Origin of the sequence: Micromonospora sp. WMMD1155 (genome assembly GCF_029581275.1) — a bacterium.
In the GTDB taxonomy this organism is placed as follows: Bacteria; Actinomycetota; Actinomycetes; order Mycobacteriales; family Micromonosporaceae; genus Micromonospora.
In genome coordinates this window covers 6,844,735-6,960,077 of record NZ_CP120742.1, presented here as the reverse complement: position 1 = coordinate 6,960,077, position 115,343 = coordinate 6,844,735, and the positions used below count along the sequence as shown (strand labels likewise).

At 70.9% G+C, this 115,343-nt stretch carries 93 protein-coding genes and 1 pseudogene (2 of these 94 only partly in view); 47 read left to right on the top strand and 47 right to left on the bottom strand.

Annotated features, from left to right (window positions below; genetic code table 11):
* The 3 genes from O7617_RS31840 to O7617_RS31830 form a co-directional block, all read right to left on the bottom strand.
* Positions 1-193 carry the beginning of a PLP-dependent aminotransferase family protein gene (locus O7617_RS31840; protein ID WP_282260234.1) on the bottom strand. Its footprint begins 1,319 nt before the window's first position, so 193 of the gene's 1,512 nt are visible here — the first part of the coding sequence; its start codon is at positions 191-193; its stop codon lies beyond the left edge, outside the window.
* A 72-nt stretch (positions 194-265) separates the two neighbouring features.
* On the bottom strand, positions 266-1,174 hold the full coding sequence (locus O7617_RS31835; RefSeq protein ID WP_282260233.1) for a CDP-diacylglycerol diphosphatase: 909 nt from the start codon (positions 1,172-1,174) through the stop codon (positions 266-268).
* 142 nt (positions 1,175-1,316) lie between these two features.
* Positions 1,317-1,772, bottom strand: coding sequence for a hypothetical protein (locus O7617_RS31830; RefSeq protein WP_282260232.1), 456 nt, complete (start codon positions 1,770-1,772; stop codon positions 1,317-1,319).
* Between the two features lie 427 nt (positions 1,773-2,199).
* Between O7617_RS31830 and O7617_RS31825 the strand changes: the two genes are divergently transcribed.
* A complete protein-coding gene (locus O7617_RS31825; protein ID WP_282260231.1) occupies positions 2,200-5,196 on the top strand; it encodes a glycoside hydrolase family 95 protein in 2,997 nt (998 codons plus the stop codon).
* A gap of 188 nt (positions 5,197-5,384) precedes the next feature.
* On the opposite strand, the gene O7617_RS31820 is transcribed toward O7617_RS31825, so the two are convergent.
* Positions 5,385-8,888, bottom strand: a complete 3,504-nt coding sequence (locus O7617_RS31820) for an alpha-glucuronidase family glycosyl hydrolase (RefSeq protein ID WP_282260229.1) — start codon at positions 8,886-8,888, stop codon at positions 5,385-5,387.
* Positions 8,889-9,107: 219 nt separating this feature from the next.
* Here O7617_RS31820 and O7617_RS31815 point away from each other — a divergent pair, with 219 nt between their 5' ends.
* Positions 9,108-9,920, top strand: coding sequence for a GNAT family N-acetyltransferase (locus tag O7617_RS31815; RefSeq protein ID WP_282260227.1), 813 nt, complete (start codon positions 9,108-9,110; stop codon positions 9,918-9,920).
* 102 nt (positions 9,921-10,022) lie between these two features.
* Here the strand turns inward: O7617_RS31815 and O7617_RS31810 are convergent, their stop codons facing one another.
* A complete protein-coding gene (locus tag O7617_RS31810; protein ID WP_282260225.1) occupies positions 10,023-11,099 on the bottom strand; it encodes a LacI family DNA-binding transcriptional regulator in 1,077 nt (358 codons plus the stop codon).
* A 249-nt stretch (positions 11,100-11,348) separates the two neighbouring features.
* Here O7617_RS31810 and O7617_RS31805 point away from each other — a divergent pair, with 249 nt between their 5' ends.
* The 4 genes from O7617_RS31805 to O7617_RS31790 are packed head-to-tail and all read left to right on the top strand — an operon-like array spanning position 11,349 to position 15,458.
* Positions 11,349-12,569 carry an extracellular solute-binding protein gene (locus tag O7617_RS31805; protein WP_282260223.1) on the top strand — a complete coding sequence of 407 codons (1,221 nt, stop codon included), beginning with the start codon at positions 11,349-11,351 and terminating at the stop codon, positions 12,567-12,569.
* Complete coding sequence (locus tag O7617_RS31800) at positions 12,566-13,678, top strand: ABC transporter ATP-binding protein (RefSeq protein ID WP_282260222.1); 1,113 nt, start codon at positions 12,566-12,568, stop codon at positions 13,676-13,678. The genes O7617_RS31805 and O7617_RS31800 overlap by 4 nt, the downstream gene beginning before the upstream one ends.
* Positions 13,675-14,574 (top strand): ABC transporter permease, encoded by a 900-nt coding sequence (locus O7617_RS31795; protein ID WP_282260220.1) that lies wholly within the window; start codon positions 13,675-13,677, stop codon positions 14,572-14,574. Before O7617_RS31800 ends, O7617_RS31795 begins: the two co-directional genes overlap by 4 nt.
* Positions 14,574-15,458 carry an ABC transporter permease gene (locus O7617_RS31790; RefSeq protein ID WP_282260218.1) on the top strand — a complete coding sequence of 295 codons (885 nt, stop codon included), beginning with the start codon at positions 14,574-14,576 and terminating at the stop codon, positions 15,456-15,458. The genes O7617_RS31795 and O7617_RS31790 overlap by 1 nt, the downstream gene beginning before the upstream one ends.
* 29 nt (positions 15,459-15,487) lie before the next feature.
* Here O7617_RS31790 and O7617_RS31785 read toward each other — a convergent pair whose 3' ends face one another.
* Positions 15,488-17,035, bottom strand: a complete 1,548-nt coding sequence (locus tag O7617_RS31785; protein WP_282260216.1) for an FGGY family carbohydrate kinase — start codon at positions 17,033-17,035, stop codon at positions 15,488-15,490.
* Between the two features lie 100 nt (positions 17,036-17,135).
* Positions 17,136-17,849 carry a hypothetical protein gene (locus O7617_RS31780; protein ID WP_282260215.1) on the bottom strand — a complete coding sequence of 238 codons (714 nt, stop codon included), beginning with the start codon at positions 17,847-17,849 and terminating at the stop codon, positions 17,136-17,138.
* Between the two features lie 159 nt (positions 17,850-18,008).
* Here O7617_RS31780 and O7617_RS31775 point away from each other — a divergent pair, with 159 nt between their 5' ends.
* The 5 genes from O7617_RS31775 to O7617_RS31755 all read left to right on the top strand — a co-directional run bounded on the left by O7617_RS31775 (position 18,009) and on the right by O7617_RS31755 (position 22,706).
* Complete coding sequence (locus tag O7617_RS31775) at positions 18,009-18,461, top strand: OsmC family protein (RefSeq protein ID WP_282260214.1); 453 nt, start codon at positions 18,009-18,011, stop codon at positions 18,459-18,461.
* Between the two features lie 163 nt (positions 18,462-18,624).
* Positions 18,625-20,025, top strand: coding sequence for a non-reducing end alpha-L-arabinofuranosidase family hydrolase (locus tag O7617_RS31770; protein WP_282260212.1), 1,401 nt, complete (start codon positions 18,625-18,627; stop codon positions 20,023-20,025).
* Positions 20,026-20,352: 327 nt separating this feature from the next.
* Positions 20,353-20,967: a dihydrofolate reductase family protein gene (locus O7617_RS31765; RefSeq protein ID WP_282260211.1), complete on the top strand. Its 615-nt coding sequence runs from the start codon at positions 20,353-20,355 to the stop codon at positions 20,965-20,967.
* 44 nt (positions 20,968-21,011) lie between these two features.
* On the top strand, positions 21,012-21,686 hold the full coding sequence (locus tag O7617_RS31760; RefSeq protein ID WP_282260210.1) for a hypothetical protein: 675 nt from the start codon (positions 21,012-21,014) through the stop codon (positions 21,684-21,686).
* A gap of 126 nt (positions 21,687-21,812) precedes the next feature.
* Complete coding sequence (locus O7617_RS31755) at positions 21,813-22,706, top strand: SGNH/GDSL hydrolase family protein (RefSeq protein ID WP_282260209.1); 894 nt, start codon at positions 21,813-21,815, stop codon at positions 22,704-22,706.
* Positions 22,707-22,842: 136 nt separating this feature from the next.
* Here the strand turns inward: O7617_RS31755 and O7617_RS31750 are convergent, their stop codons facing one another.
* Positions 22,843-23,559, bottom strand: a complete 717-nt coding sequence (locus O7617_RS31750; RefSeq protein WP_282260207.1) for a TetR/AcrR family transcriptional regulator C-terminal domain-containing protein — start codon at positions 23,557-23,559, stop codon at positions 22,843-22,845.
* 117 nt (positions 23,560-23,676) lie between these two features.
* On the opposite strand from O7617_RS31750, the gene O7617_RS31745 reads away from it, so the two are divergent.
* Complete coding sequence (locus tag O7617_RS31745) at positions 23,677-24,657, top strand: NAD(P)-dependent alcohol dehydrogenase (protein ID WP_282260206.1); 981 nt, start codon at positions 23,677-23,679, stop codon at positions 24,655-24,657.
* A 91-nt stretch (positions 24,658-24,748) separates the two neighbouring features.
* The gene (locus O7617_RS31740; RefSeq protein ID WP_282260205.1) at positions 24,749-26,173 is read left to right on the top strand and encodes a serine/threonine-protein kinase; all 1,425 of its coding nucleotides are present in this window, start codon (positions 24,749-24,751) and stop codon (positions 26,171-26,173) included.
* Positions 26,174-26,630: 457 nt separating this feature from the next.
* Here O7617_RS31740 and O7617_RS31735 read toward each other — a convergent pair whose 3' ends face one another.
* From O7617_RS31735 to O7617_RS31725, 3 genes are all read right to left on the bottom strand, one after another.
* Positions 26,631-27,659 carry a glycoside hydrolase family 11 protein gene (locus O7617_RS31735; protein ID WP_282260204.1) on the bottom strand — a complete coding sequence of 343 codons (1,029 nt, stop codon included), beginning with the start codon at positions 27,657-27,659 and terminating at the stop codon, positions 26,631-26,633.
* A gap of 423 nt (positions 27,660-28,082) precedes the next feature.
* Positions 28,083-29,228, bottom strand: coding sequence for a DUF6596 domain-containing protein (locus O7617_RS31730; RefSeq protein WP_282260202.1), 1,146 nt, complete (start codon positions 29,226-29,228; stop codon positions 28,083-28,085).
* The gene (locus tag O7617_RS31725) at positions 29,225-29,632 is read right to left on the bottom strand and encodes a YciI family protein (RefSeq protein WP_282260200.1); all 408 of its coding nucleotides are present in this window, start codon (positions 29,630-29,632) and stop codon (positions 29,225-29,227) included. Before O7617_RS31725 ends, O7617_RS31730 begins: the two co-directional genes overlap by 4 nt.
* A gap of 198 nt (positions 29,633-29,830) precedes the next feature.
* Here O7617_RS31725 and O7617_RS31720 point away from each other — a divergent pair, with 198 nt between their 5' ends.
* The 7 genes from O7617_RS31720 to O7617_RS31690 all read left to right on the top strand — a co-directional run bounded on the left by O7617_RS31720 (position 29,831) and on the right by O7617_RS31690 (position 39,280).
* Positions 29,831-30,286: a Fur family transcriptional regulator gene (locus O7617_RS31720; RefSeq protein ID WP_282260198.1), complete on the top strand. Its 456-nt coding sequence runs from the start codon at positions 29,831-29,833 to the stop codon at positions 30,284-30,286.
* Positions 30,283-32,559, top strand: coding sequence for a catalase/peroxidase HPI (gene katG, locus O7617_RS31715; RefSeq protein ID WP_282260196.1), 2,277 nt, complete (start codon positions 30,283-30,285; stop codon positions 32,557-32,559). Before O7617_RS31720 ends, katG begins: the two co-directional genes overlap by 4 nt.
* A gap of 206 nt (positions 32,560-32,765) precedes the next feature.
* A complete protein-coding gene (locus O7617_RS31710) occupies positions 32,766-34,061 on the top strand; it encodes a glycosyltransferase family 4 protein (protein ID WP_282260194.1) in 1,296 nt (431 codons plus the stop codon).
* A 254-nt stretch (positions 34,062-34,315) separates the two neighbouring features.
* Positions 34,316-35,728, top strand: a complete 1,413-nt coding sequence (locus tag O7617_RS31705) for an O-antigen ligase family protein (protein ID WP_282260191.1) — start codon at positions 34,316-34,318, stop codon at positions 35,726-35,728.
* A gap of 18 nt (positions 35,729-35,746) precedes the next feature.
* Positions 35,747-36,838 (top strand): Wzz/FepE/Etk N-terminal domain-containing protein, encoded by a 1,092-nt coding sequence (locus O7617_RS31700; RefSeq protein ID WP_282260190.1) that lies wholly within the window; start codon positions 35,747-35,749, stop codon positions 36,836-36,838.
* A 22-nt stretch (positions 36,839-36,860) separates the two neighbouring features.
* Positions 36,861-38,432: a flippase gene (locus tag O7617_RS31695; RefSeq protein WP_282260188.1), complete on the top strand. Its 1,572-nt coding sequence runs from the start codon at positions 36,861-36,863 to the stop codon at positions 38,430-38,432.
* Complete coding sequence (locus O7617_RS31690) at positions 38,429-39,280, top strand: sulfotransferase (RefSeq protein WP_282260187.1); 852 nt, start codon at positions 38,429-38,431, stop codon at positions 39,278-39,280. Before O7617_RS31695 ends, O7617_RS31690 begins: the two co-directional genes overlap by 4 nt.
* Before the next feature lie 173 nt (positions 39,281-39,453).
* On the opposite strand, the gene O7617_RS31685 is transcribed toward O7617_RS31690, so the two are convergent.
* Genes O7617_RS31685 through O7617_RS31675 form a run of 3 tightly spaced genes read right to left on the bottom strand, consistent with a single transcriptional unit; the run spans position 39,454 to position 42,666 of the window.
* Positions 39,454-40,932 (bottom strand): hypothetical protein, encoded by a 1,479-nt coding sequence (locus O7617_RS31685; RefSeq protein ID WP_282260186.1) that lies wholly within the window; start codon positions 40,930-40,932, stop codon positions 39,454-39,456.
* Positions 40,929-41,708 carry a sulfotransferase gene (locus tag O7617_RS31680; RefSeq protein ID WP_282260185.1) on the bottom strand — a complete coding sequence of 260 codons (780 nt, stop codon included), beginning with the start codon at positions 41,706-41,708 and terminating at the stop codon, positions 40,929-40,931. The genes O7617_RS31685 and O7617_RS31680 overlap by 4 nt, the downstream gene beginning before the upstream one ends.
* The gene (locus tag O7617_RS31675) at positions 41,701-42,666 is read right to left on the bottom strand and encodes a hypothetical protein (protein ID WP_282260184.1); all 966 of its coding nucleotides are present in this window, start codon (positions 42,664-42,666) and stop codon (positions 41,701-41,703) included. Before O7617_RS31675 ends, O7617_RS31680 begins: the two co-directional genes overlap by 8 nt.
* A 260-nt stretch (positions 42,667-42,926) precedes the next feature.
* On the opposite strand from O7617_RS31675, the gene O7617_RS31670 reads away from it, so the two are divergent.
* The 11 genes from O7617_RS31670 (at position 42,927) to O7617_RS31620 (ending at position 57,656) form a co-directional block, all read left to right on the top strand.
* Positions 42,927-44,207: a glycosyltransferase gene (locus O7617_RS31670; protein WP_282260183.1), complete on the top strand. Its 1,281-nt coding sequence runs from the start codon at positions 42,927-42,929 to the stop codon at positions 44,205-44,207.
* Positions 44,204-45,247, top strand: coding sequence for a sulfotransferase (locus O7617_RS31665; protein ID WP_282260182.1), 1,044 nt, complete (start codon positions 44,204-44,206; stop codon positions 45,245-45,247). The genes O7617_RS31670 and O7617_RS31665 overlap by 4 nt, the downstream gene beginning before the upstream one ends.
* A gap of 3 nt (positions 45,248-45,250) precedes the next feature.
* Positions 45,251-46,162: a sulfotransferase gene (locus O7617_RS31660; RefSeq protein WP_282260181.1), complete on the top strand. Its 912-nt coding sequence runs from the start codon at positions 45,251-45,253 to the stop codon at positions 46,160-46,162.
* A gap of 92 nt (positions 46,163-46,254) precedes the next feature.
* Entirely contained in the window at positions 46,255-46,932 is a 678-nt protein-coding gene (locus tag O7617_RS31655) for a hypothetical protein (RefSeq protein ID WP_282260180.1), read from the top strand.
* A gap of 177 nt (positions 46,933-47,109) precedes the next feature.
* A complete protein-coding gene (locus O7617_RS31650) occupies positions 47,110-47,928 on the top strand; it encodes a basic amino acid ABC transporter substrate-binding protein (RefSeq protein WP_282260179.1) in 819 nt (272 codons plus the stop codon).
* A gap of 76 nt (positions 47,929-48,004) precedes the next feature.
* Positions 48,005-48,799, top strand: coding sequence for an amino acid ABC transporter permease (locus O7617_RS31645; RefSeq protein ID WP_282260178.1), 795 nt, complete (start codon positions 48,005-48,007; stop codon positions 48,797-48,799).
* Positions 48,800-48,803: 4 nt separating this feature from the next.
* Positions 48,804-49,643: an amino acid ABC transporter ATP-binding protein gene (locus tag O7617_RS31640; RefSeq protein WP_282260177.1), complete on the top strand. Its 840-nt coding sequence runs from the start codon at positions 48,804-48,806 to the stop codon at positions 49,641-49,643.
* A gap of 510 nt (positions 49,644-50,153) precedes the next feature.
* Complete coding sequence (locus tag O7617_RS31635; RefSeq protein WP_282260176.1) at positions 50,154-51,158, top strand: multicopper oxidase domain-containing protein; 1,005 nt, start codon at positions 50,154-50,156, stop codon at positions 51,156-51,158.
* A 17-nt stretch (positions 51,159-51,175) separates the two neighbouring features.
* Positions 51,176-55,111: a ThuA domain-containing protein gene (locus O7617_RS31630; protein ID WP_282260174.1), complete on the top strand. Its 3,936-nt coding sequence runs from the start codon at positions 51,176-51,178 to the stop codon at positions 55,109-55,111.
* 8 nt (positions 55,112-55,119) lie between these two features.
* On the top strand, positions 55,120-56,646 hold the full coding sequence (locus tag O7617_RS31625) for a plastocyanin/azurin family copper-binding protein (RefSeq protein ID WP_282260172.1): 1,527 nt from the start codon (positions 55,120-55,122) through the stop codon (positions 56,644-56,646).
* A 32-nt stretch (positions 56,647-56,678) separates the two neighbouring features.
* Complete coding sequence (locus tag O7617_RS31620) at positions 56,679-57,656, top strand: hypothetical protein (protein ID WP_282260170.1); 978 nt, start codon at positions 56,679-56,681, stop codon at positions 57,654-57,656.
* Positions 57,657-57,827: 171 nt separating this feature from the next.
* On the opposite strand, the gene O7617_RS31615 is transcribed toward O7617_RS31620, so the two are convergent.
* The 3 genes from O7617_RS31615 to O7617_RS31605 all read right to left on the bottom strand — a co-directional run bounded on the left by O7617_RS31615 (position 57,828) and on the right by O7617_RS31605 (position 60,328).
* On the bottom strand, positions 57,828-58,304 hold the full coding sequence (locus O7617_RS31615) for a hypothetical protein (protein ID WP_282260169.1): 477 nt from the start codon (positions 58,302-58,304) through the stop codon (positions 57,828-57,830).
* A gap of 321 nt (positions 58,305-58,625) precedes the next feature.
* Positions 58,626-59,204, bottom strand: a complete 579-nt coding sequence (locus O7617_RS31610; RefSeq protein WP_282260167.1) for an HD domain-containing protein — start codon at positions 59,202-59,204, stop codon at positions 58,626-58,628.
* The gene (locus O7617_RS31605) at positions 59,201-60,328 is read right to left on the bottom strand and encodes a helix-turn-helix transcriptional regulator (RefSeq protein WP_282260165.1); all 1,128 of its coding nucleotides are present in this window, start codon (positions 60,326-60,328) and stop codon (positions 59,201-59,203) included. The genes O7617_RS31610 and O7617_RS31605 overlap by 4 nt, the downstream gene beginning before the upstream one ends.
* Before the next feature lie 406 nt (positions 60,329-60,734).
* On the opposite strand from O7617_RS31605, the gene O7617_RS31600 reads away from it, so the two are divergent.
* Genes O7617_RS31600 through O7617_RS31590 form a run of 3 tightly spaced genes read left to right on the top strand, consistent with a single transcriptional unit; the run spans position 60,735 to position 61,299 of the window.
* Positions 60,735-60,914 carry a hypothetical protein gene (locus O7617_RS31600; RefSeq protein WP_282260163.1) on the top strand — a complete coding sequence of 60 codons (180 nt, stop codon included), beginning with the start codon at positions 60,735-60,737 and terminating at the stop codon, positions 60,912-60,914.
* Entirely contained in the window at positions 60,911-61,129 is a 219-nt protein-coding gene (locus O7617_RS31595) for a hypothetical protein (RefSeq protein ID WP_282260162.1), read from the top strand. The genes O7617_RS31600 and O7617_RS31595 overlap by 4 nt, the downstream gene beginning before the upstream one ends.
* Positions 61,126-61,299 carry a hypothetical protein gene (locus tag O7617_RS31590; RefSeq protein WP_282260161.1) on the top strand — a complete coding sequence of 58 codons (174 nt, stop codon included), beginning with the start codon at positions 61,126-61,128 and terminating at the stop codon, positions 61,297-61,299. Before O7617_RS31595 ends, O7617_RS31590 begins: the two co-directional genes overlap by 4 nt.
* Positions 61,300-61,433: 134 nt before the next feature.
* On the opposite strand, the gene O7617_RS31585 is transcribed toward O7617_RS31590, so the two are convergent.
* On the bottom strand, positions 61,434-62,579 hold the full coding sequence (locus O7617_RS31585; RefSeq protein ID WP_282260159.1) for a DUF1996 domain-containing protein: 1,146 nt from the start codon (positions 62,577-62,579) through the stop codon (positions 61,434-61,436).
* Positions 62,580-62,826: 247 nt separating this feature from the next.
* Here O7617_RS31585 and O7617_RS31580 point away from each other — a divergent pair, with 247 nt between their 5' ends.
* The 3 genes from O7617_RS31580 to O7617_RS31570 all read left to right on the top strand — a co-directional run bounded on the left by O7617_RS31580 (position 62,827) and on the right by O7617_RS31570 (position 65,145).
* A complete protein-coding gene (locus tag O7617_RS31580) occupies positions 62,827-63,273 on the top strand; it encodes a hypothetical protein (RefSeq protein WP_282260158.1) in 447 nt (148 codons plus the stop codon).
* Positions 63,274-63,383: 110 nt separating this feature from the next.
* On the top strand, positions 63,384-64,646 hold the full coding sequence (locus tag O7617_RS31575; protein WP_282260157.1) for an Ig-like domain-containing protein: 1,263 nt from the start codon (positions 63,384-63,386) through the stop codon (positions 64,644-64,646).
* A 46-nt stretch (positions 64,647-64,692) separates the two neighbouring features.
* Positions 64,693-65,145, top strand: a complete 453-nt coding sequence (locus O7617_RS31570) for a DUF4878 domain-containing protein (protein WP_282260155.1) — start codon at positions 64,693-64,695, stop codon at positions 65,143-65,145.
* A gap of 39 nt (positions 65,146-65,184) precedes the next feature.
* Here the strand turns inward: O7617_RS31570 and O7617_RS31565 are convergent, their stop codons facing one another.
* Complete coding sequence (locus tag O7617_RS31565) at positions 65,185-65,889, bottom strand: SDR family oxidoreductase (protein WP_282260153.1); 705 nt, start codon at positions 65,887-65,889, stop codon at positions 65,185-65,187.
* A gap of 184 nt (positions 65,890-66,073) precedes the next feature.
* Positions 66,074-67,168, bottom strand: coding sequence for an ROK family protein (locus O7617_RS31560; RefSeq protein WP_282260152.1), 1,095 nt, complete (start codon positions 67,166-67,168; stop codon positions 66,074-66,076).
* A gap of 41 nt (positions 67,169-67,209) precedes the next feature.
* Between O7617_RS31560 and O7617_RS31555 the strand changes: the two genes are divergently transcribed.
* Positions 67,210-68,436 carry an MFS transporter gene (locus tag O7617_RS31555; protein ID WP_282260151.1) on the top strand — a complete coding sequence of 409 codons (1,227 nt, stop codon included), beginning with the start codon at positions 67,210-67,212 and terminating at the stop codon, positions 68,434-68,436.
* A 130-nt stretch (positions 68,437-68,566) separates the two neighbouring features.
* On the opposite strand, the gene O7617_RS31550 is transcribed toward O7617_RS31555, so the two are convergent.
* Complete coding sequence (locus O7617_RS31550) at positions 68,567-69,895, bottom strand: alpha/beta hydrolase (protein WP_282260150.1); 1,329 nt, start codon at positions 69,893-69,895, stop codon at positions 68,567-68,569.
* Positions 69,896-69,989: 94 nt separating this feature from the next.
* Complete coding sequence (locus tag O7617_RS31545; protein ID WP_282260149.1) at positions 69,990-71,366, bottom strand: serine hydrolase domain-containing protein; 1,377 nt, start codon at positions 71,364-71,366, stop codon at positions 69,990-69,992.
* A gap of 233 nt (positions 71,367-71,599) precedes the next feature.
* On the opposite strand from O7617_RS31545, the gene O7617_RS31540 reads away from it, so the two are divergent.
* Entirely contained in the window at positions 71,600-72,976 is a 1,377-nt protein-coding gene (locus O7617_RS31540; protein WP_282260148.1) for an FAD-dependent oxidoreductase, read from the top strand.
* 47 nt (positions 72,977-73,023) lie between these two features.
* Here O7617_RS31540 and O7617_RS31535 read toward each other — a convergent pair whose 3' ends face one another.
* From O7617_RS31535 to O7617_RS31510, 6 genes are all read right to left on the bottom strand, one after another.
* On the bottom strand, positions 73,024-73,557 hold the full coding sequence (locus tag O7617_RS31535; RefSeq protein WP_282260147.1) for a heme-degrading domain-containing protein: 534 nt from the start codon (positions 73,555-73,557) through the stop codon (positions 73,024-73,026).
* On the bottom strand, positions 73,554-74,999 hold the full coding sequence (locus tag O7617_RS31530; RefSeq protein ID WP_282260145.1) for an SDR family oxidoreductase: 1,446 nt from the start codon (positions 74,997-74,999) through the stop codon (positions 73,554-73,556). Before O7617_RS31530 ends, O7617_RS31535 begins: the two co-directional genes overlap by 4 nt.
* A 152-nt stretch (positions 75,000-75,151) precedes the next feature.
* The gene (locus O7617_RS31525) at positions 75,152-76,057 is read right to left on the bottom strand and encodes a siderophore-interacting protein (protein ID WP_282260144.1); all 906 of its coding nucleotides are present in this window, start codon (positions 76,055-76,057) and stop codon (positions 75,152-75,154) included.
* A 22-nt stretch (positions 76,058-76,079) separates the two neighbouring features.
* Entirely contained in the window at positions 76,080-78,179 is a 2,100-nt protein-coding gene (locus tag O7617_RS31520) for an iron ABC transporter permease (protein ID WP_348774205.1), read from the bottom strand.
* A gap of 5 nt (positions 78,180-78,184) precedes the next feature.
* Positions 78,185-79,168 (bottom strand): iron-siderophore ABC transporter substrate-binding protein, encoded by a 984-nt coding sequence (locus O7617_RS31515; RefSeq protein ID WP_282260142.1) that lies wholly within the window; start codon positions 79,166-79,168, stop codon positions 78,185-78,187.
* Between the two features lie 33 nt (positions 79,169-79,201).
* The gene (locus O7617_RS31510; RefSeq protein WP_282260141.1) at positions 79,202-80,035 is read right to left on the bottom strand and encodes an ABC transporter ATP-binding protein; all 834 of its coding nucleotides are present in this window, start codon (positions 80,033-80,035) and stop codon (positions 79,202-79,204) included.
* Between the two features lie 113 nt (positions 80,036-80,148).
* Between O7617_RS31510 and O7617_RS31505 the strand changes: the two genes are divergently transcribed.
* Positions 80,149-83,331 (top strand): BTAD domain-containing putative transcriptional regulator, encoded by a 3,183-nt coding sequence (locus O7617_RS31505; protein WP_282260140.1) that lies wholly within the window; start codon positions 80,149-80,151, stop codon positions 83,329-83,331.
* On the opposite strand, the gene O7617_RS31500 is transcribed toward O7617_RS31505, so the two are convergent.
* Positions 83,328-84,155 carry an ABC transporter permease gene (locus O7617_RS31500; RefSeq protein WP_282260138.1) on the bottom strand — a complete coding sequence of 276 codons (828 nt, stop codon included), beginning with the start codon at positions 84,153-84,155 and terminating at the stop codon, positions 83,328-83,330. The two genes, O7617_RS31505 and O7617_RS31500, sit on opposite strands and share 4 nt — an antisense overlap.
* The gene (locus tag O7617_RS31495) at positions 84,152-85,132 is read right to left on the bottom strand and encodes an ATP-binding cassette domain-containing protein (protein ID WP_282260136.1); all 981 of its coding nucleotides are present in this window, start codon (positions 85,130-85,132) and stop codon (positions 84,152-84,154) included. The genes O7617_RS31500 and O7617_RS31495 overlap by 4 nt, the downstream gene beginning before the upstream one ends.
* Positions 85,133-85,346: 214 nt before the next feature.
* Between O7617_RS31495 and O7617_RS31490 the strand changes: the two genes are divergently transcribed.
* Positions 85,347-85,958, top strand: coding sequence for a dihydrofolate reductase family protein (locus tag O7617_RS31490; RefSeq protein ID WP_282260134.1), 612 nt, complete (start codon positions 85,347-85,349; stop codon positions 85,956-85,958).
* 61 nt (positions 85,959-86,019) lie between these two features.
* Here O7617_RS31490 and O7617_RS31485 read toward each other — a convergent pair whose 3' ends face one another.
* Positions 86,020-86,484 (bottom strand): GNAT family N-acetyltransferase, encoded by a 465-nt coding sequence (locus O7617_RS31485; RefSeq protein ID WP_282260132.1) that lies wholly within the window; start codon positions 86,482-86,484, stop codon positions 86,020-86,022.
* A gap of 61 nt (positions 86,485-86,545) precedes the next feature.
* A complete protein-coding gene (locus O7617_RS31480; protein ID WP_282260129.1) occupies positions 86,546-87,322 on the bottom strand; it encodes a GntR family transcriptional regulator in 777 nt (258 codons plus the stop codon).
* A 391-nt stretch (positions 87,323-87,713) separates the two neighbouring features.
* Here O7617_RS31480 and O7617_RS33510 point away from each other — a divergent pair.
* Positions 87,714-87,893 (top strand): annotated as a pseudogene (locus O7617_RS33510) (hypothetical protein); the annotation flags it as partial.
* A 196-nt stretch (positions 87,894-88,089) separates the two neighbouring features.
* Here O7617_RS33510 and O7617_RS31475 read toward each other — a convergent pair.
* From O7617_RS31475 to O7617_RS31425, 11 genes are all read right to left on the bottom strand, one after another.
* Entirely contained in the window at positions 88,090-88,893 is an 804-nt protein-coding gene (locus tag O7617_RS31475; RefSeq protein ID WP_282260127.1) for a class I SAM-dependent methyltransferase, read from the bottom strand.
* Between the two features lie 6 nt (positions 88,894-88,899).
* Positions 88,900-89,697, bottom strand: a complete 798-nt coding sequence (locus O7617_RS31470; protein ID WP_282260125.1) for an ABC transporter ATP-binding protein — start codon at positions 89,695-89,697, stop codon at positions 88,900-88,902.
* Positions 89,697-90,440: an ABC transporter ATP-binding protein gene (locus O7617_RS31465; protein WP_282260123.1), complete on the bottom strand. Its 744-nt coding sequence runs from the start codon at positions 90,438-90,440 to the stop codon at positions 89,697-89,699. The genes O7617_RS31470 and O7617_RS31465 overlap by 1 nt, the downstream gene beginning before the upstream one ends.
* Positions 90,437-91,444 (bottom strand): branched-chain amino acid ABC transporter permease, encoded by a 1,008-nt coding sequence (locus O7617_RS31460; RefSeq protein WP_282260122.1) that lies wholly within the window; start codon positions 91,442-91,444, stop codon positions 90,437-90,439. The genes O7617_RS31465 and O7617_RS31460 overlap by 4 nt, the downstream gene beginning before the upstream one ends.
* Complete coding sequence (locus tag O7617_RS31455) at positions 91,441-92,334, bottom strand: branched-chain amino acid ABC transporter permease (protein ID WP_282264928.1); 894 nt, start codon at positions 92,332-92,334, stop codon at positions 91,441-91,443. The genes O7617_RS31460 and O7617_RS31455 overlap by 4 nt, the downstream gene beginning before the upstream one ends.
* Positions 92,334-93,527, bottom strand: coding sequence for an ABC transporter substrate-binding protein (locus tag O7617_RS31450; protein WP_282260121.1), 1,194 nt, complete (start codon positions 93,525-93,527; stop codon positions 92,334-92,336). The genes O7617_RS31455 and O7617_RS31450 overlap by 1 nt, the downstream gene beginning before the upstream one ends.
* Positions 93,528-93,577: 50 nt before the next feature.
* A complete protein-coding gene (locus O7617_RS31445; RefSeq protein WP_088989969.1) occupies positions 93,578-93,982 on the bottom strand; it encodes a roadblock/LC7 domain-containing protein in 405 nt (134 codons plus the stop codon).
* 16 nt (positions 93,983-93,998) lie between these two features.
* Positions 93,999-96,389 carry a nitrate- and nitrite sensing domain-containing protein gene (locus O7617_RS31440; RefSeq protein ID WP_282260120.1) on the bottom strand — a complete coding sequence of 797 codons (2,391 nt, stop codon included), beginning with the start codon at positions 96,387-96,389 and terminating at the stop codon, positions 93,999-94,001.
* 253 nt (positions 96,390-96,642) lie between these two features.
* Entirely contained in the window at positions 96,643-97,149 is a 507-nt protein-coding gene (locus O7617_RS31435) for a helix-turn-helix transcriptional regulator (RefSeq protein WP_282260118.1), read from the bottom strand.
* Between the two features lie 220 nt (positions 97,150-97,369).
* A complete protein-coding gene (locus O7617_RS31430) occupies positions 97,370-98,662 on the bottom strand; it encodes a cytochrome P450 (RefSeq protein WP_282260117.1) in 1,293 nt (430 codons plus the stop codon).
* Between the two features lie 479 nt (positions 98,663-99,141).
* Positions 99,142-101,496 (bottom strand): AbfB domain-containing protein, encoded by a 2,355-nt coding sequence (locus O7617_RS31425; RefSeq protein WP_282260116.1) that lies wholly within the window; start codon positions 101,494-101,496, stop codon positions 99,142-99,144.
* A gap of 241 nt (positions 101,497-101,737) precedes the next feature.
* Between O7617_RS31425 and O7617_RS31420 the strand changes: the two genes are divergently transcribed.
* The 3 genes from O7617_RS31420 (at position 101,738) to pdxY (ending at position 104,720) form a co-directional block, all read left to right on the top strand.
* On the top strand, positions 101,738-102,754 hold the full coding sequence (locus O7617_RS31420) for a LacI family DNA-binding transcriptional regulator (RefSeq protein WP_282260115.1): 1,017 nt from the start codon (positions 101,738-101,740) through the stop codon (positions 102,752-102,754).
* A 176-nt stretch (positions 102,755-102,930) separates the two neighbouring features.
* Positions 102,931-103,725, top strand: a complete 795-nt coding sequence (locus O7617_RS31415; protein WP_282260114.1) for a serine protease — start codon at positions 102,931-102,933, stop codon at positions 103,723-103,725.
* Between the two features lie 143 nt (positions 103,726-103,868).
* Positions 103,869-104,720, top strand: coding sequence for a pyridoxal kinase PdxY (gene pdxY, locus O7617_RS31410; protein ID WP_282260113.1), 852 nt, complete (start codon positions 103,869-103,871; stop codon positions 104,718-104,720).
* 76 nt (positions 104,721-104,796) lie between these two features.
* On the opposite strand, the gene O7617_RS31405 is transcribed toward pdxY, so the two are convergent.
* The 4 genes from O7617_RS31405 to O7617_RS31390 all read right to left on the bottom strand — a co-directional run bounded on the left by O7617_RS31405 (position 104,797) and on the right by O7617_RS31390 (position 108,844).
* Positions 104,797-105,129, bottom strand: coding sequence for a putative quinol monooxygenase (locus O7617_RS31405; RefSeq protein ID WP_282260112.1), 333 nt, complete (start codon positions 105,127-105,129; stop codon positions 104,797-104,799).
* Positions 105,130-105,249: 120 nt separating this feature from the next.
* Positions 105,250-106,668, bottom strand: coding sequence for a PQQ-binding-like beta-propeller repeat protein (locus O7617_RS31400; protein ID WP_282260110.1), 1,419 nt, complete (start codon positions 106,666-106,668; stop codon positions 105,250-105,252).
* A gap of 115 nt (positions 106,669-106,783) precedes the next feature.
* Positions 106,784-107,722, bottom strand: a complete 939-nt coding sequence (locus O7617_RS31395; protein WP_282260109.1) for an acetamidase/formamidase family protein — start codon at positions 107,720-107,722, stop codon at positions 106,784-106,786.
* Positions 107,723-107,818: 96 nt separating this feature from the next.
* The gene (locus tag O7617_RS31390) at positions 107,819-108,844 is read right to left on the bottom strand and encodes a polysaccharide deacetylase family protein (RefSeq protein ID WP_282260108.1); all 1,026 of its coding nucleotides are present in this window, start codon (positions 108,842-108,844) and stop codon (positions 107,819-107,821) included.
* 457 nt (positions 108,845-109,301) lie between these two features.
* Between O7617_RS31390 and O7617_RS31385 the strand changes: the two genes are divergently transcribed.
* Both O7617_RS31385 and O7617_RS31380 read left to right on the top strand, forming a co-directional pair.
* The gene (locus O7617_RS31385) at positions 109,302-110,381 is read left to right on the top strand and encodes a glycoside hydrolase family 19 protein (RefSeq protein ID WP_282260107.1); all 1,080 of its coding nucleotides are present in this window, start codon (positions 109,302-109,304) and stop codon (positions 110,379-110,381) included.
* A 277-nt stretch (positions 110,382-110,658) separates the two neighbouring features.
* A protein-coding gene (locus tag O7617_RS31380; protein ID WP_282260106.1) for a GH92 family glycosyl hydrolase crosses the window boundary here: on the top strand, positions 110,659-115,343 show its 5' portion. The gene runs 928 nt beyond the window's last position; 4,685 of the gene's 5,613 nt are visible here — the first part of the coding sequence; it begins with the start codon at positions 110,659-110,661; its stop codon lies beyond the right edge, outside the window.

Below are 115,343 nucleotides of genomic sequence, written 5' to 3'. Positions count from 1 at the left end.
GCAGTTCGTACGCCCGGGTCACCACGGTCCGGGAGACCCGGAGCTGGTGGGCCAGTTCACGGCTCGGCGGCACCGGGTCGCCGGGGCGCAGTCGACCGGTGCGCACGGACCCGCTGATCTGGTCGCAGAGCTGTTGTTGCAGCGGAACCGCACTGTCCCGGTCCAGTGCGACGAGAAGCTGGGACGAACTCACCTGCGCACGCACCCCCCGGATCGACGCTGGTCCCGAGTCTAGTCGCGGCGCGGTGACCGTCTGTCGATCCCGTTAGGCGTACGCGAGCAGGAAGTCGACGGTGCCGGTGCCGCCGGGCTGCCCGGGGGCGACGGGCAGACCGGGTTCACTGTTCAGGACGTAGAACCCGCCGCTGCCGACCAGGCGGGGCGTGACGGCGAGGATCTGCGCGGCCATGCTCGCCCCGGTGGGGCGTACCACGCTGTCGAGCAGGAGCCGGAAGAGGTTCTCGTTCAGGTTCGCGACGTGCAGGACCCGGTACGAGCGGGGGGCGGGCTGGCCCGTGCCGGTCAGGCCCCAGACGGGTACGACCTGGTTGCGCCAGCGCGACGGGTTGTTGGTGATCGTGCTGTCGTGGTTGTTCAGCTGCGTCTGGATGCCCGAGTGGATCCCGGCCAGGTGGATGTGCAACTGGTCCTGCTGGCGGATCGTCGGGTCGGCCGAGTTGATGCCCAGCCCGATGTGCGGGTAGACGACGTGTGCGGGTTGCCCGGGCTGCGCGTTGTTCCACGCCTCCAGCCAGTAGTTCGGGGCGCTGGTGGTCGTGATGAACGGGCACTCGATGCCGCTGATCCGGCAACTGGGGACGAGCAGGAAGTCGTGGTTCGACCCCGACCCGCCGTTGAGGATGACGTAGGTGGCTGTCGTCCGCAGGCACTGCGGGAACGGCGGGCCGGTCTTCGTGCCCTCGCAGACCTGCACCCGGTCCCACAGGTCGTACCTGCCTCCGGTATCGGCGGGGTAGCCGCACAGTTGGGAGGGCGTGGGGCAGGCGGTGGCGCCGGGGCCGCCGGGCTCCGGTGGGGACGGTGCGGGGGGCTGGCCGCCGTCGGCGTGCCCGCTGTCGGCCAGGGCCCGGTCGGCGCCCATCAGGCCCAGGAGGCCGGTCGCGCCGGCGGTCCCGGAGAGCCGGACGAACTGTCGTCTGGGTATCGCGCCCACCGTGACCTCCGTGATCGCCCTCCAGGGACGAGTCGAGATTAGGGCGAACCGACCGGACGGTGCGGCGGCCGGAGACCGCGTCCCCTGAACGTGTCCGCTGCCGGACCGATGCGCGGTCGAGGGCCCGGCCGGGCCCTCGCGCTCACCGGTCGCGGCAACCCACCTGGTCGCCGATCTCGGTCGGGATGCCGAACGGGCTGCATTCGATCGCGCTGCCTTCGCCCAGCTTCTTCCACCTGCCGTCGTCGTACTCGAAGACCAGGACGCCGTCGCCCTGCATGCTCGGGTCGACGGCGAGCACTCCGGCCGTCGCCCACCGGCGGGCACAGTTGATCTGGTCCGGGTCGATCCGGTGGCTGTCGCCGAGCCCCGACACCCGTTGGAGGGTAGCCGCGCTGACCGGACAGGCGGCCCGGGTGGCGTCGGGTGCCGCGGGTGTCGTGCGGGTCGGCGAGGTGTGCGGGGAGGCGGACGTGGAGCCGGGTGCGGGCGACGTGGTGCCTGCTCCGGCCTCGGGCTCGGACGAGGGGGTCGTGCAGGCTGCGAGGCCCGCCAGTACGGCGACGGGCACGAGGGCGCGTAGCGGTGTCGAGGTCATCGGGTCCTCCGGTCCGACCTGGAAGGTGTCTCCCGCTAGACGCCCGGGGCCCCGTCGGGGTTGCGGTCGGCCGCGAGGCCGGGAATCGGCGACGGACGGTACATCCGATGTATGGGGAGCTGCCTGATCGCTCCACCGTGCCCGGTCAGTGGTTCGTCGGTTCCGGGCGGCGTCGGGTCGAGGGCGCGCTCCCGCCGATGATGCGCCACGGAATGGGCGCGAAGGTGAATTCCTATCATCTATCGACCATTGCCGATTCCGTTGCGTCGGAGTAACCTTCGCGAAACACATCAGATGTCTGGCTGTCTCCGGGGCTGATCTCGGCCGGTCAACGCGGTCGCGGTCGACGCCGGCGAGCGGATCCCGACGACGGCTCTCATGGTTGTCCCGCTTCGGGTGGCCGGACCGGTCACCGTTTGGAGGATCGATGTCCGACCTGACTCGACGGCAAGCCATCAAGATCGGCGCAGCCGGTGCGGGCGGTGCTCTCCTGCCGCTGCCCTGGACCGCCGCGGCCCGCGCGGACGCGGTGGCCCCGCCGCAGGTGCTGGCCGCCGGGGACCTCGCCCTCTGGTACGACGAGGGGGCCGGCACCGACTGGCTCCGGGCGCTGCCGATCGGCAACGGCCGACTCGGCGCCATGGTCTTCGGCAACGTCGACACGGAACGGCTCCAGCTCAACGAGGACACCGTCTGGGCCGGCGGGCCACACGACCCCAGCAACCCCCGGGGCGCGGGAGCGCTGGCGGAGATCCGACGCCTGGTCAACGCCAACCAGTGGACCCAGGCCCAGGATCTGATCAACCAGACCATGATGGGTAACCCCGGCGGGCAGTTGGCCTACCAGACCGTCGGCAACCTCCGGCTCGCCTTCGGGTCCGCCAGCGGCGCGTCACAGTACGACCGGACGCTGGACCTCACCACCGCCACCGTCACGACGTCGTACGTGCTCAACGGCGTCCGTCACCAGCGGGAGGTGTTCGCCAGTGCGCCGGACCAGGTCATCGCGATGCGTCTGACCGCCGACCGGAGCAACTCGATCAGCTTCACCGCCACCTTCGACAGCCCGCAGCGGACGTCGGTGTCCAGCCCGGACGGTGCCACGATCGGCCTGGACGGCGTCTCCGGAAACCAAGAGGGCGTCACCGGCCAGGTCCGCTTCCTCGCCCTGGCCAACGCCACCGTCACCGGCGGCAGCGTGTCCAGCTCCGGCGGCACCCTGCGGGTCACCAACGCCACGAGTGTGGTCCTGCTGATCTCCATCGGCTCCAGCTACGTCAACTACCGCAACGTCGGCGGCGACTACGGGGGCATCGCACGGCAGCGCCTGAGCGCTGCCCGGGCCACCAGCTTCGACTCGCTGCGCAGCAGGCACGTGGCCGACTACCAGGCGCTTTTCAACCGGGTCACCCTGGACCTGGGCCGCACCTCGGCCGCGAACCAGACGACCGACGTGCGGATCGCCCAGCACAACAGCGTCAACGACCCGCAGTTCTCCGCGCTGTTGTTCCAGTTCGGCCGGTACCTGCTGATCTCGTCCTCACGGCCCGGCACCCAGCCGGCCAACCTGCAGGGCATCTGGAACGACTCGCTGACCCCCTCGTGGGACTCGAAGTACACGATCAACGCGAACCTGCCGATGAACTACTGGCCGGCCAACACGACGAACCTGGCCGAGTGCCACAACCCGGTGTTCGACATGGTCCGGGAGCTCTCCGTCGCCGGTGCGCGTACCGCTCAGGTGCAGTACGGCGCGGGCGGCTGGGTCACTCACCACAACACCGACGCGTGGCGGGCCACCGCCGTGGTGGACGGCGCGTTCTGGGGGATGTGGCAGACCGGTGGCGCGTGGCTCTCGGTGTTGATTTGGGACCACTACCTGTTCAACGGCGACATCGAGTTCCTGCGGACGAACTACCCGGCCATGAAGGGCGCCGCGCAGTTCTTCCTGGACACGCTGGTGACCGAGCCGACCCTCGGCTACCTGGTCACCAACCCGTCCAACTCACCGGAACTCAGCCACCACTCGAACGCCAGCGTGTGCGCCGGCCCCACCATGGACAACCAGATCCTGCGCGACCTCTTCGACGGCGTCGCCCGCGCCAGCGAGATCCTGAACGTGGACAGCACCTTCCGAGCCCAGGTCCGGGCCACCCGGGACCGGCTCCCCCCGATGAAGATCGGTTCGCGCGGCAACATCATGGAGTGGCTCTACGACTGGGTGGAGACCGAGCCCAACCACCGGCACATCTCCCACCTCTACGGGCTGGCCCCCAGCAACCAGATCACCAAGCGCGGCACCCCGCAGCTGTTCGAGGCGGCGCGCCGGACCCTGGCGTTGCGCGGCGACGACGGGACGGGCTGGTCGCTGGCCTGGAAAATCAACTTCTGGGCCCGGATGGAGGAGGGCAAGCGGGCCCACGACCTGATCCGCTACCTCGCCACCACCGCCCGACTCGCGCCCAACATGTTCGACCTGCACCCGCCGTTCCAGATCGACGGCAACTTCGGCGCGACGGCGGGCATCGCCGAGATGCTGCTGCAGAGCCACGCCGGTGAGCTGCACATCCTGCCCGCGCTGCCACCGGCGTGGCCGGCCGGGAAGGTGACCGGCCTGCGGGGTCGCGGCGGGCACACGGTCAGCATCACCTGGAGCAACGGTCAGGCCACCGAGGTACTCGTCCGGCCGGACCGCGCCGGCACGGTCCGCCTGCGCGCCCGCATCCTCACCGGCACCGTCACGGTCGTCGACACCGCCGACGGTTCGGCGCCCCGGGTCACCCGGATAGAGTCCGACCTGGTCGAGGTCACCGTCCAGGCGGGGCGCACCTACCGGGTCACCAGCACGGGCGTCGCCACGCCGACGCTGGAGCAGAGCTTCACCAACGTGGGCATCACCAACGACAGCAACACCAACGTGGGGAATTTCGACGGCGGCGGGGCGTCGCTCTCGGCGCAGGCCCTGGCGCAGGCCGGGGCCAGCCCGGGTGCCACGATCAGCCGCAACGGGGTGAACTTCCGCTGGCCCAACGTCAGCCCCGGCACCGCCGACAACGCCGTCGCCTCCGGCCAGACCATCGGCATCAGCGGCACCGGCAGCACGCTCGGCTTCCTGCTGACCGGCACCTACGGCGCGGTGTCCGGGACAGGCACCGTCGTGTACGCCGACGGCACCCGCCAGACGTTCACGCTGAGCTCGCCCGACTGGTACGGCGGCCCGCACTCCGGTGGCACCGCCGCCATCGTGTCCGCGTACCAGAACCGGCCCAACAACGTCCGCCAGAACACCGCGGCCTGCATCTACTACGTGGGCGTGTCGCTGCAGAGCAAGGCCGTGGCCCAGGTGGTCCTGCCCAACATCAGCGCGCGGCCGGCGGCCAACGTGCCGACCATGCACGTCTTCGCCATCGCGATCGGCGGCTGACGGCGACGATTCCTGCTTGGGGGAGCACGACCGGGCCCGTCCCACCGGGGGACGGGCCCGGTCGTGTTTGCGCTCGGCGGTGACCGCCGGTCATCTTCCTCGGGTCGGATTCGGTGATGAGCGGTATACCTCAGAGTCATACTCATGACTCTGAGGTATACCGCTCATCAGCACATCGACGTGCCGGGTCAGCCGGAGCGCACCCCGGAGTCGGGCATACTCGGCCTGTTCGTCCAGGGCCTGCGCTCCCCGCGGCTCTCGATCCGGAAGTGGTCGACGGCGACGTCGAGGTCGGTGGAGGCGCCGCCCCGGTTGAAGGCCAGCACCCCGGCCTTCGTCGGCTCAACGTTCAGCGTCTGGGAGCCGATGTAGCGGTAGACGCTTCCGTCGGTGGAGTAGTAGGCCCGGTACCGGTCCCCGGTCTTGGTCAGCCGCAGCCAGATGGCCCCGTCGGCCCCGACGATGCGCTGGGCGTCCGCCCCGGTGATCTCCACCGTCGATGTGACGCCGCTCTGTTCGCGCAGGAAGACGAGCCGGGCCTTGTGGACCGGTGCGTTGGCGTTGGCCATCTCCCAGGCGAGCTTCACGTAGTTGTCGTCGTTCGCGTACGCGAGGACACCGCCCTGCTCGTTGTTGGCGGCGAGTGGCCGGGAGAAGACGATCCGGGAGTCGGCCGTCCAGTCTCCGTCGACGTCCTGGAGCGCCAGGTTCCGCGCGGTGTTGGCGGTGCCCTGCAGGTCGCCCTGCTGGGCGGTGATGACGAGTGACCCGTCGGCCAGACGCCACCTGCTGTCGTCCGGCCGGACCCACTGCCACTGCGGGCCGAGCGAGGTCGAGTCGAACTCGTCGCTGCCGGTGAGGGTGGTGTTCAGGTCGACCACGTAGACCGACGACGCGCCGCCGTTGGTGACGGTGACCCGAGCCTGCCCGGTGGCGCTGTCAGCCTGCTCGACCACCACCGAGGCGGCGGGGTCGGCGGCACGCGCCGCGACGGTCGGCACGGTCGTGGTGCCGGCCGGCGTGAGGACGTTGTAGTGCCGCACCGCCGGGGAGAAGGACGCCAGGGGCTCGTCGTCGACGCGCAGGCTCGCGAGCGTCGTGTCGGGCACCAGGTTGAAGACGTAGTTCTTCACCAGCGGCCCGAAGAAGCCCTTGGTGGTGACCTTGACGACTGCCTGACCGGGTACGTCGGCCGCCTGCGAGACGATCTCGTAGCGGGCCTTCCGGTCGGCGGTCCGCACCTTCGTGATGGTCGGCGACGCCCCGGCCGGCACCGGGATGGTGTACGCGTTGTCCGACAGGTTGAAGCCGCCGAACTCCTTCCCACCCACCACGATCGTCGCGGACAGCGGTGCGCCGTCCACCGGGATGTCCCGCCCGCTGAACTCCTTCCAGTAGTTCACCGACGTGTCCCGCCAGTCGGCGGCGTCCGCCTCGTGGACGGCCAGCTTGGCGCGTACCTCCGTGAACCGGCGTGCGTCGATGTCGGGCTGGAGATTCTCCCAGGTCTCCCGCATCCAGGTCACGTACTGCACGCCCATCTGGTAGCGGTAGACCAGCTCGTCCCAGAAGGTCCGACCGTTGTCCATCCGATGACCCCAGGGCACGTGGTGGAACCACATCAGCAGGTTCTCCGGCACCGACTCGATGTCGCCGTAGCGTTGCTGCAACCGGGGGAAGTACTGGGCGGCCAGGTTGCTGCCGGTGGGGGAGCGGTCGAAGCCCAGCCCGACGCTGTCGGCCTTGTTGTAGTAGATCGGGCTCCAGTCGTCGCGGCCCGCCCAGTCGGCGGGGTCGGGGCGGTAGTGGGCGCCCTCGGCGAACTGGTGGCCGATGCCCAGCGGCGTCTGGTAGCTGACCAGCGACTCCCAGGAACCCATCATCATCGCCCGGATGGTGTCGACGACCCGGCGGTCGTTGCTCCAGGTCATCCGGACCCAGTCCGTGGCGATGTCCGCCGAGTCGAGGGTCCAGTCCCACGCCTGGCGGCCGAAGGCGAAGAGGTTCGCCTGGGAGAAGTGGTGTCCGGTCAGGTTGTCGGCGTTGCCGAGGTTGGCGACCCCGACGATGGCGGTGTCCGAGTGGTGCTGGGCGGTCCCGTCGACGACGTCGCCGACCAGGCGCTCGCGCAGCAGTTTCCCGTTGGCGTCGGTGGCGTACGTGTCGGTCTTGAGGATCTCCTCGTACATCGGACCGAGGTAGGCCAGCATCCAGTTCTGGCCCGTGTACTCCTGCGTGATCTGGAGTTCCAGGGCCTGGTTGGTGTTCTCCATCCGGCCGAACATCGGGTGGATGGGTTCCCGGGCCTGGAAGTCCAGTGGCCCGTTCTTGGTCTGGAGGAACACGTTGTCGGCGAAGCGCCCCCGGCTGCCGTCCGGCTGGACCTCGTCGTCGATCGGCCCGAACTCCAGGTAGGCCCGCTTGAGCCGGTCGTTGTCGACCTCGGCGTTGTAGACGAACGTCCGCCAGTGCACGGTCATCCCGAGCGGCGCCACCGCGGCGGCGATGGCGTTCGCGCCGTCACCGTGGTCGTACCCGAAATCCTGTGGCCCCGGCTGGCCCTCCGAGTTGGCCTTCACGGTGAGGCCCATGAAGTCCGGGATGGCGGTCTGGATCTGCCGGGCCCGGCGGTTCCACCAGCCTCGGAAGTCGGTGCCGTACGGGTCGAGCTGGCTGTTGGTCAGCGTGTCCGGCGCGAACCGGCTGTCGGTGGGCGCGGTGTAGCGGATCGACAGGCCCAGCTTGACGCCGTACGGGCGCAGCGCGTCGGCGAGGGCCGCCTCCTGCGCGATCCGGGCACTGGTCAGGTACGCGTTGTCGGCGTTGACGTTGTTGATGGTGATGCCGTTGATGCCCAGGGACGCCAGCGCGCGTGCCACCACGATGTAGCGGTCCAGGATGACCGGCAGGTTCCGGCCGGCGCTCGCCCCGGTCGCCGCGAAGTTGAAGATCGCCCCGCTCTCGCCGTTCAGTCCGCCCAGCCCGGAGGCGTTGTTGCCGGCGTAGAGGCGCTCGGTCTCCCAGTTGTTCAGCAGCCGGTTTTTGATCTTCGGTGACTCGGCGACGCGGAGGCGGTCGATGGGCTTCTGCGTCTGCAGCAGCCGCAGGAACGCGTACGTGCCGTACAGCGCGCCGAGGTCGGTGTTGCCGGCGATGACGGTGAACCGCGCCTTCCCGCTCGTCACCGAGCGGACGAGGTAACCCTCGTCACCGACCCTGGCCAGGTCCCGCGCTGGGACGGCACGGCTCACCACCGGCGAACTCGTGGGCGTGCCGACGACCACGGCACCGTCCGGAACGCGGTGACCGTCGGCGGTCGTCACGGGAGTCGGTCGGCCGAGCAGCCCGCCCAGCCCGCGTACCAGCTCGTCCCGGGCCGCGCCCAGCGTGGTCTCGGCCAACTTCTCGGCGGACCCGGGGGCCATGGCGAGATCCGGCGTGTGCCGGTGGACCTTCGTGGCGTCGGCGTTCTCGACCACGATGCCGGTGACCGTCCGGCGGTAGTCGCGCAGCAGCTTCGGGTCGCTCACCGGCACGTACCGCAGCCACAGGTCGGAGCCGCTGTAGTCGTCAGGCGACGGGGCCGCGGCGACCGGTGTGGTGGCGACCGTGAGGATGGCCGCGACCGTGGCGAGCACCGTTCCCAGCACGATGAGGGTTCGCCGTAGCCTGGGCGTCGAGCCTCGGATCATCGCCGTCTCCTCGTTCGTCCGCTCGGGAAGTCGTGCGTTCCGGCGCGCACGACATTCGACAGATCGTGAAACGTCGATGCTGCGCGGTGCGACCGCAGCTCGGCAACGAGTTGTCGTTTCTTGCCGCGACCCGCGCGGCCTCAGGGCGTCCCGGCCGTTGCTGGGCCGCCCCACCCGAATCGGGTAGCGCCGCCCGCTCCCTCGTGGAACTGTCGCCGCGTGACTCAACCGACTCTGCGCACCGCCCGTCTGCTGATGGTCCCCCTCGCCGATCGGCACTTCGAACTGGAGGTCGAGCTCGACTCCGACCCGGAGGTGCTTCGCTACCTCACCGGGCGGGCGCGATCCAGGGACGAGGTGGCCGCGTCTCACGCGCGGAGGTTGGCGCTGTCCGGCACGGTGGACGGCCTGGGTTACTGGATGGCGTTCGGGTCCGATGGCGGTGCGCGCGGCACGGTAGCGCCGGAGCGCGAAGACGAGGGCGACTTCATCGGGCTCATGATGCTTCCGCCGGCACACGGCCCCGACCAGCCTGACGATCCCACCGTCGCGGAGTTGGGCTACCGGCTCGCCCGCCGCTGCTGGCGGAGAGGTCTGGCCAGCGAGGCATCCCAGGCCCTACTGGAGCATGCCTTCGACACGGTCGGGCAGAGCCGGGTGATCGCGCAGACCATGACGGTGAACGTCGGCTCTCAGGGCGTGATGAAGGCCGTCGGGATGCGGTACGTGCGCACGTACTTCCCCTCCTGGGACGACCCGATCCCAGGCATGGAATCCGGCGAGGTGGAGTACGAGATGACCCGTGAGATGTGGGAGGCGCGTCTGACGGTGTGGGGGCTGACGTTGACCACGGACATCGCACGGCAGGTCAGGCAGTGGCGGGCCGATGACTACACCTGGCGTGCGATCGCCGCCGCTGCCGACCAGCAATGGGGCACCGAAACCGGAGGCAACCAGCTCTTCGGGAGTGACCTCTGCCTAAAGAGCGCGCGGATGCTCGGTGAGAATCCGGATGCCGATCCCTGGAACTGATCGTCGGCGACCGCGGCCAACACGGACACCCGATCCGATGTGGAGGTGCTCGGTGAACCTGCTGATCTCGTCGTCACTGCCCCGTGGACCGAACCATCCCCGTCAGGACAGCTGGGCTGCCGGGTTGGTCGACTGTCGTTGGCGTACCCACGGTCGGGCGCGACCCGCGCTCCGGCGGGCGGCCGTCGAGTGGCGGACCACGAGGCGTACCGGCAGGACCATCGGCCGGCCGGCGTGCCCGGGGGCGCCCTCGATCATCGTGAGCAGGTGCCGGGTCGCCGCTGAGCCCTCCGCGTAGAAGGGCGCCGCGACAGTGGTCAGCCCGGGTGTGACGATGTCGGCGGCGAGGGTGTTGTCGAAACCCACGATGCTGACGTCGCCCGGGACGTCGACACCCCTCCGGGTGAGGCCGCGGATGAGCCCGATCGCCATCTGGTCGTTGAAGGCGAGGACGGCGGTCGCGGGGCGGGCGCGTAGTTCCTCGGCGGCTCGCTCGCCGCCCTCGATGGTCGGGCTGAACGGGCCGATCTGACGTACCTTGATCTCCAGCTCCATGCCGGCTTCGAGCAACGACCGCCAGCGGATGCCGTTCGGCCAGGACGCCTGCGGCCCCGCGACGTAGGTGATGTGGTCGTGGCCCAACTCCCCGAGGTGCTCGGCCGCCCGCCGGACCCCACGGGGGTTGTCGGTCACGACGCAGGGCACGTCGGCGACGGCCCGGTTGAGGACCACCACCGGCCGCTGCTTGGCGAACATTCGGATCGCCGAGTCCGACATCCGGCTGCTGGCCAGCACGATGCCGTCGACCGTCGACATGGTGCGTTCGATCGCCGCCCGCTCCAGCCGGTCGGACTCCTGGGCGTCGATGAGCACCGTGGTGTACTCGTCGTGCATCGCCGTCTCCTGCGCCCCGCGCACGATCCCGGCGTACACCGGGTTGGTGATGTCGGCGATGACGAGCGCGATCATCCGCGTGCGGGACGTGGTGAGGGCGCGGGCCAGCGGGTTGGTCCGGTAGCCCAGCCGCTCGGCGACCTGCCGGACCCGTTCGGCGGTCTCGGAATTGACGCGACTCGGGCGGGAGAAGGCACGGGACACGGTGGAGGGTGAGACGTCGGCTTCGGCCGCGACATCGTAGATCGTGGCTCTCTTGTCGGGCGGCCTGGTGTGGTCGGGCATCGATGCTCCCCCCGGCTACGCGCCGTGATCATGCTATGACGCCGGTGCGAACTCGGCAATGCCCCGGCAACATTCAGGCCCATGAACGTGTCCGCCCGAGGCAATACATGGCAACCCGTTGCCGTCACGGCGGGTCGGCTGCCTGAATGCCAGCACGGACGGCCCATGGCGGGCGGCCTGCGGGCGACCGGCCTGAGCGGAGCGTGGACCTACCTGGCCGGGCCGGGTAGCCGACGAAGGAGACGGCTGATGGGTATGACGCGGCGAGGCGCCCTCCTGGTCACGGCATCGTCGCTCCTGGTGGGCGCGGTCGGGTGCGGAGCGCCGGAGAGCCCCGGCGACACCTCGGGTGACACCTCCGGTGAGGTGCCGCAGCGACCCGGCCGGGCGGTGACGCTCAACGTGCTCGACGTGGCCGGCAACCTGCAGCTGACCCAGGGCATGATCGACGAGTTCGTGTCGAAGAACCCCGACGTGATCTCCCGGGTGACGTACTCGAAGGCACCGGCGCCCGAGCTGGCCGGCAAGATCAAGGCCCAGCAGGGTGCGGACCGGGTGGACATCGGTCTGGTGTTGACCGGCGTCGACGGCCTCGCCGCCGGGATCGAGCAGGGGCTCTGGGTCGACGTGCTGCCGACGTTCGCCGACCGCCTCGGTGGGATGCGGAACTACCTGGAACCGGCCGCCGCGATGCAGAAGCTCGCCGGCAACGCCGGCGTCACGGTCACCTACTACCCGTCCGGGCCGCTGCTCGAATACCTGCCGTCGCGCCTCGCGACGCCGCCCACCACCGCGCAGGCGCTCCTCGCCTGGGCGAAGGCCAACCCCAAGAGGTTCCAGTACGCCCGGCCCGCCAACTCCGGTCCGGGGCGTACGTTCCTGATGGGGTTGCCCTACATCCTGGGCGACACGAACCCCAAGGACCCCACCGCGGGCTGGGACAAGACGTGGGCCTTCCTCAAGGAGTTGGGTCAGTACGTCGACTACTACCCGTCCGGCACCACCGAGACGATGAAGAACCTCGCCAACGGCACCGCCCACCTGATCGTCAGCACCACCGGCTGGGACATCAACCCCCGCGTGCTGGGCACGGTGCCCAAGGACGCGAGGATCGCCACGATCGAGGGGTTCCACTGGGTCACCGACGCGCACTACGCCGTCATGCCGAAGGGTGTCTCGACCGACACCCAGGCCGCGGTGCTGGCCCTGCTGGCGTTCATGCTCACCCCCGAGCAGCAGGCGAAGGCGTACGACGAGGGGTACTTCTACCCCGGGCCGGCGGTGAAGGACGTCCAGCTCACCTCGGCGCCGCAGAAGAGCCAGGACGCCATCCGCGAGTTCGGGCGTCCCGAGTACGACGCGCTGATCGCCGGTAACCCCACCGAGGTCCCGCTGGACGCGAAGAGTCTCGTGGCGGCGTTCAACCGCTGGGACCGGGAGATCGGCGGCGGGAAGGTCAAGCAGGGATGAGCGCCTTCTCCCGACTGCGGTTGGACGGGGTGTCCCGCGACTTCGGCGGACAGGCCGCGCTCAGCGAACTGGACCTGACCATCGAGGCGGGGGAGTTCATCGCCCTGCTCGGCCCGTCCGGCTGTGGGAAGTCGACGGCGTTGAACTGCCTGGCCGGGCTCCTGCCGTTGACGGCGGGGAGCATCTGGCAGGACGTGCGCCGGATCGACACGCTACCGCCCGAGCGGCGCGGCTTCGGCATGGTGTTCCAGAGCTACGCGCTCTTTCCGCATCTGACGGTCCGGGCGAACATCGCCTTCGGGCTGCGGATGCGCCGGGTGCCCAAGGACGAGACGCGCCGACGTACGGAGGAGGCGGTGCGTCTGGTGCGGCTGGAGGACCACGTCGACAAGTTGCCCGGCCAGCTCTCGGGTGGTCAACAGCAACGCGTCGCCATCGCCCGCGCCGTCGTGTTCGAGCCGTCCCTCGTGCTGATGGACGAGCCGTTGAGCAACCTCGACGCCAAGCTGCGCCTGGAGATGCGTTCCGAGATCCGCCGGCTGCACCAGTCGCTCGGCCTCACCACGGTGTACGTCACCCACGACCAGGAGGAGGCACTCTCCCTGGCCGACCGGTTGGTGGTGCTGCGGGAGGGGCGGGTGCAGCAGGTCGGGTCGCCGCGCGAGTTGCACACCCGACCGGCGAACCGGCACGTCGCCGACTTCATGGGCTACCGCAACCTGTGGCCGGGCCGGGTCGACCAGGTCGACGGCGCCCGGGCCGCCGTCGAGTCGTCGGGTCACCGCCTGCTCGGCGAGGTGGTGGGGGACCTGCGCGCGGGGGCGGACGCGGTGCTCGCGGTGCGCCCCGAGGACATCCGCGTCGACGGGCCCGGCGAGACCCGAAACGCCATGTCGGCCACCGTCGAGGTGGTGGAGTACCAGGGGCGTGAGGTGGCGGCCGAGGCTCGTACCGACGCGGGCCTGTTGCTGCATCTGCGTACCGATCAGCGCATCGCACCGGGCGACCAGGTCAAGGTCGCCGTCGACCCGCAGCGGCTGCTGGTGTATCCCGCCGACAAGGCGCGGCGGACCGACCGTCTCGCGGACGCCTCGCAGGCGGCGCGGTGAGCGGCACCGGGTCCGGGCGACCGCCGGCGCACTGGCGGCACCGTCTCGCCGAGCGGGGCGTCGACCGCCAACTCTGGTTGCTGGTCCCGGCACTGGTCTTCGTGGTCGCCCTGTTCCTCTACCCGTTCTTCTACGGGCTGGGGCTCTCGTTCCAGCCGACCGAGGGCGGGCCGTTCAGCGACTACGCCCGGTTCTTCTCCGACGCCTACGAGCGCGGCACGATCTGGATCACCCTGCGGATCGCACTGCCGGCGGCGCTCCTGAACGTCCTCGCGGCGGTGCCGATCGCCTACCGGATGCGGGGACGTTTCCGCGCCAAGCGGCTGGTCACCACACTGCTGGTCGTGCCGATCACGCTCGGCACGGTGCTCACCGCCCAGGGGCTGCTGAACTTCCTCGGCCCGACCGGCTGGTTCAACCGGATCCTGCTGGCCACGAGCCTGGTCGACGAGCCGGTGCGACTGACCCACAACTACTGGGGCGTCTTCTTCTCCCTGGTGATCACCGGATTCCCGTTCGCGTTCCTGCTGGTGCTCTCGTACCTCTCCGGCATCGACCCCACCCTGGAACGGGCGGCCGCGACGCTGGGGGCGGACTGGCGTCGCCGGTTCACCCGAATCACCCTCCCGCTGCTGATGCCCGGCCTGGCCACGACCTTCTGCCTGACGTTCGTGCTGGCGTTCAGCGTGTTCCCGTCGGCCGTCCTGGTCGGCAACCCGGCCGGTGAGACACGGGTCATCTCCCTCGCCGCGTACCAGGCGGCCTACGAGCAGTACGACTATCCGTACGCGTCGGCCATCGCGATGATCATGGGCTTCGTCGAGTTGGTCGTCATCGTGCTGGTGTTGGCCGCGCGCAGCCGCTTCTACACCGGCTCCACCGGAGGCAAGGGCTGATGGCAACGATCACCGAGGCGCCACCGGTGCCGCCCCCCGCCCGCACCGGACGGCGGCGCATCACCGCGCGACCGGCCGCCTGGATCGTGTGGGGCGTCGTCGTCTTCTTCTTCCTCAACCTGCTGGGCGTCGTCGCCTCCGTGCTGGTCAGTTCGTTCGGCCGGCGCTGGTTCGACACCTGGCTCCCGGACGGCTACACCACGAGCTGGTACGGGCGGGCCTGGGAGGAGTTCGCCCTCCTGCGGGTCATCGTCGTGACGCTGGAGGTCTCCGTACTCGTCGTGGGCCTCTCGCTGCTGATCGGCGTGCCGGCGTCCTACGTGCTCGCGCGGCGTTCGTTCCCCGGAAAAAGGCTGATCTTCCTCGTGTTCCTGTTGCCCATCCTGATGCCACCGATCACGTACGGCATCCCACTGGCGACCGTCCTCTACAAGTTCGGCCTGGCCGGCAACATGTCCGGGGTGGTGCTCGCCAACCTCGTACCCTCGGTGCCCTTCGTCATCCTGACCATGACCCCGTTCATCGAACAGATCGACCCGCGGATCGAGAGCGCCGCGCGCATGTGCGGCGCGGGCCTGCGGACGGTGTTCCTCCGGGTCCTCGCGCCGTTGCTGGTCCCGGGCATCCTCGCCTCCGCGATCCTCGTCCTCGTCCGGACCGTGGGGATGTTCGAGCTGACCTTCCTCACCGCCGGACCGGACTCGCAGACCCTCGTCGTGGCGCTCTACTACTCGATGTCGGCGTCCGGGATCCGGGCCCAGCAGTCGGTCGACGCCATGGCGGTCATCTACACCTCGATGATGCTCGTCCTGCTCGTCGTCGCCCTGCGCTACGTCAACCCGACGCAGCTCGTGGCGCGGGTCAAGGACGAGCCGGAGCACTGAGCGTCGGCGCGCCGCCCCGCCCTGTCCGGTCAACCACCCACGCCGGTCCGCCGGCCGAGGTGCGGCTCGGCCGCCTCGTCGAGGATCTCACCCACCCGCCCGACGACCGCGTGGAGTGCGGGCAGCTTCGTGCGTAGACCGCGGTACACCGCGGCGTGGGCCGGGTCGACAGCGACCGGCTCGCTGCGGGTGCCCTCGGGGTCGAGCCGGGTGACGGCCGCCCGAAGGTCGTGAGCGAGACCGATCGCGAAGAGCCCGAGCGCTGCCGCGCCGAGGGTGGCGTCGTCAGCCGCGGCGTCCGACGCCCGCACCGGACAATCCAGGACCGCCGCCATCACCTGCCGCCACAGCGGAGAACGGAACGCGCCACCGGCCAGGCGGACACTGTCGACCGGCGTCAACGCGGCCAGGCGGTCACGGACACCGCCGAGGTGCAGACAGACACCCTCGACGGCGGCCCGCACCAGGTGACCACGGGAGTGCCGGCCGCGTAACCCCAGATACGCGCCCGGCGGGCCGGAGCCCTCCGGGAAGGCGCGGTCGTCCCCGACATGGGGCAGCATCACGAGGCCGTCGCTTCCCGGGGCGATCCGCTCGGCGAGCGTCAGGAGCGCGGGCGGGGTGTCGGACGCCGCGGGATGGTCGGGCGCGAGGGCGTGACCGGCCCAGCGTACGACGTCGCCGACGGTCCGGCCGACGACCCACGCGTCCTCGGTCAACGCGCCGCAGGAGAAGCCCTCCGCTGCGTCGACGAGGGGAGCCGCGACCACCGTCCACAGGGTGCCGGTCGTCCCGAGCGTCAGGCCGCCGACGGTGCTCTCGATCGCCGCGGCGCCCAGACTACGTAACGGTTCGTCGGCCGCGCCCACCACGACGGGCGTGCCGGACGGCAGACCGACCGACCGCCCGGCCGTCGCCGAGAGCCGCAGGACGGCTGTGGTGGGCAGGACCGGGGGCAGGTGACTCTCGGACACCCCGACGAGGTCGAGGACGGCCCGACTCCACACCCGCCGGTGGACGTCGAACAGCCCGGTGCCGGACGCCGACGACAGCTCGGTCACCAGCGTCCCGGTCAGCCGGTGGACCAGATAGTCCTTGAGACCGATCCACCACCGCGTCGCTGTGCAGAGGTACGGCTCGTGGCGGGCGAACCACATCAGTTTGCAGAGCGGGCTGCCCGGATGCACGGGGGTGCCCGACAACCGGTGCAGCTCTCGACTCTGACCGGAGGACCGTAGGTCGCGGGCCACGTCGGCGGACCGCGAGTCGTACCTGGTGAGCAACGGTGTCATCGGCGTCAGCGCCGCGTCCAGCCCGATCAGGCCGTGCCCGGCGCAACTGAGCGCGATGGCGACGACCTCCGCGCCGGGGGTGCCGGCGACACACGCGGACATCGCCGCCAGGGTGGCCGCCACCAGGACGTCGGGCTCCTGCACCAGCCAGCCCGGTACCGGTTGCCGCAGTGGGCACTGCCGGGTCGCGACGTGCGGGGCGGTCCCGTCCAGCGCGAACGATGCCGCCCGGACGGTCGTGGTGCCCACGTCGACGGCGAGGATGACACGACGTCCCGGCCCCATGCGGCAATGGTCGAGCGGTGTTCGCCGGGTCGGCAAGCGGTTGCGCGCTGTTGTCGTCGCCCCGGCCCGTCGCCGCGACGAGCGGTAGCCTCTCGGCTGCTCAGACCAGGAAGTTCTCCCGCATCCTCGCGCCCAGGTTGATCCCACCCACGGTGCGCGGGCCGGCCGGGTCGTGCACGCTGACCGTGTTGTTGCGGCGCATCAGCTCACGTACCGCCGGTGGCAGGCGGGGCGGATCGTCCATGGCGGCGAGGACCTGCCCGGCGCTCAGGATCAGTCGGTCGGCCAGGGCGGCGGCGTCGGTGTCGACCCGTACCCGTCCGTACTCCCAGGCGGCGGTGGTGAGGTCGAGCACCTCGAACACGCGGGTCAGCAGCGGGTTCGGGTCGGTCACCCGGTCGAGTCGCGGCGCGCGGCTGCCGACCACGGTGACCGCGGCGGCCACCTGCGCGTACGGGTGGAAGCCGCTCGGCAGGGCGAACAGCGGCCAGCGCAGGGCGTGACCGGCCTCCACCCACAGCGGCCGGTAGTTGCGGCGGTGCACCAGGAGACGTCGACCCGTCCGGCGGTGGATCTCCTGAGCCTGGGCCTGAAGGTCCACGTGGGCCTCGTCGGCGACCTGGCTCACGATCCGGGCTGCCACCACCAGGCCGTCGTCGCTGTCCAGCGCTGCGGTCAGCGCCTGGACCTGGTCCGGGAATCGGACCTGCGCGTGGGCGCCGTAGCGGGACTGGGCGTCCCGCAACAGCGTCTGCTGTCGTCCCGGGTCGAGCTGGACCCGCCTACCGCCCAGCAACCGCCGGAGCCAACGCATGTCGCCTCGTTTCAGCAGAGCCGTCGTGGACGGCGGCAATGCTAGTGCCTCGTCCGTTCCTCCCTTGCGGACGGGGTGGCGGACCGAGCGTGACCACGAAGCCGACGGGGATCGGCACTCGCCGCACGATCCCGGCGAAGCCTGGGTAGTTTTCCTGTCATGAGTGAGGACACTTTCCGGTCGGTGCGGATCGAGCGCACCAGCGTGGGTAACTACGTCGCGCACAACGTCCGCGGCGGGTCGGTGTCGCTGGGCACGGGCGAGGACTCCAGCTTCACGCCGGTGGAGCTGCTCCTGGCGGCGATCGGCGGTTGCAGCGCGGTCGACGTCGACCACATCACCAGCCGCCGTGCCGAGCCCCGCCAGTTCTCCGTCGCGGTCACCGGCGACAAGATCCGGGACGAGCTCGGAGGGAACCGGATGGAGAACATCACCGTCGAGTTCACCGTGACGTTCCCGGCGGGCGCGGACGGAGATCGGGCGCGCGAGGCGTTGCCCCGCTCGGTGCAGCAGTCGCACGACCGACTCTGCACGGTTTCCCGCACCGTCGAGCTGGGCACGCCGGTCTCGGTCGCCATCGCCGCCGGCTCGGCCGGGGAAGACCCGCTCTGAGCACGTCAAGCTAGTCTGTAGAGAATTAACAACATCAATGGTTTGAGGTTATGGGAGCGCTCCCGTAACATACCTGACGCGGCCTGTTAACGCTCACATGCGCTTCACTCGCAGTGACCACCGCCAATGCATTCGGCCGCCATCCCCGTCAGGAAGGTGCTATATGACCAGATCCAGAGCTACCAATGTCGGCCTGGTCTCGGCCGGCGTTGCCCTGCTGGTGTCGTCGTCGGTCGTCGCGGCGTTGCCGGCCGGCGCCGCGGCAGCGGGTTGTTCGGTGAACTACGCCGTGGCGTCGCAGTGGCAGGGCGGTTTCACCGCCAACGTGGCGGTCACGAACCTGGGCGACCCGCTCACCAGCTGGACGTTGACGTGGTCGTACGGCGCCGGGCAGACGGTGACGCAGGCGTGGAGCACCTCGGTGACGCAGAGCGGATCGGCGGTGACGGCGAGGAACGTGAGCTACAACGGCGCGGTCCCGACCAACGGCTCGGTGTCGTTCGGCTTCAACGGCTCGTGGACGGGCAGCAACCCGGTGCCGACGAGCTTCGCCCTGAACGGTGTCACCTGCACCGGTGGCACGACGCCGACGACCCCGCCGCCCACGACCCCGCCGCCCACCGACCCACCGCCGACGACGCCGCCCCCGACCAACACGTGTGACCTTCCGTCGTCGTACCGGTGGTCGTCGACTGGTGCGTTGGCGCAGCCGAGGTCGGGTTGGGTGTCGTTGAAGGACTTCACCGTCGCGCCGTACAACGGCCAGCAGCTCGTCTACGCCACCACCCACGACACCGGCACCAGGTGGGGTTCGATGAACTTCGGGTTGTTCTCGAACTACTCGCAGATGGGCTCGGCGAGCCAGAACGCGATGAACAACGCGACCGTGGCGCCGTCGTTGTTCTACTTCGCGCCGCGCAACATCTGGGTGCTCGCGTACCAGTGGGGTGGCCCGGCGTTCTCGTACCGGACCTCCAGCGATCCGACCAACCCGAACGGGTGGTCGTCGCCGCAGACGCTGTTCAGCGGCAGCATCACGGGTTCGGGGACGGGGCCGATCGACCAGGCGGTGATCGGTGACAGCCAGAACATGTACCTGTTCTTCGCCGGGGACAACGGCAAGATCTATCGGGCGAGCATGCCGATCGGGAACTTCCCGGGCAGCTTCGGGTCGAACTACACGACGATCATGAGTGACACGACGAACAACCTGTTCGAGGCCGTCCAGGTCTACAAGCTCCAGGGTCTGAACAAGTACCTGATGATCGTCGAGGCGATCGGGTCGCAGGGTCGCTACTTCCGCTCGTTCACGGCCAGCAGCCTGGGTGGTTCGTGGACGCCGCAGGCCACCAGTGAGAGCAACCCGTTCGCGGGCAAGGCCAACAGCGGTGCCACCTGGACCAACGACATCAGCCACGGTGAGCTGCTGCGGACCAGCGCGGACCAGACGATGACCGTGAACGCCTGCAACCTGCAACTGCTCTACCAGGGTCGTTCCCCCAACTCGGGCGGCGACTACGGCCTCCTGCCGTACCGCCCGGGTCTGCTGACCCTGCAACGCTGACCGGGTTCGATCACGCTCGACCGACCCGGAACGGGCGGGCTCGGCGTCACGCCGAGCCCGCCCGCACCACGCCGAGCGCAGAAGATCCACCGGCCGCACCGGGTCCTCGCCGTACGGCCGGGGCCCGGTCGGTTCCAGCGCTGAGGCCGGCGGGGACGTCCGTGTAAGGATGATGTGTGAGCTGGCGGCTCGAAACCTGGTACTGGCTCGCTCCCGCGACGTCCGACTGACGAAAGCGGACACGACACGCGTCACCGGGGCAGCCGGCGGCTGACGAGTTTGGAACGATGGGCCTACCGACATCATCCGACTCGAAGGGACCCCGTGATGGCGAAGGTCATCTCCACGCTGTTCATCTCGGCCGACGGCGTGGCCGAGATCGACCCTGACTGGCACTTCCCGTACTTCGACGAGAACATGGGGCGCGCCGTCACGGAGGACTACGAAGCCGCCGACGTGCTGCTCATCGGCCGCGAGACCTACGACAGCTTCGCCGGCGCCTGGCCGGACCGGGAGGCCGCCGGTGGGGAGGACGCGCCGTTCGCCAAGCAGCTCGGGGATGTCCGCAAGGTCGTCGTCTCCCGTCAGGCGTTGGACTTCTCCTGGCGTAACTCCGAGCTGATCAAGGGTGACCTCTTCGACGCCGTCGCCGCGCTGAAGGCGGACCCGGGTGTCCGTGGCATCCTCATTCCCGGGTCCATCTCGGTGGTGCAGCAACTGCTCGCCGCGGGGCTGGTCGACGAGCTGCGCCTGTTGGTGCACCCGGTGGCGGCCCGCAAGGGACGCAAGCTGTTCGACGAGGGCGACTCGGCGTACCACCTGCGCGTGGTGGCGACGGAGACGTTCCCGACGGGGGTGCTCCGCGTGATCTATGCACCGGCCCCGGCTCCCACCCCGACCGGCTACGACGACGTCAGGGACCAGGTGCCCGCCGGGAACTAGTCGGGCCGTCCAGTCCGTCGTACGCCCGTGTGAAGATTCGCGCCGTGACCGAATGGACGTACAACGACCGCCCCGACGGCGTGCGGTTCCTGACCGACCGCATCCCCGAGCCGGGGCGCGGCGCGATCGAGGCCGAGCTGTGGTCCTGGATCGTGCGCGGTGAGGATGACGCGGACGATTTCGTCGACTTCTTCGACGACGACGAGGAGCGCTGCGGCGCCACCGACGACGAGCTGCGGGCGGCGCACGGCAAGGCGCTGGCTGCTCGGCGGGCGCAGCAGCGGCAGTGGGGTGAGGTGAGCGGCAACATCTCCCGGGCCTTCGGCGAGCTCAACGAGCTGGGGGTGTTGGCCCGGGAGAATTTCAGCTGTTGTGGCACCTGCGCGAGCGCCGAGATCGACGACGAGCGCGACGACTCCCGGCACTGGCGCGGGTTCCTCTGGTTCCACCAGCAGGACACCGAGTCGCTGCTCGCCAGCGAGGACGGCGAGGTCTACCTCGGCTACGGCGTCTACCCGCCAGCCGACTTCGACGAGACCGCCTACGCGCGTCTGTCCGAGGCCGAGCAGCAGGCCGGCTATCAGGCCGACCTGGAACGACTGCTGGACGACGTCGCGTTCCCGGTGCTGCGCAAGCACGGCATGCGGGTGGAGTGGAACCGCAAACAGTCCAAGCGGATCAGAGTCACCGGCGCCCAGTGGTACGCGCCGTTGGGCTGAGCGCCACCGCGTCCACCCACACCCCGAAGTCCTGTTTAGTGAGGTCTATCTATATTGACGTTCGGCGTTGGCGGGGACAGGATCCTGGCACCACCACCCCCGTGATCCCCCTCCTTGGGAGGCGCCATGACCCGTCCCCGCCTGCCCCTCCTGCGGTCCGCCACCCGGCTGGCCGCACTCGCCCTGGCCACCGCCGGTGTGCTGTTCACCGTCGCCACCCCCGCCAGCGCGGCCGTGCCCACCGGCCGTTACGTCGCGCTGGGCGACTCGTACACCGCAGGCCCCCTGATCCCCACCCAGGTCGACCTGAACTGCCTACGGTCCAACCGCAACTATCCATCGCTGGTGGCCGCGGCCGCCGGCTCGTCGTCGTTCGCCGACGTCAGTTGTTCCGGAGCCACCACTGACGACATCCTCTCCGGTGGCAGCGGTCAGCTGGGCACCGCGCTGCCGCCGCAGCTCAACGCGGTCACGTCGAGCACGGCGCTGGTGACGGTGCAGATCGGCGGCAACGACATCGGCTTCTCGGGCATCATCAGCGACTGCGCCGAGGCGAGTCTCAGCAGCCCGCTCGGGTCACCGTGCAAGAACCGCTACACCGCCGGAGGCGTCGACCAGTTGCAGGCGAGGATCGTCGCCGCGACGCCGAAGGTGACCGCCGTGCTCCAAGCCGTCCGCCGGGCCGCGCCGAGCGCGCGGGTCGTGGTGTTGGGGTACCCGGCGATCCTGCCCGACACCGGTTACGGCTGCTGGCCCGTCGTCCCGATCGCCTACCAGGACGTGCCGTACCTGCGTACCGTCGAGAAGTCGCTCAACGCGATGCTGGCCGGCGTCGCGAGTGCGAACGGCGCCACCTACTCCGACGTGTACACCCCGTCGATCGGCCGCGACGCGTGCAAGGGCAGCAGCACCCGGTGGGTCGAGGGGCTGGTGCCGCAGAACGCGGCCGCGCCGTTCCATCCGAACGCCCGTGGCGAACAGGGCATGGCCACGGCTCTGCTCGCCACGCTGAACAACTGACCGAGCCCGCGAGCCGGCCCCGTCGCAGGTGGCGGGGTCGGCACCCGGGTAGCTCAGGCCCTTGATGCGCGCGACGCCGACCCCATGTGCTCGGGGCGGGACGGTCGCCCTGGCATAGCGGTCCGCTGCGGACGTCTCAGCCGGGTCGGTGTGCGGAGGTCCAGCCGTGCCGGTGCAGCCGTTCGACGCCGTCGAGGAGCAGGTCCAGCGCGAACTCGAATTCGAACCGGTCGTCGCAGCCCTGCCCGACGACGGACGCGTCGTCGTGCGAGGCCGCCGCGGCGATCTCCGCGACGTGCGGGAATCTGGCCGCGACCTCCGGTGGGAGGGCCGTCGGCGGGGTCGGGTCGGTTCGGCCGGATCGACCGGCGCGCCGGTCGGCGTCGAAGAGTTCCTGACTGAAGCCGAGGATCCGACTGCCCATCGCGTGCATCACGTGGTGGGTCAGGTCGACGGAGAATCCGCCGGCGCGAAACGTCCCGATCATGGAGTCGAGGTAGGCGAGGATGGCCGGTGTCGCCATGTTCCGCGACTCGATCGCCAGCGGCGCCCAGGGGTGGCGTTGCAGCACCTCCCGCGCCGAGAGGATTCGTCCGCGGATCGCACGTTTCCAGTCGGCGCCGGGCTCGGACTCGCCGATCTCGCCGACGACCACGTCGATCATGCCGTCCAGCAGCTCGTCCTTGTTGGCCACGTGCTTGTAGAGGGCCATCGGCACGACACCCAGGTCCTGCGCGAGGTTGCGCATGCTGAGGGACTCGATCCCGGCCTCGTCGGCGAGCGCGACCGCGGCGCGGAGGACCCGGCCCCTGCTCAGCGGCGTGCGGGGCAGCGTCTCCGCCTGCTCGGCCATCTCGCTCCTCGTCGTCCGGTGGAACAACCGAACCCTAAACCCCTTGACGGGTGTACGGCGTACACCTAGCCTTCGTGGTGTCAGGTGTACGCCGTACACCTAGAAAGGGGTGAAGCCATGAAGGCGATCGTCCAGGACCGGTACGGCCCACCCGAGACACTCACCCTCGCGGACGTGGACACGCCGGTGCCCGCCCCCGACGAGGTGCTGGTGAGGGTGGAGGCCGCCGCGCTCAACGCGTACGACTGGCATGCCATGCGGGGCGATCCCCGGATGGCGCGCCTGGCCCTGGGGCGGTCCCGGCCCCGGGCCCGCATCCGTGGCCGGGACTTCGCCGGCCGGGTCGAGGCCGTCGGCGCTCGCGTCCGACAGGTCAGCCCGGGCGATGCCGTCTTCGGCGACCTCGGTGACGCCAACGGCGCGTTCGCGGAGTACGTGTGCGTTCCCGAGACCCTGGTCGCGGCGAAGCCCGCGAATCTGACCCCGCAACAGGCCGCGGCTCTGCCGCTGGCCGGTGTCACCGCGCTCATGGGGCTGGACGCCGGGGAGGTCGGGCCCGGTCACCGCGTTCTCGTCAACGGCGCCTCCGGCGGCGTCGGCACTCTCGCGGTCCAGTTGGCCACGGCGCGTGGCGCGACAGTGACGGCCGTGTGCAGCACCCGCAACGTCGACCTGGTCCGCTCCCTCGGCGCCGACCACGTCGTCGACTACACCCGCGACGACTTCGCCCACGACAACCGTCGCTACGACATGGTCTTCGACCTGGTCGGCAACCGCTCGTTGCGAGCACTTCGGCGGGTGCTGACCCCGACCGGGACGCTGGTGCTCTCCGGCGGAGGGGTGTACCGGGGAGGCAGCCTCATCGGGCCGATCGGGCTCATCGCACGCGGACGGTTGCTCGCGCCCCTCGTCCGGCACCGCATCGTCGTCCTCACGGCCGTGCCCGGTCGGCAGCACCTCGACACGCTGCGCACGCACGTCGAAAGCGGCCGTGTCGCACCGGTCATCGACCGGAGTTACCCCCTGCACGAGGTGCCCCAGGCCATGCGGTACCTCGAAGAAGAGCACGCGCGGGCCAAGGTCGTCATCACCGTCTGACCGGCCACGACGTGCCGCTGCGACGTCGACCTGGGACCCGACCCGGCATCGCGGTGCTTGAGATCGGCGCGACCGGGGTACCGACAGTGTCATGCCGATTGTGGGGCAAGTCATCGGAGACCGGTACCGCCTGCTGGAGAGCATCGCCAGCGGTGGGATGGGTGACGTCTGGCGGGCGGTCGACGAGACGCTGGACCGCTGCGTCGCGATCAAGATGCTGCAACCCCGGTTGGTCACCGACGCCGGCTTCGGCGAGCGGTTCCGGCGCGAGGCCCGGGCGATGGCCGCGCTGCGGCACCCCGGCGTCGCCCAGGTCTACGACTACGGCGAGGTGTCCGAGCCCGACGCTCCGGTCCTCGCGTACATCGTCATGGAGTGTGTGCAGGGGCAACCCCTGTCGGAGAAGATCGCCGAGGTCGGTCGGCTGGGCGTGGCCGAGACGATGTCGATCGCCGCCCAGACCGCCCGTGCGCTTCAGGCCGCCCACGACGCGGGCGTCGTACACCGGGACGTCAAGCCCAGCAATCTCGTGATCGAGCCGGACGGGCACGTCGTGCTCGTCGACTTCGGCGTCGCGGTGACGCCGGAGGCGGCGAGCCTGACCGGTACGAACCAGGTCGTCGGCACCGCCCTCTACATGGCACCCGAGCAGGTGACCAGAAGCGAGATCACACCGGCGATCGACATCTACGCCCTGGGGGCCGTCGCCTACCACTGCCTCGCCGGTAGGCCGCCCCACCAGGGCGACAACGCCGTCGCGGTGGCGCTGCGGCACCTCGAAGAGGAGCCTCAGTCGTTGCCCGACGACGTCCCGGCGGCGGTCCAGCGACTGGTCGCCAGCGCGATGGCGAAGGACCCCGCCCGTCGCTTCCCGACGGCGGGAGCCATGGCCACGGCGGCGCAGGCGCTCACGGATCAGTCCGACCAGTTGCTGCGGACCGCCGTCGCGGCACCGGTCGGAGCGCCGGCCGAGCGCACGGAGGTCCAGGGGGCGGTCGTCGGCGGGGCGGCGAAGCGATCGGGCGGTCCCGGGCCGAAGGTGCTCGCCGCGCTTGTCGGATCGATGGCCGCCGCAGCCGCCGTCCTGGTGTTCGCCGACCCCACCGGAGTCATGCCGGGCCGGACCGGGCAACCGTCGACCCCGCCCACGGTGTCGCCGACGGTGCCGTCGCAGCGCGATCCCGGCCCCGGTGGCGGCGGCGGCGAGCCGGCCACCCGCGGCTCGGCGGGCCTGCCGGTCCGGGCGACCGGCTCGGCGACCACGACCCCGACGCCCAGCGGCTCGGCCGACGCGGAGACGCCCGAGCAGTCGACGTCGCCCGACGAGAGCACCGAGGGTGGGGCCGAGCCCACCTCGTCCGGAAGCGCCCCGACGACGGCTCCGACGGGTGGCCCGACGACGGCGCCGACCGAGACGTCCTCGGAGGAACCCGAGGAAGAGCCGGCGGCGGACCCGACGAAGAAGCCGTCGGCGGAGGAGTCGGCGGCGGAGACCTCATCGGCACCCCGGGTCTAGTCCTCCGGTAGGAGTCGACCGACCCGCGCCCATCGGACCCCCGCCCGTGCCCTCGCGCCCCTGCGCCTCGTGCCCTCACGCCCCTCGCGCCTCGTGCCCTTGCGCCTCGCGCTTCCGCGCCTCGCGCTTCCGCGCCTCGCGCTTCCGCGCCTCGCGCTTCCGCGCCTCGCGCTTCCGCGCCTCGCGCTTCCGCGCCCAAGATCCGCGCAACTACCCGGATGTTGCTGCCTCCGGCAAGTGGGAGGCAGCAGCAACCCTGATGTTGCGCGGATCTTGTGGACGTGCGCTCGGCGCGGGGCAGCCGCGCCGGTGTCCCGCGCCGGTGTCCCGCGTCGGTGTCCCGCGTTCGTGTTCCGTGCCCGTGTCGCGCGCATGCCGACCGGCCGGGCGGGCGACAGCGATCTGGCGTGGCGGCCTCGGCCGCCACGCCAGATCGTGACTCGGGAATTGCTCGCTGTCAGCTGGTGCGGCAGCTGACCGTCGGCCAGGTCCAGTTGCCGTTGGCCATGATCGTGATGCCGAAGTTGTTGCCGTTGCCGTTCGGCCTGGCCGTCACCGTGCCGCTGGTGCCGCTGACCGAGGCGTTCCAACTGTTCTGGATGCTCTGGCCGCCGTTGAGATTGAGGCTGACCACCCAGTTGTTGGTGCCGCTGACCGCGACGTTCAGGTTGAACCGGTCACCCCACTGCTGACCGGCGGAGAGCACCGCGGTGCAGTTGCCGGTGCCCGGGTTGCCGGTGGTCGGCGGGGTGGTCGGGTTGCCGCCGCCGCCCTCCCAGACGTTGATGTCGGAGCTGCCCTGGCTCTGGTAGCCCTCGGTGGCCATGATCTGGTAGGCGTGGTTGCTGCCCAGGTTCAGGCCGGCGCGGGCCCAGGCGTCGAAGTGGTTGGCGGTGGTGATGGTGCCACTCGACCGCTTCTGCTGACGGACGCTCCAGTACTGGTAGAACGTCTGGGTGCCGTCGATCGACGGGGCGTTGACCCGCTGGCTGCGCAGGATGTCGTAGGTGCCGCCGTCGGTGGTGACGGTGCCCAACCGGGTGGCGCCGCTGCTCGGGTTGTAGTTGCCGAAGTTCTCCACCACGTAGTACTCGATCAGCGGGTTGCGCGTCCATCCGTACAGGGCGAGGTAGGTGTTGTTGTTACCCGGGTTGTAGCTGCCCGAGTAGCTGACCGTACGCCGGTTGCCGGTGGCCCAACCCTTGCCGCCGACCCAGTTGTTGGTGCTCCGGTCCCAGCTGCTGGAGTATCGGCCGTTCTCGCGCAGCGTCATGCTGGCGTTGCCGCTGTCCTTCCAGAACGAGAAGTAGTACCCGTTGTGGGTGCCGGTGGTGTTCGAGGTGACCGTCCGGTCGGCCTCGGCGTACGCGTTGGTGGCCGTCATCGTGCCGGCCACGACCACGACAGCGGCGCACGCGGCACCGACGAGCAGCCGTAGGCGGCCGCGCCGGGATGGTGCGATAGGGATGTCGCTGGTGTCGCTCATGGGGGTGTTTCCTCCTTGTGAGAGCTGGCGGGGGCCAGCAATGCGGCACGTCTCGGCAGGCTGCCGGTGGCTGGGTGGCGGCCACTGTCGTCGTACCGCGTGGTGGTGGTGTGCCGGTCGTCCTGCACGACGACCGGAGGAGTGGGTCGCGGTGGCTGGTGCGACGGTAATTGAGCGCCGTCGATGGGGACCGTATTAACCCGGTCGTCGCCTTGTCAACAATTTCCGGAAACATAGCGGTAGGAAGGCGACGGCCGTTGAGTTGTCGCAGGGTGACGTCTCGCCAGGTCAGTAGTCGATCAGCGCCGCCCGGGAGCCGTAATGATCGTTCTGGGCGCACGGATGATCGGCCGAAAACTTCCGGACACTTTCCGGACCGCAATCATCCGATGATCGGCGGGGTTCGGAGAAGCCGGAGACGGGTCAGCGGGGCGGCAGTGCGTTGAGCCGGGCGGCCTGACGGGTCAGGTGGTCACGCTCGGCGAGGTTGGGAGCCTGGCGGGCCGCCGCGGCGTACAGCCGTGCCGCCGTGGTCACATCTCCGTCGCGTTCGTGCAGGTACGCCGCCACCGCCGCGTAGCGGGGCAGGGACTCGTCCAGCGTCGCCAGCACCGCGAGACCCGCCCGTGCGCCGTCGGCCTCGCCGACCGCCACCGCGCGGTTGAGCCGGACGACCGGACTGTCGGTCAGGCGCACGAGTTCGTCGTACCACTCGACGATCTGCACCCAGTCGGTCTCCTCGGCGACCGGCGCGTCCGCGTGCAGCGCGGCGACGGCCGCCTGGGCCTGGAACTCGCCCAGCCGGTCGCGGGCGAGGGCCGCCTGGAGGATCGCGACGCCCTCGGCGATCGACCCGGTGTCCCACCGGCTGCGGTCCTGGTGGGCCAGGGGCACCAGGCTGCCGTCGGGTGCGGTCCGGGCGGCGCGCCGGGCGTGGTGCAGCAGCATGAGAGCGAGCAGCCCCGCCACCTCGGGATGGTCGAACGCCGCCCGGAGTCGCCGGGTGAGGCGGATGGCCTCGGCGGCGAGGTCGACGTCGCCGGAGTAGCCCTCGTTGAAGACCAGGTAGAGGACGCGCAGCACGGTCGCGACGTCGCCGGGTCGGTCGAACCGCACTGTCGAGACGGTGCGTTTCGCCCGGCTGATGCGCTGCGCCATGGTCGCCTCGGGGACCAGGTAGGCGTGCGCGATCTGCCGAGTGGTCAGACCTCCGACCGCGCGCAGCGTGAGCGCGACCGCCGACGACGGCGTCAGCGACGGGTGGGCGCACAGGAAGTAGAGCCACAGCGTGTCGTCCACCGCCGGCACCGGACCGGGTGCCGGCTCCTCGTCGACGGCCTCCTCGCGTCGGCGGCGGGCCGCGTCCGCCCGGGTCGCGTCGAGGAACCGGCGCCAGGCCACGGTGACCAGCCAGCCCTTCGGATCCCGTGGTGGGTCGGTCGGCCAGACGCGGACCGCCTCGACCAGGGCGTCCTGCACGGCGTCCTCGGCCGCCGCGAAGTCGACTCCGCGGCGGACGAGGACGCCGAGCACGCTCGGGGTCAGCCCCCGGAGCAGGGACTCGTTCACTCGGTGATGGTGGGCGGCTCGGTCAGGAACGGGCGCAGTTCGAGCCACTCGTGGATCGGCTTCCCGCCCGCCCCCGGGGCCGCCGACAGCTCCCCGGCCAGCTCGACGGCGCGCTCGTAGCTGTCGACGTCGATCACCATCCAGCCGGCGATCAGGTCCTTGGTCTCGGCGAACGGGCCGTCGGTGACCGGCGGGCGCCCCTCGCCGTCGTACCTGACGAAGGTCCCGGTGGGGGCGAGGGCCTGTCCGTCGACGAACTCGCCGCTCTCCTCGAGCCGCGCGGCGAAGTCGCGCATGTACTGCATGTGGGCCGAGACCTCTTCCGGCGCCCACTGGTCCATCGGCACGTCGTTGACCGCCTCGGGGGCGCCACGGTAGTGCTTGAGCAGCAGGTACTTGGCCATCGTGGTTCTCCTCGACGTTGGTGCGCGACCCATCGTGGTCGCGTTCACCCCGGGGACGAAGCCGGGTGTCGGTTCTCGACACGGCCGTCCGGATTATTTCTACTATCGCGGAGGAGCTCGGTGAATTCTTCGCCACACCGGCGCGCCACCCCGGGCAAAACTTGATTCGTTCCAGAAAAGTCGGCTAATGTTCGGCAGGTGATGTCCGACTTCGAGGCGCAGTTGCGGGCCGCCTCGCTGCGCGTCACCCGGCCCCGACTGGCGGTGCTCGCGGCGTTGCGCGACCACCCGCACGTCGGCACGGACGCGGTGATCGCGCTGGTCCGGGAGGATCATCCGACCATCTCCCACCAAGCGGTGTACGACGTTCTGCGGGTTTTCACCGATGCCGGTCTGGTGCGGCGCATCCAGCCGGCCGGCGCGACCGCCCGCTACGAGACCCGGGTCGCGGACAACCACCACCATGTCGTCTGCCGCACCTGCGGCGTGATCGCCGACGTCGACTGCGCCGTCGGTCACGCTCCCTGCCTCACCGCCCCTGTCGACGACGGGTTCGTCGTCGACGAGGCGGAGGTCGTCTACTGGGGCGCCTGCCCCGACTGCGCGACCGACCGTACGCCCCAGAGATCCGCAAGCTCGGAAGGAAGTTCATGAGCGACACCCAGGACAACCGCCCCACCAGTGCACAGGGCGTGGACCAGAAGGCAGCGGCCGGCTGCCCGGTGGCGCACGACTCGGTGACCGCGCACGGCAGCGAGAGCGAGAACCCGGCGATCGACTCGCCGACCCCGAAGACCGGCGGCCGTCCGCGCACCAACCGGGACTGGTGGCCCAACCAGCTCGACCTTTCGGTGCTGCACGCCCACTCGCCCAAGGGCAACCCGCTGGGGGCGGACTTCAGCTACGCCAAGGAGTTCGCCAAGCTCGACGTCGAGGCCCTCAAGCGGGACATCGTCGAGGTGCTCACCACCTCGCAGGACTGGTGGCCGGCCGACTTCGGCCACTACGGCGGCCTGATGATCCGGATGAGCTGGCACGCCGCCGGCACGTACCGCATCGAGGACGGTCGCGGTGGCGCCGGTGACGGTGGTCAGCGCTTCGCTCCGCTGAACAGCTGGCCGGACAACGCCAACCTGGACAAGGCGCGTCGGCTGCTCTGGCCGGTGAAGCAGAAGTACGGCCAGAAGATCTCCTGGGCCGACCTGCTCGTGCTGGCCGGCAACGTCGCCCTGGAGTCGATGGGCTTCAAGACCTTCGGCTTCGGCTTCGGTCGGGAGGACGTCTGGGAGCCCGAGGAGATCTTCTGGGGTCCGGAGGACACCTGGCTCGGCGACGAGCGGTACGCCTCCGAGAAGGAGATGACGCCCGGCGTCGGCTCGACCGAGATGGGTCTGATCTACGTCAACCCGGAGGGCCCCCGCGGCAACGCGGACCCGGCCGCCGCGGCGCACTTCATCCGGGAGACCTTCGGCCGGATGGCGATGAACGACGAGGAGACCGTCGCCCTCATCGCCGGTGGCCACACCTTCGGTAAGACCCACGGTGCCGGCGTCGCCGACAACCACGTGGGTCCGGAGCCGGAGGGCGCCCCGCTGGAGGCGCAGGGCCTCGGCTGGCTGAGCACCCACGGCAGCGGCAAGGGCTCCGACACGATCACCAGTGGTCTCGAGGTGACGTGGACCGACGTGCCGACGCAGTGGAGCAACCGCTTCTTCGAGATCCTGTTCGGCTACGAGTGGGAGCTCACCACGAGCCCCGGCGGTGCCAAGCAGTGGGTCGCCAAGGACGCCGCGGAGATCATCCCGGACCCGTTCGACGCGTCGAAGAAGTACAAGCCCACGATGCTCACGACCGACCTGTCGCTGCGCGTCGACCCGGCGTACGAGAAGATCTCGCGCCGCTTCCTGGAGAACCCGGACGAGTTCGCGCTGGCGTTCGCCAAGGCGTGGTACAAGCTGTTGCACCGCGACATGGGCCCGATCGAGCGCTTCCTCGGCCCGTGGGTGGCCGAGCCGCAGCTGTGGCAGGACCCGGTGCCGGCCGTCGACCACGAGCTGGTCGGTGACGCCGACGTCGCCGCGCTCAAGGCGAAGGTCCTGGAGTCCGGCCTGAGCACCGCCCAGCTGGTCTCGACCGCCTGGGCGTCGGCGGCGAGCTACCGGCACACCGACAAGCGCGGTGGCGCGAACGGTGCCCGGATCCGCCTCGAGCCGCAGCGCAACTGGGAGGTCAACCAGCCCGAGCAGCTGGCGAACGTCCTGGGCGTCCTGGAGGGCATCCAGCGGGAGTTCAACGAGGCCGGTGGCGCGAAGATCTCGCTCGCCGACCTCATCGTGCTGGCCGGTTCGGCAGCCGTCGAGAAGGCGGCGCGGGACGCCGGCTTCGACGTGACCGTGCCGTTCCGCGCGGGTCGTACGGACGCGACCCAGGAGCAGACCGACACCGAGTCGTTCCGGGTCCTGGAGCCGCGCGCCGACGGCTTCCGCAACTACCTGCGTCCGGGTGAGAAGACCCAGCCGGAGGTGCTGCTGATCGACCGGGCGTACATGCTCAACCTGAGCGCGCCGGAGATGACCGTCCTCGTCGGCGGCCTGCGTTCCCTCGGTGCGAACACCGGTGACGCCCAGCACGGTGTGCTCACCGACCGGCCGGGTGTGCTCACCAACGACTTCTTCGCGAACCTGCTGTCCCCGGGCACCCGGTGGAGCGCGTCGAAGTCCGAGGAGCACGTGTACGAGATCCGCGATCTGGCCACCGACGAGGTGAAGTGGACCGCCACGGCGGTCGACCTCATCTTCGGTTCCAACTCGCAGCTGCGCGCCCTCGCCGAGGTCTACGCCAGCGAGGACGCCCGCGGCAAGTTCGTGGCCGACTTCGTGGCGGCCTGGACCAAGGTCATGGAGCTCGACCGGTTCGACATCGCCTGACAGTTCGACACGACGAGCCCCGGCCGATCCGTCAGCGATCGGTCGGGGCTCGTCCATGTCGACGTCACGTCGCTGACATCCCATGGGTGGCGAATCCCATTGATGATTTTTTTGTACGCTTGATCGGCTGGCGTACGGCCCATCACGTGACAAGGTGTTCATCTGCCCGGGTGACGGGCGCGGACCCAGTCACGCAGGGAGTCATCGTGGCCCACCCCGACCTGCAGGCCGAGGAAGCGGACCAGTACGCGGGTGGTCCCGCGATTCCCCGGCAACGGGCTCAGCCGACCCGTGTCGCCCCGTCGACCGGTCCGGAGGTCGCCGGTGCCGGATGGCGTCCACTGCGGATCGCGATGATCGGGCAGAAGGGGATGCCGGCGACCTACGGCGGCATCGAGCGGCACGTCGAGGAGATGGCCAGCCGGCTGGCCGGCTTCGGGCACGAGGTCACCGTCTACTGTCGCCGGAGCTACGGCGAGACGCCCGCCGACGAGTACCGGGGCGTACGCCTGCGCGAGGTGCACACCATCGCGAGCAAGCACCTCGACGCCATCGTGCACGCGGCCACCTCGACCGTGGCGGCGATGACCGAGCGACCGGACATCGTGCACTACCACGGGCTCGGGCCGGCCCTGGTCGCGCCGGTGCCCCGCTGGTTCTCCCGCGCGGGCGTGGTGCTGACCGTGCACGGGCTGGACAACCAGCGGGCCAAGTGGGGGCTCGCCGCGCGTACGGTGCTGGGCAGCGCGCACTGGCTCAGCGGTTACGTCCCGCACCAGCGGGTCGCGGTCTCCCGAGGGCTCGCCGCGCACTACGAGACCCGGTTCGGTCGGCCCACGACCTACATCCCGAACGGCGTCAACCCGGCCCGCCCGGCGTCGAGCCGACAGATCGAGGCCCGGTTCGGGCTGACCCCCGGCGGCTACCTGCTGCTGGTCGGCCGGCTGGTCCCGGAGAAGGCCGCCGACCTGCTGATCCGGGCCTTCCGGCGGATCGACACCGGGGTTCGGCTGGCGATCGTCGGCGGGTCGTCGTTCACCGACGACTACGTGGACCGGCTGCGCCGTGCGGCCGAGGGGGACGATCGGATCGTCTTCACCGGGTTCGCCTATGGCGACCTGCTCGCCGAGCTGTACGCCGACGCCGCCGGCTTCGTCCAGCCGTCCCGCCTGGAAGGTCTGCCGTTGACGCTGCTGGAGGCCGCCGCGTACGGGCTTCCGGTGGTCGCGAGCGACATCGCGCCACACGTGGAGGTGCTGGAGTCGAACGCCGCTGGCGGCCGGTTGTTCCGCGACGGCGACGAGGACGACCTGATCCGGGTGCTGACCGCGCTACTCGGGGACCTGGCGACGGAGCGGGCCGGTGCGAAGGCGCTGGGTGACCGGGTCACCGAGAGGTACAGCTGGGACACCGCCGCCCACGAGTTGGAGCGCCTCTACTTCAGCCTGGTCCCGGCCACGGCCCGCCGCGTCAGGCCACGACTGCCGACCGCCGCGCACTGACCGTCCGGCCCGTTCTCCGGTGCGGCGGCGGCTCAGCCCCGCGGGGAATCGGCCGGTCGGTGCAACGGCCCCTTCTTCCCGAGCGGTGACCGGGCTAGATTGAACCGATCTTGTGCCGGGAGGATCGGTTCACCGTGCCCGGCCGCGTCGATTTCGGTTCAGTGGGATCAGTGGGACAACACACGCAGCAGGTGGTCGATGCGGAACGACCCGGTCACGCGCCGGGTGGCGGAGCGCCGCCGATGAGCGGCCGGGTGGACACGACCCGTCTGCTCACCGGCGCGGCGGCGCTGGCCGCCGCCGTCGTGGCGGTGGTCGCGGGAGTCTCGATGGCGGCCGGTGACCGCAGGGGCATGGTGCTGCCACTCGCCGCGGTCGCGGGCGTCGCGGTCGCCGTCCTCGCGCTGACCCGGTTCTCCGGGTACGTGTTGCTGATGCTGGCGGTCCGCTCCTGCGTCGACCTGTTCAAGCTCACCGGGCCGAGTGCCGGCCAGGCGGACTCCGCCGGCGCCGCCCGGGTGGTGGACCCGTCCACCCTGCTCGCGGTGCTGTTCCTCCTCGCCGCCGGGCTCTGGCTGGCCGCTCAGCTCAGCCGGCACGGGCGGTTGCTCGGCTCGCCGCTGGGCTGGGCCATGCTGCTCGTCGGTGCCAGCAGCGTGGTGAGCGCCCTCGGCGCGACCCGGCCGGCGAACAGCCTGTTGGAGGCGCTGCGGATCCTCACCGTGGTGGTGATGTTCGTGGTGCTCGAACAGCTCATGCCGGACACGGCGGCGATCCGTCGGATCCTGCTCGCCTGCTACGTGTCGCTGGTGCTGTCGCTCGCCTACACGGTCGTCCTGTCGCTGCTCGGCAACCCGCCCGCCGAGGTGAAGGGCGACTTCACCCGGATCAGCGGCACGTTCAGCCAGTCGACCACGTTCGGTCGCTACCTGATGTTCATGGTGATCTTCGGGTTCGCGGTGTACCGCTTCCTGGGCCGCCGCCTACGGGTGACCCTCGGCGTGCTGCTCGGGCTCTCCCTGCTGTTCCTGTTGCTGACCAACACCCGCAGCGCTCTGCTCGGCGCGGCGATCGGCCTGGTCGTGGTCGCGATGCTGCACCGCAGCAAGCGGATGCTCGTCACCCTCTGCGTGGTGGCGGTCGCCGGGGTCGCCCTGGTGCCCGCCGTCGGTGAGCGGTTCGCCCAACTCGGCAGCTCACGTGCCGTCGGCGGGGACCCGACCGGGAACACCCTGGCGTGGCGGATCGGGTACTGGACCGAGATCGTCACGCTCGCCGAGCGCAACCCGGTCACCGGGATCGGGCCGAACATGACCCAGCGCGAGACCGACGAGGCGAAGAAGCCGCACAACGACTTCCTGCGGGCGTACGTCGAGACCGGGTTGCTCGGTCTCGGGGCGTACCTGATGATGCTCGTCGCCCTGCTGCACACCGCGCGCCGGGCGCTGCGGCGCGCGCCTCCGGGCAGCTTCGAGCGCGGTGTCGCGGTCGGTTTCACCGGTTGTGCCATCGCGTTCGTGGCGGTCAGCGCGGCGTCCAACGTCATTTCCAATGTGGTTACGCTCTGGTATTTCGTCGCGTTCGCCGCGGCGGCCGGTGCGATCGCCCGCCACCCGGCTCCGGGCCCGGTCGGCGAGCAGCCGCGAAGCACGTCCGTCCCGGTCTGAGTGAACGACAGCATTGGGGTGAAAGTGGAGATCGTCGACTACCTGCGGGTCGCCCGGCGGCGCCTCTGGGTGCTCGTGGGGGTGCCGCTGCTCGCCAGCGGCGCGGCGGCCGGCATCGTCCTGCTCGCGCCACAGCAGTTCAGCGGCACCGCCTACGTGGCGGCACCGGCGCTGGTGGGCGGGGCGGCCGGGACGCAGTACACCGGCACGCAGGCGGCGAACCAGTTCGTCGCGGCGTTCGGCGCGGCGGTCACCTCACCCCGGGTCCTCGCCGACGTGGCCGGTGACACCGGGGTGACGCCGGAGCGACTGCGCGACGGCCTCGCCGTCACCCAGGTCGGCGCGAGCAGCCAACTGGAGGTGACGTACACCGCCGGTGACCGGGCGACCGTCGCGCCGGTGCTGACCGCGACCACCACCCGCGCGCTGGCCTTCCTGTTCTCCTCCCAGGTCGGGATCGCCACCGGTGAGGTCGAGGCGGCCAACGCCGACGTCACCGCCGCCACCAAGGCCATCGGCGAGTGGGAGAAGGCCAACAAGGTCTCCCAACCGGACCGGATCTACCAGGCGACGCTGGGCGAGCTGACCAGCCTGCGGCAGCAGCAACTCTCCATGCAGGCGGTCGGCAACAGCCGGGGTGCGGACGCGGCGGCCGCCGCGATCACCGCGGCGCAGCGGAAACTCGACGAGCTGGGGCCCAAACTCCCCGACTACCAGGCCCTGCTCGCCCAGCGGGACGCGGCGACCGGGGCGCTGTCGCAGGCGCGGGAGGGGTTGCAGGCAGCCCGGGCCCAGGCTCAGGCCGCCGATCCGAAGCAGGTGACCAGCATCGGCGAGGCGCACGAGGTGAGCCGGATGGCCGAGCTGGTGCGTACCGCCCTCCCGGTGGGCGGTGCCGGATTGCTGCTCGGGGTGCTGTTGGTGGGTGTCCTCGAACTGCTCTCGCGGGCCCGCCAGGCCGGTCGCCCGGCACCCGCGCCGACCGCGAGCGACCCGACGCCGACCGTGCCGCCGAAGCCGGCGCAGCCGCCGACCGAGCCGTTGGCGTCGGCGCCGACGCCGGCCGAGCCGCCGGTGCCGGCGCAGACCGTGCCCGCGGCACGTCCGTGACCGCCCGGGGACGGGCCGCCGGGTGCGCGGCGAGCTGACCGGCCGTCCGCCGGCCCCGCCGGAGGCCGGCGACCAGCCGGTACGCGGCATGGCGCGCGGTGGGGTGGTCAACCTGGCGGGCGCGGTGTTCAGCCAGGTGGCGCTCTTCCTGGTCATGTTGGTGCTGGCCCGCGTGCTGGGGGTACGCGAGCTGGGCCGGTACGCGCAGGTTTACGCCGTGCTGTCGTTGCTCGGGCTGCTCGCGCTCTCCGGTTTCCGCGCCGGGCTGACCCGGTTCGTGGCGGTGCACCTCGCCGACGACGACCCGGCCGCGCTGCGGGGCGCGATCCGCCTCGGGGTCGGCATCTCGGCCATGGCGTCCACAGTCGTCGCCGTCGGTCTGGCGGTCGGCGCACCGTGGCTGGCCGACGCCCTGCACGACCCGCAGCTCGCCACCGGGCTGCGGCTGGTCGCGCTGTGCCTGCCCGCCTCGACCGTCTGCGAGGCCGCCCTCGCCGCCACCCGGGGTTGGCGTACCCAGCGGGCCTACGCGCTCGTCGGTCAGGTCTACGAGCCGGCGGCCCGGCTGGTGCTCACCGCGGTGGCGCTCATGGTGGGGGCGGGGCTGACCGGCGCGTTCTGGGCGCTGGTGGCGGCGAGTTGGAGCGCCGCCGGGTTCGCTCTCGTGGCGCTCGCCCGGATGGTCCGCCGGGTGCCCGACGCCCGGCCCGCGTACCGGCCGGGGGAGTTGTTCCGCTTCTCCACGGTCAGTTGGGTCTCGTCGCTCTCCTCCACCGGTCTGATCTGGGTGGACGCGCTGCTGCTCGGATTCTTCGACTACGGCGCCGACGCGATCGGCGTCTACCACGTGGCGACGCGGCTGGTGACGATCGCGGTGTTCGTGCTCGCGCCGGTCAACGCCTCCTTCGGCCCGCATCTGGCGCATCTCTACCACCAGGGTCGCCTGGACGAGGTCCGCCGGATCTACCGGGTGGCCACCGGGTGGGTGCTCCGACTGTCGCTGCCGGCGTTCGTGGCGTTGCTCGTCTTCCCGGAGCAGTTGCTGCGACTGGTCGGTGGGCCGGGTCTGGCCGCCGGCGCGGCGGTGACCGTGGTGCTGGCGCTCGGCCAGCTCGTCAACGCCGCCACCGGGCCGTGCGGGACGCTGCTGAACATGTCCGGCCGGGTGTCGGTCAACATGGTCGACAACCTCGCCGCCCTGGTGCTCAACGTCCTGCTCAACCTGTGGCTCATCCCCGCGTACGGGATCCTCGGCGCGGCGGTGGCCTGGGCGGTCTCGTTGGCCGCGGTGAACGTCGTCCGGGTCTGGCAGGTACGCGCCCAGGTGCACACCGTGCCGGTGACGATCGGCATGCTCAAGGGGCTGGTCGCGGCGGTGTTCGCGTTGGGCGTCGGGTTCGGCGTGCGGTGGTTGGTCGAGGGCTGGGTCACCCAGCTCACCGTGGGTCTGACCGCGATCGTGGGGGCGTACTGCGCGGGGGTTCTCGCCCTCGGGCTCAGTCGGGAGGACGTCATGGTGCTGCGTTCGGTGGCCCGCCGGGGCGGCCGACGCGCCGCCGTGGCTCCCGGCCCCGCCGCCGGGGTCGGCTCGTGAGCGCGCCCGGTCGGCGGCAGGTCACCGACCACCTGCGCCGGGGCGTCCGCGCGACGCGGGCATGGGTGCGCGCGGCGCGGCCGGGCGAGCCCGGCCCGCTACCCGACTTCCTGGTGATCGGTGGTCAGCGGTGCGGCACCACCTCGCTGTACCACCACCTCGCCGCACATCCCCGGGTACGGGTGCCCACCGGCAAGGAGTTGCAGTACTTCAGCGTCCACCATGGTCGGGGTCTGCGCTGGTACCGGGGGCACTTCCCGCGCCTCGCCCCGGACGAGCGCACGTTCGAGGCGAGCCCCTACTACCTCTTCCATCCGAGCGTGCCGTCCCGGGTCGCGGCGGCCCTGCCGCGGGCCCGCTTCGTCGCGCTGCTGCGCGACCCGGTGCAGCGGGCCTACTCGCACTACCTGCACACCCGCTCGTACGGCCTCGAACCGCTGACCTTCGCCGATGCGCTCGACGCCGAGGAGGAGCGGCTGGCCCGGGCGACGGACGGGGGCCCGGACACCAGTGCCGCCCACCGGGCCTTACGCAACCACTCCTACGCCGCCCGGGGCCGCTACGCCGAGCAGATCGAGCGGTGGTTCGCGCACGTCCCCCGGGACCGGATCCACGTCGCCCGCACCGAGGACCTGCACGCCGACCCGGCGGGCACGTACCGCGCGATCCTGGACTTCCTCGACCTGCCGGCGTTCACACCCGAGGCGTTCACCCGGCACACCCGTCGCGTCGACGAGGACGCCTCCCAGCTCACCCCGGAGCTGCGGGACCGGCTCGGCGCGTACTTCGCGCCGCACAACGCCCGCCTGGCCGCGCTGCTCGGCTGGCCCGACCCCTGGCCCGGCTAGCGCACGGCACCGGCCAGTCGGCGGCGGTGACCGTCGGTCACCTGCGCCGGGGCGGATGCGGCATTGAGCGGTATACCTCAGAGTCATATTTATGACTCTGAGGTATACCGCTATTCGGCACATCGGCATGGGTCGGCGAGCGCCCGCCGGAGGTAGGCCGAGGAACCAGTCGGCTAGCGCAGGTCGGCGAGGATCCGCTCGACCGGCTGGTCGGCGCGCAGCAGCACGGGGACGTCGGTCACCGTGGTGCCACCCCCGGCCGCCCGCAGCGGTGCACCCACCGCACCGGTCTGCCCACCCGATGCGGGCGGCACGGTCACCGGCGTGGTCGACGCCGACCACAGCACCAGCGTGCTCGAACCACCGCGCACGAAGGCCACCCCGTGCAGCTTGCCGGCGACCGAGGCCGGGAGCGGGGTGACTGTGGCACCCCGAGCCGCGTCGGCCAGGCTGGCCAACATCCGACCGGCTTCGCGTTCGGTGCCGTCCGGGTCGAGCAGGCCATAGCGGACCTCACTGCCGGCGGCGTTGTTCGGGTTGTACGCCAACGGCAGCCAACTGATCTCGCCGATGCCACCGGCGGCCAGCAGGGTGGCCGTCTTGACCATCTCGGCGGCCCGGCCGGCCGGGTCACCGTCACCGTCGCGCCAGAACTGACCGACCTCCCACGCCTGGATCGGCATGCCGGCAGGTGTCGTCGCGCGCAGGTAGTCCAGCAGTGGTGCGACCCCGCTGAAGTGCTCGTAGAAGTGCACCTGCCGGACGTCGACGGTGCGGTCGGCAAGCAGTGACTCGGTGGCGGCCAGGAATCGCAGGCTGCGCCTGTTGGTCTCGGTGCCGAGCGCCTTCTGTAGTTGCTCCGCCCCGGTCACCGCCGGGATCTGCTGGCCCCTGGTGCCGACCCGGCGCTGGAAGTACGCCTGGTAGGCGGCGACGGCCTCGGGCACCCGACCGGCGCGGACCAGCCGGTCGGCGACACCCATGCCGTACGCGACGCTGCTGATGCCGGAATCCACCACCCGGGCCTGCGGGTCGGTCGCGCGGATCGTCTCGGCGGCGGCCTTGACCAGCCGGACGTAGTCCTCGGGACTGCCGGCCCAGTAACTCGGCGCGTTGACCTCGTTCTCGATGGCGTACTCGCGCACCCCGTACGGGCCGTAGCGCTGCACCACCGAGCGGACGAACCGCTGGTACGCGGCGAGGTCGGTGGGCATCGCCGACTCGGTCTTGTTCGCCGTTCCCCTGGTGTACCGCGCCGTGCCACCGGTCGCCCAGCACACCCCGGTACGGATCTTCAGGTGCAGGGTGATGCCCAACTCCCGGCTGCGGGAGGCGATCTCGTCCAATCCGGCCCAGTCCAGCCGGCCCGAGGTGCGTTCGATCTCGCACCAGGAGATCTCCTCGTAGGTCGCCGACCCGGCGATCCGCCGCAGGTACGGGGCGAACTGCTCATAGCGCGACCAGTCCCAGTGCGCGCCGAACGGGTTGCTCACCCCGTTCACGGGGCGTCCCGGCGCGGGCGTACCCGATGGGGTGCCGGCGCCCGTCGGGGCCGGAGCTGGATCGTCGTCGCGGGCGGTGCAGCCGGCGGTGACCAGGATCGTGGTGGCGAGGGCGGCGGCGAGTACGCCCAGCCGGCGGGACCGGTTCACCGGTAGCCGAGGGCGCGCAGGGTCGGACCGGAGAAGACCCAGACCAACAGGCGGAGGAACGGGTCGAGTTCGCGGCGGTGGGTGCCGACCCGCGAGCCGTAGATCGGGTCGGTGACGCTCGCGGCGACCCGCCGTCTCTCCGCCTCGGTGGTGTACTTCTGCGCCACGTCGTGCTGCTTGCTGTCGTAGTCGAGGATGCCGTCCTCCCACGGTTCACCGAGGAACTCGAAGAGGCCCCGCATCGTCTTCTCCGGCTCGGTCACCGCCTGCTCGTAGCGCAGCTCGTAGTACCGGTCCGGCGGCAGGGTGGCGCCGACGGCCCGCGCGGCGCGGATGTAGCGCGGCCACTTCACCACGCACTTGACGGCGGACCAGTAGCCGAACCGTTTGCGGTGCGAGACCACCACGTCGCGGCCGTCCCGGATGAGGTGCACGATCTGGGCGTCCGGGAAGACCTCGGTGACGAAGTCGAGCGACATCGCGTACAGCGGGGTCTTGTCGGCCCACCGGGTCTTGCCCCGCGCCGCGGCGTAGTCGGCGTGGACGCCGCCGAAGAAGTCCCGGATGCGGCGTAGCCAGTCCTCGCGGGGGAAGCCGAAGCGGGCCAGGCGTTCCCAGTCCCGCCCGACGATCCGTCGCAGGTCGGGCAGGAACCGGGTCTCCGGGCCGCAGCTGATGTGGGAGTGGGAGTCCAGGACGAGGCGCACCATCGTCGTGCCGGAGCGTTGACAGCCGACCAGGAAGATCGGCGCGGTACGGGGCGTGGGTTCAGCCACGGTCGGCCGCCTTCGTCTCGGAGCGGGTGTCGGCCGCGTGAGCGTCGAGCCGGTCGGTCAACTCGTCGCAGAGGGCCCGTACGCGCCGGTCGATCGGCAGCGGCCGTCGGCTCGTCGCGTCGGCGTCGTGGAACCGGCGCGGGGCGATGTGCGCGTGCAGCCCCGGTCGGTAGGGGAAGTCGAGGAACGCGCACACCCGCCGCAGTTGCGCCTCCGGCTCCGCCACGACCGTGTCGTAGCGGCAGAGCAGCACGTCGGCGCGCTGGTCCAGGCCGAGTCGGAAGAAGAGGGAGTTGCGGACGTACCAGAAGAGGGCCGCGCCGCTGTGCGGGTCCAACCTCTGCGGGTCGTGCGCCCGGATCAGCTCGACGGCGTCGGCGTCGAGGCGCTGCCCCTGCCACCGCCGGCCGATGCTGCCGTCGGCGATGGCGCGTAGCGCCCGCAGGTTGGCGTCACCGAACTTGGCGACCTCGGAGCGGGCCCGGTCATCGACGTCGCGGTAGACCCAGAGCGCGCGGCCGGGCGTCAACCCCGGCAGGGCCAGCAACTCGTCCACGCGGTGGCTCTCGCAGAGCGGCTTGACCAGGACGTACGCGTGCCGGCTGCGCTGGATCACGGCGGTCAGCACCGCGTCCGGGCGGAGTTGGAAGCGGTGGAAGACGGTGCGGTCGTTCTCGTTGCGGACCTCGACCTCTCCGGCCGCGTCCAGGCCACGGACCAGCATGTTCGTGCCGGATCGTTGCAGACCGACCAGGTAGACCGGCATCGCCGAGCCGGGCGTCCGGCCGGCCCGCCTGCGCCAACGTCGTTTCGCCAGGGCGGTGCCGATCCGCTCGACCGGGTCGAGGCGGTCCTCGTCGACCAGCCGCCCGATCCCCTCGGTGCGTGCCCAGCACAGATGCCGTCTGATCCGGCGCGCCGTGTATGCGACTGTGGAGACCTCGTCGTCGGCTGCCACGGGTCCTCCTCGGTCGGGCGCCGGTCCGGCCCGGCGGGAACGGGCGACGACCGGCGGCGCCGCCAGGCTATCGGGAGATCATGGCGGGATGCCAGGCTGCGGGCCGCACGGGCATACGAAGATCAACCGTTCAGGTACATGGCATAGGTGAACTGGACTCGCAGACCTGCCCTGCATACGGTGGGCCCTGGCCGGGGCGGGCAGACCCCGGTCGTCACCCCCGGGCCGGTTCGCCCGATCGACGTGAGCAGGCCGAGTCGATGCGCGTGCTGCATGTGAACAAGTTCCTCTACCGCCGTGGCGGCGCCGAGGGGTACCTCCTCGACCTCGCGGACCTGCAGCGGGCGGCGGGGGACACGGTCGCCTACTTCGGCATGAGCCACCCGGAGAACGAGTCGCCGCTGCCGTACGCGCAGTGGTTCCCCTCCGAAGTGGAGCTGGAACCGGCGCCGAGCGGGCTGCGGCCACGCGCGACGGCAGCCGGCCGGATGCTCTGGTCACCGACGAGTCGTCGCGGGCTGGCCCAGGTAATCGACGACTTCCGGCCGGACGTGCTGCACCTGCACAACATCTACCACCAGCTCTCGCCGTCGGTGCTCGCGGCGGCGCGGTCGGCCGGGGTGCCCTGCGTGCTGACCATGCACGACTACAAACTCGCCTGCCCGAGTTACCAACTGCTGGACCGGGGACGTCCCTGCCAGGCCTGCGTCACCGGAGGCCCCCTGCAGGCGGCCCGCCGCCGCTGCAAGGACGGATCGCTGTCGCGCAGCGGTCTGTTGGCCGTCGAGTCCTGGTTGCACCGGCGGTTCGACGCGTACGACCCGGTGCAGGTCTTCGTCAGCCCGAGCAAGTTCCTGGCCGACGTGGTGCGCCGCGCCGGTGTGTATCCCGACCGGCTGCGGGTGGTGAACCACTTCGTCGACCTGAGCGGCATCGCCACCAAGCAGAGCCCCGGCGGCGGTGTCGTCTTCGCCGGCCGGTTGGCCCCGGAGAAGGGTGTCGACGTGCTGGTCGAGGCGGTCGCCGCGCTGCCGGACGGGGTGGCCGTGGATGTCGCCGGGGACGGTCCGGCCCGAGCCGACCTGGAGGCGCTCGCCGCGCGCCGGGTGCCCGGCCGGATCCGGTTCCACGGCCGCCTGGACAAGCCGCGCCTGCACGAGCTGATCCGGTCCGCTTCGGTGGTCGCCGTCCCGTCCCGGTGGCACGAGAACCAGCCGATGGCGGTGCTGGAGGCGTTCGCCTGCGGGGTCCCGGTGGTCACCACCGACCTCGGTGGGCTCCCCGAACTGGTCGAGGCCACAGTGGACGGCGGCATCGTCGGCGCGGACCGGCCCGCAGACCTGGCCGACGCGCTGAACGCGCTGCTGGCCGACCCCGCCCGGGCGTACCGGATGGGGCAGGCGGGTCGGGCGAAGGTCGCCCGGCGGTTCGCCCCCGACCTGCACCTGACCCGGATCCGCGCGCTGTACGCGGAGGCCGCCGAGGCTCTGTCTGCACGGCGGACCGGCCGCGCGACGGCCGGTGGGGGAGCGGCCCGGTGAGCACGATCCGGGTGCTCTACCTCGCCGGAAGCGGTCGCAGCGGCAGCACGCTGGTCACCAACGTCCTCGGGCAGGTGCCGGGCTTCTTCGCGGCCGGTGAGCTGCGCTACCTGTGGCGGCGCGGCATCCTGGAGAACCGGCCGTGCGGCTGCGGCGTCCCACTGGGAGACTGTCCGCTCTGGACGCGGATACGCGCCGACCTGGCCGGAGCCGACCCGGCCGGGATAGCCGGGCGACTGGCCGCGCGACTGCGCCTGCGCGGGCTGCCCGCACTGCTGCGCCGACGGCGTCGCGGTCAACGGCCGGTCGACAGTCACCGCGACGACACCCACCTGGCCCGGCTGTACGCCTCGATCGCCGCACACGCCCTCGCCGACCGGCCCGGCGGGCTCATCGTCGACTCCTCCAAGCTGCCTCCGTACGGCGCTCTGCTCGGTGCCCTGCCCGGCATCGACCTGTACGTCCTGCACGTGGTGCGCGACCCACGGGCGACCGCGTACTCCTGGCGTCGGCGACGTCCGCTGGACGGGCCCGCGGACGACCGGCTGATGAGCCGACCACCGGTCTGGAAGGCCGCGCTGCTCTGGCTGGTCTGGAACACCGCCACCGTGCGACTGTGGGGCCGTCGACCCGTCGACGACCGCTACCTGCGGGTGCGGTACGAGGACTTCGTCGCCGATCCGGCCGGCACCACCGCACGGATCGTCCGGTTCGTCGGCGCGACGGCGGACGACCTGCCGTTCCCGACCCCGGACACGGTGCGACTGGCACCCACCCACTCGGTGGCCGGCAATCCCTCGCGGCACCGCACCGGCCTGGTCCCGGTGGTCGCCGACACCGAGTGGCTGACCGGGCTCTCCACCGGCGCGTACGCGGTGGTGACCGCGCTGACCGGGCCGGCCCTGTCCCGCTTCGGCTACCCGCTGCGCCGCCGGACGGCCACGCCTCCCGGCGGCACGTCCCGTCCGGCCACGCCTCCCGCCGCCACGTCCCGTCCGGACCCGGCCCCCTCGTCACCCGCTACCCGGCAGGAAGGCTGAACGATGCTCTCACTGGTGGTGGGCACCGGTCGCTGCGGCTCGACCCTGGTCCAGGAGCTGCTCTCCCGGCATCCCGAGGTCGGCTTCGTCTCCGGCCTGGACGACAAGCTCGCCCGGCTCAACCTCAAGGGCCGGTTCAACGGGCCGCTCTACCGGCGTTCGGCGCCGCGCCCGGCGGGGATGACCTCGCTGCGGCACAGCCGGCGGTTGCTGGAGCGGGGCCGGCTGCGGGTGGCGCCGTCGGAGGCGTACCACCTGCTCGACCGGCAGGTGCTCGGCGGCTTCTCCCGCCCGTGCCGGGACCTGGTCGCCGAGGACCTGACGCCGTTCGTGGCCCGGCGGCTGCGCGCCTTCTTCGACGAGCGGATCGCCCGGCAGGGCTGCCGACAACTGGTGCAGCACGTCACCGGGTGGCCGCGGACCGGCCTGCTGCACGCCGCGTACCCGGACCTGCGGGTGGTCAACGTGGTGCGCGACGGCCGGGCGGTGGCCAACTCCTGGCTCCAGATGGGCTGGTGGGACGGGTGGCGAGGGCCGGACAACTGGATCTACGGCCCGCTCCCGTCGGACCTGCGGGAGGAGTGGTTCGAGTCGGGGAGGTCCTTCCAGGTGCTCGCCGCGCTGGGCTGGAAGATGCTGATGGAGGCGTTCGCACAGGCCCGCCTGCGTCACCCCGCCGAGCAGTGGCTCGACGTGCGCTACGAGGACCTGGTCGAGCACCCCCGGGAACAGGTCGGCCGGATGCTCGACTTCCTGGGACTGCAGTGGTCGCCCGCGTTCGAGAAGGGCTTCTCCCGGTACGACTTTCCGGCGGGCCGGGCGGCGGCGTACCAGGAGGAACTCAGCCCGGCGCAGCTCGCCGCGATCGAACGGTCGCTGGAGAAGCCCCTCGCCGCGTGGGGCTACCCGGTCTAGGGCCGCGGCCTGGCCGCTCGGCGGACCTATCGACGTACGCGTCGGAGGACCGTTACCCTGTGGCCCCCAGACCATCGATGTGAGGAGATGCGATGGCGCGTCGCACCGGCCGGCCTTCCTACCTGTCGGACAGAGCCGACGAACGTCGTCGTCGCACAACGCGCATCGTGGCGGTCGCGGGGGCCATCGCACTGGTCACCGCGCTGCTGGGCGGGCTCATCGGCTACCAGGTCGGTCGTCCGGACGCCACCGCGGCGACGATCGCGAGCATCCAGGAGGCCGACGCGAAGCGGGACGCCCAGCAGATCGTGGAGCTGATCGAGACGGCCCGCGGTGTCCGCGACCAGATCGCCCCCGTCCTGGCCGCCGTCGAGGAGGAGAAGTCCGCCGGACGGGCGCCGGATGCGGGCCGGGCGCGTACCTGGCAGGAGACCATGCGCAAGGCCGCCGAGCCGTTCGCCGACCCGCCCTCCGGGACGACCGCCACGAACGTGGCCCGGGGAGGTCTGCGCGGCGCGGTGCAGCAGGCGTCGCTCGCCGTCGACACCTACGCCCTGGCGGCCGGCGTCCCCGCCGCCCACCAGGCGGCCCTGCTGGACCTGAGCACGCGGCAGGCGGCCGAGGCGGCAACGGTCTGGTCGGTCGCGGCGACCCAACTCGACCAGATCAGCATCGACGCGGGCCACGGCCACCAGCACGTGTTCCTGGACACAGACCCGCACGAAGGGGCCCTCACCCCGGACGGCGCGGCCGAGGGTACCGGCGGCTGAGGCCCGTTGCGGCACGTCTGTCGGGTTCGCCGACGGAGGCCGTCGTGCCGCGTCGGCACGACGGCCTCCGCGTGATCTTGGGGTCGACTCGCCGGATCGGGTACGGTCGCTAATCGCAAAGTCTATGAACCAGATTGGCTTTCTATGCGATGGAAGCCGAACCGGAGGGACACAGCCGTGAGGTTCCCAAGCGCCGTGCGTCAGGCCGGTCTCGTCGTGGCGATCGCCGCCCTCGCGGTGACCGCGGGCTGCGCCAAGAAGGACGACAGCGAGGTCCAGGCGAGCGGCGTCAAGCTCGTCACGGCGGGCAAGCTGACCGTCTGCACGCACCTGCCGTACCCGCCGTTCCAGTCGAAGGACGCCAGCGGCACGGTGACCGGCTTCGACGTCGAGATCATGGACCTGGTGGCCAAGGAGTTGGGCGTCGAGCAGACGATCGTCGACACCCCGTTCGAGGGGATCAAGTCCGGGCAGGACCTGAACACGGGCAAGTGTGACGCGGCCGCCGCCGGGATGACGATCACCGACGAGCGGAAGAAGGTGCTGGACTTCTCCGACCCGTACTTCGACGCGACCCAGGCTCTGCTGGCGAAGACCGGCACGGCGTACAAGTCGCTCGACGACCTCCGGGGCAAGAAGCTCGGCGTCCAGGCGGCCACCACCGGCCGTGACTACGCCAAGAAGTTCGAGGCGGAGAAGGGCCTGCAGCTCGTCGAGTTCGAGGACCTCGCCGCCCTGCAGCAGGCCCTCGCCAACGGCCAGGTCGAGGCCGCCGTCAACGACCTGCCGGTCTGGACCGAGTACCTGAAGAAGAACCCGGGCGGGTTCGAGGTGACCGCGGAGTTCGACACCGGCGAGCAGTACGGCTTCCCGGTGAAGAAGGACGCCAACCCGGAGTTGCTCAAGAAGATCAACGAGGTGCTGGCCAAGGCCAAGCAGGACGGCACGTACGACACGATCTACGAGAAGTGGATCGGCAAGCGGCCGAGCGCCTGATCACACACGTAGTGCCGGAGGGCGCGCGTCCCGCGCGCCCTCCGGGTCGGTGACTCCGGGAAGGCAACGAGCCAACGTGAAGCTGCGACGCCGCCAGCGGGAGCGGCTGTCCCTCGGGATCCAGTACCTCGTCTTCATCGCCGTCCTCGCCGCGGTGGCGTTCGCCGCGGACTGGGGCCGGTTGGCCGACGCTTTCTTCCGGGTCGACATCATCACGTCGATGTTCCCGACGATCATCACCGTCGCGTTGCGCAACACCGTCCTCTACACGCTCGGGGCGTTCGCCTTCGGCCTCGTGTTCGGCACCGTCCTCGCGCTGATGCGGCTGTCCCGGGTGGCGCCGTACCGCTGGGTGGCGACGGCGTACATCGAGTTGTTCCGGGGTCTGCCCGCGCTGCTGGTGCTCTTCCTCGTCGGCTACGGCATCCCGATCGCCTTCCCCGAGCGGGAGATCCCCGGTGGCGTGTTCGGGTCCATCGCGATCGGTCTCGGGCTGACCGCCGCGGCCTACATGGCGGAGACCATCCGTGCCGGCATCCAGGCCGTCCCCAAGGGGCAGATGGAGGCGGCGCGCACCCTCGGCATGTCGCACTTCACCGCGATGCGCACGATCGTCATCCCGCAGGCGTTCCGGATCGTCATCCCGCCGCTGACCAACGAACTCATCCTGCTCACCAAGGACTCGTCGCTGGCGTACGTGCTGGGCGTGACGGCGCAGACCATCGAGATCACCAAGTTCGGTCGGGACATGCTCAACGACCGGGTGAACGCCACCCCGCTCCTGGTGGCCGGCCTCGCCTATCTGATCATCACTCTGCCCCTGTCCCAGGTGGTACGTCGCCTCGAACTCCGCTACGCCAAGGCCCGGTGACCCCATGACGACGACCCCGCCCCGCCCCGCCGTCGAGATCCGCGACCTGCACAAGTCCTTCGGCCCGCTGGAGGTGCTCAAGGGCATCGACTTCGAGGTCGGTCAGGGCGAGGTGGTCTGCGTCATCGGCCCGTCCGGGTCCGGCAAGTCGACGCTGCTGCGCTGCGTCGACCTGTTGGAGGAGCCGACGGCCGGGCGGATCTGGGTGAACGGGGTCGAGATGACCGACCCGGACGTCGAGATCGACGCGGCCCGCCGCAGCATCGGCATGGTCTTCCAGTCGTTCAACCTGTTTCCGCACCTGACCGTGCTGAACAACCTCACCATCGCCCAGCGTCGCGTGCTGCGGCGTGGCCGCGCCGAGGCCGAGCGGATCGCTCGGGCCAACCTGGAACGCGTCGGGCTGACCGACAAGGCCGACGCCTTCCCGGCGCAGCTCTCCGGCGGGCAGCAGCAGCGGGCCGCGATCGCCCGGTCGCTGTCGATGGAGCCGAAGCTGATGCTCTTCGACGAGCCGACCTCCGCGCTCGACCCCGAGCTGGTCGGCGACGTGCTCACCGTCATGCGCAAGCTGGCCGAGGACGGCATGACGATGATGGTGGTCACCCACGAGATGGCCTTCGCCCGCGACGTCGCCGACCGGGTGGTCTTCATGGACGGTGGGGTGGTGGTCGAGCAGGGACCGCCGCACGAGGTGCTCGGCGACCCGAAGCACGAGCGGACCCGCGCGTTCCTCTCCCGGGTCCTCGACCCGACCCGGGTCGCCCGACTCGGTCAGACCGACGAGTCGCCCGAGCCGCCGGAGGCCCCCGCCCTGCCGTCCGACGACCGCCACGCTCTCTGAAGCCCCGGACGCCCTCGACCCGCCTCGGCCCGGCCCGCCTTCGGCCCGACCCGCCTCGGCCCGCCTTCGGCCCGCGCCCTCCCTTGATCGACACGACATCGCCGACGTGGGGGTATCGCGCGGTCTGAATGCCGCCACTTCGGCGATATGGAGTGGATCATGCGCTCGGGGTGCCGCGGCGTCGGCAGTGTGGGAGTGTCGGGCTGGTGGGATGCCGCCAGATCGGCGATGGTGAGTGGATCGAACGCGGCCTGACCGGCGCAGGTGTGCTCAGACCTGCGTGTCAGCTTCATGTCAATCGAAGGCCGTCGTGATGTCAAGGTAATCTTTTTGCAATCAGACCTGTACTTTCGTCGATGGATTACATAAGTTGCTGTCATCCACCGAAAGTTCTGAGCCTTCCGAGCCAAGTTCGCGACGAGCCTCATCCTCAGTCGTGCTACCGCCCCCGTGCTCGGGTCGATGCACCCTGCCCTCGTCGCGTCTTCGCCCGGTCGGGAACGGAGACCCATGGACGATCACGCTGGTGGCCCTCACCGCCACCTCTCCCGCAGATCGCTGATCGCCAGCGGAGCGCTCGCCGCCGGAGCGCTGGGCGCGTCCGCCCCGGCGATCGGCGCCGCGTTCGGAGGCAGCCCCGCCCGGGCCGCCGCGGGCGTCACCAAGAAGATCACCATCTACGCTGAGCAGTTGCCGGGCAACCTGTTCGGCTACGGCCTGGCACCCGGCCAGGCCACCGTCCCGGGGCCGGTCCTGGAGATGTACGAGGGTGACACCCTGGAGATCACGCTGGTCAACACCACCAGCCAGCGGCTGTCGATCCATCCGCACGGGGTGGACTACAGCACCGACTCCGACGGTAGCCCGTTCAACGCCTCGTTCAACAACCCCGGCGAGACCAGGACGTACGTCTGGCGCTCCCACGAGATGGTGGCCGCGTCGGGTCGGCGGTACATGCCGGGCAGTGCCGGTTACTGGCACTACCACGACCACGCGATGGGCACCGACCACGGCACCGGCGGAGTCGCCAGGGGCCTGTACGGGGCGCTGATCGTCCGGCGGCGCGGCGACATCCTGCCGTCGAAGCAGTTCACCGCCGTGTTCCACGACATGACGATCAACAACAAGATGGCCCCGGAGACCCCGATGTTCGAGGCGAACCTGGGCGAGCGCGTCGAGTGGATCGCCATCGGGCACGGCAACCTGTTCCACACCTTCCACCTGCACGCCCACCGGTGGGCGGACAACCGCACCGGAATGCTGGAGGGGCCGAGCGACCCCAGCCTGGTCGTCGACAACAAGGACCTCAACCCGGGCAGTTCGTTCGGTTTCCAGGTGCTGGCCGGAGACGGCGTCGGACCGGGGGCGTGGATGTACCACTGCCACGTGCAGACGCACTCCGACGGCGGCATGGCCGGGATCTTCCTGGTGCGCAACGCCGACGGCAGCATGCCACCGGGCGCCGAAGAGGCGATCCACCGGTTCCAGGGCCACACCCACACGCACGGAAGCTGACCGAAAGTGGGGACGGGATGACCAGGACGATACGACGAACCCTCGCCGCGGTAGCGGCCGTCGCGACACTGATTCCCGCGACGACGGCGGCAGCCGCGCCGCGAACGGCAGCCGCCCCGCAGGCGGCGCAGGCACAGCGCACAGCGGTCCTCGTGTTCCACGGGCCGGTGGCCGAGCAACAGGACCCGGTGGCCCGCGCGGTGGACACCATCGAACAGCTTGCTGCCGGTCATGACATCGATGTCACGGCCACCACGGACCCTGGCGTGTTCACCACGGCGGGGCTGTCCGCGTACCGCAGCGTGGTCTTCCTCTCCGCGACGGGCGCCGCGCTCAACCGCGACCAGGAGTCGGCACTGCAGAGCTACATGAAGGCCGGCGGCGGTTTCGTCGGCATCGCCGACGCCGCCCGCGCCCAGGTCGACTCGGCCTGGTTCACCGGCCTGATCGGCACCCGCCCGGCCGGCGCCATCCCGGTGGCCGAGCCGGTCGCCCGGGTGACCGCCAGCGGCGAGAACCCGCCGAACGAGACCAAGGAGAAGCTGACCGACGGCGACGCCAACACGAAGTGGCTGGTCCGCACCCCGACCGGTTGGGTGGCCTACGAGCTGGCCGCCGCCAAGCGGGTGACCGGGTACGCCTTGACGTCGGCCAACGACTCCTCCGGCCGCGACCCGAAGGACTGGACCCTGCAGGGCTCCACCGACGGCCAGAGCTGGACCGATCTGGATCGGCGCACCGGCCAGACCTTCCCGGACCGGTTCCAGACCCGCCGGTTCGACATCGCCACCCCGCAGGAGTTCACCCGCTACCGCCTGAACATCACCGCGAACAGCGGCGAGCCGCTGACCCAGCTCGCCGACCTGCGCCTGTTCACCGGCAGCACCACCGCGCCGGAGCCGCCCGCGGTGAACCGTGCGGTGGTGAACATCCTGGACCGCAAACACCCGGCCACGGCGTCACTGCCGCTGACCATCACCCGCTCCGACCGGTGGGACAACTGGGACCCCAACCCGATCGGCGCCGTGCACACCCTCGCCCAGGTGGAGGAGCGGCACTACGACCCGGGTGCGGCCGCCAACGGCCCGTTCCACCCGGTCTCCTGGTGCCGGGACTACGACGGTGGCCGGTCGTTCTACACCGGCATGGGCCACACCGAGGGCAGCTACGGCGAGGAGGCGTTCCGCACCCACCTCACCGGGGCGCTGAACTGGACCACCGGCCGCGTCCGCGGCGACTGCCAGGCCACGATCGCCGCGAACTACAAGGTGGAGCGGCTCACCGCCGCCAACCAGACCGGCCAGCTCGACCAGATCGGCGAACCGCACGGGCTCACCATCGCACCCGACGGCACCGTCTTCTACGTCGGCAAGGCGGCCTGCCCGAGCGGCCCGATCGCGGACTGGAACAACCCGAACGTCGGCAAGGGCTGCGGCACCATCCACTCCTGGGACCCGCGGACCAAGCAGGTCAAGCTGCTCACCACCCTGGAGGTGATGGGCAACCGGGGCAGCGGCTCCGAGCTGGTCAAGAACGAGGAGGGTCTGCTCGGCATCGTGCCCGACCCCGAATTCGCCGAGAACGGCTGGCTCTACGTCTACTGGATGCCGCACGAGTCGATCGACCGGGTGAAGCGGGTCGGGCAGCGCACCGTCTCCCGGTTCACCTACGACCGGCAGGCGCAGACCGTCGACCAGAGCACCCGCAAGGACCTGCTGCAGTTCCCGGTGCAGATCCACAGCTGCTGCCACGCCGGTGGTGGCATGGCGTTCGACGCCGAGGGCAACCTCTACGTCGGCTCCGGCGACAACAACTCCTCCGAGGGGTCGCAGGGCTACTCCGGCAACAACTGGACCCAGGAGTACGAGGGCATCTCGTTCCAGGACGCCCGCCGCACCTCGGGTAACACCAACGACCTCGCCGGAAAGATCATCCGGATTCACCCGGAGGCGGACGGCACGTACACCATCCCGGAGGGGAACCTGTTCCCGCCGGGCACCGAGAAGACCCGCCCGGAGATCTACGTGATGGGCGTGCGCAACATCGCCCGCCTGCAGATCGACCCGAAGCACCAGTGGCTGACCGCCGGCTGGGTCGGCCCGGACGCCTCGTCGCCCAGCCCCACCCTGGGCCCGGCGAAGTACGAGACCGCCACCATCATCACCTCCGCCGGTAACCAGGGCTGGCCGTACTGCATGGGCAACCGGCAGCCGTACCGGGATCGCAGCAACACCGACGCGACGGTCCTGACCGGCTGGTACGACTGCGACGACCTGAAGAACGAGTCGCCCCGTAACACCGGGCTGGTGGACATCCCGGCTGCCCGGGACAACATGATCTGGTATTCGCCCGACGGCGGCGGCCCGGTGTTCCCGAAGCGCACCGACGGCAGCGACCTCCCGACGTACGTCGCGGCCGACGCCACCTACACCCAGCCGTACCTGCGCGGCGGCGGGCAGGCCATCATGTCCGGCCCGACGTACCACCGCAGCCTCGTCGACGCCGACAGCGGTGTGGCGTGGCCGGAGCACTGGGACGGCAAGTGGTTCATCGGCGACCAGTCGAACGCCGCCAACCGGGTCGCGGTGACTGTCGACCCGGCCGGTGTGCCGCAGGCGGCCCCACCGGTGTACGCCGAGTCGCTGCGGGCCATCATTCCCGGCGGTAACGGCGACACCCGGTTGCAGAGCTGGATGGACGCGAAGTTCGGCCCGGACGGCGCGCTCTACCTGCTGGACTACGGCGGCGGGTTCTTCAGCCTGCACCCCAACCAGAAGCTGATCCGGATCACCTACACCGGTGGCGCACCCACCCCGGTACCGGCGGCGAACTCGGTCGCCGTGCAGAACAAGCCCCTGACCATCGCCTTCGACGGTGCCCGCTCCGGCGGGGTCAGCCACCGGTGGGAGTTCGGCGACGGTGCCACGTCGACCGAGGCGAACCCCCGACACACGTACGCCGAGGTCGGCACCTACACCGCGAAGCTGACCGTCACGTACGCCGACGGTGAGAAGGCGACGGTGCAGAGCACGGTCACGGTGGGCTGCGCGGTGCCGGACGAGCGGCAGAACGTGTGGCTCGGCGACACCGACACCGGCGTGCCCAGTCGTACGGTCGGGCAGGGCTGCACGGCCAACGACCTGATCGACGACGAGAGCACGTGGGCCGACCACGACGGTTTCGTCCGGCACGTCAAGGCGGTGGCCCAGGCGTTGCAGGACGACGACCTGCTCAGCGCCCGGGAGGCCGGCACGCTCACCCGGCTGGCCGCCGCGTCCGAGATCGGCCGGGACGGGCACACCGGGTACGAGCCGCTCTTCGACGGCACCGCCGAGTCGCTGCGCGGTTGGCAGCAGGCGCCGACCGGGTCGTTCGCGATCCAGCCGGACGGTTCGTTGCGGCCCAGCGGAGGTCTGGGCATGCTCTGGCACACCAAGGAACTCGGCGACTTTTCGCTGCGGCTCCAGTTCAAGGACATCGCACCGGGCACCGGCCGGGCCAACACCGGGGTCTTCACCCGGTTCCCGGACCTGCGAACCCCTCTGGAGCAGCGCCCACCGGGCAGTTGCGGCACCGTCGGCTCGGCCCGGACCTCGGCCGCGTGGATGGCGATCTACTGCGGACACGAGATCCAGATCTACGACGGTGAGACCGGCGAGCCACAGAAGACCGGCTCGGTCTACAACTTCGACGCGGTGCCGCTCGCCCAGGCCGGCGTCACCCCGAAGAACGAGTGGAACGACTACGAGATCCGCGTCGTCGGGCAGCACTACACGATGATCCGCAACGGCGTGGTGATCAACGAATTCGACAACACGCCCGGCAAACAGTCGTCGCGTGCCGGCGACCCGCCGACGGACCTGCGGCAGTTCCTGCGGGGCTTCATCGGTCTGCAGAACCACGGTGACAACGACCTGGCCGAGTTCCGCAACGTCCGCGTACGGGAACTCTAGGAGAGACGATGCCCCGACGAATGACGGCAGTGCTGGCGGCGCTCCTGCTCACGGTGACCCCGTGGGTGGCGACGCCGGCCTCCGCCGCCCCCCGAGCCGCGGCACAGGTGCTGACCTGGACCGCCGACGGCGACATCACCCGCTACAAGACCGCGCCCGCCACCGCCGTGGCCGGCGAGACCACGATCATCTGGGAGAACAGCGAGGCCACCGGCAACACCATCGGGATGCCGCACACGCTGACCTTCGACACCAGCACCGAGGGTTACAACCACGACGTCACGCTGAACATCCTGGCCAGTCCGTTCGACGCCAACAACGGCCGCCACCAGGCGACGGTGACCCTCACCCCGGGCCGGTACCGGTACTTCTGCTCGATCCCCGGCCACAGCCAGATGGTCGGCGAGTTGGTGGTCACCGAGGGCGGCGGGGGTGGCGACACCACACCGCCGACGGTGACTGCCACCGTGGCGGGTGACCAGGACCCCGACGGCGACTACCTCGGCGCGGCCACGGTGACCGTCACGGCCACCGACGCCGACTCCGGGGTGGAGACCGTCGAGTACCAGGTCGACGACACCAGCTTCGCGCCGTACACCGGGCCGGTGCGGGTGACCGCGATCGGCGACCACTCGGTGCAGTTCCGGGCCACCGACCAGGCCGGCAACACCAGTGCCGTCGGCTCGGTGTCGTTCCGGATCGTCGAACCGGGGCAGGAGGACACCACCCCGCCGGAGGTGACGGCCGCGTTGACCGGCGACCGCGACGGCGACGGCAACTACGTCGGTACGGCCACCGCCACGATCACCGCCACCGACAGCGGCTCCGGTGTCGCCACCATCGAGTACTCGTTGGACGGCGCTGCCTTCACCGCATACACGAGCCCGGTCGTCGTGACAGCGGTCGGGATGCACATGCTGCACTACCGGGCCACCGACGTCGCCGGTAACACCTCGGCCGAGCAGATGTCCCACTTCACCGTCGTCGAACCGCCGGCCGAGGACACCACACCACCCACCGTCACCGCCACGGTGACCGGTGACCGCAACGACGACGGCGCGTACGTCGGCGGCGCGACGGTGACCGTCACCGCCACCGACGCCGACTCGGGTGTGGCGAGCGTGGAGTACGCGCTCGACACCGGCGCCTGGACCGCGTACACCGCTCCGGTCACCGTTCGCGCCACCGGGGCGCACACGGTGCGCTTCCGGGCGACCGACACCGCCGGGAACGCCGCCGCCGAACAGTCGACGACGTTCACCGTGGTGGCCGACGGCACCGACGCCTGCCCCGAGTCCGACACCCGGGCGACGGTGGTCATCGACGGTGACGACACCGGTGTCCGCAACGTCGACACCGGCAACGGCTGCACCATCAACGATCTGATCGACGAACACGCCGACTACCCCGGCCACGCCGAATTCGTCCGGCACGTCGAGGCGGTCACCCTCGCGTTGGTGACCGGCGGAACGCTCGACCGGCGGCAGCAGGGCGCCATCGTCCGGGCCGCGGCCCGATCGGACGTCGGCGCATGAGTCCTCGACACTTCTCGACAGGGAGTACCACGATGCCCGGACGTACCGTCGCCAAGCTGGCCACCGTGACCGCCGTCGTCGCCGCCTCGGTGCTGACCGTGGCACCCACCGCCCACGCCGACCTGGTCACCCACTGCATCGGCACCGGCGGTGCGGTGACCGTGCCCAACGACCTGTACGTGCCGGCCGGCGAGTCCTGCGCGCTGACCGGCACCACGATCACCGGCAACGTCACCGTCGCCGCCGGTGCCAACCTGGTGGTGACCGGCGGCCGGATCAGTGGTGAGGTGCGCGTCTCCGCCGACGGCTACCTCGACGCCACCGAGACCACAGTCGACGGTCAGGTGGTGCTGGCCGCCGGTGGGTACGGCATCTTCCTGAACGACGCCCGGACCGGCACGGTGACCGTGCGGCCGAAGGGCAGCGCGACGATCGACAGCTTCCTGTTCGCCGAGCAGTCGACCGTCGCCGGGAACGTCACGGTCGGAGCCGGTGAGGTCCGGCTCGACCAGGGCACCCAGGTGGACCGCAACGTCAGCAGCACCGGCACCTACTACACCGACCTGCACGACTCGTTCGTCGACGGCACGTTGTCGGTGCTCAACAGCGCCACCGGCAGCGTGGTGTGCGGCAGCGCGGTGCGCGGCAAGGCCACGTTCGCCGGCAACCTGGGCGGCGTGCAGCTCGGCCCGAACGGTGGGCTGGACAGCTGTGCCTCCGGTGGCTACTGGGGTGCCGACGTCAGCATCACCAGCACCACCGGTGGTGTCACGGTGGACGACAACATCATCAACGGCGGATTGACGGTGACCGGTAACGACCCGGTCGCCCAGGTGGCCGACAACAACCGGATCCGTGGCGGCGTGACCGGTGACCAGGCGGCGGCGACCGCCAACCGGGCGGCGCGGGTGGCCGCTCCGGACCGGGAGGCCGTCGGCGACCAGCGGGCCGAGGTACGCCGTACCTCGGCGGTTCAGGAGGCCACCGAGGCGGGTGCGGCGAAGCTCTGACCGATCGACGCGACGGCGGCCGGTCACCCCTCGGGGTGACCGGCCGCCGGTGGCAGTTGCGGCCGACGGGGCTGGGGCACACGGGGGTACGAGACAGCGGGAAATGGCGTCAAGGGTCGACCAGCTATCGCCGATGCGTGGGAAACGCCCCGCGCGCGAGTCGCCGGTCGCTTACTGGTGCCACGCGTGCAGGAACAACGACCGCTCGGTTGCGCCGTTATCAGACGTGGCCTGGGTCTCGACGTTGTCCTCCTCGCGGCGGTGCCAGGTGTAAACCCGGTCTGCGGGCAGCTGCCAGCCGAATTCCGCCGCCCGCTTGTCCCTGATGACCCCCGTTGGCGCGCTGGGGAGCGGCTCCGAGGAGCTCAGCCGGTTCGCTTCGATGAACTGGCTGACACAGTCAGGCGGTGCGGTGACCTTCAGATACAGCTCTAGGCTGCCTGCCCAGTACCGCATCCGCTCCGCGGCACACTCCGGCAGGCTGATGTCGAAATCGGTGAAGACCTCGTCGGGTGTCTTGCTCCAACTGCTGCCCGAGTACGCCCGGTCGTCGAACCGGGTGGTGTCCCGCAGCAGGACGAGCGTGCCCACGAGCCCGATCAGCACGACGACCACGCCAGCCGTGCCACCGATGATCCACTTACGCACGCTCGTCCTCACTCCTGATCAGCCGATGTTGATCGTCTGGGTACCGCTGCGACCGCGGACAGTGCCCGCTGCGAGATGAAGGTTCTGCGCACTGAGCGCTCCTCCCCTCCTAAACCGTGTGCATCTGATGCCGCCCCGGGAACGTCTGAGGTCTGGCATCGGCAGGGCAAAGATCATGCGGTTCCTGGGCCGTCTTAGATGGACCAGCAGTGGCAACCGATGGCCGGCTATGACCCCTCCAAGCCCAGGCCACGGGCATCTCGTCCAGATTGAGCGACTGTGCCCATCGCCGGGATCAATACAACGCCAAGTGTTGAACCCTTACTGCTGCGGTGGGGGTGTGAGCCAAGCGAGGGGTTGTCCGGTGAGGGCGGCGTCGGCGAGGCGGTGGGCGCTGGCGGTCTTCAGGGCGGCTCGTGAGCTGTCGATCCAGCGCTGCACGTTGTCGATGCCTTGGTGGCGGTACTCGACGGCTTGGACGAGGCATTCCAGCTTGTCAGCGTCGCGAGCGACGACAGCTTCCAGTGTCTCGCCGGCTTCGTATTCGGCGACGGCGGCGGTGATGACGTCGGCGACGGCCGGTGGGCAGGTGGCGACCTGGTCGGCGGTGACGGTGGTGTTGGGTACGGCGGTGAGGTAGCGCTTGGCGATGTGGGGGATGTCGGTGATTCGGGTTTCCTGGGTGTCGTGCAGGGTGCAGAGCATCGACACTCGGGCTGGGTCGGCGCCCTCCATGGCGGCGAGCATCATTCCGATGAGCGCTGTTCGGAAGGAGTGTTCGGCGATGGATTCGGGTTGCTTGACGCCGGCGAACCACCAGCCGGTCCGGGCGGCGCGTTTGAGGACGCCGGCTTCGAAGATGAAGTTCATCGCTCCGGCGGCTTCGTGGTCGTCGGTCATCTGCCCGTCCCTGTGCCGGTGAGTCCGTCCGCCCGCAGGCTGTAGACGATAGAGGTTAGTTCCTTCCGGGACTGCGCGGAGATCCGGTCACTGTCCAGCAGCGGGACACTGCGGTCGAGGAGCGCCCGAGTCACGGTGGGGTTGTCGAGGGCGAGACCGCGTCGTGCGGCCAGCAATGCCCAGACGTTGTGGATGTTGAGGTCGACGAAGGGATGCGCTGGGTCGAGGCGCTGGACCAGGTGCCGAAGAAGGATGGAGCCATGCCAGTCCGTGAGCGCTTCGGGCATGAAGGAGTCGTCGCGGTGGCGGTACGGGATCTCGCCCACCCAGTAGGCCGAGTAGTTGAGCGCTGCTCGCTCGCAGGCGTCGTCAGGGTGTGCGCGGGCGATGAAGTCTCGTAACGGTTCCGGGTCGCCCTGGTTGGCGAGGGACGTGACGACGGAGCGGGCGTCGGGCCACAGCGGTGACCAGGTGCGAAAGGTGGTCGTGCGGCGTGCTCGGGCGGTGGTTTGGGTGAGCCAACCTGTTGCTGCCTTGGTGGGGTCCATGCCGGCGAGGAAGCAGGCTTGTCGGTGCAGCAGCACGTTCCGATGCCGTCCGGTTGCGGCGCGATCGGCGAGGACATGAAGGTGGGCGAAAAACGCACGCTGCTCGTCGGCGGACAGGGTCGGCCCGGACGCGACTGGACCCCGCCGGGGACGGGCGATGGGCCGCCCTCTGGCGAAGGTCGGTGTCTGCCCGAGGACGGCCCAGAGGATCAGGTCGCTCAGGCGGTGGGTGAGTACGGACCAGCCCAGCGGATGTTCGGCGATGTCGCAGCGGGCCACGTGTTCGTTGAGGACAGCGGCGAGGATGAGATCCGCCTCGGCGGCGTCGTCGAGTGCTGCGAGTAGGAGGGTGTTCGCGCCGAGCCGTCCGAGCCGGCGTCGGACGGTGATCGCCTGCCCGAGCGGTACCGCGGTGAATGGCCGGCGCCCGGATTCCCAGCTCTGCACGGTCACGCGATCGACGTCCAGGTCGACGGCGAGCTGCTCCTGGGTGAGCGGGATGGACTCCCGGATCAGCTTGAACAGGTAGCCGGTCACCGCGCCGTGATGGGGTGCTGCTCGTCTGCGACCTGTCATCTATCGCCCCTACGTTGACCCGTGGTCGACGTTCCGCCGTGAAACCCAAAGCTGCGGCAGCCCATCTGGCCTGCTCACGCGTACTGCGGGTGAGTCCCACCATCGTCGTCGTGATCGTAGCGTCGCAGTTACCGAACGTTCCAGATCCGGTCCCGTCGGTTCGGGGTCGGCCGTGAAGTGCTGCCCGGTGGAGGGAGCCAGCGATGCGGGACAGGACACCACTATGGCGACGAGTGACCTACGACCAGTATCTGATCGCGGTCGCGACGACTCTGGCACGGCGACACCGCCCGGCGTGGTCGTGGCCGAAGTGGAGGTGGACCTGCCGCTGTGGGGCGGAACTGCCCTGTCGCAGCCGAAACCGCATCCCGATCAAGCGGACGCACTGGCCCGTCGAGGAGGAGCAGTGAGCAGCGAAGCGGAGCTGCGGATCCTGGTCTCGCATGTGCCGGGCAAAAGTGGTTTGTGCGCCGGCTGCCGGGCGTGGTGGTCGCGGCTCACGCCGTACGCGTGCCGGCAGGTGGACTGGGCGACCCGCCGGCAGGCGCGGTCGATGACGGTGGCGCTGCTCGGAGGCCGCGCATGACGACGCACGGCCCGGTGCTGCCGATCTGGAGCTGCGGCGGCTGCGATGCGCCCTGGCCCTGCCGCACGCGGCAGCACGAGCTACGCGCCGAGTTCGATGACGCTCCGATATCCCTGGCCCTCTACCTGGGTGCCCAGCTGGTGCGGGCCTCCGAGGACCTGATCGGGGTGCCGGCGGGTGCGCTGCATAGACGCTTCCTCGGCTGGCTCCGATGAGCATCCTGCGGCCCGGCGACGAAAAGTTCCACTACAGCGACGGCTCACACAAGTGGATCCCACCGGACCCGGACTACGACCAGGAAGTTTGGAACGAACAGGTCCGCCAACACAAGCACGGCCACCTGAGAAACGTGCACCCGAAGGTGCGGATGCAGCGCCTCGTCTGATGCCGGGTCGCCGACTAGGCGAGGCCTCCGGTCTTCAATTCCGCCCGGTGGCTGAGCCGTCCACTGGAGACCTCGCTAGGTTTCGATCACTGGCCCGCGACGATCCGCGGGCCAGCTCACATCGACCGACCGCTCTAGAAGTTACCGGCCGAGTTGCACTTCACGCCCTGGTCGAGGCAGTTGCGCACCCGTGCGGCGAGCGCCTCGTCCTTCCACGCGTTGAAGAAGTCCGCGTGCATGGAGAACGAGGTGCCGGACGCGAGGGTGATGCCGTCGGTGTTCGCGCTCAGCGGGTACGAGATCACGAAGGACACCGAGGGGACCGGCACCGGGTGGCTCTTGGGGCAGGCGCCGGTGTGGTCGCCGTTGGCCATGTGCGCCTTGTGGTCCGGGCTGTCCAGGTGCTTGCCGTCCCAGCAGTCCGGGAAGGTGATCTGGCGGACGATGTGCGCGGTCTTGGCGCAGACCGGGAAGGTCTTGTCCGCGCTGCGGCCGACCTCGCCGCCGATGCCGGCGCACCAGAAGTGGTTGCCCTGCTTGTCGGGGGTGTCGACCTGGTTCTTGGCGTTACCGGTGATCATCCGCAGGCCGAACGGGAAGGGCTGGGTCTTGCTCGGGTCCTTCAGGCGGGATCCGTAATAGACGGTCACCTCCGTCGGGTCGACGACCTTGCCGTTCTGGTACATCGTCGGCACCCAGTAGGCGGACTGGTCGTCCGGCGAGTTGCAGGTGGTCGCCTTCGACGCCCGAAGAGACTCGGCCGTCGAGTTGGCGTCGGTCGACCGGTTTCCCCAGAAGGTGTGGTTGTGGGAACCGCCCACCAGCTTGGGCAGCACGATCGGGTCGTCGCTGTTGTGGTGGCTGACCGTGCAGCCGACGTTGAACTCCGGCACCTTGACCGGGTTGCCGGTCACCGGTTTCGGCTTACGCGCGAAGAACGCCTTCGTCGCGGCTGCCTGCCCGGCCGGGTCGATGGTGATCCAACCACCGGAGGCGGTGGGCGGGGCGGCGCTGGTCGACGGGTTCGCCGGCTTGCCGGAGGCGGACGGGGCCGCCGAGCCGCTCGGCGCGCCCGGCGTGGCCGACGCGTCGCCGGGGGCGGCGGACGTGGGCGTCTGCGGGCCGGACGAGCCGATGCCGGTGTCGCTGGACGGGCTGGACGCGCCGGGCGTGCCGGGCGTGCCCGGCACCTCCTTGCAGCCACCGGCGAACGCCACGCCCACCACCAGCAGGGCGGTCAGGGAACGGCGAAGCCTGGGAGTGGATCGTACATTCAACAAGAGGGGTCACCTTTCTTCCGAGAAGGAAGAGTACGAGTCGAGCCCCTCATCGAATGCGATCGAGACGATTAAGTCTGCCTTAAATATCGCTCTGCGATTGCTCGATCCGCTTTCCGGAGCGGTCGCGCTGTCGTATCGATCTCATTTCCCTGATTCTTGTCAAAAAACTGTAATCGAGCGTTGGGTGTTCACTCCAACTCAGGGGCGCGGGGCAGCGCCGCGGGGCTTCGGCGAATAGTCTGCCCGCATGTCGTCGTCACGTGGGGCTGTCGTTGCCCGGCAGGTGTGCCGGGCGTTGGCCGCCTGCGCGGTGGCCGGAGCCTGGGCGGTGCTGGGCTACGGTTTGTTCTCGTCCGGCGACGCGCAGGTGTGGGGGGACCTGGAGGCCGGTGGCCGGGGCGCCGCCAGTATCGCCGTTTACCTGCCCTACTTGGCCATGACCCTGGTCGTCGCCTTGGTGGTCCTCTGCGGGCTCGTGGGAAAACCAGACGTGTTGTGGCCGTTGGTGGCGACGACCGTGGCCATCGGGCTCTTCTCCTTCTGGGTGAGCCTTCAGTACTACCTGTTCCCGGCTCAGCCTCACCTCTGGGCGTCCGTCGCGTGGTGCTTCGTCGCCGACGCGGTTGCCGCCGCGTCCCTGGCCGTGGCGTGGGCGACGTCCTCCGCCGACCGAATTCAGCCCGCCGCCCACTGAGCGCGGTCGGCACTTTTCCGACTTTCCTTCATGATTGCCGGAAACGGCGCGGTACGTGCTCCGGGGCGGAAGAATTGCGGCCACGGAAACGCGAGAGCCGGGGGCGTTCGATGGGGTTGAGACGACGGATGGCGCTGGTGGTGGTGTCCGTCGTGGCCACGCCTCTGGCCGTCGGCGGATGCACCACCGAGCGGAAGGCCGCCGTGCGGTCCGTCGAGCAGGAGGTGCCGGCGCCGGAGCCGAAGGTGACGGTCACGCCCGCCGACCGGTCACGCGACGTGCCGGTCAGCGCCGAGGTCACCGCCCTGGCCACCGGCGGAGAAATCGTCGTCGTACGCATCGCCGACGACCGGGGCATGCTGGTCAGGGCCGAACGACGGGAGGACGGCGCAACCTGGGTGCCCACCGTTCCGCTGCGACCGGCGAGCACCTACACCGTCGAGGCGACCGCCGTCGGCGACTCCGGCCGGACCACCACCCGCACGGCGACCTTCACCACCACGGCGGCGTCGACGAAACCGCAGGTGACCAGCACGTTGTACGTCGCCGACGGCCGGACGTACGGCACGGCGATGCCGGTGACCGTCGGATTCGATCCGCCGATCGCCAAGAGGGCCCGCGCCGAGGTGCAGCACCGGTTGTTCGTCACCACCGACCCACCGCAGCCGGGGACCTGGTCCTGGGTGGACGACGGCAGCCAGGTCTACTACCGCGCTCCCGACTTCTGGCGGCCGGGGACGACGGTCAGCGTCCGGGCCGCTCTGGAAGGTCTGCCGATCGGCGGGAACCGGGTCGGTGACACCGACCGCACCGCGACGTTCCGGATCGGGCGTCAGGTGGCACTGGAGATCGACAACGCCGGCAAGCAGATGCGCGTGCTGCGCGACGGCACGGTGATCCGCAGGATCCCGGTCAGCCTGGGCAAGGCGAGCACTCCGACGTCCAGCGGCAGGATGGTCATCATGGAGAAACACCAGCGCACCACCTTCGACACCCGTGGCGAGCCGAACGGCGGCTACGTGGTGAACGTCGCGGACGCGCAACGCCTCACCTGGGGCGGTGAGTTCATCCACGGCGCGCCCTGGTCGGTGTCGGATCAGGGACACCGCAACGTGTCGCACGGCTGCACGAACGTCTCGCCCGCCAACGCCGACTGGCTGATGAAGGTCACCCAGGTCGGTGATCTGGTCACCGTCACCGGCACCGAGGTCCGGCTGGAGGCGGGCAACGGTTGGACGGCCTGGAACACCAGTTGGGAGCAGTTCGTCAAGGGCAGCGCACTGCCCGTACCCGATGGTCTTCGGCCGGTCCCGACCGCGACGCCGCGCCCGGGCGGCTCACCGACGCCGGGGCCCACCGCCTCCACCGGCTGAACCGGCAGCCGTACGACGCTTGCCCGCCGTTCCTACCCTTCGGGCCATGACGTACGAGCCCATGATGGTGCCTCAGTCGAAGCCCAACCGGACCGCTCGTACCGTCCTGATCGTCGTCGCCGTGGTGCTGGTGGTGTGCTGCGCGGTGGGTGCCTGCGGCGGTTTCTGGTTCTACCGCAGCGTCAAGGCTGCCGTCGAGCCGGCCCGGGTGGCGGCGACCGGCTTCCTCGACGACGTGCAGGCCGGTGACTACCCGGGCGCGTACGGGCGGCTGTGCGACGAGGTACGCGACACCATGACGGTGGAGGACTTCACCCGGGTCCAGTCCGCCCAGTTGAAGATCAGCAGCTACGAGATCGTCGGCGTGAACGTGAACAACCACAACGGGCGCGTCACCGCGACCGTCACCGTCACGGCGGTCCAGCAGACCACCGGCGCGCAGTTCACCCAGGGGTTGGCCCTGGTCAAGGAGGACGACGAGTGGCGCGTCTGCCAGTGAGCACGATGTCGTGGGCGACGCTCGCACCTGCCCTAACGACTACCGCCCGGTCGGGGCGTAGAAGGCGCTCGGATCGTTGGCGAGGGACGCCTTGACGTACGCGCTCCACTCGTCGGCGAGGACCTCGATCCGGCCGGCTTCGATGCCGTCCAGAGCGACGCGTACGACGTCGGCGGGGTCCATCTTGTCGCCTTCGTAGTGGGCCATCATGTCGGTGTCGGCGGCGCCCAGGTGCAGGCCGCTCACCAGGGTCCCCTGGCCGGCGAGTTCCAGCCGGATGCCGTTGGTGAGGCTCCACTCGGCCGCCTTCGCCACGCCGTAGGCGTTCGCCCCGTCGGAGGAGAACCACGACAACGCCGACAGGACGTTGAGGATCGCCCCTCCGCCGTTCGCGCCCAGCACCGGTGCGAACGCCCGGACCATGCTCAGGGTCCCCCAGAAGTGCGTGTCGAGCTCGGACCGGATCTTGCCCAGGTCCCCGTTCACCAGGTTGGTGAAGGTGGTGATGCCGGCGTTGTTGATCAGCAGGGTGACGTCGGACGCGACGGCCGCCGCCTGCTCGACGGATCGCGGGTCGGTGATGTCCAACCGGAGCTTCTCGACACCGGGAATGTCGATCTGCTCCGGGTTGCGGGCCGTGGCGTACACCTTGGCCGCGCCGCGTTCCAGCAGCTGTCGGGCGAAGTGCCGGCCGAGGCCACGGTTGGCGCCGGTGACCAGCGCGATCGAATCGGAGATCCGCATGACTGCCTCCTGGCAGGTCGAGGGCGAGCGCTACGGGAGCCACGCTAGAACCTGACATTGACGTGAGATGCAAGTCGTGTGGCCGGCGTCACCGGCAGGGCGCGCGGTGATCGGCGGCCACGCCGCGTTCGGCGTGTCGAGCCGGCCACCTGCCAAACGATCAAGGGGGCCGCGGTGGCGGCGCTCAGATCGGGGCCAGCTCCGGCACCCCGAAGTGCTGGTCGAGCACCTGCATCGCAGCACCAGCGGCGATGGCGTCCGCGCCGAGGCTGGACACGGTCACCGTGGTGGTGAGCCACGTCGTGCGTCGCGCGTCGGCCCGCACGGCCTCGGCCACCGCCGTGAGATAGGTCTGCGGATGCCGCAGGAGGTCCGCGCCGGCCAGCACCACGTGGGCGAGGTCGAGGGTCTGGAGCAGGTTCACCACACCCACCGCCACGACGCGGGCGGCCCGGGCGATGTCTCCGGACTCGGCGGCGTGGTGGTGCACGACCTCCAGGCATCCGTACCGTCCGCAGACACAGCGGGGTCCGTGCAGGTCGACGACAGTGTGGCCGAATTCCCCCGCGTTGGTGTGCGCGCCCCGGTGGGCGGTGCCGCCCAACCAGAAACCGCCACCGATACCCGACTCGATCATGATGAGGGCCGCGTCACCGAACGTCGCGCCGTGCCGCCAGGCCTCGGCCGTGATCCCCGCGGTGACGTCCTTGTCCAGGTGGACGGGCAGGTCGAGGTGCTTCTCGGCGAGGTCGCGCAGCGGTACGTCGTGCCAGTGCCGCAGCCCGTGGGCGCCCCGAACGAGGCCGTTGGCGTGGTCCAGCGGGCCGATCATGCCGATGCCCACGCCGGTGAGCCGGGCCCGCACGTCGCCGCTGCCGGTCATCGCAGCGATGCCGGTCGCCAACGCGTCGAGAAGCTGCTCGGGGGTGAAGTCGCCGGGCAACGGGCTGACCGCCGAGTGGCGTACGACACCGGCCAGGTCGACCAGGACCAGCCGCAGTGTGCGCCGGGCCACGTGGGCGCCGATGGCGTACCGGCTGTCCGGGACGAGCTCGTAGACGACGGCGGGTTTGCCGATGCCCGTGCGACGCACACCGGTGGGACGGATCAGGCCGTCGCCGGTCAGCCGGGCGATGACCTTGGAGACCGCCTGCGGGGTCAGCCCGGTCGCCTCGACCACTGTCGACCGCTCGAACGTGCGCGCGGCACGCCCCAGCGCCATGACCCGCGCCTGGTTGTAGCCGCGCAGGAACGTGACGTCGGCAGTGATACGAGTCATCTCGACACTCTATTACGCAACGCTGTTGCTAAATTTTCTCGGTGATCGGGATGAGCAGGGGACGACGGGTGGCGGCGCTGGTCGCCCTGGCACTGGGCGGCGTGGCGATCGGCCTGACCGAGTTCGTGGCGATGGGCCTGCTGCCCGACATAGCGCGCGGCCTCCTCCCGCAGGAGTACGCCCGCTCGTCGTCGGACGCCGTCGCCAGCGCCGGCTGGATGATCACCGCGTACGCGCTCGGTGTGGTCGTGGGCGCGCCACTGATCGCCGCGCTGAGCGCCCGCCTCCCGCGCAAGAAGCTCGTGCTCGGACTACTCGCGCTCTTCACCGTCGGCACCGTCGCGTCCGCGATCGCCCCCACCTTCGACCTGGTGCTGGTGGCCCGGTTCGCGGCCGCGTTGCCGCACGGCGCGTACTTCGGCGCGGCCGGCCTGCTCGCGGCGACCCTGATGGGCCCCGGCAACGAGGCCCGCGGCTTCGCCATCGTGCTCAGCGGTCTGACCGTGAGCAACGTGGTCGGCGTACCCCTCATCACGCGGCTCGGGCAGGCGGCCGGCTGGCGCGTCGCGTACCTGGTCATCGCCGGTGTCTTCGTGCTCACCCTGCTGGCGGTCCTGGCGGTCGTCCCGGAGGTCGCCGCGGCGGTCGACGGGTCGCCCGCCGCCGAGTTGCGGGCGCTGCGGACGTCGCAGGTCTGGCTGGTCGCCGCGACCGGCGCGATCGGGTTCGCCGGCTTCTTCGCGGTGGACACCTACATCGCACCGGTCACCACCGACGTCGCCGGTCTCTCGGCCGCGACGGTGCCCTGGGCGCTGGTGGCGGTGGGTCTCGGCATGACCGTCGGCAACGCCCTGGGTGGCTGGTTGGCGGACCGCGACCTCCAGCGCAGCATGGTCATCGGCTTCGTCGCGATGATCGTGAGCATCGCGACGTTCAGCCTCGTCGCGTCGAGCCCGGTCGGCCTGTTCGTCGGCGCCTTCCTGGTCGGCGCGACGAGCCTCTACCTCGGGCCGGTCCTCCAGGCCCGGCTCATCACCGTCGCCCCGGGAGCGCAGTTGATGGGCGCGGCGCTCAACCAGTCGGCGATGAACATCGCGAACAGCCTCGGCGCGGCCCTGGGCAGCGTCGCCATCGCCGCCGGCCTCGGTTACCTCGCACCGGCCTGGGTGGGCGTCGTCCTGGCGGTCGTCGGGCTCGCCCTGGGAGTGGTCAGCTTCGCGGTCGGGCGGCGCGAACGGGAGCGGACCCCGGCCACCGTCGCGGGCTGAGGCGGCCGGGCCGCTGCCGACCGGGCTGAGGCGGCCGGGCCCACCCTCGCGGGTTGTGGTGGCCGGGCCGCTGCCGACCAGGTTGAGGCGGCCGGGGTCGACAGCGGCCGGGGCGCTCGTCGGTCCGGGGTCAGAAGTCGTCGACGCTGACCGACACGCGGTGCGCGCTCGACCTCCAGTTCGGCACGTTGATCACGTCGTACCCACCGCCGCGTTGACCCACGGTGATCCGGACGAGGCCGAGGTGCGCCGGTGCCGCCGGGATGAACAGGTCCATGCCGGTGATGAAGGTCTGGCTGAAGAACTCCGGCAGGGGAGCGGTCAGGTCGCTCACCCCGTCGCCGCCGTCGTCGAACGCGAAGATCGCGATCGTCCGCTTGACCCGTGGCGCGTTCGCCGCGTTCAGGACGTCAGTGCCGTTGATCCAGAGATGGTCGCCGGCGTCGCCCTGGTCGCCCCACCATTCCTTCTGGCGTTGGATCGTCAGCGCCGTGTGCCGGTCGCTGGTGTCCACCAGCGCGCCGAGCCCTTCGCCGGGCACGCTCGTCGCCAGGCGTACGAACGAATCCGAGCGCAGGAACGGCTGGAAGTAGAAGTGGTGCGTCGGTGCGCCGGAGCGCACGATCGCGAACTCGTAGCGGGCCGTGGCGAGCACCGGGACGGGACCGAACGAACCGTCGGCACCCAGTGCCAACCGGTACGTGGGCCGGTGGGACAACCGACCGCCGGTCAGGGAGCTGACCGGGTAGACCTCGACGGTCGCGTCGGTGACGCCGGCGTTGCTCGGAAAGAGCACCGCGCGACCGGAGACCCGGGCGCTGCCGAAGAGTTGGGGCGTGATCCGTGTCGTGTGCGGCGCCCGGCCCTGGAAGAACCGGAAGATCTCACCGAACGACTCCGGCGATGACACGGTCTGCGTGTGGGACTGGTCGGGGAGGTGCACGTTCGTCGCACCGACGACGGCGCGGGCCGGATCGCCCTCACCCCAGATGGCGAGGGTGGGCACACCACCGGGCAGGGAGGCGGCGGGACGCCCGTCCAGGTTGACGTAGTGGGCGACGCGGGCGGCGCGGGCCGGTGAGCTGTTCAGATAGCCCTGCATGACGAAGGTGCCGAGGGAGTGCGCGAGCAGGTCGACCCGGTCCGCGCCGGTCGTCGCCAGCAGGCGGGTGATCCGTGCGTCGAGCCCTGCGTACACCTCGGGCAGGATCGTGGCGATGTTGGGTGAGTCGTACTCGTGGGCCTCGATGACGTCGATCGGGTAGCCGTTGCTGGCGAGGCGCTTGGCCTGGGACTGGAACTGCGTCGCCGACCCGGCGCTGCCGTGCACGAAGATCACCGGGCGGTACGTCGGGGTGGTGGCGGCGTCGGCGGCCCGTGGGACGGGAGCGACGGCCAAGCCGACCGCGAGGGCACCCCCGGCCAGTACGGAGAGCAGTCTCCGGCGAGAAATGTGCATCGGTCCTCCACCCTGAGCGACGAGGTATCTGCACTGTTAGCGCAAGTATCCTGTCAGGGCGCGGCGCAGCGGTCCACACCTGCCGGTCGCCCGGTCAGTCGACCTCTCTCGCAAGCAGGTCGCCGAGGGCGGCGCGGACCGGATCGGGGTTCGACCAACTCCAGTTGGGATGTGCGCGGTTCGTGAGCAGGGCGAGGACGAGCTTCCGGGACGGGTCGACCAGGAGCGACGGGCCGGCGAAGCCGGTGTGACCGAAGGTCCGGGCGGAGGCGAGTCGACCCATGAACCAACTCTGGTTGAGCACGACCCCGAGGCCGTGGGCGGAGGTCCGGTTGGGCCGCTCCGGGTCGACGGCTGGCTTCCCGGAGTTCTGGTTGGTGAGCATCCGACGGACCGTCGTCGCGGCGAGGATCCTCCTGCCCTGGTGGGTGCCCCCGTTGAGGAGCATCTGCCCGATGACGGCCAGGTCGGTGGCGGTGGCGAAGACGCCGGCGTGCCCGGCCACGCCGCCGAGGTGGTTGGCGACGTCGTCGTGGACGGTGCCCCGGAGCAGACCCCGCGACGAGCGGGCGTCGGTGGCGACCAGGCGACCGGCCTTCGCGCTGCCCGACAACCAGGTGTTCGGGTTGAAGCCGGTGTCGCGCAGGCCGAGCGGGCCGGTGAGGTTGCTCTTCAGCGCCTGGTCGAGTCGTTGGCCGGTGACCTTCTCCACGATCCTGCCGGCGACCATCAGCCCGACGCTGGAATAGCGGAACGTGGTGCCGGGGACGGCGCCGGAGACCAGCCCGGTGGTGAGCACCGCGTTCCAGCGGGCCGTATTGTCGGCGAGACCGGAGACCTTCGCGCCGACCGGGAGACCGCTGGTGTGGGTCAGCAGCATCTCGACGGTGATCCGCTCGGTGCCCGCGCCGGTGAAACCGGGCAGGTAGTCGCGCACCCAAGCGCCCAGCTCGACCCGACCCTTGTCGACCTGCTGCAACAGCAGGATGGCCGTGTACACCTTCGTGACCGAGGCGAGGTCGAAGATGGAGTCCGGGCGCATCTCGACGCGCTGGCCCGCCGCCAGTAGTTTGGGCCCGGCGCCGTAGCGCAACGCCTCCCCGACCGCGGTGTGCACAGCCGTCTTCCCGTCGACCAGGACGACGGCGACCGCGCCGGGAAAGCCCTTGTGCTGCACGGTCTGCGGCGTGGCGGGCAGGTGCCGCCGCAGCAGCGCTGTCACGTCCTGCGCGTAGCGGGCCTGGCCCGCGGCTGCGGCACCACCACTCGCGGACGCGCTCGGCGTGCCCGACGGTGTGGTCTTCCCGGCCGAGCCGAAACCCACCCGGTTGCCGGCGGCGTCGGTCCCGGTCACCGCGTCACCGGGCCCGGCCGCACCCGCGTCGGGCGTGCCGTCGCCGCCGCAGGCGGTGAGGCCGGCGGCTGCGGCGGCCAGGCCGGCAGCAAGGAGGGTACGACGTGCGACGGGCATGCCGGAGATCGTGACAGTCGGCATCGTCGCACGCCAATCGGCCCGCCCGAACGTCTGTCGTCTTCATCCCGTCGTCCGACACGTGGTCATCTGGCGGACACAGACGGTTGCCCTTCAGGTGGTTGTGCGACGATCGGCGGGCGTCACGCCGGACGACCGTCCACCGGTCCGCCCGCCCATCCGAATGCCGGCGGCACGGAGGGCACCACACCTCGTATCCCTTGGAGAGCACGATGTCCCTCTCCCCATCCCGGGTCTTCGCGGAGCTGAACGCGGTACGACCCCCTGACCGGAACTCCCCGACGATGGGTCGGGCCGTCGTGGTCGGCGGCAGCGTCGCCGGCCTGCTGGCCGCCCGGGTGCTGTCCGAGCACGCCGACAGCGTCGTCATCATCGACCGGGACGACCCGCAGGTGGCCGGCGCGCGTCCCGGCGTACCCCAGGGGACGCAGCTGCACGCGCTGCTGCCCGGCGGCTTCCTCCAGCTGGAGCGCCTGTTCCCCGGATTCCGCGACGCGGCGCTGGCGCGCGGAGCGGTCGAGGCGCCGCCCGAGGCGCGGCGCAACTACCTCGACGGCCGCCCGAAGGTCGTCGTCCCCGACGACGCCGACAGCCTGGCCGGCAGCCGTCCGCTCCTGGAGGAGCTGATCCGTCAACAGGTGCTCCGGCTGCCCAACGTCAAGACGGTCACCGCACGCGCCACCGGTCTCGTGTTCGACGGCGATGCGGTCACCGGGGTCCGTTGCGAGGTCGCCGGGGTGACCGGCGTGGAGACCGGTGACCTCGTGGTGGACGCCATGGGTCGGTCGAGCAGACTCTCGGACTGGCTGGAGCAGGCCGGCTGGGAGCGGCCGGTGACCCGGCGGATGACGGTGCACCTGAACTACGCGACGGCCCTGTTCCGCCGCCCGGAGGTCACCCCGGCCACGACCGTCGTCCTGGCGCTGCACACCCCGAAGATGGGGTTGGACGTGGCCGGGGCCGCGTTCTTCGCCATCGAGGACGGCCGGTGGATGGCCATGATGGCCGGTTACGGCGACGACCGTCCGGGGCGCACCCCGGAGGACTTCGTCCGTCGCCTGCGGGAGCAGTTCCCGCCGGAGTTCGGCGAGGTGGCCGACCAGGAGATGCTGGGCGACGTCCAGACCTACCACCACGCCGACAGCCGACGCCGGGACTTCCACGCGCTGAAGCGGTTCCCGGCCGGTCTGGTCAGCGTCGGCGACGCCGTCGCGTCGTTCAACCCGGTGTACGGGCAGGGGATGACGTCCGCGGCCCTGCACGCGGCCTGCCTGTCGACGTACCTGCGGTCCGACCCGGACCTCCGGGCGCCCGCACGGCACTTCCTCGCGTTGCAGCAGGTCGTCGTCGACGCCGCCTGGTCGATCTCGACCTCCGCCGACCTGGCGTTGCCGCACGTCGACGGGCCCTACCCGCGCGGCTACCGGATCTCCAGTTGGGCGAGCCGGCAGATCATCGAGGCGACAGTCACCGACGTGGCGACCGCCCGCCGGTTCAACGAGGTCGTCTCCATGCGCGAGCACCCGCGCTCGCTGGCCCGGCCGGCTGTGCTCCTCGGCGCGCTCCGCGCCAACCGGCGGGCGCGCTGAGGGTCGACCCGGCGGCCTCGTGGCGAGGCCGCCGGGTCCGCCCGATCTCAGCGGGGCAGTTTGCGCAGGACGTCGACGACGAAGCGGTGGTCGTCGAGCTGCGGCAGCCCGGACACACCGACCCAGCCCACCACGCCGGTGCCCCGCACGCGCAGCGGCACCGCGCCCCCGGCCGCCGCGTACCGCTCGGCGGGCAGGCCGTACCGCTCGGCCAGCGTCACCTGCTTGTCCTGGCACAACCGGGCCATGTACAGCGACGAGTGCTCGAAGCGCATCACCACGCGTCCCTTGCGGCGCAGCCACGCGTCGTTGTCCGCCGTCGAGCCCGGCAGGCCACAGTGGAAGAGCTGGCGTCCCGTCCGCCACACCCCGATCGACACCGGCAGCCGCTGCTCACTCGCTGCCGTGACGGCGAGCATCCCCAGCTCGTACGCGTCGGTCTCGGACAGGCCCGCGAGTTCCAGCTCGCCCTCCTCGCGCAGCAGCTCGTCCAGCGTCGGCCACGCCTCACGGTCGTCTGACATGTTCTTCTCCTCGTCGTTGCGGGCGATCACCCGGTGTTGCTCTGTCGCGGCGGTCACCAGGCGCAGGGCGCGTAGTCCTTCAGGAAACAGCCGTACAGGTCCTCGCCCTGCTCGCCGCGGACGATCGGGTCGTACACCCGGGCGGCGCCGTCGACCAGGTCCAGCGGGGCGTGGAAGCCCTCGTCGGCCAGGCGCATCTTGGTCGGGTGCGGCCGTTCGTCGGTGATCCAGCCGGTGTCGACGCTGGTCATCAGGATGCCGTCGGTCAGCATCTCCTGGGCGCTGGTGCGGGTCAGCATGTTCAACGCGGCCTTGGCCATGTTGGTGTGCGGGTGCCCCGGCCCCTTGTAGCCACGGCCGAACTGCCCCTCCATCGCCGACACGTTCACCACGTACTTGCGGCGGGCCGACGCGGCGGCCATCGCCGGGCGCAGCCTGCTGACCAGCACGAACGGCGCGGTCACGTTGCACAGTTGCACCTCGAGCAGCTCGACCGGGTCGACCTCCTGCACCCGCTGGACCCAACTGTTGACCGAGTCGAGGTCCGGCACCAGGCCCCCGGCGTCGATGGCGGTGGACGCCGCGATCCGCTCCGGCGAGGCGGAGCCGCTGGTGAGCGCCAGCGCGGTGAGCGCGTGCGGGGTGAGCCCGGCGGTGAGGGCACCCGCCGGGGCGCCCTGTCCACCCGGCTTGGCGAACGTGATCAACTCCGGTAGCGGACCGTCCGGCAGGGGCGCGGCCTCCGCGGCGACGAGCTGCGCGTACGCCCCGGGGGAGCGGCGGACGGTCTGCGCCGCGTTGTTGATCAGGATGTCCAGGGGGCCCTGACTGCTCACCGAGTCGGCCAGGGCGATCACCTGGGCCGGGTCACGCAGGTCGATCCCGACGACGCGCAGGCGGTGCAGCCAGTCGGCGCTGTCCGGCATCGCGGCGAACCGGCGTACCGCGTCGTGCGGGAACCGCGTGGTCACCGTCGTGTGCGCGCCGTCGCGCAGCAGCCGCAACGCGATGTACATGCCGATCTTGGCCCGGCCGCCGGTGAGCAGCGCCCGCCGACCGGTCAGGTCGGTACGGGCGTCGCGGCGCTCCCGGTTGAGCGTCGCGCAGGACGGGCAGAGCTGGTGGTAGAAGGCGTCCACCTGGCGGTACCGCTGCTTGCAGACGTAGCAGCCGCGCGGGTTGTGCAGGAAACCCGCCGTCTCGCCCGCGACCGACGACGCCAGCGGGATGCCCTGGGTCTCGTCGTCGATCCGCCCCGGTGCACCGGTGGCGGTGGCCTCGGTCACGGCCCGGTCCGCGGCGAGGACGGCGTCTCGCCGCTCCTCCCGTCGCCGCTGCTTGACCACCTTGTAGAGCCGGGCAGTGGCCCGCTGCACCCGCACCACGTCCGGGTGGTCCGAGGGCAGCGCCTCCAACGCCTCGAAGACGCTGAGGCAGGTCTCCAGCCGCTCGCGGTCAATGCCTTTCTGACTGTTTTCGGCAACGTTGTCCACCGTCATGCGTCGTCGTCTCGTCCCGTATCCCGTGCCGGTTCACCCCGGCTCGCCCCAAGTCCGACCCGAAACTGTACGCACCGCGCGGCGTCCGACGCACCTCGCGGCCGCCCGGCCGGCGATGCGGCCGTCCCGGGCGGCGACGCGGCTCACGGCGGTCAGGCCGGGTCGGCGTGCCCGAGACGCCAGTAACCCATGAAGGCGACCGCCCGTCGGTCCATCCCTCGCTCGGCGACCAGGTGCCGCCGCAGGGTGCGGATCACACCGGCCTCCCCGGCGAGCCAGGCGTACAGCGGTGCGGCGGCCACCTCCTCGGGGACCTCCCACAGGATCTCGGTGTCCAGGTCGACGTCCGGGACGGGCTGAGCGCGGTCCGACGCGTCGGCGGCCAGCAGCTCCTCCGCCGCGGCGGCGACCGCGGGCACCAGCCGGCTGCCATGTCCGTCGAGCCCGCGGGGCAGCCAACGGACCTCGACACCCGGGGGAGTGACCAACGGCAACACGTCGTGGTCGGCGGGCACCTCCAGCAGGACGACGCCCCGGGCATCGAGGGGGAGCCGCTCGCAGATACCCGCGATCGCCGGCACGGCGGTCTCGTCCCCGGCCAGCAGCAGGCAGCTCCCGGTCGACGGCCGGAACTCGATCCCGCCGTGGTCGCCGTCGTAGCCCGCGTCCGGACCGACGAGGGCGACCTCGTCGCCCGCGCTCACCCGCCGCGCCCAACGCGTCGCCGGGCCGCCGTCGCCGTGCAGCACCAGGTCGACGTCGACCTCGGCCAGGTGGGGCCGGACCGCCCGCACGGTGTAGGTGCGAATCGGGTTGCGCTGGTGCTCCGGCAGGGCCCGCCAGGCCGCGTACCAGTCCGCGCCACCGGTGAGGTTCACCCCGGGTCGGCCGGGCACCGGCAGCACCAGCTTGATCCGCTGGTCGTACCCGTTGTCGGCGAAGCGGTCGAGGTCGACGCCGGTGAAGGTGACCCGGACGAAGGAGGGGCTGAGTCGGCGTACCGCCGCCACGGTGACGGTGAACACGCGCCACGGGGCGATGGGCAGGGTCTCGGTCATGGTGCCTCTCTCGGCTCGGCAGCTAGCGGGGGTTGTTCGTCACGGCGCGCGAGCGCCACAGCAGCCAGACGAAGTACGGGGTGCCGATCATCGCGGTGACCAGGCCGGCGGGGACCTGGGCCGGAGCGATGATCGTCCGGCCGAGGGTGTCGGCGATGCTGACCAGCGCCGCGCCGAGCAGCGCGGCCACCGGGAGCACCCGGGAGTGCCGCCCGCCGACCAGCGCCCGCGCGGCGAGCGGGGCGACCAGGCCGACGAAGCCGATGACCCCGACGGCCGAGACCGCTGTGGAGGTGAGCAGCGCCGCCGCGCCGAGCGCGAGCAGCCGGGTGCGTTCCAGCGGGACGCCCAGCACCCGGGGGGTGTCGTCGTCCAACGCCATCAGGTCGAGTTCCCGACGAGCGGCGACCACGGCCGGGGTGAGCACCAGCAGGGCGATCAGCACCGGCAGCACCTGGGTCGGCATCCGGCCGTAGGTGGAGCCGGAGAGCCAGGTCAACGCCTTCCCGGTGTTCCACGGGTCGAAGGCGACGACCAGGAAGGTGATGACCGCCATGCCGCCCTGCCAGGCGCCGAAGCCGATCAGCACCAGCCGGTCGGAGCTCAGCCCGCCGCGCCACGCCAGGCCGTAGACCAGGGCGAACGCCGCCATCGCGCCGAGCCCGGCGACGCCGGAGACGGCCCACACCCCGGCCAGGGGCACGAAGGTGAGCAGGGAGACCGCTCCGAGCCCGGCCCCGGCGGTGATGCCGAGGATGCCCGGCTCGGCCAGCGGGTTGCGGCAGACGGCCTGCACTGTGGTGCCGGCGACCGCGAGCGCCGCGCCGGCCAGGACCGCCGCGGCGACGCGCGGCCAGCGCTGGTCCAGCACGAAGGTGTACGCGGGCCCGGTGCTGCCGTTGATCCAGTTGAGCACGTCGCCGAGCAGCACCCACGTGTCGCCGATGAGCATGCCGACCGTGACGGCGGCGACGGTCACCACGGCGGCGACGGTGACGACCCCGCGGTGGAAGGCGGTGGACCGGACGGCCGCGTGCCCGCCGGGAGGGCGGCGGGTGGGGCCCGCGTCGCGGTGGCGGCGGGCCAGCCAGATGAGGATCGCCGCGCCGAACAGGGTGGTGACCACGCCGGTGGGAATGTCCACACCGGCCTGCCCGCCCATCGCGGCGCGGAGCAGCACGTCGGAGCCGAGCACGATGATGACCCCGGCGATGCCGGACAACGGCAGCAGGACGCGGTGCCGGTGCACCCCCGGCACCACCGGGCCGAGCAGTCGGACGATCACCGGGGCGCACAGGCCGACGAAGCCGACCGGGCCGGTGAGGGTGACGGCCGCCGCGGACAGCAGCACGGCCAGCACCAGAACGACGAGCCGGGTACGCCGCACGTCCAGGCCGAGCACGGTGGCGGTGTCGTCGCCGAGGGCGAGGATGTCGAGGCGGTGCCCGAGCAGCACCAGCACCACGACGGCGCCGACGATCACCGGGGCCAGCTGGGTCAGTGCGGTCAGGTCGCTCTGCACCAGCGAGCCGTTGCCCCAGGCGAACAGACCGATGGTGGCCTGCTCGAAGAGGAGCAGCAACAGCGTGGTCACCGACCCGAGCGCCAGCGCGGTCGCCGATCCGGCGAGGATCAGCCGGGTGGTGCCGGCCTGCCCACCGGAGGACATCGCCATCACCAGTCCGGCGGCGGCCAACCCTCCGCCGAAGGCGAGGCCACCGGCGGGCAGCGCGGGCAGCGAGACGCCGAACGCGGCGACGGCGACGATCGCCAGGTGGGCGCCGGCGTTGACCGCGAGGGTGTCGGGGGAGGCGAGCGGGTTGCGGGCGATCGACTGCAACGCCGCGCCGGCGAACCCGAGCGCCACGCCGATGGCCAGCCCGGCGAGCAGCCGAGGCAGCCGGGAGGCGATCAGAACCCGGGCCGCCTCGTCGTCGCTGCCGGCGGCGAGCCGGAGCAGGTCGAGAGCCCCGACGTTGGAGGTGCCCTGGGTGAGGTGCACCGCGCCGACCAGGAGCAGCAGCAGGAGCGCCGCGACGAAGACCCCGGCGACGCGGGGCACGGCCAGGCGTCCGTCCGGAGCCGGCCGGGTGGCCGGCTCCGGACGTGGGGGTGCGTTCAGCACGCTCACACCGCGTACGTCTTGACGAGTTCGTCGATGTACTGCTTGCCGGAGAGCGGACCGCCGAAGGTCCAGATGCCGTTGGGCATCTTGTGCAGGTTGCCCTTCTGCACGAACGGCAGCGACTTCCAGATGGCGTTGCTCGCGAGCCCGTCGGCGAACACGTCGTCGCCGTCGGAGGCGTTGTAGAAGAGGTGCACGTTCGGGTCCTTGAGCACGGTCATGCCCTCGACGTCGGTCTGGCCGAGGCCCCACACCTCGTCGGTCTTGCCGGTCCAGGCGTTGGTGAGGCCGAGCTGGATGCCGATCTGGGAGACGAGCGCGCCAGTGCCGAACATCCGGATGCTGACGGTGCTGCCTTCCTTCCAACCGTCGGCGATGGCGAACGGCCGGCCGGCTGCCCCGGCGTCGGCGATCTTCTTCTTGCCGTCGGCGATGGCGGTGTCGAAGTCGGCGAGCAGCTTCTCCGCCTCGGTGGTCTTGCCGACGGCCTTCGCGATCATGTTGAGGTCCGCGCGCATCCGGCCGAGGTTGTCGGTGGCGTCACTGCCCTTGGCGACCACGACGGGGACGAACTTCTCCAGCTGACTGACGATGGCGCCGCCCCGGTCGTCCTCCATCACGACGAGGTCGGGCTGGAGAGCCACGATCGAGTCGACGCTGGGTTCGCCGCGAGCGCCGACGTCCTTGACGCTCGGGTCGAGCTTCGCGGAGGTGACCCAGGTGCCGTAGCCCTTGGGGTCGGCCACGCCGACGGGCATGACGCCGAGGCTGACCAGCATCTCGACCTCGCCCCACTCGAGACCGACGACCTTGGTCGCCGGGGCCTTGAGGGTGATCTCCTTGCCGCGGCTGTCGGTGAGGGTGACCGGCCCGCCGGTCGCCGAGGCGGAGGTCTCGGAAGTGGCGGCCTTCTCGGTGGTGCCGCAGGCGCCGAGCGTCAGCGCGGCCACGACGGCGATGAGGGCGGTGAAACGGGTACGGGTCATGACGGTCTTTCTCTGCTGGGGATGAGGGGTGTTTCAGACCAGGGCGCGGACCGCGTGCCGCCCGACGGGGCGGGTGGTGACCAGTCCGCTGATCGGATCGGTGGTCACCTCGATGCGGATGCCGTAGGTCTCGGTGAGGGCGTCCTCGGTGAACACGGTGGCCGGGGTGCCGGTGGCGCGGATGCGGCCCTGGTGCAGCAGGACCACCTCGTCCGCCACGGCGGCGGCCTGGTTGAGGTCGTGCAGGACGACGCCGACGGCGACACCGTGGTCGTCGGCGAGGTCACGGACCAGGTCCAGGATCTCCACCTGGTAGCGCAGGTCGAGGAAGGTGGTGGGCTCGTCGAGCAGCAGCACCGGAGTGTCCTGGGCCAGACAGGTGGCCAGCCACACCCGCTGCAACTCGCCGCCGGAGAGTTCGTCGACGGGTCGGTCGGCCATCGCGGCGACGCCGGTGACGTCCATGGCGCGGGCGATGGCGGCGAGACCGTCCGGATCCTCGGTGCGCCAGCGCCCCCGGTACGGGTGCCGGCCGTAGCCCACGACGTCGTGGACGGTGACACCACTGGGCACCGGACGGCTCTGGGCGAGCAGGGTGACCCGACGGGCGAACTCCCGGGACGGCAGGCTCGCGGCGGCGACGCCGTCGCCGAGGTGGACCAGGCCGGAGTCGATCGGGTGCAGGCGGGCCAGGGCCCGCAGCAGGGTCGACTTGCCACTGCCGTTGGGGCCGACGAGGGCCGTCACGGCACCCGCGCGAAGGTCGATCATGGCGCCGTGCACTACCGGCACACCGTGGTAGCCCAGACGGAGGTCGACGCCTGACAGGCTGCGCCCCCCGTTGGCCGACGCCAACTCGTTCTTCATGAGGTTAGGCTAACCTAACGAAATGCTGGTGTGTCAAGTCGGCCAACGGGCCAGGTCAACGCGGATGGACCGGCGGTCGCCGCCGGCTCGCGTACGTGGGGGATGCTGGGTCCGTGCAGATCACCACCCTCGGTCCGTTCGCTGTCGACGGCCAGCCCGTTCGCGGTGACCGTCTCGCGGCGGTGGTGCGCGCGCTCGTCGACGCCCGGGGACGGGCGGTCTCCACGAGCCTGCTCGTGGACGCCGTCTGGGACGGCTCCCCACCCGACGACGCGACCGGTGCCGTGCAGGCACTCGTGTCCCGGGTACGCCGCCTCGGGCTGCCCGTGGTCGCGGTGCCGGGCGGATACCGGCTGCCCGCCGAGGAGATCACCGTCGACTCGGTCGAGGCACGGGCGCTCGTCGACCGGGCGCGAACCGTCTTCGACGGCGGCGATCCGCCGGCCGCCCGGCGCCTCGCCGACCAGGCGCGCGCCCTCTTCCCCGAGGTGCCCGAGCTGGTCGGTGCCGAGGACACCCGCCTGTTCGCCGACGTCGCCGCGCTGCGCGCGCAGGCGGCACTCGCCGGTGTCGGCCCGTTCGACGAGGCCGACCTGAGCCGGCTCGTCGCCCGTACGCCGCCGGACGAGCCCTCGGCCGCCCTGCTCGTCCGGGTCCTCGCCGCGCAGGGACGCGAGGCGGAGGCGCTGGAGGTGGTCGAGCGCCTCCGGGTGGAGCTGGCCGACCGGTACGGCACCGACCCGTCGCCGGTGATCACACAGGTTCACCTGGCGCTGTTGCGTGGCGAACTGACCACCCCGGTCGTCGCGGAGACCCCCCGGCAACCGACGCGGATCGCCCTGCCCACCGCCTGGCGTCGGCCGATGACCGCCCTCGTCGGCCGGGAACGAGACGTCGAGGCCGTGGTGGCGGCACTCGCCGACGCGGCGGTGGTGACGATCGTGGCGTCCGGCGGCGCGGGCAAGACCCGCCTCGCCGCCGAAGTGGCGCGGCGCACGGCGGCGGCCGGGCAGTCGGTACGCGTCATCGAACTCGCCGGTCTGCGTCCTCCCGACGAGGTACTGCCCACTGTGCTCGCAGCCCTCGGGGGCGCGGACACCTCGTCCACCGGTGGCAATCTCGGCCTCGAACGGCGCGTGCTCAGCCCCGAGGAACGCCTTCGCGCGGTGGCACCCGACCTCGACGGGCTGGTGGTGCTGGACAACTGCGAGCACGTCCTCGACGCGGTGGCCACCGTCGTGGCGAACCTGGTCGCGGTGGCGTCCCCGGAGGTCGCGGTGCTCGCCACCAGCCGGGCCCCGCTGGGTCTGGCCGGCGAACTGGTGCACCGGCTGACGGCGCTGCCCGACGCGGACGCGCTCGCCGTCCTCGAATCGCGGGCCCGGGCCGGTGGCGCGGTGCCCACCTGGGACACCGCGCGGGCGCTGGCCCTCTGCCACCGGCTCGACAACCTGCCCCTGGCCCTCGAGTTGGCCGCGGCGCGACTGCGGCACATGCCGATCGACGACGTGCTCGCCGGGCTGACCGACCGGTTCGCGCTGCTCGACGACGCCCTGCGCGGCCTGCCGGAGCGGCACGCCAGCCTGTGGGCGCTCGTCGACTGGAGCCGGGAACTGCTCGCCGAGGACGACCGCGACCTGCTGCAACGGGTCGCGGTCATTCCCGCGCCCTTCACCGCCGACCTCGCCGCCGCCGTGGCGCAGACCCCGGACGTCCGTCGCGGCCTGGCGACACTCGTCGAGCAGTCCCTGCTGACCCTGGTCGAGGGGGACGGCCCGCCGCGCTACCGAATGCTCGAAACGGTCCGTGAGTACGGCGAAGCCCGTCTCGACGCGGTCGGTGCCCGCGAGGCGGCCATGGCCGGGCTGGTCGGCTGGGCCCGGGAGCGGGCCGTCGCGCTCGCCGGCCGCTTCGTCGGCCCCGGCCAGGTCGAGGCGCTGCACCGCTGCGCCGCCGAGCAGGACAACCTGCTCGCGGCCCTGCGCTGGGCGCTCGCCCAGGACGACGAGCCGGCCACCGTCGACGTCGCGACGGCGCTGTTCCACCTCTGGACGGTGCGCGGTCTGCACCTGGAGGTCCTCGGATGGGCGCGCGGGATGCTGGGTGTCGCCGACCCGGTCCGACGACGCCGCTCGGCGATCCTGCACGGCCGTGGTGTCGGGCGACCACTACCCGACGCTGACCGGCTCGCCTGGCTGTGCCTGTTGACCGGGGTGAACTCCGGCATCAGCGGTGAACTCCGGCTCGCGGTGCTCGCCCGGCGGGCACTGCGGACGCTGCTCGCCGAGCGACCCGACGAGGTGTCGTCCCGGTTGACGGCGCTCGCGTCGGCGCTGCCCGAGTTCGACGCCTCCGACGTGGATCGCAGCATGAAGGCCGCTGACGAGCTGGTCGCGCACCCCGACCCGCACGTGCAGGCACTCGGCCTGTTCGCCCGCGCCGCGGCCCGGGAGAACGGCGGCATGCCCGACGCGTCGGTCACCGACGCCGAGCAGGCGTACCACTGTTTCGAGGCGGCCGGTGACCACTGGGGCATGGCGATGGCGGCGGGTGCCGTCGGGCAGTTCCTCGATCCCAGCGGGGACACCGGGTCGGCCGAGTGGCTGGCGCGCAGCGTCCGCCACATGGAGATGATCGGTGCCACCCAGGACGCCCGGTCGATTCGGGTACGGCTGGACGTGCAGCTCGCCCTGACCGGTGACGGGGAGGCCGAACGACGACTGGCGGAGACGGCCGCCCCGGGTGACGGCGAGGCGGTGGACGCCGCGGTCGCCTGCCTCGGGTTGGCCCACCTGGCCTGGCAGCGGCAGCAGTACGACGAGACCCGCAGGTACGGCGCGCGGGTGACCCGGATCCTGCGCGGCTGGACTAACCCGCAGCCGCAAGCGCAGGCCATGCTGCGCGTCGCCGTGGCCGTCCTCGACCTGCGGGTGGCGCAGGCGCGGCCGGTGCCGGGGGAGAACCCGGACGCGCACGCGGTCACCCTGCTGGCCCTCGCCCGGGACGACGCGCTGGCCTCGAAGGACCTGCCGATCATCGGCGCCTGGGCCCAGGGGGGCGCCGAACTCGCCGCGTACCGCGGTGACGACGAGACCGCGCGGGAATTGTTCACACTCGGGACGCGGGTCGGCACCCACGTCGGGATGTTCTTCCCACCCGGGACCGCCGAACGACTCGACGCCGCCCTCGCTGACGAGGAGCGGCGCGAGTCGTTGCTGGTCGCGTGGCGCGGGCGGCCGGTCGCCGCAGCCGCCGCCCGGATCCGGGAGCTGATGGGCGACCTGCTCGCGGGTTAGATCTTCTTCCGGTACGCGCGCAGCGCCAACGGCATGAACAGCACCACGAAACCGGCGCACCAGGCGAGTGTCCACCACACGTGCGAGCCGAGCGGGGTGCCGAGGAACAGGCCGCGGACCGACGCCACCAGGTGGGTCATCGGGTTGACGTCCACGAACGCCTGCATCCAGCCGGGCAGGGTGTCGGCGCCGACGAACACGTTGGACGCGAAGCTCAGCGGCATGATCAGCGCGAACATGACGCCCTGCACCGCACCCGCGGTCCGCACCTTCATCGACACGAGCACCGGCAGCCAGCTCAGGCAGAGCGCGAACAGCACCGCGAGCAGACACCCGGCGACGGCCCGGAACAGGTCGGTCTCGATCCGGAAACCCATCACGTAGCCGATCGCGAGGGTCGACACCGTGACGATCACGTACCGGACGACGTCGCCGAGGACCGCGCCGACGAGTGGTGCGGAGCGGGGGATCGGCAGGGACCGGAACCTGTCGAAGATGCCCTTGGAGATGTCGGTGTTGAGATTGACGCCGATCGCGATGGCACCCGTGGCGATGGTCTGCGCCAGGATGCCGGGCAGCAGGAACTGCAGGTAGTCGCCTGTCGATCCGGCGACCGCGCCGCCGAAGACGTACACGAAGATGACGAGGAACAGCACCGGCTGCAACGTGACGTCGATGAGCGCCTCGGGCGTACGCCAGGTCTTGATGAGGCTGCGTTTGGCGAGTGCCAACGAGTGCCGGACCAGCCGGAACGGTCGCGGGTTCGCGGTGGTGGTCGACAGCCCGCGGTTCGTCGTCGGTGAGACGTCGGTCAGAGTGCTCATGCCGCGACCTCCGTGGGGCGGGTGGTGTCGTCGTCGGACGCCGTGCGCCCGGTGAGGGTGAAGAACACCTCGTCGAGGCTCGGCAGGTGCAGGGACAGTTCGGTGACCGCGATGCCGGCCGTGGCGAAGCGCGCGACGCTCTCGGTCAGGGCCGTGTCGTCGGTGACCGGCACCGCGAGGACGCCCTTGCGGATCTCGTCGGCCTGCGCGCCGGAGCCGACCTGGGTCAGGATCTCCGCGGTCCGGGGCAGGTGCGCCGGGTCGGACGGTCGGACCTCGAGGGTCTGCCCACCGACCACCCGCTTGAGCCCGTCGGGTGTGTCGTGCGCGATCACCCGGCCGTGGTCGATCACCGTGATCGCGTCGGCGAGCGCGTCGGCCTCCTCCAGGTACTGCGTGGTGAGCAGCACCGTCGAGCCGTTGGCGACCAGCGAACGGACCACGTCCCACATGTCCTCGCGCTTGGCCGGGTCGAGCCCGGTCGTCGGCTCGTCCAGGAAGATCACGTCGGGGGAGCCGACGAGGCTGGCGGCCAGGTCCAGCCGACGCCGCATGCCGCCGGAGTAGGTCTTGGCCGGCCGGTTCGCGGCGTCGGTCAGGTCGAACCAGTCGAGCAACTCCGCGGCCCGCCGCCGGGCACCGGAACGCCCCAGCTCCAGCAGGGTGCCGAACAGCTCCAGGTTCTGCCGTCCGGTCAGGTCCTCGTCGACCGAGGCGTACTGGCCGGTCAGGCCGATGGTCTGCCGAACGCGCTCGGCGTCCCGTACCACGTCGAAACCGCTGATCCGCGCGGTTCCGCCGTCCGGGGTCAGCAAGGTGGAGAGGATGCGTACGGCGGTGGTCTTGCCGGCGCCGTTGGGGCCGAGCACCCCGAGCACCGTTCCCCGGGGAACCGCGAGGTCGACGCCTTGCAGCGCCCTCGTCTTCCCGAAGGTCTTGACGAGGCCCTCGGCCTCGATCACCAGGTCAGCTGTCATGCGTACAGCATGCTCGGGCCCGCTGACACGGCCCCGACACGCGACCGACACCGGCTGACACGGTGGCCGGCTCGCCGCTTCCGGTCCCGACGGCCGATCCCCGGCTTGATCCGCTCGCGTTCCCCGACGTGGGGGTGTCCGAGCCGCCCGGATACCCCCACTTCACCGAACTCGAGGGCATCATGACGGCGAGACCAACGATGAGGAGGACGCGATGGGCCGCGTCGTGGTGAGCATGAGCGTGTCGCTGGACGGCTTCGCCGCCGGACCCGACGTCTCCGAAGAACAGCCGATGGGCGTGGGCGGCGAGCGGTTGCACGAGTGGCTGTTCCGCGCCGACGACGACCGCGCCGTGGCGGCCGACGGGGTCACCCCGACGGGCGTCGACGCCGCCCAGGCGCGAGAGATCCACGCGACGACGGGCGCCGTGGTGCTCGGCAAGCGGACGTTCGACGTCGGCGTGGACCTGTGGGAGGACACCCCCTTCCCAGTGCCCTGCTTCGTGGTGACCCATGAGGTGCGCGAGCCGTTGACGATGAAGAGCGACGTCTTCACGTTCGTCGACGACGGCCTGCACAGCGCGCTGCGCCAGGCTCGTCAGGCAGCGGGCGACCGCAACGTCCTGATCATGGGCGGGCCCACTACCGTGCGACAGTTCGTCAAGGCCGGGCTGGTGGACGAGATCCGCGTTCAACTCGTCCCGGTGTTTCTCGGCATCGGCACCCGCCCGTTCGACCACCTCGGCACCGACCACATCGAACTCCAACGAACCGCCGTGATCGAATCACCACACGTCACCCACCTGCGCTTCCACGTCTCGAAGTGACCTCCCGGTATCCACCTGGCCCGCGGGGAAGAACGGGGCGAGCGGGCCACCGTCGTGTGAATCAGGTGACGGCCAGGCGAAAGACCTGCCGGGAACCCCCTTCCGGGCCGGACCCGACGGTCTCGGCAGGAACGAAACCAAGGCGTTCGTAGAAGACACGCGCACCGCTGGCGCGAGCGCCCGGGTGATCGGCGCCAAAGCTGACCACCTGCACGGTCCCGGGGCCCCGCACGAACCTGCGCATGGCTTCTGCCATCAGCGCACGACCGACGCCCTTCCCCCGCGAGCCCTCGGACACGACAAGCCAGTGAACGTGATAGGTCGGGGCCTTCGCCGCGAACAACAGCCCGCCCAGCAGGTCGGGCTCCGCGGAAGTGGCAACGATTGCTGTGGACCGACGAGTGTGTTTGCGTACAGCATCATGAAAGCCGACATCCTCGACGATCGGGCCGAACCAGCACTCGACCTGGGCCGCCAAGCCGAGGAAGCCGTTGAAGTCTTGCTCCTCCGCGAGTCTGACGATCACCTGAGCAGTCTGACAGGGACGAGGCTGAAGCTGTCCGACTCCGTGCCCGGCTCACCGGTGGCTAATCGAGGTGGATCAGGTAGTCCAGCTCAACTCGGTCAGCCCGCATCACGATGTGCGCCACCTCGGCCACCCAGTCGTGGACGTAAGTCTGTCTGGTGATGACGACGACGGAAACTCCACCAGGGATGCGGAGCGCCTCGGTCTCTTCCTGGGTCGGCATCCTCCAGGTGGGACGTTCACGAATGCTGGTGACGGTGTGCCCGAGGCTGTGGAGCTGTGCCGTATTGCCGCCGGGCCACGGCTCGTTCTCCGGGACGGCTATCGGAGTGCCAGCTACCAGTTCCAGCGGCATGCGTGAGACGGACATCTGCTGCGGAACTCCGTGGGTGCGGAACAGGAAGTGACGTTCGAGCAGCATGGTCCCCGGCTCCACGCCGAAGAGGTCCGCTATCGCCGCAGTGGCAGGTACCTCTCGGAATTCCTTGTCCAAGCTGTAGGCCGACCAGTCCACCTGCTGATCAACCGTGAACGACGTGCCCAGCTCGCCGCTTCGGACCTGCTCCAACTCCTTGCGGTATCGGTCGGAGGCCACTCGGCGCACGGGAACGATCGGACGCGCGTAGGTCCCTCGTCCTACCTCTGTCAGCACCAGGCCCTCGGACCGCAGCAACGCCAGAGCTTCCCGAACGGTTCCACGGGCAACCGAGAACTCAGCCATCAACGTTGACTCGCTGGGCAGCAGCGCGCCGGGTGGGGTTGTGCCCGCCTCGATGCGACGGCGTAGCTCGTCGGCTACCTGTCGATATCGACGGGGCTGCTGGCGCGGGGTAGGCACGCTCGTCACCGTACTCCCGATCGTCTGGCGACCTTGTTGCGTGCCGCGACACGGCCGCAACCTGTATAGACAGGCTGCATGGACAGGGTCTACCGTCGCAGTGAGACCGCCACGGCGAGTGATCTAGGGGTAGGTGCCCGTACCGGTCTCCCCGCGACCAGGAGGTCCCGTGCGATGCCACTGTGCGGCTGTGCTCGATTGCCGTTACCTGCAGGACGGCCGGCATGATGCTTGAGGAGCCTCGACCAGAGCCCCCGTTCCCAGTGATCATGGCTGGGTTCGTTGTCGATCTTCACAATCGCGCCACATGCCCGCGCTGCCGGCCTGACAGTTGTCCGAGGCTCAGGGCCGCCGAACTGACACTGAAGCTGTGGCGTGCCCGGAAGCCGGCATGAAGACGGGCGACTTGCTGCGGCTGGACCGAACTGCCAGCGTCCAGTTCAGAGAGCCCATCACCGTGCGGGTCATCAGAGTTCTCGACTGGGTCACCTACGACGGGTGGGCCTAGTTCGACTGCTATCAGCTCGGTCCGCGCGGCGACGCCATCGCGCGGCGGTCACTGTTCATCCAGCCGAGGTGGTTCGGTACGTGCCGCCGGCCAGAACCTCCCCGACGTGCCCGCGCACAGACCGGCCGGGCTCCTCGGAAGGAGCCCGGCCGGTGCGGTCGACGCCTCCGTAGGGCTGTCCGGCCCAGCGGGGGGCGTGCTGCGGCGGGAAGCTACGGACGGTGTGACCGCGCTCTCCGCGCGGTGGTCCACCTGCCGGTCAGACCGGCAGACGGCCCCGCGTGGAGACGAAGTGGTACGACATGACGGCGAACCCGGGATCACGGACCAACCGCCGGAACGCGTTCAGTTGCGTCGGCGACAACCCGGCGGCGAGCAGGTCCGGCTCCAACTGCCGGGAGTTCGTCTCGTAGAGCGACGTGCCGGTCGAGCCGCCTGCCCAGCTCTGCGAGTGGGTGATCGTGTCCAGCTCGGTGAGGCCGGCGAGGGCCATCTCGGTGTGCACGTCCTGCGCCCAGCCCAGGTCGGCGCCGTGGTCCTCCAGGACGCCCATCATGGCGTCCATCACCTGCGCGAAGAGCTTCGCGGCGTCGTCGGACGGCGCGGTCAGCACGCGCAGCGGCTGGGTGCAGTCGAACTCCTCGACCACCAGCCACCCGCCGGGAGCCAGGGCGTCGGTGAGCGTACGCAGGACCCGCCGTCGCTCGGGGAGGTGCAGCAGCACCAGCCGGGCGTGGATCAGGTCGAACGCGTCCCCGGGTGGCGGATCGGTCCGGACGTCGTGTCGGCGTACGTGCAGGTTGCCCTCGGCCACCAGATGGGTGGGATCGATGTCGGTGGCGAGCACGGAACCGTCGTCGCCGATCGCGCGGGCGATCCGCCGGGCCATCGAGCCGCCGCCCGCGCCGACCTCCCAGCAGGTCGTGCCCGGCCGTAGCACCGGTCGGGCCAGACGGCGTGTCGTGATCGGGTCCAGGAAGGACTCCAGCGCGTGCATCTGGGGAACGGCGTCCGGTTGGCCGTTGTCGAACGTGTACGTGCCGTCGCTCGTTGCGGTTGCCATCGGTGTCTACCTCTCCGAGGGGTCGGGTGACGTGGGGGTGTCGGCCCAGAGCCGAGGGGCCGATCGGTTCGGTGGCGGCGGCATCGGGGCGGCGGCGACGCTCACCATCGCCGCAAGCGGGGCCGGGTCGACGCGGGCCTCGGCGGTCGGTCGGTCGTAGACCACCCGGCCGTACTCCAGCACCGCGATCCGGTCCGCGATCTCGATCGCATGGTGCAGCTGCTGTTCCACCAGCAGCACGGTCAAGCCGTCGGCGGCGAGCCCGTTGACGAGTTCACGGACCCGCGCCGCCAGCTCGGGCGACAGGCCCTCACACGGTTCGTCGAGCAGGAGGACCCGTGGTTGGCCGAGAAGCGCCCGGGCGATCGCGAGCATCTGTTGCTCACCGCCGGACAGTTCGCAGCCGCGGTGTCGCAGCCGCGCCGCCAACCTCGGCAGCAGGTCGAGGGTCCGGGCCACCGTCCAACCCTCGCCGCCGGAGCGGGGAGCCCGCCACGGCGCGGCCGCCAGGTGCAGGTGCTCGGCCACTGTCAGTCGGGAGAAGACCCGTCGGCCCTGCGGGACGAGACCGACGCCGGACTGGGCGATGCGGTGCGGTTGCCGGCCGGCGACGTGCACCCCGCCGACCTCGATGCGACCACTGGAGGCGCGCACCAGGCCGGCGATCGTGTGGACCAGTGTGCTCTTGCCCGCCCCGTTGCGACCCACCACGGCCTGGATGCTGCCGGGGCGCACCCGCAGGCTGACCTCGTGCAGCACGGTCCCTCCGGCGTAGCCGGCGCACAGGCGATCCACTGACAACATCAGGCCACCCCGTCGGCGTAGGCCTGCCGCACCAGCGGCGAGGTACGGATCTCGTCCGGCGTGCCCGCGGCCAGGGTCCGACCGTCGCGCAGCACGGTGACCGTGTCGGAGAGGGCGTACACCAGGTCCAGTCGATGCTCGACCAGGAGCACGGCGACCGCTCTGGGCAGCGCCCGCAGCACCTCGGTCAGGCGGCCGACCTCGATGGCGGACAGCCCGGCCGCCGGTTCGTCGAGGAGCAGCAGGCGGGGGCGACCGGCAAGGGCCATCGCGATCTCCAACTGGCGTCGTTGTCCGTGTGCGAGGTGCCCGGCGGGCACCGCCGCGACGTCGGCGAGGCCCATCTGGTCCAGCAGCGTGCCCGCCCGGTGCTGCGCGACGCGGCGACGTCCGCCCGGCCACCGGCTGCGCCGTGGGACGACCCGTGGCAGCGCCGCGACCACGACGTTCTCCGTGGCGGTGAGCGTCGGGAAGACAGCGGGACGTTGGTGGATGCGGTTGATGCCCCGCCGGGCGCGAGCCGCCGGCCCGAGTCGACCGACGTCGCGTCCGTCGAAGCTCACCGTGCCGCGCTGCGGTCTCGTGGACCCGCCGATCACGTTGAGCAGGGTCGTCTTGCCGGCCCCGTTCGGGCCGATCAACGCGTGCCGCTGGCCGTCGTGGACACACAGGTCGACGCCGTCGAGCGCGGCGAGCGAGCCGTACCGCACGGTGACACCCCGCGCGTCGAGTAGGCCGGTCATCGGTGCAGCTCCGGGACGGCGGCCTGCTGGGCGGCGGGCCGGTGTGCCGGGGCCCCCGGCGGGCGCAGCCGGAGCCGGGCCCGGTGGGCGCCGGTGGGCAGCAGGTAGACGGTCGCCACGAACAGCAGGCCCAGCACCAGCGGCGCGTGGCCGGGCAGCAGCCCGAACAGCCAGTCCCGGGCCGCGATGACCAGCGCCGCGCCGACCAGGGCCCCGCCCACCGAGGCGGTGCCACCGATGACGACACCGAGCAGCAGCAGCGCGGACGTGTCGAACCCGAAGTCGGCGGGGGAGATGTACTGCTGTGCGACGACCAGGAGGGAGCCGGCGGCACCGGCGATCGCCCCGGCGGCGACGTGCGCGCCGGACAGGTGTAGCGGCACCCGGTGCCCGCTGGCCCGCAGCCGCGCCTCGTCGTCACGGCCCGCCCGCAGCAACAGCCCGGCCCGGGTACGCAGCAGCACCAGCACCACGCCGACCAGCGTGGCCGTGACGACCAGGGCGTACAGGTAGCGGGCCCGGTCGTCGGCGAGCACCGGGAGCCCCCAGAACGGGCGGACCGCGGCGATGCCCGCCAACCCGTCCGTGCCACCGGTCACCGACCGCCACCGACCGAGGACGACGACGGCGAGTTCACCGATCGCCAGGGTGATCATCAGGACGACCACCCCCCGGGCGTGCACGACGAGCGGAACGGTGAGCGCGGCCAGCACCGCCCCGGCGCCCGCCGCGACGGCGAGCTGCACGACGCCGACGTCGGAGACGTGGCTGCCGACCACGGCGCACGCGTAGGCGCCGGCCGCGTACGGCGCGGTCTGGCCGAGGGTCGGCAGGCCCGCGACACCGGTGAGCAGGGCGACGCTCACCCCCACCAGGGCCAGCGCCAGCGTCCGGGCCAGGATCGCCGTGGTGTAGTCGTCGACCACCCAGGGCGCCACGACCAGACCGGCCAGGACGAGTGCCGCGATGGCGCCTCGGGCCCGCCGGATGACCTCGTGCCTCACGTCGTCCTCCACCTGCCGGCCAGGCCACGCGCGCGCACGGCCAGCACCGCGGCCATGGCGGCGAACAGCAGGAACGGCGCGGCGGACGGCAGCAGCGCCACCCCCAGGGTCTGGATCTCGCCGATCGCGAGCGCGGCCAGCAGGGTGCCCCCCATCGACCCGAGACCACCGAGGACGACGACGACCAATGACAACAGCAGCACGGTGTCGGCGGTGTCCGTGCCGGGGCCGATGATGGGCGCGCCCAGGACCCCGGCCGCGCCGGCCAGCGCGCCCGCGGCGGCGAGCACACCGGCGCGGATCCGCGCCGGGCTCACCCCCAGGCAGGCGACCATCTCCGCGTCGTCGACGGCCGCGCGGACCAGCATCCCGGCCCTGGTCCGTCGCACCATCAGGTAGAGCGCGACGGCGATCACCGCCGCGACGACGATGAAGACCAGCCGGTACGCGGCATAGCGGTGACCGGCGACCACCACCGAGCCCTCCAGGGCGGCGGGCACCTGGACCTGTGGGTCGTCGGGACCGAAACCGGCGACGAGCAGGCTGCCGCCGGCCAACGCCACGCCGAACGTCAGCAGCGCCTGACCCAGGTGGTTACCGGTGGCGACCGGTGTGAGCAGGCCGGCGAGGAGCACCCCCGCCGCGGCGGCGGCCAGCACGCCGACCCCCAGCGCCAACGCCAGACTCGCCCAACCGCCGTCGAGCAGCGCCGCGGCGGTGTAACCGCCGATCGCGTAGAGCATGCCGTGCGCCAGGTTGAGGATGTTGGCGACGCCGAAGCAGAAGACCAGGCCGGACGCGGCGACGAACACGAGCAGCCCGTAGGCGACTCCGTCCAGCGCCGGGATCAGGTACGGGTCGATCCGGTTCGTGCCGGCCGCCACCGCCATCACCGGCCGACGGTCGCGAGGTCACCCACGACGGTGTTGGACAGCGCCCGCCCGTCCTGACGGACCTGCCGCAGGTACCACTTCTGCACCGGCGAGTGGGTGCTGGTGGAGAACTGCCAGGTGCCGCGCGGGCTGGCGATCTGGCCGAGTTCGCCGATGGCCGTGTTGATCGCCTCCGGGGTCGGGTCGTCCCCGGCGGCGCCGATCGCCCGGTCCAGCACCGCAGCCGCGTCGTACGAGGCGAGGGCGTAGGTCGTCGGCGAACCGTCGTGCTTGGCCTTCCACGCCGCCACGAAGGCGCGGTTCTCGGCGTTGTCGAGGTCGGGCGAGTAGTTGAGCACCGAGTAGATGCCCCGGGCCGCGTCGCCCTGCGCGTTGAGCACACCGCCCTCGGTGAGGAATCCGGCGGCGTACAGCGGGATGTCCTTGATCTCGGACTGCGCGTACTGCTTGACGAAGTCGACGGCGGCGCTGCCGGCGTAGAACGTGAAGACGGCCGACGCCCCGGACGCCTTGATGCGGGCGAAGTACGGGGTGAAGTTGGTGGTGGCCGGGAACGGGGTGAAGGTCGTCTTACCGTCGGCGTTGGCGAGCTTGCCGCCGATCTTCCCGAACGCGTCGGTGAACCCGCGCAGTTCGTCCCAACCGCCCTGGTAGTCCGGGCCGATCGCGTACACCGAGCCCTTGACGTTGTCCCGGACGTGCTGGGCGATCGCCGCCCCGGGCTCGTCGGACAGGTACGAGGTGTGCCAGACGCGGGAGACGTCCTTGAGTTCCGGTCGCCCGTTGGAGCCGACGAGAGGCACCTTGGTCTCCTCGAGCAGTGGGACGACTCCGGCGACCGAACCGCCGCCGACGATGCCGGTGAGCACGGACACCCGGTCCTGCTTGAGGAGCTTGGTGGCCGCCGGGACGGCGGTCTGGGCGCCGTTGCCCTCGTCCGCGACGACCAGGTCGACCTGTCGGCCGCCGAGCTTGCCGTCGTGGGTTTCGAGGTAGAGCTGGAAACCGTCGCGGATCTCCGTACCGACGGCCTGGTACGTCCCGGACAGGGACGCGAGCAGGCCGATCTTTATCGAGCCGCCGGCACTCGTGCCCGGTGCGTCGTCACCGCAGGCCGCGCCGGCGGTCAGGACGACCGCGAGCAGTGCGGCGGTGAGGGCACGGCTGCGCCGAGGGTTGGTGAGAGGCATGTCTTTCTCCAGAGGAAGGGAGGGGTCTCCGGCGTGGGGGCGCCGGATTGTCAGCGGCTGCGGGCGAGCGCCGCCCGGGCCGCGGGGGTGAGGGCGTCGCCGATGCGGTTGGCCAGCTCGGTCATCTCGTAGGAGACCTTGCCGACGTCGCACTCGGGTGCGGCGAGCACCAGCAGGGAGGCACCGTCGTTGAACGCCATCGAGAACATGAATCCGCCCTCGAGCTGCGTGACGTTGGAGATCACCGCGCCCGCGTCGAAGAAGGCCGCCGCCCCGCGCAGCAGGCTGACGAGCCCGCTGCCCGTCGCGGCCAACTGGTCGGCCCGGTCCGGCGGCAGGTCGCGGGTGGCGGCCACCATCAGGCCGTCACTGGAGATGGCGATCGCGTGGCTGACCTCGCTGGCCCGCGCGGCGAAGTTGTCCAGCAGCCAGCCGAGATCCTGTTGGTCGCTCACGTGCTCTCCTGTCGCGTCATTTGTTGCCGAGGTTGATCGGGGTGCGCCGTCGGTTCGCCACACCCCGCGCGTACGCGGCCATCGCCGTGGCCACCTGGGCCGGGTCGCGGTACTCGGATCTCTGTTGCTGCTGGGGCACCGTCACGCCGCCGGGCACGAGATGCCGTTGTGGCTGCCGTTTGGGCAGACCTGACGTGGTGGTCGTGGTGACGTCGGGGGAGTGCGCCTGGGCGGCGGTGCGCCAGGCGTCGTCGGCGGGGCTGGACCACTCCCGGGTCTCGTGACCGTCGACGACGTCGCTCTGGAACCAGTGGTTGACCTGCTCGAAGATGAGGAGCTCCTCGGTGGGCGCGTCACCCCGGTCCGGGGGTGGGGCAGCCGGTCGGAACACCGGCGCCGCCGGCAGGGTCCGCTCGGCCGGTGGGTGTCCGGCGGTGGGCTCCGGGCGCTGCTGGTACGGCGGCGGGGCGCCGGCGGTGCGCGCCGCCCGCCGGGAGAGCCGCCCGGGTGCGAGCAGGTACTCCTCCGGCGGCAGCGACCTGATGATCGCCGCGGGCAGGGTCGCCTCGGCGAGGGTGCCGCGCCGGGGACCGCGTCGCAGTTGGACGGTGGCGCCCAGCCGTTGGGCCAGCTGACCCACGACGACCAGCCCCATCGCCCGTACGGCGGCCACGTCGATGGCCGGTGGGCGGGCCAACAGATCGTTGAGCTGCTGCATCCGCTGGGGTGACAGGCCGACGCCCTCGTCGCTGATCTGGACGATGACGCGGTCGCCCAGGCTCCGGCCGCTCACCCAGGTCTCACTGCCCGGTGGCGAGTACGTCGTCGCGTTGTCCATGAGTTCGGCGAGCAGGTGCACGACCTCGTCGACGGTCTTGGCGGCCACGGCGACGTCACCGTCGATCATGCCGAGCCGGATCCTCGCGTAGTGCTCGATCTGCGACAGCGCGGCCTGGAGCACCTGTTGCAGGGGGACGTCGCGCTGTCGTACGCGACCGACGCCGACGCCGCCGAGCACCAGCAGGCTCGCGTTGATGCGCCCCATCCGGGTCGCCAGGTTGTCCAGCGTGTACAGCTGGTGGAGCCGGTCGGGGTCGGTCTCGTCCCGTTCGACCAGGTCGACCTGGGCCAGGACGGCGTCGACGAGCCGTTGTTCGCGGCGGCTCAGGTGGATGAAGATGTCGGCGGTGTTGGCGCGCATGACGGCCTGCTCGGCGGCGGTGCGGACGGCGGCCTGGTGGACCGCGCTGAACGCCTGGCCCAGTTCGCCGATCTCGTCGTCGCTGGACGGTTCGAGGGCGGTGGTGGACTGTTGGCGGGCCAGCTTGTCCGGGTCGACGGCGGCGCTGCCCGGTTGCTGAAGCTGGGCCACCACCGCGGGGAGCTGCTCGAAGGCCACCGCGTTGGCCGCGTCCCGCAGGCGACGCAGGCGCCGGGTGATCTGCCGGGCGACGACCCAGGTCACCAGGGCGGTGAGGACCAGCGCCAGGAGGACGCCGACGGCCTCGGCGACGGCTCGGCGGCGCTGGTCGGCGTGCGCGGCCCGCACGTCGTCGCGGACCGCGGTGTCGACCCGTGCCCGCAGGTCGGCCAGTCGGGCGGCGCGGGTCTGCGTGGTGGACACCCAGGCGGCGGTCTCCAGCTGCAACCGGGATCCGGGCTGGGCCCGGGACACCTCGTCCTGCATCCGTTGCAGGGTGAGTGCCTCCTTGCCGGTGCCGGCCTGCTCCCACCAGCTGTTCCAGTCGGGGGGAGCCAGGGCCAGGAACGACAGGCTCGACTCGGTGTAGCTGGTGCGGGCGGCGGTGATGTCCTGCTGCATGGCGGGGGTCAGCTCGCCACCGGTCACCGCCCGCAGCACGGCGACCTGTTGCTGACCGATCGCCTCGGCCGTCTTCGACAGCGCCGCCGCGGCGCGGATCCCGTCGGCGAGTCGGGCGTCGACCACGCCGTGCGAGACGGCTTCCCGGAAGTTGATCAGATCGGCGATCGCGATGCGGTAGCTGAAGGTCATCGCCGACACCGACGCGTGGGTCGCCGTGCGTACCTGGGTGCGCAGCGGGGCGAGCCCGTCCAGGGCCACGTCGATGCGGCGCAGGAGGTCCCGGTTGGCGTCGGCGTCGGCGGTGAGTCGCTGTCGCTGCGCCCGGTAGCGGCTCACCGCGTCGTCGGTGGCCGTCATCTCCGCGGCGAATGCGTCCTGCTGCTCCGGCGCGCCGTAGGTGAGCAGGTCGGCGGCGGCGATCCGCTCGCGTTGCAGGCGGTAGGCGAGGTCACCGGCCTCGGCGCCGACCTGGGCCAGGATCCGGAGGTCGCTGGCACGGGCCGTCTGGCGGGCGCTCTCGGTCAGTGCGAGCCCGGCGAAGCCGATGACGGCGACGAGCGGTGCCGCGACGATGAGGCGCATCCGGCCGGCAATCTTCCAACCGCGTCGACGGGTGGGGTAGGGTCTGGCCGCGTGGGACCGGGTGCTCGACGCCAAGATTGACTCCCACGACTCGTCGATGACGGTCTATCCGCACGTTGCCGAATGCAAGTCCCATTCGGCCGGAAGCCGCGCTCGTAGACCAGACCTGGCCGTGGTACAAACTGCCCGTACCAGCATCTGTACCCAACGTCAGCAACCGGTGACGCCGCGAGACGGTGCTGGATACGTGGGGTCAGCGCTGGTCGTGGGGGTCGGAGGTCAGCTTCGCGGCCTCCGGTGTCTGCCGTCGCTGCGCGTCGCTCGACTCACCCGGCTCGGCCGGGGCGCTGAGCACCTGGCCGATCAGCTCACGCAGCTCGTCGATCGCGTCCACCACGGCGCCCGGGTCACGCGCGTCGCGCCGATCACGCTGACGCGGCACCGGCGGCTGCTGTCGAGACGGTTGCGGGTCGCGTGGCCCCCGACGACCGTCGGCCGCCAACTGCTCGGCCGCCACCTGCGGCCAGAGCGCCGCGAGCCGGCCGCCGGTGCCGAGCACCTCGTCGCACCGCAGCGCGAACTCCTGACTGCCGAACCGGCGACCCGACTCGACCGCCGCGACGGTCTCCCGGCTGAACCGCACCAGATCCGCCAGGGCCCGCTGGGTCAGACCCCGCCGGACCCGGCAGTCGCGCAGTTCCCATCGGAACCGCTGACTGGCCGCGGAGTGAGCAGAGCTCGACGGGGACGTGTGCTCCATGCGCTCACCTTCGTGGCTACGGGAATCAGCAGCGGACGCCAGATCGGGATTGGCGGATGAGCTGAACATTCATAGAGGGCAATTCTTAACCCAGGATGCGATGGGTGTGAAGACGTTCGCCGACATCGATCCTCGAACGCAGTGGGAAGGGTGCCTGCCGGGCCTGCGGCGCGCGCCGGGCAACGCGACCCCGCCCCACCCGCCAGGCGGCTCGCCCATGTCACGCGGCGTGCGCTTCGGCCGCCATCCCATCGCGGGTGGCCGGGATGTCGGCGGGCGGCCGGACGTCGATTGTCGCGAGCAGCGTGCGGTGCGCTCGAAATGCGACATTCGGCTTGTACGAGCGTTGCTGCTCGCTCGTCAGGCGTAGGCCGGGAATGGCGTCCGCGAGGCGGCTGACGGCGATCTCGGCCTCCAGTCTCGCCAATGCCGCTCCGATGCAGAAATGGGGTCCGTGGCCGAAGGCCAGGTGATTCCCCACGTCGGCGCGCGCCGGCTGAAACCGGTCCGGGTGGGCGAACACCGCGGGGTCGCGGTTCGCCGCTCCGATCAACAGCAGGCAGCGCGCCCCCGCCGGAATCGTCACCGCCCCCACTGGGACGTCCCGGGTGGTCACCCGGAGCCAGCCGTCGATGGCGGGCGCGAAGCGGAGCGTCTCGTTCACGAACGCGGGGACGCCCCTCGGGTCCGAGGTCAACGCCGACCAGCGCTGCGGGGTGGACAGCGCCTGGTCGAGGGCGTGCGCGAGGAGCCCGGCGGTGGTCTCGTGGCCGGCGACCAGAAGGTTGAAGGCCAGGCTCGCCACCTCCGGCACCGTCAGGACCGCGTCGTCGTCGTCCCGGTACGCGAGGGCGCGGCTGATGAAGTCGTCGCCCTCGTGTCCGGCGGCCACGCGTCGCTGGACGAGGTCCTGGCAGTAGTGCCAGAACTCCAGCAGGTCCCGCGCCAGGCGTACCTGCTCGGCCGGGTCGGGCTGCCCCCACACCAGGGCGATCTGGCCGTCGGCCCAACTCCTGATCCGTCCGATGTCGGCGTCGGGCACCCCGAGGATGTCCAGGACCACCAGGAGGGGCAGCTCGGTGGCGAACTCCGGGATCAGGTCGATCTGGTCGCCCTGGCGGGCGGCGAGTCGGGACACCAGCTGGTCCACCCGGCGTCGAACGATGGCACCGTAGTCGGCCTCGACCCGCTCGGCGGTGTTCGCGAAGGTCGCCCGGAGCGCCCGCCGGGTGCGGGGGTGCGCCGGCGGGTCCGCGGCGGCCGTCGTGGGTGGCGCGTCGATCTGGACGAGCACGCTCATCGCCTCCGGGCACACCTCGTAGACCGGGGCGAGGGTGAGAGCGTTGGCGAAGGTCGTGACATCGGCGAGGGCCCGCCGGACGTCGGCGTGCCTGCTGATCAACCACAGGCCCAGATCCTCGGCGTAGTGCACCCCGTCGGGATCATCGAGAATGCGCCGCCAGATGCTTGCCGGATCGGTGAGATAGATTCCGGCGAACGGATTCAACCGCATGGAACGCCTCCTGATGCACGCGGCGCGAAACCGGCAGCGGCCCCATTCGACGATCCACGTTCAGTCGGGGCGATAATGGCGCGCATCTGCCTATGGCTCTTTACGGTGCGCTGAGCGGCTGCACAAGTCAAGATTGGTCAACGTCTATTTATTGCGGGACATAATGCGCGGTGCAATCGCCGGGTGGACGTGGCTGGATGCAACTTGCGAGGCGGTCCTTGTCGTCAGCCGACCCGGCCGGACGGGCCACGACGATCAGGGGTGGCTGAGGCGGGCAACCGGCCATGACGGACGGTGTATTCGACGCGCCGCTTACCCTCATGACCGGGAGAACGATCTTCCTGCCGACGGGTGACGTCGGCCTGCCGTCGCGGTCCCGACAGTGGGGGCCGCGTGCCGACCCCGGGTCGCGGGGGCCTCCGGACCGGCCGGAGACCCCCGCGTCACGTCCTGGTCTGACGAGCCCCCGGATGGGCGGGTCAGGGCGTCCAGGGGGTGGTGACGTTCCAGGTGCTGTCGGCGGTCCACGAGGCCGGTGAGTTGTACGCGTCGCCGCCCGCGCCGTTGCTGAGCCAGATCTCCGCGTTGTAGTGACGCAGGTACCTGCCCCGGAAGTTGTACGACTCCAGCGACACACCCGAGCCGGTCAGTCCGACCCGAGCGCACCAGGTGGCGTCGGCACGCATCAGCGCCGAGCCGTCGTCAGGCGAGTTGCGGACCCGGGAGTTCTGGTGGCGGAGGAACTCGCCGGGGAAGTTGACCGACTCGAACGAGTAGCAGCCGGCGTCGGCCAGGCCGGTCCGGACGGTGTACGTGGCGTCGGCCTTGAGCAGGCTGGAGCTCGCGGCGTCGACGACCTCCGTGTACGCGAGGCTGTCGCGGTGCCGCAGGTACCGGTTGGTGTAGCCGGGCGTGGTGACCTGCAACGACCGTCTGGTGTTCAGCGGCAGGGCGACGGGGGCCGAGCTGCCGATGCTCTTCGAGGCGTTGATCAGGGCGGTGTTGGCGGCGCGCACCCGCGCCTGATCCATCTTGACCACCTGCCGGTCGTAGGTGAGGAAGCCGTTCAGCTCGCCCTCCAGGTCGGTGATCTCGGTGTACACCGAGGCACTGAGCCCCTTGCCGAGCATCAGGTTCTGGCTGCCCTGCACCAGCCCCACATACCGGTCGGTGAGGGCGGCCGAGCTGGTCTGCCACTCGTAGGCGAAGAAGCTGCCGCTCGGGCTGTACTCGTGACCCGGGGTGTGCAGGCCCAGCCCACCGAACTCACCGAGTACGGCGATACGGCTGCTCGACGGAACGGGGGAGTCGGGCCCGAGGTAGACGTGCCAGTCGTCGATGTCGCCGTTGCCGGGGTTGCCGAGGGACTGGCAGCAGTTGTGGCCGCTGTGCGGGTTGACCAGGCGTGTCGGGTCCTGGTTCTTGATGTTCTGCGCGACCCGTCGGGTGTCGGCGAGGGACCGCTCACCCCACCCCTCGTTGTACGGCGTGTAGGCGACCACGGCGGGCGAGCTGCGGTGCTCGTCGACGATCTCGCGTGCCTCCGCCTCGAACTGGGCCTGCTGGGCGTCGGTGGGGTCGACGTCCTGCGCGGTCAGCGACGGGATGTCCTGCCAGACCAGTAGGCCGAGCCGGTCGGCGTGGTAGAACCAGCGCTGCGGTTCGACCTTGATGTGCTTGCGCACCATGTTGAAGCCGAGGTCCTTGTGCTTCTGCAGGTCGAAGGCGAGGGCGGCGTCGGTCGGCGCGGTGTAGAGACCGTCCGGCCAGAAGCCCTGGTCGAGGGTGCCGACCTGGAACACGAACTGGCCGTTGAGCTTGGGGCGCAGGACCCCGTTCACCAGACCGGTGGTGACCTCCCGCATGCCGAAGTAGTGCGTGGTCCGGTCCACCGTGGCGTTCGCGGCGTTGCGGAGGCTGATCCGCAGGTTGTAGAGGAACGGGTCGTCGGGTGACCAGCGGCGGGCGTTGGGCACCGGCACGCTGAAGTCGGTGAACCCGCCGGTGGCCGTGCCGACGACCGTGCTGCCGTTCAGCGCCTCGGCGAGCACGCTGTGGCCGCTCACGTCGCCCCGGGTGAACACCCGGACCCGCACTGTGTTGGTGCTCAGGTTCGGGTAGACGTCCACGCTGCTGATGGAGGCGGCGGGCACCGGCTCCAGCCACACCGTCTGCCAGATGCCCGAACTGGGCGTGTAGAAGATCCCGCTGGGTGTCTTGGTCTGCTTGCCGATGGCGGGCAGGCTGCCGTTCTGGCGGGTGTCGGTGGGATCCCAGACCTTGACGACGATCTCGTTCGTGCCGGTGGTGAGCTGGGGGGTCACGTCGAAGGTGAAGGCGTCGTAGCCGCCGGTGTGCGCGCCGACCCGGGTGCCGTTGACCCAGACGGTGCTCTGCCAGTCGACGGCACCGAAGTGCAGCAGGGTGCGGCGACCCGACCAGTTCGCCGGGATGGTGACAGTGCGTCGGTAGAACAGGTAGTTGCGATTGTCGTTGGCCGCCCTCCGGATGCCGGACAGGGCGCTCTCCACCGGGAAGGGCACGTTGACCCGCTCGGGCAGGTCGGTGCCGAACTGCGGGGCGTCGTCGGTGGCCGACTGGCGTAGCTGCCACTCGCCGTTGAGGTTGAGCCAGTCCGGTCGCGTCATCTGTGGTCGCGGGTACTCGGGCAGGGGCGTGCCGACCAGGGCCTGGTTGGTCCAGGGAGTGGTCAGGGGTGGCGTCTTGGCCGGCGCGGCGTGCGCCGGCGGGGTCGGCGCGGCGAGAACGCCGACGACCAGGGCGAGGATGAGCAGCAGCGGCAGGGCGGGGCGGATGGAAACCTGACGTGTCATGCCGTCTCCGGGGGGCGAGTGCGCCACGGGCGGTGCAGCCAAGCCCGAAGCGCGTGGGCGGTGGGCATCGGGTGGTGGTCGACGACAGACGGACGTCGGTGGGCTCTCCGCGCGCCAGGGTGGTTGGCATATTGACTTCCGTCATCGCCTCTATAACGTTATAGAGGCGAGCCGGCCTCCCGTCAATCATTGTTTGTCGATGTCCGTCGGCTCGACGTTCCGCTGCGTGAAGGGTTGCTGGATGGGCGTCAGTCTCAAGGACATCGCCCGACACTCCGGCGTGTCGTTGGCGACCGTCTCGAACGTGGTCAACGGGTATCGGCCGGTGGGGGAGCGGACCCGGCAACGGGTGCAGCAGGCGATCGACGAACTCGGGTACAGCCCCAACCTGGGCGCCCGGCACCTCCGACGGGGGCGTACCGGGCTGATCGCCCTGGCCATCCCGGAGCTGAACAACCCCTACTTCGCCGAACTCGCCGAGATCGCCATCGCCGCGGCCGCCGGGCTCGGCTACACGCTCGTCATGGAGAACACCGCCGCCGACCGGGGGGCCGAGTTGGCTCTCCTCGACGGGACCCGGCGGCACATCATCGACGGCCTGATCCTCAGTCCGGTGCGAATCGGCCGGGAGGAGGTGCTGGCCCGCACCGTGGACACCCCGCTCGTGTTGATCGGTGAGGGTGTCTCCGACGTGCCGTACGACCACATCGCCATCGACAACGTCGCCGCCAGTCACGCGGCGATCCAGCACCTCGTGGCGATCGGCCGCCGACGGATAGCGTTCATCGGCGCCCCGGCCGGCGGTGACCGGCAGTCGGCGCACCTGCGGGTGCGCGGCTACCGGGAGGCGCTGACCGCCGCCGGTCTGCCGTACCGCCCCCGGTTGGTCGCCCGCACCGACGCGTTCGGCCGACTCGACGGCAAGCGCGCGATGCGTGACCTGCTCGCCCTCGGCGACCCACCCGACGCGGTGTTCGGCTACAACGACCTCGTCGCCATCGGCGCGCTGCGGACGTTGGCCGAGGCCGGTCTGCGGGTGCCGGAGGACGTCGCGGTGGTCGGGATCGACGACATCGAGGAGGGGCGTTTCGCCACGCCGACCCTCACCACCATCGCGCCGGACAAGAGGGAGATCGGCCGTCTCGCGGTGCGCCGCCTCGTCGCCCGCATCGAGGGTGCGGCGGTGGCGGCGCCGCTGACCGTGCAGACGCCGTTCCGGCTGATCCGACGCGAGAGCACCGGTACTCCGGGCGGGTGACAGCGCTCGTCCACCCGATGTCCGGCCGAGTCCGCGCGTGTACCGGTCGAGATCCATAGCGCCGGTGGTACGACCCAGAGAGGATGACCCGCTAGATCCATGTCCCTCAATATGATGACCGCTATCTCGAATGCCGGTGCGCTCACGAGGCGTGCCATCCTGATGCGGAGGAATGCATGGTTCGCTGGCGTACCCTCACTGGTCTGTTCGCCACCGCGTTGGCCGCGGTGACCGCGGCCAGCCTCACCCTCACCGCGCCGGCCGCCGCGGCCGACAACCCCATGACGCCGAACGTCGTCGGGGGCACCCGCGCCGCTCAGGGCGAGTTCCCGTTCATGGTGCGACTCTCGATGGGCTGCGGCGGGGCGCTGTACAGCCCCCGACTGGTGCTCACCGCGGCCCACTGCGTGGGCGCGACCGGCACCAACACCAGCATCACCGCGACGCTCGGGGTGGTGGACCTCCAGTCGTCCAGCCGGATCACCGTCCGGTCGAACTACGTCTACCGGGCCCCCGGCTACAACGGGGCCGGCCGGGACTGGGCGCTGATCCGACTGGCCAGCCCGGCCAGCGGACTGAGCACGCTGCCGATCACCACCACGACCGCCTACGACAGCGGCACCTTCACCGTCGCCGGGTGGGGCGCCGCCCGCGAGGGTGGCGCCCAGCAGCGGTACCTGCTCAAGGCGACCGTCCCGTTCGTGAGCGACTCCGTCTGCAACGCCAACTACGGTGGCGACCTCATCCCCGCCCAGGAGATCTGCGCCGGCTACGCCGGCGGCGGCACGGACACCTGCCAGGGTGACTCGGGTGGCCCGATGTTCCGCCGCGACGCCAACAACGCCTGGATCCAGGTCGGCATCGTCAGCTGGGGCAACGGGTGCGCCCGGCCCAACTACCCGGGTGTCTACACCCAGGTGAGCTACTTCGCCTCGTCGATCGCCTCGGCCGCGGCGAGCCTCGGCGGCTGACCGTACGACCGCTCGGGCGGCCCGGACGACGGTGTCCGGGCCGCCCGCTCGTGCCGTCACCGACGGGTGGGCGGCGAGTGGGCCGGCCGACAGATTCGGCGGGCCGCGCGTGCGGCTCCCGCCACGACGGCCATGATGAGCCGGTGAAGATCCTGTCCATCCAGTCGTCGGTCGCCTACGGGCACGTGGGCAACTCGGCGGCGGCGTTTCCCCTGCAACGGCTCGGGCACGAGGTCTGGCCGGTCCTGACCGTGCACTTCTCCAACCACACCGGGTACGGCGCGTGGCGCGGGCCGATGCTGGCGGCGGCCGACGTCGCCGAGGTGATCGCGGGCATCGCCGACCGTGGCGCCCTCGGCGACGCCGACGCGGTGTTGTCCGGTTACCAGGGCGACCCGGCCATGGGGGCGGTGATCCTCGACGCGGTCGAGAAGGTCAAGGCCCTCAACCCGGCGGCGGTGTACTGCTGCGACCCGGTCATGGGCGACACCGGCCGCGGGATGTTCGTCCGCCCGGGCATTCCGGAGTACCTGCGGGACACCGTCGTGCCGCGGGCCGACATCATCACGCCGAACCAGTTCGAGCTCGACTTCCTCGCCGGGCGTACGACGACCTCGTTGGCGGAGGTGCTCGACGCCGTCGACGTCGTACGCGCGACCGGCCCGAGGCACGTCCTGGTGACCAGCGTGCTGCACGGCGACCTGCCGCCGGGCTCGCTGGAGGTGGTGGCCGTCTCGGACGAGGGCGCCTGGGCGGTGACCACACCGCTGCTGCCGATCAACCCGAACGGCGGGGGCGACGTCACCGCTGCGTTGTACCTCGCACACCTCTGCACGACGGGCTCACCCGCGATCGCGGTGGAACGCACCATCGCGTCCGTCTTCGCCGTGCTCGAAGCGACACTGGCGGCCGGCACCCGGGAGATCCAGCTCGTCGCCGCGCAGGACGTGATCGCCGACCCGCCGGCCCGGTTCACCGCCCGCCGGCTCCGCTGACGACGGGTCCGCGGTTCGGCGCTGCTGTCGGCGGGTCGGTGACGGACCCGCCGACGACCCGACGGCGGGGGTACGGTCAGCGGCCCTCGGGGACGGCCATCTCGCCGAGCAGCGACCAGTCGTCCTGCGGCACAGTGGCGTTCACGATGCGCGGGGTCTCCGCCAGGTGCGGCGGCAGCGTCTCCTGGGCCTTGCGGAAGTGCGCGGACTGCACGTGCGCCCCGCCGGCATCGCCGTCGCGGAACGCCTCGACCAGCACGTACTCGGTCGGGTCGTCCACGCTGCGCGACCAGTCGAACCACAGGCAACCCGGCTCGGCCCGGGTCGCCTCGGTGAACTCGGCGGCGATCTGCGGCCACTGGTCGGCGTGCTCCGGCAGGATGCGGAACTTGGCGGTAATGAAGATCATGGCCCCAGGCTACCGAGCCCGGCCGGGCGCGGACGGGCCAGCCGCCCAGCGTGGCGGACGCGTCACCGCCCGCCCGAGGGCGGTGCCGCCCCCGGCCGGGACGGCACCCGCGACCATGCGTCAGCCCAGCCGGCGGATGTCGCCGAAAGCCCGGTAGAACCCGCCACGGCTGGACTCGCGGACCTCGGTCACCAGGTAGCGGGCACCCGGCTCGCGGATGCCCTTGGGGAACTGCACGGACCAGTCGCGTCGATAGCCGTCGGAGAGCACCTGGACCCGCAACCGCCCCCGGTCGTCCAGGCACTGCACCACCACGCCACCGCCGAGCTCACTGGTGACCTCCACGACTGTCGGCTGCACCGGTCGCGGGGCTTGGCGGGGTGCCTTGATGTCGCGTACCTCGGGCACGTCACCGGCCTGCGCTGCGCGGATCGCCGGCTCGCTCGCGTCGATGCAGGCCAGGTGGCCGCCGGTGGTGACGACGTAGAGGCGGTCGTCGTGGTACTGCATCGAGTACGCCGAGCCGCAGCCGGTGCCGAGCTTCCACAACCGGGTGCCGTCCGCGTCGAAGCAGTAAATCGAGGACTGGCTGTCGCCGGCGAAGACGTACCGACCGCCCTCGGCGGTCGCGCAGGAGAACACCGGGGCGTCGCAGCGATAGGTGCGCTCGTGGCGACCCGACTTGGACAGGCGTACCACCTCACGGGTGCTCGTCCCGGCGAACACACTGCCGTCCTCCTGCCAGCCGAAGAGCACCGAGCCGGTCCTGGTGTGCCACAACTCGCTGCCGGTGCGCCACTCGTAGCCGGTCACCCCCTGCGAATGACCGTGGTAGATCGCGTCGCGGTCGCACCGCACCATCCAGGCCGAGCGCCCCCGACCGGGCCTGCGCCACAGGAACTCGTCCTCGTGGTCGACGGCGGTGATTCCGCCGTCGGCGTCGGAGACACCCAGGACGCCGTCGTGGATGTCCAGCCAGTAGATGTCGATCTCGGGAGCGATCGCGTACGCCACCCGGGGCACCTTGCCGGACAGGTCGTAGACGTTGCCGTCGTCGCAGCCGGCGTAGACCCACGCGTCGTCGGCGACGATGCACTTCACCCCGTCGGGCAGACGCACCTGACTGCGCACCCGGGCGTCGTGGTCGAGAGTGGTGATCACGCCGTGCTCGTTGCCGACCATGCAGTGCTCGCCGTCGACGAAGATGCCGAAGGCGGGGGCGCCGGAGTCGTAGCGCCAGAGCACCGGGGCGGTGTGTGCGGTCGAGCGGGTGCTGACGATCTGCCGCCGGGAGACGGAGCGCTTCTGTCGGACACCCGGCACGGCCGGCGCGTACCCCTTGCGGATCTTCTCGCCGATCTTCTTCGCCGCGGCCGCTCGGGCGCGGGCGTTGTCCGGGTAGGCGCTCGCCTTGACCTGCCCCTGGTCGCCGATCCGGCCGTAGCGCACGGTCAGCGTGGCGTTGTCGACGATGACCTCGTAGAACTTGTGTGCACCGTCCACTTCGGACAGTTCGAGGTAGGTCGTCTCCTGGGACATGGGTGGCCTCCGAGGGTCAGCTACCGGCCCGACGTGGCCGGCGCGGCGACAGTGACCACACGCTAGCGACCGCCCCCGACAGAACCGGCCCACCGTGGTCGGCGCCGACGCGTGGTCACCGCCCGGGTCGGCCCAGCGCGTCGTCGCGCAGCACCGCGTGCGCGCCGACGGTCTGGTTCACGATCTGGGTCACCCGGACGTCGACCGCGATGCTGGCCAGCGCCACCGCGTCCGCGCGGCTGAGCCCGTGCAGACGTTGCATCAGGGTCAACATCGAGTCCAGTGCGGTGAACGTGGCGTCGTCGAGGGACGCACCGACGCCCAGGGTCAACCACGCGTCCGGGGTGCGTGCCACCGGGCCGCTGAGCGGAAAGTCGTCCCGGACGTCGAGCGTCAACGTCACCTCGTCCATCGGGCACTCGATCGCGGTGCCGCCGACCTCACCGTCGCCCTGTGCGGCGTGCCCGTCGCCGACCGAGAACAGCGCGCCGTCCACCGGGATCGGCAGGAACAGGGTGCTGCCGGCGGTGAGGTCCCTGCAGTCCAGGTTTCCGCCGCAGGGGCGCGGTGGGATGGTCGAGTGACGTCCCGGCTCGGACGGTGGCATGCCGAGCACCCCCATGAAGGGCCGCAGGGCGACCGTGTGGCCGTGCTGGTTGCGGCCCGTCATCGTCACCGGGTCCAGCGTCCAGGCGTGCACCACCGGCTGTTCCTCGACGCCGTAGTGCTTGTTGAAGTCGCTCGGCCAACCGCCGGCGACGGTGGTCCCCCAGGCGGCCGGCACGACCGCGTCGATGCGGACCGCGAGGGTTTGACCGGCGCGCGCACCGCGGACGGCGACCGGACCGATCAACGCGTGTCCGTGGTCGGGGCGATGCTGCGCGACCCGGGGGCGCTCCCGGTTCGGTCCGCCGGGGTACGGGCCGGCCGACCACCAGCAGTCCAGGGTGCGGTAGGTGACGGTGTCGCCCGGGTCGATGGTGAGCACGGGTGGGAAGTCGGGGGAGAAGTGGCCGTGCAGGGTGCCGTCCCCCGGCGTGAGGGTGTGTCGCATGACGTGCAGGCTAGTGGCATCCGCTCGGCGTCATGGAGTGCGCGGTGCGCGGCGGGTGCCGGGCGCACCCGCCGCGCACGTCTCGCCCCGGCGGTGTCAGCCGGAGGTGCAGGAGCGGATCTGCGGGCGGGCGCTGCTGTTGCCGTTGGTCATCGTGGTGAAGCCGAAGGTGTTGCCGCTGCCGTTGGACCGCATGGTCATGACGGTTCCGCTGCTGTCCCAGGTGGCGGTGCCGTTCCAGATGGTGGAGACCCGCTGCGGGGAGGTCAGTGCCACCACCACCGTCCACGTGTTGGCGCCGCTGACCGTCACCGACGTGTTGTACCGGTCGCCCCAGACGTTCGTTGTCGTCGCCGTCGCGGTGCAGCTACCGCCGGTGGGGGGTGGGGTGCCGCCGTCGGGCGGCGGGGTCGTGCCGTCCGGCGCGACGGCCCGCCCGGTGGACGGTGAGATCATGCCGGGGCACAGGTTGCGGCTGGTCAGGTTGGCCACGATCTGCGGGATCGCGTCGCGGGTGTTCTGGATCCCGTCGTGCATGAGGATGACCTGACCGGCCTGCAGGCGGCTCGCGTTGGCGACGATCTGGCTGACGCCGGCCCCGTTCCAGTCCTGCGAGTCCACGTCCCACAACACCTGCCGCATGCCGAGCGAGGACGCGACGGACTGGAGCGTCGAGTTGGTCTCCCCGTACGGAGGCCGGAACAACACCGGCCGGCTGCCGGTCGCCGACTGGATCGCCGAGCTGGTCTGGGACAGGTCCGACTGCATCTGCGACTGGCTCATCGAGGTCATGTGCGCGTGGTTCCAGCTGTGGTTGGCGACCCACATGCCGGCCGCGACCTGTGCCTGAGCGGCCGAGCGGTTGTTCTGGACGTTCTGCCCGACGTTGAACATGGTGGCCCGTACGCCGTTGCTGCGCAGCACGTTCAGCAGTGCGCCGGTGCTGCCGGTGGGGCCGTCGTCGAAGGTGAGGCCGACGTACCCGTTGCAGGTGGCGGCGTTCGACGGCGTCGAGGTGGCCGCGAGGACGACGCCGCACATCGCGACGGCGGTGGCGAGGACGGCGAGCGCCGCGCGCAACCGCCTCGACCACAGGGCCGTGCGGGGGAAGAGCCTGCTCATCTGGTGCCCCTTCGCGCAGGCCCGGCCGCGCCCGCTGCGTGGGCAGCACGGTCCGGACGGGTGTGGATGAGTGGGGAGGTCATGCCGACCGACGTGGTTCGCATCGACCTCGATGGATCGGAGTATTACAGCGAGAATTCCAACGCGTCAACAACTTCCGGAACGGCTCCGAAACGCATCAGCGAGGGTCGTGCCGCATCGACAAGGTCGGTGCGCTGCATGTCTGACCGACGGGCATTCCTGCGCGTCGACAGCCGGCCCGCGATCGCCGGTTGATTCGTCGCCCGATGATCCGGAAGGAAGCCGGAAATACCGGCGTCGATGTGGCGCGACCCTCGGCGACCGGCTCAGCGGTCTCGCCAGAAACAGTAAAGAGTGTGAACAGAAGATGTTACAGTCACTCCCATCGATACCCGGCTGGATTCCGGCCGATGGAACACCAGGAAGGAGTGATCCCATGACGAGACTGCGCGCGCTCGTCGCGCTGGCGGCACTGGTCGTCGCCGGCGCGTTCGTCGCGGTCATCCCGCCGACCGCCGCGTCGGCGGCGGCCTGCTCGGCAGCGTGGCAGGCATCCGCCGTCTACTGGGGAGACGCCCAGGTCTCCCGCAACGGTCGCAACTACCGAGCCAAGTGGTGGACCCAGAACGAGGCGCCGCCCGGGACGACGGGCGTCTGGGAGGATCTCGGAGCGTGCGGGGGAGGCGCCACGCCACCCACCGGAGGCACCTGCAACCACCCGAACTGGGTCGCCGGCACCTGGTACGCCGCCGGGGCGATCGTGCGGTACACCAACGGTCTCTACTACGTCGCCGAGCACGACAATCCCGGGTACGACCCGGTCGTCAGCACCTGGTACTGGGAGCCGTACACCTGTGGCGGTCAGCCGCCGACCACCCCGCCGCCCACCAACCCGGGAGGCTTCGTGGTCACCGAGGCGCAGTTCAACCAGATGTTCCCGGGTCGCAACTCCTTCTACACCTACTCCGGGCTCGTCGCCGCGCTCAGCGCCTACCCGGCGTTCGCGAAGAGCGGCAGCGCCACCGTGCAACGTCAGGAGGCCGCCGCGTTCCTGGCGAACGTCTACCACGAGACCGGTGGGCTCGTGCACATCGTCGAGCAGAACACGGCGAACTACCCGCACTACTGCGACCCCAACCAGTCGTACGGCTGCCCGGCCGGGCAGGCGGCCTACTACGGGCGCGGGCCGATCCAGCTCAGCTGGAACTTCAACTACAACGCCGCCGGTATCGCGCTCAACCTGCCCCTGCTGACCAACCCCTGGCTGGTGCAGAACGATGCCGCGGTGGCCTGGAAGACCGGGATCTGGTACTGGATGACCCAGAACGGGCCGGGCACCATGACCGCCCACAACGCGATGGTCACCGGGGCCGGGTTCGGCCAGACCATCCGCAGCATCAACGGCTCGATCGAGTGCAACGGCGGTAACCCCGCCCAGGTGCAGAGCCGCGTCACCAGGTACCAGCAGTTCGTCGGCATCCTCGGTGTGTCGGCCGGAGCCAACCTCTACTGCTGATCCGGCCGGGCCTCGGCGTCCACCGCCTGATTCCGCTGTGGCAGCTGGATGCCACAGCGGAATCACCCGCGGCCTCGAGGCCCGGTACGCGTCGCCGGGGGCAACCCGTTGACAGGGCCGTGGTGCGACCGGAACTATCAGCGAACAGTTCACCGCTCCGACCGTCGTTGCTCGCCGACCGGAATGACAACGATGTCAGGGCCTGATCACCGCACGCTCCACACCGCCCCGACCTTCGACGTACTCGACCGGTTCGAGTCGAAAGGCACCGTCCCTCATGTCACATCGCCCCCCTGCACGTCCCCTGTCTCCCCGCCTGGTCGCCGCGACGACAGCCGTCCTGCTGCCGCTCGGGCTGCTCGTGGCCGCACCCCTGGCCAACGCCGCTCCCGCGGCCACGCCGGGCGACTTCAGCTCCTCGTTCGAGACCGCCGACCCGCAGCCCGCCACCAGCACGGTGGAGGTCGGCCCGAACGGCAAGCCGATCCAGGCGAACCTGAGCGGCACCGTCGCCACGCTGCCCGGCAGCCTGCTCGGTCAGGTCAGCGCGGTGACCGCGAGCGACGAGTACCAACCCCGCGAGATCGCCGCGAACCTCGCCGACGACGACTCCTCGACCAAGTGGCTCGTGTTCCAGACGACCGGCTGGGTGACCTACCGGTTCGCCGAGCCGGTGACGGTCAAGCGCTACTCGCTGACCTCGGCCAACGACGCGCCGAGCCGCGACCCCAAGGACTTCGTCGTGCAGGGGTCGACCGACGGCACGTCGTGGACCGACCTGGACAAGCGCTCCGGTGAGAAGTTCGGCGGCCGGTTCGCCACCAACCGCTACAGCGTCACCAACACGACCGCCTACGCGTACTACCGGCTGAACGTCACCGCGAACTCCGGCGACGACCTGCTGCAACTCGCCGACTGGAACGTCAGCGACGGCTCGGACGTCCACCCACCGGCCACCCCGATGGTCAGCGAGGCCACCGCCGGCCCGAACGGCGGCTACACCACGAAGCCGGACGCCGGGTTCACCGGCCTCGCCGCGCTGCGCTACTCCGGCGGTGCCCAGGGCGACGGCCGCTCGTACGCCACCAACAAGCTGTTCGACGTCAACGTCCCGGTGGGGCCGAAGACCCGACTGTCCTACAAGATCTTCCCGGAGTTCACCGCCGGGAACGCCCGGTACCCGTCCACCTACGCCGCCGTCGACCTGCACTTCACCGACGGCAGCTACCTGAGTGGACGCTCCCCTGTCGACCAGCACGGATACCCGCTCACCCCGGCCGGTCAGGGCGCCTCGAAGGTGCTCTTCGCCGACCAGTGGAACCTGGTGCAGGCCGACCTCGGCACCGTCGCTCGCGGCAAGACGATCGACCGGATCCTGCTCGCGTACGACAACCCGCAGGCCACCGGTGACACCCAGTTCCAGGGCTGGCTCGACGACATCGAGCTGACGGCCACGCCGCCGTCGATCGACGGCTCGAAGCTGACCAACTACGTCGACACCCGACGCGGCACCAACTCGACGAGCGGTTTCTCCCGCGGCAACAACCTGCCGATCACCGCCGTGCCGAACGGGTTCAACTTCTTCACCCCGGTCACCGACGCCACCTCCAACTCGTGGGAGTACGAGTACCACCGGGTCAACAACGAGGCCAACCTGCCCATGTTGCAGGGCCTCGCGATCTCCCACGAGCCGAGCCCGTGGATGGGTGACCGCAACCAGATGTCGGTGATGCCGGTCGTCGGCGGCGGCTCCCTGACCGGTCAACCGGCCGGCCGCGCGCTCGCCTTCGACCACGACGACGAGATCGCCCGGCCGGACCTCTACCGGGTCACGCTGCAGAACGGCCTCGTCGCGGAGATGTCGCCGACCGACCACGCCGGGATCATGCGGTTCACCTTCCCGACCGGGCAGGCGACCGGCAGCCTCGTCTTCTACAACGGCACGTTCACCATCGGCACGGACGGCACCCTCACCGGCTGGGTGGACAACGGAAGCGGTCTGTCCGCCGGCCGTAGCCGCATGTTCGTGGCGGGATCCTTCGACCGGACGCCGACGGCATCGAGCGCGACCTCGGCCACCTTCGACGTCTCCACCACCCGGGAGGTGACGATGCGCCTCGCGACGTCGTTCCTCTCCGTCGACCAGGCCCGCCGCAACCTCGACCTGGAGGTCACCGGTAGGAGCTTCGACCAGGTCCACGCCGCCGCGACGGCAGCCTGGAAGGACCGGCTCGGCCGGGTCGAGGTGCGCGGGGCCACCGAACCGCAGCTGGTCACGATGTACTCCAACCTGTACCGGCTGAACCTCTACCCGAACTCGCAGTCGGAGAACACCGGCACCGCCGCCGCGCCGCGCTGGCAGTACGCGAGCCCCGTCTCCGCGCCCACCGGCGCGTCGACGCCCACCCAGACCGGCGCGAAGATCGTCGACGGGCAGATCTACGTCAACAACGGCTTCTGGGACACCTACCGCACCGTGTGGCCCGCCTACGCGCTGCTGTACCCGGACGTCGCCGCGAAGATCTCCGACGGGTTCGTCCAGCACTACCGTGACGGTGGCTGGATCGCCCGCTGGTCGTCTCCCGGCTACGCCGACCTGATGACCGGCACGAGCGCCAACGTGGCCCTGGCCCAGGCGTACCTCACCGGGGTCAAGCTGCCCGACCCGCTCGCGGCGTACGACGCGGCGGTCAAGGACGCGACCGTCGCCTCCGGGCGCAGCGCGGTCGGCCGCAAGGGCATCGAGACCTCCCTGTTCCTCGGCTACACGCCCACCTCCACGGGCGAGTCGGTGTCGTGGGCCTTGGAGGGCTTCATCAACGACTACGGCATCGGCAACATGGCCGCGGCGCTCGCCAAGGACCCGGCCACGCCGAAGTCGGAGCGCGCCCGGCTCAAGGAGGAGTCGCGTTACTTCCTGGAGCGTGCCCGCAACTACGTCCACCTGTTCGACCCGAAGACGAAGCTCTTCCAGGGCCGCGACGCCGCCGGTGACTTCCTCGCCGGCGACCCGCTGGACTGGGGTGGCGTCTACACCGAGACCAACGGGTGGAACTTCGCCTTCACCGCCCAGCAGGACGGTCAGGGCCTCGCCAACCTGTTCGGCGGGCGGCAGGCGCTGCGGGACAAGCTCGACACGTTCTTCTCCACCCCGGAGAACGCCGACCGCCCCGGTGGGTACGGCGGCATCATCCACGAGATGGTCGAGGCGCGTGCGGTGCGGATGGGTCAGCTCGGCATGAGCAACCAGCCGTCGCACCACATCCCGTACATGTACAACTTCGCGGGCGCGCCGGCCAAGACGCAGGCGGCGGTACGCGAGATCCTGCGCCGCCTCTACGTCGGCAGCGAGATCGGCCAGGGCTACCTGGGCGACGAGGACAACGGCGAGATGTCGTCGTGGTACATCCTCAGCTCGATGGGCATCTACCCGCTGCAGGCCGGCTCGGCCGAGTGGACCATCGGCTCGCCGCAGTTCACCAGGATGACGGTGCGTCGGCCCACCGGCGACATCGTCGTCAACGCGCCGGCCAACAGCACGCGCAACATCTACGTGCAGGACGTCAAGGTCAACGGCAAGAAGCAGCACGGCCTGTCGGTGGACGTCGCCGCGCTCGCCAAGGGCGGCACCATCGACTTCCAGATGGGCCCCGACCCGTCGTCGTGGGGCGGCGGCAAGAAGGACGCGCCGCCGTCGCTGACCAAGGGTGAGGACGCGCCGAAGCCGTTGCAGGACACCACCGGCCCCGGTCTCGGCACCGCGACCGCGACCGGCGGTCAGGACGCGTCGAAGCTGTTCGACGACTCGTCGACCACGCAGCTGACCTTCGCCTCGGCGACCCCGCAGATCACCTGGGCCGACCGTGGTGGGAAGCAGAAGCCGACGTACTACACAGTGACCTCCGGGGCGGCGGCGGGCGACCCGGCGGACTGGCGGTTGCAGGGCTCCAACGACGGCCTCACCTGGACCACTGTGGACTCGCGCAGCGACCAGGTGTTCCGCTGGCGCAACCAGACCCGGCCGTACTCGATCGACAAGCCGGGCCGGTTCGCGCAGTTCCGACTGGCCGTGACGAAGACCGTCGGCGCGGCGCAGACCAACCTCGCCGAGATCGAGCTGCTCGCCGGTGGGGACCTGACCATCGGCGGCGGCGACATCACGGTGACTGCCGAGGGCACCGTGCACGCGACGTCCGGCGTACCCGTCTCGGTGCCGCTGGCGTCCGTCACCGGCGGCAGCGCCGACGGCTACCGGGCCACGATCGACTGGGGTGACGGCACTCCGGTCACCGAGGGCACCCTGACGCTCAGCTCGCGGGCCGTCTACCGCGTCGGTGGATCGCACACCTACGCCACGCCGGGCTACCACCAGGCCGACGTCACGGTGACCGACGGCGAGAGCCAGAGCTCCGCGACGGTCGGCGTCGAGGTGGCGTACGCCCCGACGTCCGGCCTCACCGCCGCCTTCGACACCGTGTGCATCGGTGACGAGGGCGCCCTCGCGGCGGACTGCGACGCCAAGTCGTGGGCGTACTCGCGGGCGGCCCTGACGGCGGGCGGCGCGATCCAGGGCCAGCGGCAGCAGGTTCCCGGCACGGCACTGCAGTTCACCCTGCCGGTGATCCCGCCCGGACAGCCCGACAACGCCACCGGCAACGGCGCGACCGTCGTCCTCGACCTGCCCGCCGACGCGCGGAACATCTCGTTCATCGGCGCCGGTACGCAGGGCGACCAGAGCACCACCGGCACCGCGACGTTCAGCGACGGCAGCACCGCCGGCATCCCGATCCAGTTCAGCGACTGGACGCTGGGCGGCAACGCCAACGGCACCCCGTCCTACGGCAACATCGTCGTCGCCAAGACGGCGTACCGGCTGCACGGCACCAGCCGGGACGGCGCCCAGCCGTTCCTGTTCGCCACCGCGCCGTACCATGTCCCGGCGGGCAAGACGCTGGTGTCGGT

Bases quoted from the DNA above. Each gene is read 5' to 3' on its own strand.
- O7617_RS31830 (WP_282260232.1), bottom strand. From the start codon at position 1,772: ATGACCTCGACACCGCTACGCGCCCTCGTGCCCGTCGCCGTACTGGCG.
- O7617_RS31825 (WP_282260231.1), top strand. From the start codon at position 2,200: ATGTCCGACCTGACTCGACGGCAAGCCATCAAGATCGGCGCAGCCGGT.
- O7617_RS31820 (WP_282260229.1), bottom strand. From the start codon at position 8,888: ATGATCCGAGGCTCGACGCCCAGGCTACGGCGAACCCTCATCGTGCTG.
- O7617_RS31810 (WP_282260225.1), bottom strand. From the start codon at position 11,099: ATGCCCGACCACACCAGGCCGCCCGACAAGAGAGCCACGATCTACGAT.
- O7617_RS31805 (WP_282260223.1), top strand. From the start codon at position 11,349: ATGGGTATGACGCGGCGAGGCGCCCTCCTGGTCACGGCATCGTCGCTC.
- O7617_RS31800 (WP_282260222.1), top strand. From the start codon at position 12,566: ATGAGCGCCTTCTCCCGACTGCGGTTGGACGGGGTGTCCCGCGACTTC.
- O7617_RS31790 (WP_282260218.1), top strand. From the start codon at position 14,574: ATGGCAACGATCACCGAGGCGCCACCGGTGCCGCCCCCCGCCCGCACC.
- O7617_RS31785 (WP_282260216.1), bottom strand. From the start codon at position 17,035: ATGGGGCCGGGACGTCGTGTCATCCTCGCCGTCGACGTGGGCACCACG.
- O7617_RS31780 (WP_282260215.1), bottom strand. From the start codon at position 17,849: ATGCGTTGGCTCCGGCGGTTGCTGGGCGGTAGGCGGGTCCAGCTCGAC.
- O7617_RS31775 (WP_282260214.1), top strand. From the start codon at position 18,009: ATGAGTGAGGACACTTTCCGGTCGGTGCGGATCGAGCGCACCAGCGTG.
- O7617_RS31770 (WP_282260212.1), top strand. From the start codon at position 18,625: ATGACCAGATCCAGAGCTACCAATGTCGGCCTGGTCTCGGCCGGCGTT.
- O7617_RS31765 (WP_282260211.1), top strand. From the start codon at position 20,353: ATGGCGAAGGTCATCTCCACGCTGTTCATCTCGGCCGACGGCGTGGCC.
- O7617_RS31755 (WP_282260209.1), top strand. From the start codon at position 21,813: ATGACCCGTCCCCGCCTGCCCCTCCTGCGGTCCGCCACCCGGCTGGCC.
- O7617_RS31750 (WP_282260207.1), bottom strand. From the start codon at position 23,559: ATGGCCGAGCAGGCGGAGACGCTGCCCCGCACGCCGCTGAGCAGGGGC.
- O7617_RS31745 (WP_282260206.1), top strand. From the start codon at position 23,677: ATGAAGGCGATCGTCCAGGACCGGTACGGCCCACCCGAGACACTCACC.
- O7617_RS31740 (WP_282260205.1), top strand. From the start codon at position 24,749: ATGCCGATTGTGGGGCAAGTCATCGGAGACCGGTACCGCCTGCTGGAG.
- O7617_RS31735 (WP_282260204.1), bottom strand. From the start codon at position 27,659: ATGAGCGACACCAGCGACATCCCTATCGCACCATCCCGGCGCGGCCGC.
- O7617_RS31725 (WP_282260200.1), bottom strand. From the start codon at position 29,632: ATGGCCAAGTACCTGCTGCTCAAGCACTACCGTGGCGCCCCCGAGGCG.
- katG (WP_282260196.1), top strand. From the start codon at position 30,283: ATGAGCGACACCCAGGACAACCGCCCCACCAGTGCACAGGGCGTGGAC.
- O7617_RS31670 (WP_282260183.1), top strand. From the start codon at position 42,927: ATGCGCGTGCTGCATGTGAACAAGTTCCTCTACCGCCGTGGCGGCGCC.
- O7617_RS31660 (WP_282260181.1), top strand. From the start codon at position 45,251: ATGCTCTCACTGGTGGTGGGCACCGGTCGCTGCGGCTCGACCCTGGTC.
- O7617_RS31655 (WP_282260180.1), top strand. From the start codon at position 46,255: ATGGCGCGTCGCACCGGCCGGCCTTCCTACCTGTCGGACAGAGCCGAC.
- O7617_RS31640 (WP_282260177.1), top strand. From the start codon at position 48,804: ATGACGACGACCCCGCCCCGCCCCGCCGTCGAGATCCGCGACCTGCAC.
- O7617_RS31635 (WP_282260176.1), top strand. From the start codon at position 50,154: ATGGACGATCACGCTGGTGGCCCTCACCGCCACCTCTCCCGCAGATCG.
- O7617_RS31630 (WP_282260174.1), top strand. From the start codon at position 51,176: ATGACCAGGACGATACGACGAACCCTCGCCGCGGTAGCGGCCGTCGCG.
- O7617_RS31625 (WP_282260172.1), top strand. From the start codon at position 55,120: ATGCCCCGACGAATGACGGCAGTGCTGGCGGCGCTCCTGCTCACGGTG.
- O7617_RS31620 (WP_282260170.1), top strand. From the start codon at position 56,679: ATGCCCGGACGTACCGTCGCCAAGCTGGCCACCGTGACCGCCGTCGTC.
- O7617_RS31610 (WP_282260167.1), bottom strand. From the start codon at position 59,204: ATGACCGACGACCACGAAGCCGCCGGAGCGATGAACTTCATCTTCGAA.
- O7617_RS31605 (WP_282260165.1), bottom strand. From the start codon at position 60,328: ATGACAGGTCGCAGACGAGCAGCACCCCATCACGGCGCGGTGACCGGC.
- O7617_RS31595 (WP_282260162.1), top strand. From the start codon at position 60,911: ATGACGACGCACGGCCCGGTGCTGCCGATCTGGAGCTGCGGCGGCTGC.
- O7617_RS31590 (WP_282260161.1), top strand. From the start codon at position 61,126: ATGAGCATCCTGCGGCCCGGCGACGAAAAGTTCCACTACAGCGACGGC.
- O7617_RS31580 (WP_282260158.1), top strand. From the start codon at position 62,827: ATGTCGTCGTCACGTGGGGCTGTCGTTGCCCGGCAGGTGTGCCGGGCG.
- O7617_RS31575 (WP_282260157.1), top strand. From the start codon at position 63,384: ATGGGGTTGAGACGACGGATGGCGCTGGTGGTGGTGTCCGTCGTGGCC.
- O7617_RS31570 (WP_282260155.1), top strand. From the start codon at position 64,693: ATGACGTACGAGCCCATGATGGTGCCTCAGTCGAAGCCCAACCGGACC.
- O7617_RS31565 (WP_282260153.1), bottom strand. From the start codon at position 65,889: ATGCGGATCTCCGATTCGATCGCGCTGGTCACCGGCGCCAACCGTGGC.
- O7617_RS31560 (WP_282260152.1), bottom strand. From the start codon at position 67,168: ATGACTCGTATCACTGCCGACGTCACGTTCCTGCGCGGCTACAACCAG.
- O7617_RS31550 (WP_282260150.1), bottom strand. From the start codon at position 69,895: ATGCACATTTCTCGCCGGAGACTGCTCTCCGTACTGGCCGGGGGTGCC.
- O7617_RS31545 (WP_282260149.1), bottom strand. From the start codon at position 71,366: ATGCCCGTCGCACGTCGTACCCTCCTTGCTGCCGGCCTGGCCGCCGCA.
- O7617_RS31540 (WP_282260148.1), top strand. From the start codon at position 71,600: ATGTCCCTCTCCCCATCCCGGGTCTTCGCGGAGCTGAACGCGGTACGA.
- O7617_RS31530 (WP_282260145.1), bottom strand. From the start codon at position 74,999: ATGACGGTGGACAACGTTGCCGAAAACAGTCAGAAAGGCATTGACCGC.
- O7617_RS31525 (WP_282260144.1), bottom strand. From the start codon at position 76,057: ATGACCGAGACCCTGCCCATCGCCCCGTGGCGCGTGTTCACCGTCACC.
- O7617_RS31515 (WP_282260142.1), bottom strand. From the start codon at position 79,168: ATGACCCGTACCCGTTTCACCGCCCTCATCGCCGTCGTGGCCGCGCTG.
- O7617_RS31510 (WP_282260141.1), bottom strand. From the start codon at position 80,035: ATGAAGAACGAGTTGGCGTCGGCCAACGGGGGGCGCAGCCTGTCAGGC.
- O7617_RS31500 (WP_282260138.1), bottom strand. From the start codon at position 84,155: ATGAGCACTCTGACCGACGTCTCACCGACGACGAACCGCGGGCTGTCG.
- O7617_RS31495 (WP_282260136.1), bottom strand. From the start codon at position 85,132: ATGACAGCTGACCTGGTGATCGAGGCCGAGGGCCTCGTCAAGACCTTC.
- O7617_RS31490 (WP_282260134.1), top strand. From the start codon at position 85,347: ATGGGCCGCGTCGTGGTGAGCATGAGCGTGTCGCTGGACGGCTTCGCC.
- O7617_RS31475 (WP_282260127.1), bottom strand. From the start codon at position 88,893: ATGGCAACCGCAACGAGCGACGGCACGTACACGTTCGACAACGGCCAA.
- O7617_RS31470 (WP_282260125.1), bottom strand. From the start codon at position 89,697: ATGTTGTCAGTGGATCGCCTGTGCGCCGGCTACGCCGGAGGGACCGTG.
- O7617_RS31465 (WP_282260123.1), bottom strand. From the start codon at position 90,440: ATGACCGGCCTACTCGACGCGCGGGGTGTCACCGTGCGGTACGGCTCG.
- O7617_RS31455 (WP_282264928.1), bottom strand. From the start codon at position 92,334: ATGGCGGTGGCGGCCGGCACGAACCGGATCGACCCGTACCTGATCCCG.
- O7617_RS31450 (WP_282260121.1), bottom strand. From the start codon at position 93,527: ATGCCTCTCACCAACCCTCGGCGCAGCCGTGCCCTCACCGCCGCACTG.
- O7617_RS31440 (WP_282260120.1), bottom strand. From the start codon at position 96,389: ATGCGCCTCATCGTCGCGGCACCGCTCGTCGCCGTCATCGGCTTCGCC.
- O7617_RS31435 (WP_282260118.1), bottom strand. From the start codon at position 97,149: ATGGAGCACACGTCCCCGTCGAGCTCTGCTCACTCCGCGGCCAGTCAG.
- O7617_RS31430 (WP_282260117.1), bottom strand. From the start codon at position 98,662: ATGCGGTTGAATCCGTTCGCCGGAATCTATCTCACCGATCCGGCAAGC.
- O7617_RS31425 (WP_282260116.1), bottom strand. From the start codon at position 101,496: ATGACACGTCAGGTTTCCATCCGCCCCGCCCTGCCGCTGCTGCTCATC.
- O7617_RS31420 (WP_282260115.1), top strand. From the start codon at position 101,738: ATGGGCGTCAGTCTCAAGGACATCGCCCGACACTCCGGCGTGTCGTTG.
- O7617_RS31415 (WP_282260114.1), top strand. From the start codon at position 102,931: ATGGTTCGCTGGCGTACCCTCACTGGTCTGTTCGCCACCGCGTTGGCC.
- O7617_RS31405 (WP_282260112.1), bottom strand. From the start codon at position 105,129: ATGATCTTCATTACCGCCAAGTTCCGCATCCTGCCGGAGCACGCCGAC.
- O7617_RS31400 (WP_282260110.1), bottom strand. From the start codon at position 106,668: ATGTCCCAGGAGACGACCTACCTCGAACTGTCCGAAGTGGACGGTGCA.
- O7617_RS31395 (WP_282260109.1), bottom strand. From the start codon at position 107,722: ATGCGACACACCCTCACGCCGGGGGACGGCACCCTGCACGGCCACTTC.
- O7617_RS31390 (WP_282260108.1), bottom strand. From the start codon at position 108,844: ATGAGCAGGCTCTTCCCCCGCACGGCCCTGTGGTCGAGGCGGTTGCGC.
- O7617_RS31385 (WP_282260107.1), top strand. From the start codon at position 109,302: ATGACGAGACTGCGCGCGCTCGTCGCGCTGGCGGCACTGGTCGTCGCC.